Genomic DNA, 110350 nt, shown 5'->3' on the forward strand with positions numbered 1-110350 from the left:
GACATCGTGACGCTCGGCTTGGCCGAGGCCGCCGGGATTGGCGCGCCGGATTGCAGCAAAAACTTGCGCGCCGTCGCTCTCATCGAGGGTGTCGAGCGCTAGCCCGAGATTGACCCCCAGCGAGCCTTCCTCCTCGGCCGCTAACGCGAGCGGAGCGCAGAGCAACAAGATACCGAGATTCGTATTCTGTCCGACCGCCGACATCGTCGCCTCGACGCCGCCGTGAACCCTCTCACCGATCCGTGCGCCGGCTCGAGCCAGATGCGGCGCGGAGACCTCGGCGCTGGTGAGGAAGTCTGCCACCTCCATCCGATGGCCGGGGGCGTAGGCGTGGACATTGCCGACCTTGAGGGCATCGAGCTCGGCGAGGCAGGCGGCACGATAGAGATCAGCGACCATCGCCGACGAGAGGGCGGCGCCGCTCAAGCCTGCGCCACCACCAGTCGCGGCGGCCGTGCCGTCCGCACCGCACCGAGAAATCCACGCACGACGCTCGCCGCGATGTCGACCTCGGTCACCTGCTGCAGGCCCGACCAGGCCGGCATCGAGTTGACTTCGAGCACCAGGAACCCGCCCTCCCCGTCCTCGACGAGGTCGACGCCGGTATAATCGACGCCGATCGAGGCCGCCGCGGCCTCTGCCAGCTCTGCGGCCCGGGCCGGCACGTCCCAGGAGAAAGGCCGGCCCCCGCGATGGACGTTGGTGATCCAGCCGTCGCCCTCGCGGATCATGCCGGCGATGGCGCGCCCCTCGCAGACGAAGACCCGGTAGTCGCGCCAGAGCCCGTCGCGGCGCGGTACGTAGCGCTGCAGATAGTAGACGCGGTTGACCGCTTCTTCCGGCGGTAATTCCTCAGGGCGCTCGATCAGCATCAGCCCCTCGCCCTGCGAGCCGAACAGCGGCTTCAGCACGATTGGTCGGCCGGGCCGAGCCTCGCGGGCTATCAGCTCGGCCGCCGCCTCGCGCTTCGAGAAGACGAAGGTGTCGGGCGTCGGCAGGCCAGCGCGGGCAACGGCGAGGCTGGTCGCCGCCTTGTCGACCGAGCGCTCGATCGCGCTCGGCGAGTTCCAGACGGTGACGCCCGCGGAGACCAGGGCGTGCAGCACGCCGAGCCGCATCGTCGTCGCCTCGAAGGTGCCGCCCGCGATGGTCCTGAGCAGCACGCCGTCGGGCAGGCCGTCCTCGAAGCCCGGCACGCGCAGCGGCTCGCCGCTGCCAGTGACAATCGCAACGTCGGCGAGCGAGAACAGCACCGGCTCGATCCCGAAAGATTCGAGGGCGCTGCGCAGCCGCGCCTTGTGCCAATTGCCGTTATCGGCGGCGAGCCCGATCCGCATGTGCTTTTTGATGGCTTACGCGAACGATGCGTCGACGAGCGTCGGCTCCAGCCGGCCGCCCCGGAACGTGCTGCCGGTGCGGATCGAGGTGACAATCGCCTCGGCTGGCGAGAACAGGGCGCCGTCGATCTTATAGAAATCCCCGTTCACGCGGGAGAAGATCTCGGCGAAGGGCGCGCCATGGTCGCTCGACGTCGTCGAGGGAAGCTGCTCGGCGAGCTGCCGGGCATCGGCATCGTCCGCATCCACGAAGAGCTGCACGCGGCCGCCATAGATGATGGCGTCGTTGGTGCGGCCCATGGCCTTCACGAAATCGGGGTGCTGCGGCGAGAGCGGCGCCGAGCCGATGCCGTCGACGATGGCGTGCAGATCGAACCCAACCGTGTGCGCCTTGTGGAGCGCGACCTCGAGCACGCGGGCTACGACCTGCGTCGCGCCGGCGAGACTCTGGGTCGGAGCATAGATGAAGGTGAGCTGCTCGGGCCGCAGCCCCGTGGCCTCGGCAACCTTCTGGACGACCGATGCCGGCGGGGCGCTGCCCGATTCGAGGACGAGCGCGGTGCTGGTGGCGGAGTCGCGGTAGCCGAGCTCCTGGTAGAGCTCCTCGACCACGGCGATGGCACGGCCGGGACCGGAGCCCAGCGCGAAGAAGCCGGAATCGCCGGTCTCGTCGGCGAGGCTCCAGCCGGCATACTGGCTGCCGAGGCAGGCCAGCACGGGATCGGCCGAGTGGACGACGACCGAGTAGGGCCAGGAGGCGATCGGTCCGGTCGGCGCAATGGTCACCGTGCCGAGGCCGCCGAGGCAGATCTCCGCGATGCGGCGCCCGGCCTCGATCGAGCCGCGCGCCTGCGAGCCCGCATCGACCGTGCGCGCGCCGTTCTCCTGCGAGACGGCGAGGCGCAGCGCCCCGGCGTCAGTGACCAGACGGTCGACCAGCGGCGCGGCCAGCGCGTTGATGCTCGGCGGCGTGATGTCGGTAGCCATGGGTGTCCTCTCTCCCATCGAGCAGAGCGGCGATGGCGCCGGCCCTGTCCCGCAATGATTGTTGGACGGCCCTGGAATCTGGGCCGCCGGCCGTGACCGTGCAGAACGGCGCGTCCCGCGCCACCAGCGAGCCCGCACGCGGACGATCGCGCGTGAAATCGGGCCAATCGAGCGGCGGCACGGAGGCGTAACGCTGCGGCGCGTAACAGATTTCCGAACCGGCCGCATCAACAGGTGATGGGTCGAGCGACGGCAGGCTGCCGAGGCTCGCCTCGATGTGCTGGGCCAGTAGCGGTGTCCGCCGCCGATCGAGCAGGTCGAGCGTGGCGCCGGGACGCGGGTTGATCTCGAGCAGCCACCAGCGCGCGCCATCCAGCAGCAGGTCGGCGCTCGCGAGCCCGCGCAGTGCCGTTGCCTCGGCGAGCCGTGCCACCGCGGAAATGACTTCGTTGAGCAGTTCGTCGGCCAGCGGAGGCGGCTCGCCGCTTCCGGGGGCGACGGCGCCGGCATAGCGGTATCGACGGACCGCGCTCGGACGGCTCCATTGCTCGGTCAGCGCGAGCGTGGCGATTCCGCGCCCATCCGCCAGAAAATTTAGCGCGAAGGCGCGGCCCGCGACGCGCTGCTGGAAATAATGGTCAGGCGGCGCGCAGCCTGCTGTCGCTGCCCGGATATGGCTGCCGCCGGAGCCGCCGCTCCTCTTCAGTAGCCAGCCTCGGCGGTTCGCGACCGGCTCGGTGGTGACGCGGGGATGCGGGATCGAAAGACGCTGGCAGAGGGCCGCGAACAGGAGCGGGTCCTTGAGCGCGGCCACCGTGCCGGGGCCGGCGCCGATGAGCCGATGGCGCGCGGCGATACGAGCCATCAGCTCGGGCGCATCCTCGAAGCCGCTGCCGAGGAGCACGCCGAGCACGCGATCACCGGCCATCTCGGTCAGTGCTGCGAGCCCAGCCAGGACCGGCTCGGCTCCGCGCCGAGCCATGCCGAAACGTCCGGGCAGCGTGCGATGGGCCGCGGCGAGCTCCAGCGTGTCCTCGTCACCGAACAGGTCGAGCACATAGGGCCGCAGCCCGGCGCGCCGGGCCGCCTGGGCCAGCGCCCGCCCGGACTGGGCGGCGATCAGAACCGCATCGCGCATGGGACTCGAACGTCTCAGCCCGCCACCTCGACGGCGAGCTTATAGGCATCCCGGAAGTCGAGGCAGAGCGGCTCCTTCGCTTCCAGCATGCGCCGGAAGAGCTGGCACTGCGTCTGATATTTGACGTTGCCCACGGCCAGAGCGCCGATGCCGACGCCCTTGCCAGTGGGAAGCGCCACATCCTTTGCGTTGACGTCGATGCCGGCGATGCCGGCCGGGGGCACCGCGTTGACGTCGGAGGCGACGAGAAGCCCTGGCGCGGATTTCAGATCTTCGGCCGAGAGGATCGGGATGCCGGCGGGGCCGGCGGAGAGGATCACGTCGGCATCGGCGATGGCCTTGCGTCGGTCCTCTGGCGTAGTGCCGTCGACAGCGCCGACTTCGATGCCAAAGCGCCATTTCATCGTGAAGGCGATCTTCGAGACGCGCTCTTCGCCGTCATGACCGACGAGCACGGTCTTGGCGCCTTCGAGCGCACCGATCACCGCGGCGACATAGGCGACGACGCCGGCGCCCCCGAAGATCACGATGCGCTTGCCCTTGAGATCGGTGCCGAACTTGGACTTCAGCGCGCGCGATACCTCGGCCACCATGGCCGCGCCCGTGGTGAAGGAGCCGGCCGGATCGGCGAAGATGTGGTTGGCGAAGGGCGGCACGAAGGCCTTCTTGGCCCGGTCGACCATGTCGAGGGCGTCCTCGGCGTTCTTGCCGCCGATGAAGATGCCGGTGCGCACGCCGTCCTGTGGCGCGCGGGAGAAGATCGAATCCTGGGTCAGCGAGACCACGTCGGCGAGGCTGACCTCGGCATAGGTGACGATCGTCTCGAAGCCGGCGTCTACCGCCATGTTGACGTCGAACGGGCTCATGTACTTGAGCGGCGTCAGCATGTGCAGGATCGAACGGGCCATGATGCGGTGTCCTCTTGTCCCAGGCACGTCGGTCGTCGGCAAAGACGTGCCGTGCAAAGCCGATGGGGCTGGCGCCGGTCAAGCGCAGGTTTCTTGAACGGCGTGAAAGAAAAACTCTAGATATCCGAAACCGATGCGCCGCTGTTGCGGCCCTTCGCGATGACGAAGCGCAGGCGACCGGGCTGCTTGAGGGATGCGACCAGCGCTTGCGCATCCTGCTCCGAGGGCATGAGGGCGAAGCCGGTCGGCCCCCAAGAGCTCTGGCCGTAGCCCGATATGCCCTGTGCCGCCACGGCCTGCAGCACCTCGGCCACGGCGGCGCTGGCGTAGCGGCCGCCCTGATGAGGCGCGAAATAATCGCCGATTCGGTCTTGGATCGCGGTGATGCCCCTGCCGAAGGTATCGATGTCGGCGGTGGCGGCAGCGGGCAACACCTGCATCAGCGTGATGCGGCAGATCTCAGCCGCGCGTGCCTCCTCGAACGGGGGCAGATCACGAAACGCTTCCGTCTCGTGGTCGCCGTGCACGCCGGTAACGCCCTCGTCGAGGATCAGCACCACCCGCCAGGGCTCAGGCCAGGGGAGGCGTGCAATCACCGGCGGCGGTGCGCCGGTGCCGTCGCGTCCGCCATCGACAATCAGGCCCCCCTCGGTGAAGGCCGCGAGGCCGACGCCGGAACGATTGCCGCGTTCGAGCACATCGGCGAAGTCGAAGACGTCCACCGTCATGCCGTTGAGCCGTGCGAGGGCCGCCGCGACCGCGAGAGCGAGCTGTGTGCCCGAGCCGAAGCCGGCATGGGCCGGGATGGCCTCCTCGACCTCGATGGCCACGGCGTCCGAGACGCCGAGATGGGCGGCGGCGGCGAACAGGTAGGTGCGGATGCGCTCGGCCTCCGGCCCCATGGCCGAGGCGTGCGGCGCGGCGCTCGCCCTGATCTGTATCGCGGGGGTGTCGATGGCGAGCCCGATGCTGCCGAAGCGCCGGCCGAGGCCGCCATGCATGTCGAGGAAGCCGAAATGCAGCCGGGCCGGAGCGCGCACCCGAACGGCGGGAGCCTGGGCCGGCCTCACGGAACCCGTCGTGGTTGCGCCCATCCTGTCCGCGGATCCGGCCACGACGATCCTCTCCAATTCCGAGCTGCCCACGCCTCTCGCGCGGGTCGAACACGGCGGCTTTTCCCACGAGGAGCCTTCGGGAACAACCGGCATCGTCGATCAAGATCGGCCCTGTGGGCCTATCTCCTCAAGGGCTTCAAGCCTCTGAAAAGTCCATTCTTGTCAAGCCCTCGCCTCGTGCCGATCCCACGGACCATGCTTGCGAAATCTCCCCGGCAGGGCTTGCCGGGCGAGGGCCGCGGATGCAAAACCCGCTTCGCCTGCCTCGTGCAGAAGCAATCGTTTCGGAACGCTCTTCTCCCCGCCGGGGACGGGCGGCCAGCCCCGGTCCAAGGTGGTCGCGGCTCAAGGTTCGGACGGGGAGGACGATGGCAGCCTGGGTCAAAGGAAACGCGGCCGATAAGGACGCGGCGGTAGATGCCGCTGCAACCTTGCTCGCAACCGCACACACGCCGGTCTTCGCAGGCTTGAGCGCCGAGCTCGCCGCGATCCGCGCCGCCTACCGTCTCGCTGACCGCATCGGCGCCTCGCTCGACCCGGTGGCGGGAGATGGTCTCTACGCCGAGCTCGGCACGATCGCCACAGGTGGCGCGCTGACGACGACGGCACCTGAAACGCTCGGCCGTGCCGACACCGTCCTCGTCATCGGCAACCGCCCCTGGGATGGCGATCTCGTCGCCGAGATCGCCAAGTCCAAGCCCGTGCGCGGGCGTGCAGCCGGCGAGGAGCGATCGGTGCTCTCGCTGGGCGGACCGGCTAATGGCGCGAGCCGCCACGTCGCCTACGGCGTCGGTAATGCAAGCCTCGACGTCGCCATCGGCCACCTGCGGGCGTTCGTGCGCGGTAACCTCGCCGGTGAAGACGCTTTCGGCGACCTCGCCAAGCGCCTCGCGGCCGCGAAGTTCGGCGTCGTGCTCTTCGATGCCGGCGAGATCGGTGATGCCGGCACCGAGATGCTGCTTGGCCTGCTCAAGGATCTTGCCGAGACCACCCGGTTCTTTGCATTGCCGCTGGCTGACCCGTTCCAGGGCCGCGCCGTGACGCAGCTCTCGGCCTGGACCACGGGACAGGCACCGCGCGTCGGCTTCGGCCGCCACCTGCCCGAGCATGATCCCTGGTGCTTCGACAGCGATCGTCAGGTCGCCGCGGGCGAGGTGGATGCTGCGCTCTGGCTCTCCTCCCTCCCCTCGCCTCGCCCGAACTGGCTCGGCAGCCTGCCGACCGTCGCCATCGTCGGCGAGGGCAGTGCCGATGCGCGACCCGAAACGGCCGAGATCGTGATCACGGTCGGCGTGCCTGGCTCTTCCATCGGCGGGTCGGTCTGGAACGAGCGCCGCGGCGTGATCGGCTACGTCCCAGCGAGCGGCCAGGCCACCGCCGACACGGCCGCGGACGTGATCGCGGATATCGCGAAGAAGATCGAACAGAAGGGCGCCTCATGCTGATCCGCATCCAGGGCGGACGGGTCGTCGATCCGACCGACGGGCGCGATGCCGTCGGCGACGTCTGGATCGAGAACGGCCGGATCGTCGCCCCCTCCGAGCGCACTCCCGATCGCACCGTCGATGCCACGGGCTGCGTGGTCATGGCGGGTGGCGTCGAGGTTCACTCGCATATCGCCGGCGGCAACGTGGTGATGAGCCGCCTGCTGCTGCCCGATCTCTACGTCAGCGAATCGGCGCCGAATGGCCACCCCTTCGCCCATGCTGGCGGCTCGGGGTCCTGGGTCGGCGCGAACTACGCCAAGATGGGCTACACCACCGCCGTCGAGCCGGCCCTGCCGCCCTCAAACGCGCTCGCCACGCATCTCGAACTCGCCGACATCCCCCTGCTCGACCGCGGTGCGCTTGCCGTGCTCGGCAACGATGATCACCTGCTGCAGATCCTTCGCGATGGCGAGGGCAAGAACGCTGTCCGCGACCTCGTCGCCCACACGCTGTCCCATGCCCGCGGACTTGGCGTGAAGTGCATCAATGCCGGCGGCGCCTCGGCCTTCAAGGACGGCGTGCTGAAGCTCAGCCTCGACGACGAGATCCCGGTCTACGGGCTCTCGACCCGCAAGATCATGACGGCACTGCTCGACGCGGTCGAGGAAATCGGCGTGCCGCACCCGCTGCACGTCCACTGCAACAATCTCGGCCTGCCGGGCGCGGATGATTCCTTCGTCGCAACGCTGGATGCGGCCGAGGGCCGTCGCATCCACTTCGCCCATGCGCAGTTCTATGCCTACGGCGCAGTCGACAAGGAGAACCCGCTCACCGGCGGCTTCCGTTCCGCGGCCGAGCGCATCACCGAGGCGATGGAGGCGCACCCGAACGCGACCTTCGACGTCGGCCAAGTGGTGTTCGGCCAGACAGTGACGATCTCGCTCGACATCCTGCGCCAATTTGCTGGCCGCAAAGGCGCGAATCCGAAGAAGTGGGTGCTCACCGCGGGCGATGCCGAGGGCGGCGGCGTGGTCCCGTTCCTCTACAAGCCGCGCGGCGGCGTCTCGTCGTTGCAATGGGCGATCGGCCTGGAACTGATGCTCCTGTCGAAGGATCCCGAGCGCACCATCCTGACCACCGATCACCCGAATGGCGGCGTCTTCACCGAGTATCCGCGCATCATCCATCTGCTGATGAGCCGTGAGGAGCGCGAGAAGGAGATCGCGACACTGCCGGCTGTCGTCGGCGAGCGGTCGAGCCTGCCGACGATCGAGCGAGAATACAGCCTCAGCGAGATCGCCCAGCTCACCCGCTCGGGACCCGCAAAACTGCTCGGCCTGACCGATCGCGGCCACCTGCGCGTCGGCGCCAAGGCGGACGTCGCAGTGTATCGTGACAGCCCGGACCGCACTGCGATGTTTTCGCGTGCCAAGCTGGTTCTCAAGGACGGCGAGACCATCGTCGAGGATGGCGAGATCACGACCTGGCGCTTCGGCCGCACGCTGGAGCTCGACGTCGAGGCGGATGCCGCGATCGTCCGGCGCAGCGAGGCGTACCTGCAGGATCGCTTCGGCCAGGGGCTCGACAGCTTCGCGGTGCCCGACGCGGCCTTCCCCGAGACCGAGAACTTCGAGGACGTCGCATGCCGGGCGTGATGCGTGACCGAACCGGGGCGGGCGACTGAGATGGCTGACTTTACCCTCAACGGCATCCGGGTCGTCGACACTTTCGCCGAGGCCTTCGACGTCGCCGGCACGGCGATCATCGTTACCAACGACACGCCCAAATGGGCGATGATCGCGGCGACGGTGATGACAGGCTTCGCGACCTCGGTGATCGGCTGCGGCGCCGAGGCCGGCATCGATGCCGAACTCTCACCGGAAGAAACGCCGGACGGTCGCCCGGGCGTGCGCATCCTGCTGTTCGGCTTCGAGCCGAACGGGCTGAAGGATCAACTCCTCAAACGTGTCGGCCAGTGCATCCTCACCTGCCCCGGCACCGCCTGCTACGCCGGTGTCGAAGGCCCCACCAAGATCAAACTCGGTGGCGCGATCCGTTATTTCGGCGACGGTTTCGCCGTGGCCAAGCGCCTGCCCGACGCACAGGGCAAGCTGCGCCGCTACTGGCGCGTTCCGGTGATGGACGGCGAATTCCTCTGTGAAGATTCGGTCCGGTCGGTCGATGGCGCGGTCGGCGGCGGCAACCTGCTCTTCCTGGGCCGGGTACATTCCGAGACGCTGAAGGTCGCGGAGATCGCGGTGGAGGCGGCAAAGTCTGTGCCTGGTGCGATCCTGCCTTTCCCCGGCGGCATCGTCCGCTCCGGCTCGAAGGTCGGCGGTCGCACCAAGGGCATGATGGCCTCCACCAATGATGCCTATTGCCCGACGCTGAAGGGCCGCGCAGGCTCAGAACTGCCGCCCGAATGCGGCGTAGTGCTCGAGATCGTCATCGACGCCCTCACCTCGAAGGCAGTGGCCGAGTCCATGCGCCGGGGGCTGCACGCCGCTACGCAGGCCGGCGAGGCCCATGGCCTGATCGCGGTGACGGCCGGCAATTACGGCGGCAACCTCGGACGCCACCACTACCACCTCAAGGACCTGCTCGGAGAGGCGCCGATCGCATGAGCATCCTCACCCTGCGCTCCGAGCCGCCCGAGCGCATCGACCTGCTGAACATCACGCCGTTGGCGCTGAGCAGCCTCTCGCACGGGGATGCCGCCAAGCTCCCGGTTGGCACCAGCCGCCGCGGGCTCACGCTCGGCGATGTCTTCGCGATCAAGCTCGACGGGTCCGACAGCCTCGTGATCGAGGGTGGTTCGTCGCGCCTCGATCGTGTTGGTGCGGCCCTGTCCGAGGGCACGATGCGCGTCGAGGGCGATGTCGGCCAGCGTCTCGGGGAAGGTATGGCCGGCGGTCATCTGACGGTGACCGGATCGGCCGGCCCCTTCGCTGCCACTGGCGCCACCGGCGGCACCATCACCATCGAGGGCAATGCCGGCGACCATGCCGGCGGCGCGGTTTACGCCGCCAAGGCTGGTCTCGACGGCGCGACCCTGATCATCAACGGCAGCGCGGGCGACGGCCTCGGCGACCGCATGCGCCGCGGCATCATCCTCGTCCAGAAGGCCGGTGCCCGCGCGGGCCAGCGCATGATCGCCGGCACGATTGTAGCCGGAGCCGTCGGCGACGAGCCGGGCTATGGCATGCGCCGCGGCACCATCGTCGCGGGCAGCCATGGTGCCCTGCTCCCGACCTTCGCCGAGACCGGTACGCCAGACCTCGTCTTCCTGCGTCTGCTCGCTCGGTCGCTCGGCCCCCTCGGGTACAAGAACCTCGAGCTGCTGAACGGGCCGATGCGCCGCTACTCCGGCGATCTCGCCACCATCGGCAAGGGCGAGCTGTTCACGCCGGTCGGGTAAAGTTGCCCGGTCCGACCTGCACAATATCTCTTGTCAGCTTTCCGGATTGTCCCAAGTTGCAGGCTTCGGGCCGTGCGGGCCCGTGATCAGGACGCGAGGCCTGCAACGATGTTCCTGCTGTTATCCGTTTGCCTCCTCGCTGAGCCGTCGAAGTGCCACGAGGAGCGCATCAACCTGTCCTTCGGCAATCCTAATCCGGCGATCTGCCTGCGCAATTCGCAGGCAACGCTGGCGCAATGGGCCGGCGAGCATCCCGACCTCACCATCAGGTCGTGGCGCTGCGCGACGAAGGCAAAACTGCAGAACGATCTGTAACGGACACGCGCTCTCTTCCCGACCGTCTGGAATGCCGCGGACGGTGAGCCAGGAGGAGGCGGTGGGCGGGAACGGCATCGCGATCGCCGCTTGGCCTCGTCTCACGGCAGTGACACTGTCCCACTCACGGCTGTGGGCCGATGGGACAGGGGACGATGCGCTCGCTCAAGGTTCGGTTCGCGCTACTGTTGATCGGCACCGCCCTGCTCGTGGTGTTCGCGGCAGCGGGGGTGTTCTGGTCGACGACCCTGTCCGAGCGCACGATTGATCGCGTGCTCGCGGCCCAGCATCGCCTCGAATTGCTCGCGGAAGTTTCGGGGCGGCTGACGCAATATGGGCTCGCCGCTGTCGAGACCCTCGGTAATCCAGATACGCCGCCCGAAGCGCTGTCTGTCACCCGCGATGCGGTGGACAAAGCCCTCAACAAGGTTGAGGCGGCAATCGGCGGCAGCATCGCCGCGACGGCGGATCAGGCCGAGCAGTTCCGGTACGTGGCCCGGACCCGACCACTGGCGAAGCTCCGCGCAGCGCGCGTGATCCTCGACCGGCAAGTCTCGCTGATCCAGCGTGAGCTCGATCCGGACAAGCGCAAGAGCATGATTCAGGGCACCCTGAACGGCTTCGGCGCCATGACCGGGCAACCGCTCTCGCTGCTGATCGAGGCGGAAAGGCGCGCGATGACGGCCGGCTCGGAGGAGGCCCGTGCCATCTCGCAACGTATGCGAATTCTGTCGCTCCTCGGCCTCGCCATCGCGTTCAGCCTTGTAGGGGTCCTCTACCGGAGTGTGACGCGACCGACGCTTGCGCGTATCGAGGCCGTTCGCAAGGCGGCCGGCGCTGTTGGTAGCGGTGCCCTCGATACGCGGCTCTCGGTGGCGACCCGGGACGAACTCGGTCTGTTGGTAGCAAACTTCAACCGCATGGCCGCCCGGCTCGGCCGGCGCGAGCGGCATGTCGCGGCGGATCGTGCCGCCCTCGAAGACACGATCGAGGCGCGCACGGCAGATCTCCGCGCGGCCAACGAGCGACTTGAGATGGTCGACCGCTCGCGGCGTCGCTTCTTCGCCGACGTCAGCCACGAGCTGCGCACCCCGCTGACGGTCATTCTCGGCGAGTGCGATCTCGCGACTCGCACGCAGAACAAGAGCGTCGATTACGGACCGGTCTTCGCGACGATCCGCAAGCGGGCGCAGGGGCTCAAGCGGCGGGTCGAGGACTTGCTGCGGGTCGCCCGATCCGAATCCGGCCAGATCGAGCTCGACCGGCGGCCCGTCAGCGCGCTCGCCGTACTGACCGCGGCGGTGGAGGGAACCGCATCCGAGGCTGCGAAACGCCGGGTCGCCTTGACCCTGGAACCGGGCGAGCGCGACATGGAACTGCGGGCCGACCCGGAATGGCTTCGCCAAGTCGTGGAAAGCCTTACCGACAACGCCCTGCGTCATGCGACCGGGCTGACCCGGATCGTCATCGCCCTCGACGAGGTGCGGGTGGCCGGCGGCGTCCGCGCGAGGCTGACCGTGACCGACGATGGTCCGGGGTTTCCCGAGCAGGGTGACGGGTTATTCGAGCGGTTCCGCCGTGACGCTCATGCCGGCGTACCGGGCTTCGGCATAGGCTTGGCTCTAGCGCGCTGGGTGATCGAGCGTCATGATGGCTCGATCAGCCTGGGTTCCGGCGAGGACGGCCGAGGTGCGCGGGTGACGATCGACCTTCCGATCGCCGAAGAAACGGCGGCAGAGCCAAGGGCCGATCGCGAACGGGTAAGGACTGGCGCCGCATGACACGCGTTCTGATCGTTGAGGACGACAGCGACATCCGCGGCATGCTTGCGCGCGGTCTCGAAGCCGAGGGATTTTCCGTCGGCGTTGCGGAGCGGGTCGACGATGCGCTCGTTGCCGCGCGAGAAAATGCACCCGAGGCCGTGGTTCTCGACATCACCCTCCCCGACGGCTCAGGCCATGACGTCTGCCGGTCCCTGCGCGAGGGTGGCTATCCCGGCGCAATCCTGTTCCTGAGCGCCCGCGACGAGATCCGCGACCGGGCCGAAGGGCTGGCGCTCGGCGCCGATGACTACATCGTCAAGCCGTTCGTCTTCGACGAACTGCTCGCTCGCCTGCAGACCCACCTCTTGCGCCGCAAGGAAGCCGATTCACCGCGCACCATCGTGACGGCAGGACGGCTCGTGCTCGATCTTACCGTCCGACAGGTGAGCTTCGGGGATGCGTCGGCGCGCCTCACCCCCCGCGAGGCAGAGCTGCTGGCGCTGCTAATGGACCAGGTGAACAAACCGATCTCGCGTGGCGACATCTTCGACAAGCTCTGGGCAACCCAAGGCGGCCTCTCGCTGAATGTCGTCGATGTCTACGTGGGTTACCTGCGCAGCAAACTCTCGGATTTCGTCCGTTTCGGCGGCCCGGTAATTACCACGGTGCGAGGCAAGGGCTTCATGCTGGACCTGCGCGGACAAGACTTCCGCCACTGAGATTCCGGCGGCCAGATCCCTGAATCTGGGTAAATCCGGCAATTTGGCTCTTGCGGCTCCGGGTGGAATTGGCGATATAGCTCTCGCGCAAGAAATCTTAGCGCCGTCAGTGTCTTAGCATTCTCTTAGAGAGCTTTGCAGATGCTGCTGACGTTCTAGAAAAATTGGAGAGATGCCATGAAGTGGGCCGCCCCCGTCGTTTCCGAGATCTGCGTCGGCATGGAAGTCACGAGCTACGAGTCGGCTGAGATCGACACCTTCAACTAAGGTGTAGCGCCGGCCGGGGATTAGAGGCAGCGGGTTTTGCCATGCATGTCGTAATCCTCGGCTCGGCTGCCGGTGGCGGCGTCCCCCAGTGGAACTGCCGTTGCTCCATTTGTTCTCTCGCGTGGGACGGTGATCCCCGCGTAAAGCCCCGCACGCAGTCGAGCATCGCGGTCTCTCCGGATGGAGAGCGTTGGCTCCTCGTGAATGCCTCACCGGATATCCGCCAGCAGATCCAGGCCAACCGCGCGATGTTTCCGCGCGAGGGATTGCGGCACTCGCCGATCCATTCGGTGCTGCTCACCAATGGCGACGTCGACCACGTGGCCGGTCTGCTGACCTTGCGCGAGGGCCAAGCCTTCACGCTCTACGGTACAGCCGACATCCTCGGCTCCGTCGGCGACAACCGCGTGTTTGACGTGATGGCTACCAACGTCGTCACGCGCCAGCCAATCGCAGTCGACAAAACCTTCGAGCCGGTGCTGGGTCTGAACGTCACGCTGTTCTCCGTGCCCGGCAAGGTGCCGCTCTGGCTGGAAGATGCCAGCATGGAGATCGGTGCCGAGACCGAGACAACGGTCGGCGCCATGATCGAGGCGGACGGCAAGCGCCTCGCCTACATCCCGGGCTGCGCCCGCGTCACCGATGGCTTGAAGCAGCGCATCGCGGGGGTCGACGCTCTGCTCTTCGATGGCACGGTGCTCGAAGACGACGACATGATCCGCGCTGGGGTCGGCACCAAGACCGGCTGGCGTATGGGCCATATCCAGATGAACGGCGAAACCGGCTCGATCGCTTCCCTCGCAGAAGTCGAGATCGGACGCCGGGTCTTCGTACATATCAACAACACCAACCCGGTGCTGGTCGAGGGCTCACCCGAGCGAGCGAGCGTCGAGGAGCGCGGCTGGACGGTGGCGCATGACGGTTTGAGCCTGGAGCTCTAAGAGCTTTCTCAGGGCGGAGGTACTGAGTTCGCGTATTGTTATGCATGCTGGCTCAGTAACCTGAGATCAACTTGAAGCATAACGGACCGCGATGGGAAGACCTGGAAATCGCCCGCTTGAGCACTACATTTTACACGATCTAATTGTGTCGCTTTGATCGATGGCCCGGCATCGCCAGAGGCTCATTTAAGAAACGCTCCAGGAAACGCACGAGACGGACCGCGACGACGCCATGACCGCCCCATTCCCGACCCCCGTTACCGGCGACGATCAGCGCCTCCTGAGCCCCGACGAGCTGGAGGCGGCGCTTCGCGACATCGGCGCGCGGCGCTACCACAACCTCCATCCGTTCCATCGCCTGCTGCACGACGGCAAGCTGAGCAAGGATCAGGTTCGCGCCTGGGCGCTCAACCGCTACTACTATCAGGCGATGATCCCGGTGAAGGACGCGGCCGTCCTCGCCCGCATGCACGATGCCGAGCTGCGCCGCATCTGGCGCCAGCGCATCGTCGACCATGACGGCGACGCTCCTGGCGATGGCGGCATCGAGCGCTGGCTGAAGCTCGCTGAGGGCGTCGGATTCCGCCGCGATTACGTGCTTTCGACCAGGGGCATCCTGTCGGCGACGAAGTTCTCGGTCGAGGCCTATGTCCACTTCGTGAAAGAGAAGTCGCTGCTTGAGGCGATCGCATCCTCGCTCACCGAGATGTTCTCGCCGACGATCATCTCCGAGCGCGTCTCGGGCATGCTCAAGAACTACGATTTCATCACGAAGGACACGCTCGCCTATTTCGACAAGCGCCTCACCCAGGCGCCGCGCGACGCCGATTTCGCTCTCGATTACGTCAAGCAGCACGCCACGACGCCGGAGCTGCAGCGGCAGGCGATGGCGGCGCTCACCTTCAAGTGCAACGTGCTCTGGACGCAGCTCGACGCGCTGTACTTCGCTTATGTCGCCCCCGGCATGGTGCCGCCGGATGCTTGGCAGCCGGGCGAGGGCCTCGTCGAGGAGACTGCGGCGGCAACCGGAGCGGCCCGTGGCCCTTTCGTCACGGGTGATGTGCCCCGTCTGCCGCGCGGCGTCCGTCTGCGCTTCGACGACGTCCGCGGGAAGCACGTCCTGCTCGCGCCGGAGCGCACCTTCGATCTCGATGACAACGCCGTTGCCGTCTTGAAGCTAGTCGACGGCCAGCGCTCGGTCGGCGACATCGCCGGCGAGCTTGCAGCCATCTACGCCGCCGATCGTTCCGTCATCGAGGCCGATATCGGCGTGATGCTCGCCGATCTCGCACAGAAGAGGGTCCTGGAGCGATGAACGCACCGACACCCACCCCCGTCCCCGCCGAGGTCATTCCGGCGCCGGTTGGTCTGCTCGCAGAGCTGACCCATCGCTGCCCCTTGCGCTGCCCTTACTGCTCCAATCCGATGGAGTTGGACCGGCGCTCGGCCGAACTCGATACGGCGACGTGGTTGCGGGTGTTGACCGAGGCCGCGAAGCTCGGCGTCCTCCATGTCCATCTCTCCGGCGGCGAGCCTACGGCGCGCCAGGACATCGTCGAGATCACGGCCAAATGTGCCGAGCTCGGCCTCTACTCGAACCTGATCACGTCCGGGGTCGGCGGGGCGCTCGGTAAGCTCGACGCGCTCTACGATGCCGGCCTCGACCACGTTCAGCTCTCGGTGCAGGGCGTCGACGCGGCCAATGCCGAGAAAATCGGTGGTCTCAAGAACGCACAGCCGCAGAAGATGACCTTCGCCGCGCGTGTGACCGAACTCGGCCTGCCGCTGACCCTCAACTCGGTAATTCACCGCGGCAACATCCACGAGGTACCCGGCTTCATCGATCTCGCGGTGAAGCTCGGCGCCAAGCGGCTCGAGGTCGCCCATACCCAGTATTACGGTTGGGCCTACGTGAACCGCGCCTCGCTGATGCCGAACAAGGCCCAGGTCGACGAGTCGATTCGCGTGGTCGAGCGCGCCCGCGAGCAGCTCAAGGGCGAACTCGTCATCGATCTCGTCGTGCCGGACTACTACGCGAAATATCCAAAGGCCTGCGCCGGCGGCTGGGGCCGCAAGCTCATGAACGTCACGCCGCAGGGCAAGGTGCTGCCCTGCCACGCCGCCGAGACGATCCCCGGCCTGGAATTCTGGTACGTCACGGAGCATTCGCTCGGCGAGATCTGGACGCAGTCGCCGGCCTTCAACGCCTATCGCGGCACGTCCTGGATGAAGGAGCCCTGCCGCTCCTGTGACCGCCGCGAGAAGGATTGGGGTGGCTGCCGCTGCCAGGCTCTCGCCCTCGCGGGCGACGCGGCCGCAACCGATCCGGCCTGCTCGCTCTCGCCCCTCCACGGAAAGATGCGAGATCTTGCCACAGAAGAGGCCGCCGAGAACCCGCCGGACTACATCTACCGGACGATCGGGAGTAATGTGCAATCCCCCCTGAAGGAAAAGGCACCTCTTTGAAACCGATCGCCTTCGCCGCTGCCCTGATGCTGGCTACGCTGCCCTCGCTTGCGGGGGCTGCCCCTGATGACAAACCTGCTCCCGTGCCGGCCGCGACCAACGGGACGCCCGACGCCGCTGACGTGCTGTTCGAGCAGCCGCAGATGAAGAATACGCAGCCGGGTACCACGCTCCGCTACGTTTACCTGCGGCGCAGCGGCATCACACGGGGCCCCTACGGGCCGCCGATGGAAGATGAGATCAAGCTCAAGATTGAGTCTGGCAAGAACGCCGATGCCCGCGACATTCAGGTGCAGATGTTCTCCGGCGCCAATCGCGCGCCTGCCGGCCCGTTCGATGATATGGCGGGCAACCCGGTCCTGCCTCTCTTCCTCGAGAACCATATGAAGGGTCTCGCGGCCCTGCTGGAGGCGAACCCACGCTACATCAAGAACGCGATCCGGATCGGCCTGCGCAACAAGGCGACGGTCACTGCGACCAAGGTCGATTTCAAGGGCAAGCAGGTCGACGGCTGGCGCGTCGTGACCAAGCCGTTCGAGGGCGACCCCGAGACCGCGAAGATGCGCGGCTTCGACGGCATCACCTACACCTTCGTCACCTCCCCTGATGTTCCTGGCGAGATCGTCTCGATCGAGGCGCAGGCCAAGAAGCCGGATGGGGGCGAATTGCTCGAGGAAAGGCTGAGCTATGATCAGAACGCTGGCTAAGAGCGGCGCGCTCATCTTCTGCCTCGCCGCGTTTGCGGGGCCGGCTGCATCCGAGGGGCTCGAGAACGACTACCCGACGGATGCGCGGGTGGACTACGTGTTCGGCTGCATGGCCGCCAACGGACAGACCCGCGAATCGATGGAGAAGTGCTCCTGCTCGGTGGATCAGCTCGCTGCGATCCTACCCTACGACAAGTACGTGTCGGCCAGCACCATCCTCTCGATGCGCCAGGGTCAAGGCGGCCAGCGCCAGATGGCGTTCAAGTCCACCAAGGCCTACGACGACAAGGTCGCCGACCTGCGCCGCGCCCAGGCCGAGGCCGAGATCCGCTGCTATCGCGGCGGCGCCTGACGTTCATCGTCGCGACGGCTCGGTACAGCCATTGCCGGGACTGTGCAGGACGGGCACATGACCGGTTCTGATCCTTCAGCCGGAGCCGTCGTGTCCCCTGCCCCGTCCGCCCAGCGTCGAAGCCTTCGCGACCTGCTGCCCGATCTTGGTCGCCGATGCCTCGTCATGGGCATTCTCAACGTTACCCCGGACTCGTTCTCGGACGGTGGACGGTTTGAGAAGCCGGACGCTGCGCGGGCGCAGGCCGAAGCCCTTGCAGGCGAAGGGGCGGCGCTCGTCGATATCGGTGGTGAATCGACCCGTCCTGGTCATGTCCCGGTCTCGGCCGAGGACGAGCAGGCCCGCGTTGTCCCGGTAATCGCTGCTCTGGCGGGGCATCTCTCGGTCCCGATCTCCATCGATACCTACAAAGCCTCGACCGCCGCCGCTGCGCTGAACGCCGGAGCTGCCATCGTCAACGACGTCTGGGGTTTGCAGCGCGATCCCGATATCGCCCGAGTTGCGGCCGAGCACGGCGCGCCGGTCATCGCCATGCACAACCGCGAGACGATCGATCCCGGCATCGACATCGTCGCCGACATGCTGGCCTTCTTCGACCGGTCGCTTTCGATCGCTCGACGCGCCGGTATTCCCGACGAGGATATCGTGCTCGATCCCGGGATCGGTTTCGGCAAATCCTGGGAGCAACATCTCGAAGCCCTGCGGCGGCTACCGGAGATCAAGGCGCTCGGCTTCCCGATCCTCGTCGGCGTCTCGCGAAAATCCCTGCTCGGCCGCCTGCACGACAAGGAGACCGCGCCGAGCGACCGCCTCTATGGCTCGATCGCCGCGCATGTTCTGGCCGGAACGCTCGGGGCCGACATCCTGCGCGTCCACGACGTGAGGCCGCATGTCGACGCGCTGCGCGTGGTCGATGCCGTGCTGCGGCCGGGGACGGTTCATGTCTGATCGCATTCTCGTCCACCGTATCGCGGTTTTCGCCTATCACGGCGTGCTGCCCGAGGAGGCGCGGCTCGGGCAGCGCTTCTACGTCTCGCTCGATTGCAGCCTCGATCTCTCGCAGGCCGGGGCGTCGGACGACGTCATGCAAACGGTCAGCTACGCCGATCTCACGGAGATCGCCGTCGCTATCGCCTCCAACAGGCGTTTCGCCCTGATCGAGGCTCTGGCCGAAGCCATCGCGAGCGAGATCCTGGCGCGTTTCGCAGTGATCGAGCGCGTGAGCATCCGGGTCGATAAGCCGAGCGCGCCCGTGGCCGCTGTCATCGACGGCGTCAGTGTCGAGATCACTCGCTACCGCGCCGGAGAAGCCCGATGACCCGCGCTTATCTCGGACTCGGCAGCAATGTCGGCGACAAGGCCGCGATGCTTGCCGAGGCGGTGAAACGGCTCGACGAAACGCCAGGGATTTCGGTCGTTGCCCGCTCTCACGATTACCGCACGCCGCCCTGGGGCGACACGGATCAGGACTGGTTCCTCAATGCGGCTATCGGGGTCGAGACAGCGCTTTCACCGCATGACCTGCTCGAAGCCGGGCTCGCGATTGAGGCCGCACTCGGGCGCGTGCGCGAGCGCCGCTGGGGGCCGCGCCTGATCGATATCGATGTGCTCTCCTACGAGGGCGCGGAGGTCAGCGATGAGCGCCTTATTCTGCCGCACCGCTTCGTGAGGGAGCGAGCCTTCGTCCTGGTGCCGCTCGCCGAGATCGCACCCGATCTCGTCATCGGCGGGGAGACGGTGAGCGAAGCGCTGGCGAAGCTCGACCGGACAGGCATCGTGCCTGTGAAGTGATGTCCCCCAACCCGCCATTCCGGGTCCTCGCTTTCGCGAGCCGGAATGGCGGCGGTGGTGCTTATTCTGCTGACGAACTCAGAGGCTTGTTCTCTTCCTCGTCGAGGAGTGGCACGTGGTACTCCCGCAGTACCTTCTCGATATCCGCCTTGCGCTTGCGCAGGACAGTGTTGAGCGTGCGCTTCCAATCGTTCTCGTTCTGGCGCACGCCCATGGAGACGCGGAAGGCCATTGGCGGCCGGTCGGGCTCCTTCAGCAGGGGAACCACGTCCATCGCGACGCCGCTCTGCTTTGCCAGCCATCCGCCGGCCGGCCCCCACAACAGGGCGACGTCGAGCTTTTTCGACGCCACGTCGGCGATGATCTCGGCGGCGACGGTTTGAAACTTGCGGTCCGATCCGAATGAGTAGGCTGCATAGGAATGCGCCTGTGCTGTCAGCCCGAGGGCGCCGATCCGGTCCGCGGGCGGGGTGCCCGCGACGATACCGATCTGCTTGTCCTTCAGCCGGGGGTCGTCGAGTGACGTGACGCCCGACAGCTCGCCCTGACGTGAGATCAGCACGTAGGCAGAGCGATAATAGGGATTGGTCGGCTGGATGATGTCGCCGCCGGACGTGCCGATGATGACGTCGCACAGGCCTGTGCCGAGGGTGTTGCGAACGAAGCCGGGGCCCTGCGTCAGCCAGTAATAGCGGAGCTTGACCTTGAGCTCGTCGGCGATGATTTCGGCGATCTTGTTCTCGAACCCGTCGGCCTTGCGCTCCGAGAACGGCATGTTTCCGGGGTCGGAGCAGACACGCAGCGTGTCCGTGGTGACCATGTCGGGCAGATGCTGCGCCAAAGCGGTGCGCGCTCCTACTGTCCCCAGCAGGAGCGCGCTGAGCGCTGCGTGAAGCGATGCGCGGATAAGCATCAGCCGCCCAGGCACTCCTTCTCGGTCGTCTTGGCGGAGTCGGGCTTCTCTTCCTTCTCACCCGGGCGCGCACGACCCCAGGCGCCGGCAGCCCGCGCGCGCAGGTAGACATACAGATCGTCCGCGTAGCACATGACGTTCTTGTTGTCGGCGAAGGCCGGCATGACCTTCTGGTCGGACGAGTTCACGTCCTGCTTGCCGCCGGCGAGGATGCCCATGAACTCGCTGTAGTTCAGGTGCTTCAGCGAATCCTTGAGAGCCGGAGCGTAGGTCGAACCCATGGCGTCGGGGCCGTGGCAGACGTGGCACTCGGCGTGGTAGCGGCGGTAGCCGGAATAGGTGAACCAGTCGACCTTCTTGCCGTCATTGACGATGTGGAAGGTGGGATCGCCGTCCTTGTCCTTGTACTTGCCGTCCTCGACCTTCACAGCCGCGCTGGCCGCGAGAACCTTGTCGTCGATTTCCTTGGCATTGGGATCGAGCTTGTTGGCGAGCGATGCGTCGGCAGGCTTGGCATCCTCGGCTCGCACAGCAGCGGTCGCCACCATCCCGAATGCAAGGGCGGCTGCGGCCATCCCGAGCGCGGACTTCTTCGTATAGAGCAACGGGTTTCTCCCAGTTTGTTATTGCGCTGCAACAAAAGCCACCGCGCCAACTTTGAACGTCAGGACATAATCATAAAGGTGCCGGCGCGGAAACCCGCGCCGGCACCCATTAGTCACGTCTCAAGTGCGACTTAGTTGTTCGGCAGAGCGAACGCCGTCAGCTGACCACCGAGGTTGGTGTAGCTCGACAGAGCGGCGTAACCGCCGACCGCGCCGAGACCAGCGTTCGGGTCGGTCAGGCCGGCCGCGAGGCCGATGCCGGCCCAGCCACCGACGCCCGACAGGACGGCGATGTACTGCTTGCCCTTGTGCTCGTAGGTCATCACGTTGCCGATGATGCCCGACGGGGTCTTGAACTTGTAGAGTTCCTTACCCGTCTTCGAGTCGACGGCCTTCAGGTAGCCTTCCAGCGTGCCGTAGAAGACCACGTCGCCAGCCGTGGCGAGCGCGCCGCCCCAGGCCGAGAACTGCTCGGGGTTCGACCACTTGATCTGACCCTTCACACCGTCCCAAGCGATGAAGTTACCCATGCCGCCATGGCTGTTCGGCGCGGGGTACATCGACAGGGTGGCGCCAACGTACGGCTGACCCGGGGTGTACGAAACCTTGAAGGGCTCGTAGTCCATGCAGACGTGGTTGGTGGGCACGTAGAACAGCTGGGTCTTCGGCGAGTAAGCCGCAGGCTGCTGGTCCTTGGAGCCGAGAGCCGCAGGGCAGATGCCCTTCGAGTTCACGTCCTCGCCGTTCTGCTCGGTCGAGTACTTGGCGACGACGGCCGGACGGCCGGTCTTCATGTCCACGCCCGTGGTCCAGTTCACGGCCGGGTCGTACTTCTGGGCGACCAGGAGCTCACCGGTGGCGCGATCGAGCGTGTAGCCGAGGCCGTTACGATCGAAGTGCGTCAGCAGGGGGCGTTCCTTGCCGTCAACCTTCTGATCCGTGAGGATCATCTCGTTGATGCCGTCGAAGTCCCACTCGTCGTGCGGGGTCATCTGGTAGACCCACTTGGCGACGCCGGTATCCGGGTTACGTGCCCAGATGGTCATCGACCACTTGTTGTCGCCCGGACGCTGCTTGGGGTTCCAGGTCGAGGGGTTGCCCGAGCCGTAGTAGAAGAGGTCCAGCTTGGGATCGTAGCTGTACCAGCCCCAGGTGCAGCCGCCGCCCGTCTTCCACTGATCGCCTTCCCAGGTCTTCAGCGAAGAGTCCTTGCCGACCGGCTTGCCCAGCGAGGTGGTCTTCTCCGGGTCGATCAGCATGTCGCTGTCCGGGCCCTGCGAGTGACCGCGCCAGATCTTCTTGCCGTCCTTCAGGCTGTAGGCCGTGACGTGGCAGTTCACGCCGAACTCACCACCCGAGATACCGACGATGACCTTGTCCTTCACCGGGAGAACGGTGGCGGTGTTGGTCTCACCCTTGGACGGATCGCCGTTCTTCACCGACCAGTTCACCTTGCCGGTCTTCGCGTCGAGCGAGACGAGCGTGGTGTCAGCCTGGTGGAGGAGGATGGCGCCGTCGGCATAGGCCAGACCACGGTTCACCGTGTCACAGCACATCACCGGGATAACAGCCGGGTCCTGCTTCGGCTCGTACTTCCAGACGATCTTCGAGCCCTGGTCCAGGTCCAGAGCGTAGACGATGTTCGGGAAGGGGGTGTGAACGTACATGATGTTGCCGACGACGAGCGGCGAGCCCTCGTGGCCGCGCAGCACGCCGGTGGAGAAGGTCCAGGCAACCTGGAGGTTCTTCACGTTCGAGGCGTTGATCTGGTCGAGCTTGGAATAACGGGTGTTGGCATAGTCAACCGTCTGAAGCACCTGCTCCGCCGGGTTGGCGATGCCCTTCAGGACGCTTTCGTTTGCGAGCGCCGGCGTCGCCGCCGCGAGGCCCGCACCCAGTGCGAGAAGATGTACCGCTCTCATGGATTCCTCCGACAAGCCTTATTGCCTCGCCCATCGGCATCACACCGCAAGCGTAGGTTGGCCCGTTGTTTACGACAGGGATCGAGTTTCGCCGCGGCAGCTCGCGACAAGTCCTTCAACGCAAAGCGTAAAAGCACCTGTCGGGCTAGGGTCGCCATCCCTGGGCGAGCCCCTCTTGGATCCGAAGCTTGAACGAACTCTAAGAAAAAAACCGACGCCGTCAACTCGCTTCAGCAGCCTGCGACAAAGACACGGTCAAGTCGCTGTGCACGGAATACTAAAGGTCAAGCTGGCAGTGCCGCGCACAATTGTTATGCTGCGCTGCACTATAACGAATTAACGTAGCAAAACCGTTTGGAAGGATTCGCTTTATCGCATGCTGAGAGCGCATGTCGCGCGGCAAGCGCGAGTTAGGGTATGAGCGAACGGTAGGGCAGCGTCGCATATGGTAGGTTTAAATGCAGTTTTGGCGTCGAGTTGTCCGACGCGGCGCAATTGAGCCGGTGAGGCAACGGACAAACAGCTTGGTGTACGGATGGATGCTGGAAGCTCGTGGCCCGACTGTGCGCTTTCTCGCCGCATCACAGTCTCAGTTGTTTGTACGGAGGGTGATCGAGGTGAAAGAACGCACGAACGGCTGATGACACCACCGCGATTCTCAGAATCCTACCAGGCCAGCGTCCGCCCAGCGTAGTCGAGATAGGCAATGCCGCGCTGGCCCGAGCGGCTCTCGATGACATCCGCCATGCCTGCAACGCTCGTGGCGACGTCCAAGTCTGCCCCGACGCCTCCCATGTCTGTACTCACCCAGCCGGGGTGCATCAGCAGTACGCCGAAGGGTCGCGCGCGGTGGCGGCTCTCGAAAGTACGGGCGTAGGTATTCAGAGCGGCCTTGCTGGCCCGATAGGTGTCCGAGCCGCCGGCCTCGTTCAGCGAAACGCTGCCGAGGATCGAACTCATGAACGCGATGGTACCGCCCGGCGATACGCGGTCGACGAAAACCTCCGCGAAACGGATCGGGCTGACGGCATTCGTCAGGTAGACTTGGACCGCGACCTCCCGCGGGACCTTATGAAGCGGGTCGTCGATCCGAGTCGCTACCCCAGCGACGACAAAGATCAGGTCGAAGCTCTTCTGTCCGAGACGCGTGCGAAGCTCGGAAACAGCGTCATCGTCGTCGATATCGACCGATTCGATGGTGAGCGCGTCACCGTCCAGAGCTGCGAGCCCCGGCGATGCCGTGCGCTCGGTCGCCGTTACCTGCCACCCGCGCGCGAGGAAGGTGTCTACGAGCCCGAGGCCGAGGCCCCGCGAGGCCCCCACGATCAGCGCGGTCTTTCTCGCCCCTGTCATGATCGATTCCTTGTGAGGCCATGCTCCCAGGCTGGCGCTGCCCGCACGGGTGCGGGATACGAAAGAGCCTGGGCGCCGGTTCCCGCCCGAGCCGCGACGGATGGCGCCTCAATCGCCAGTCTGCACCGACCAAGTCGCGTGCCGGATCCCTGGCTGCCTGGCGAGTTCAGCCACCACCGCGTCGAGCTCCCTAGAATCGACGGCCGTTGCAGTGAGCGTGGCGACCACCTCGACCACCTCCTCGCCGCGTTCCTCCACCGCAACGCCGCTCACGGGATAGGATGCCGCCTCCAGCCGCCCGACGAGGAGATCGCGCACGGGGCCTGCCGATCCCGCCTCCGTCGTCACCAGCACCTCGTACGTTGCCTCCGTCGCACTCTCGTCGATCGGGATGCGGTCAATTAGGTTGACGAGCGGCCGCAGCAGCGTGTTGCCGGCGAGAACCGCGGCAGTGACGAAGGCGGCCTCAAGCGGCAGATCCGCACCAGCGAAGGCGCCGACTGCGGCCGAGCACCAGAGCGTGGCGGCCGTGTTGAGGCCACGCACGTTCATGCCCTCTTTCATAATGACGCCGGCGCCGAGGAAACCGATGCCGGAGATGACATAGGCCACCGTGCGCGTCGCCCCGTCGCCGCCGGTCAGCCGCATCCCGAGATCGACGAAGGCCGCAGCGCCGACAGCGACGAGCACTGCCGTCCGCAGCCCTGCGGTGCGCTGCCTGTACTGCCGCTCAGCGCCGATCAGCGTGCCGAGGCCGAAGGCGACGACAAGGCTCACCGCCGAGTTGAGGGCTTCCGGGGTGGGGGATGGAAAAGGACCGGGCATCGGCTCTGCATGGCTCGGCGGCATGACGGTTCGGTGAAGGCGATAGCCTCTGTTCTCCCGCGGGCAAATTGACCGGATCGGCCGCGCCTGACCTTCCCGGGATTGACGCCCGGCCCAGGCAACGGGCACATCCGCTGCATGTGGCCCTCATAAGAAGCCATATCGAGGAGACGCGTCATATGCCGATGATCGGCCCTGCCCTGTCCAGTCGGGCGAAGCACTCATGAGCGGTGCGACCTTGGCCGAGCGCCCTGTTGCCGCGCCATCCTCCGACGGAGGGCTGCATTCCCGTATCCTCGCCCTGCGCGACGGCCTCGAGCACGGCCTGATCGGCTGCACCGGCCTCGTCGAGCGGCTGCTGATCGGCCTGCTGAGCGGCGGCCATCTGCTGATCGAGGGCGCACCGGGTCTCGCCAAGACCCGCGCGGTGAAGCGCCTGTCGGAGGGGCTCGACGGCTCCTTCGCGCGCGTCCAGTGCACGCCCGACCTGATGCCGGCCGATCTCACCGGCACGACGGTGTGGCGCCAGGATGCCGGGATTTTCGAGTTCCTGCCCGGCCCGCTCTTCCACTCTCTTATCTTAGTCGACGAGGTGAACCGCGCTCCGCCCAAGGTGCAGTCGGCTCTCCTCGAATCCATGGCCGAGAGCCAGATCACCGTGGCCGGCCACACCCACAGGCTGCCGGACCCTTTCATGGTTGTGGCGACGCAGAACCCGATCGAGCATGCCGGCACTTTCCCGCTGCCCGAGGCCCAGCTCGACCGCTTCCTGCTCCACATCGTCGTCGACATGCCCGACGAGGCGTCGGAGCGGAAAATCCTCGACCTCGTTGAGGGAGAGCTGACCCATCACGCGGATGCGATGACGGTGAAGCTCTCGTTGGAGGAAATCCGCGCGGCGCGCGAGGCGGCCCTGGCCACCTACGTCTCGCCGGCCCTGAAGGACTATCTCGTGCGGCTCGTCGCCGGAACGCGAGGCGATTCCGTCTCGCCCGAACTGCGCGCCGCCATCGAGCACCCGGCTTCGCCTCGCGGCACCCTCGCCCTGATGGTCGCCGGCAAGGCACGGGCCTACCTGCACGGCCGCGACCACGTCATTCCCGAGGACGTCGCCGCTCTGGCGAGCGACGCGCTTGCCCACCGCATCGGACTGACTTGGCGGGCGGCGGCCGAAGGACGCACGGCACGCGGCATCATCGAGGGGCTCGTGGCGCAGACACGGGCGCTTTGAGGGCGATGCGGATTCTTGCATCCTGCCTTGCCTCTCGTCACCAGGCGCTGGTGCGCAGCGTCAGCCTCGATGGAAGGCTGCAGATAGCCCTGCGGTATCTGAACCTCTCCTCGGAGGCTGCTTGCGCGGCATCCAGGGAGGAGGATGTGAATGGGATGCGGAGGTTTCGCCTCCCGTCATGACCGGCTCCCCTGCCCCGTCCGATGCCTTCCAGGCCCCCGGCATTCACCTGTCCGGTGAGACGCTGATGGGCCTGCGCCATCTCGCCCGGCGCGGTGTCTCGCCCTCGTCCCGCACGCTGGCCGGGCTGCCCGGCGGCATCGTCACCAAAAAGCGCGGGCGCGGCTCCGAGCCCGACGACGTTCGCCTGTGGTCGGAAGGCGACGACATGCGCTTCATCGACCGCAATGCCACCGCGCGCACCGGCGAGCTGCATGTGCGCACCCATCACGACGAGCGCGACCGGGCCGTGGTTCTGCTCGCCGATTTCCGCCCGTCCATGCTGTTCGGCACGCGACGCGCGCTGCGCTCGGTCGCCGCTGCCGAGGCCCTGGCCCTGCTCGGCTGGCGCGTCGTCGGCGATGGCGGCCGCGTCGGGTTGATCGTTGCGGGCGCGGGCGAGCCGGTGGTGATCCGACCTGGTGGCGGCGAGCGCGCGATGATCGCGGTCACCGGCGCGATGGCACAGGCCCATGCCGTAGCGCTCGGGACCTCGGCCAAGGACGACCCACCGCTTGGCGCGATGCTGACGCTCGCCCGGTCGCTGCTGCCGTCCGGCGGACACCTTGTGATGGCGACGGCCCTCGACGCGCCGGGGGCGGATTTCGATAGCCTTCTGACGATCCTCGCCGAGCGTCTCTCGATCCGGCTGCTGCTGGTCTCGGACGCATTCGAGCGCATTCGGATGCCCGGCTACTATCCTTTCGCGACGCCTGACGGGCAGCGCGGCACCATCCAGGCGACGCGCCGGGAGAATCAATTCCGAGCGGCCGACGACCGCCTCGCCGACATGCACCGCCGCGGCATCGAGGGCCTGCGCATCGACGTCGAGAGTGGACCGGAGGCCTATGCGCCCCTGATGGAGCGGCTCGATGCGATGCTGTGAGCGCGAGCTGTCCGCGACGCCATCCCCTCTCCTCGCTCGCTGGGGAGAGTGGCAGGTGCAGCCATGAATCCCGATCTCTCCGCCCTCCGTGGTCTGCACCTCCCCACCGGCGGCGGCAGCCTTCTCCAGGGTGAGATCATCGCCGCGATCGCGCTCGGCTTCGCCGCTGCGCTGATCCTCGGCGCTGTGCGCCTTCTGCTGGCGCGCAGGCGCGCCACCGTGCGTCGCGCAGCGCTTCGCGAACTGAGCCTCGCCGGAAGCCTCGAGCCGCAGGCGCGGCTGACTGCGCAGGCCGGGCTCTTGCGCCGCGTGGTCCGCACGCTCGCCGGCGACGAAGCTGCCACGACGCGCGGCACCGCCTGGGCCGGCACGCTCGATCGCACCTTCTCGACCGATTTCTTCAGCCGCGGCGCGGGCCAGGTGCTCGTCGACGGCCTGTATCGCCGCCCCGGAGTGATCGACCCGGCCGCGATCGATGCCGAACTCGCCCGCCTTTTCTCCCGGATCAAGGGCTGACATGCCGTCCTGGCTTTCCGCCCTCGTCTCGGCCTTCGACCTCGCTGCGCCCTACGCGCTCCTGCTGCTGCCGGCACCCTTGTTGTTCGCCCGGCTGATGCCGGCCGAGCGCGAGGGAACCAGCGGGGCGCTGCGGGTGCCGCACTCCCTCGTCGGCGGAGCCGATCGCGGCGAGAGCGTGATCGCTCGGGGCCGCCGACGCATCTGGCTGATCTGGACACTCTGGATCGCCCTTGTCGCGGCGCTTAGCGGTCCGCGCATCGTACTCTCGGCCAATGCCCTGCCCGCCTCGGGGCGCGAGATCATCCTGACGCTCGATCTCTCGGGCAGCATGGAGCGCAAGGACTTTTCGCTCGATGGCGAAACCGTGAGCCGGCTGGCGGCGGTCAAGCGTGTGGGTGCCGGCTTCATCCGCCGCCGTGCGGGCGACCGAATTGGTCTCGTGGCCTTCGCCGACCAGGCCTATGTGGCTGCCGCGCCGACCTTCGACACCGCTTCCGTGGCGCGCACACTGGAGGAGGCGAATATCGGCCTGGTCGGCCGCTCGACCGGGATCGGCGACGGGCTCGGCCTCGCGTTGAAGCGGCTTGCGCCCGCCCAAGTCGCGAGCGCCGATGTGGGCGGGCCGCTGCCAGCCTCCGACAAGGTCGTGGTGCTGCTCTCGGATGGCGCCAACAATGCGGGCCAGACTGCGCCGAAGGACGTCGCAGCCCTGGCCAAGGAGCTCGGCGTCAGGGTCTACACGATCGCCCTCGGGCCGATCGACATGGCCGACAATCCGAACAACGAGCAGGACGTCGTCGACGTCGAGACGCTCCGCGAAATGGCGGAGATCAGCGGCGGCAAGGCGTTCCGGGTCAAGACCACGGACGACCTGAACGCGGTCGCCGATTCCATCGACCAGCTCGAAGGCGGCCGCGCCCAGGCCCCCCCAGTGCCGCTGTGGCGCGACCTCTGGCCCTGGCCGGCTGCGCTCGCCCTGCTCTGCGCCTGCGGGCTGCTCGCTGTGAGGCGGGACGCGTGATTCGGATGAGCGTCATGGCAAGCGCATCGCAGGAGTCCGGGACTGTACCCGCGAGGGCGGAGCGTTGGCTCTGGATTGCCTCGCGTGCGGCCCGCAATGACGATGCGACAGGCAGGAGTGTGCAGTGAGCCTCGACGCCTACGCCCTTCTCCGTCCCCTCTGGCTCATCGCCATCCCTGTCATCGCCCTGCTCGCCCTGCGTGCAGCTTGGCGTTCGGCACCGCTTGGCGACTGGGTCAAGGCGGTCGATCCGACGCTGATGGCGATGCTGGCGCAGCGCGGGGCCGTGCTCGGTGGCCGCCGCCAGGCCAACATCGTCGCGGCCGTCGCTGCCGGGCTGATCGCGCTTGCGCTGACCGGGCCGGCCTTCGAGCGCCCCAACGCGTCGACTTTCCGCAACCTCGACGCCACCGTGGTGGTGCTCGACGTCTCGCGCTCGGTCACCGAGGGCGGTCGATTCAAGGAAGCCCGGCAGGCGGCCGAGGCGGTGGCGCAGGCCGCCGGCAGCCGTTCGGTCGCCCTGGTGATCTATGCGGGCGATGCCTACACTGCGGTCTCGCCCACCACCGACCGGGACTCGATCGGCACCACGCTGTTCGCGCTCGATTCCGATACCGTGCCCGACCGCGGCAGCCACCCCGAGCGCGGCCTGACCCTCGCCCGGAAGATCCTCGGCGAGGCCAATGTCGTGGCGGCCGACGTGGTCTTGATCAGCGACGGAGACGGTATCGGCCAGGCTGCCGAGCGCGAGGCCGCCGCCATTCGTGACAAGGGCTGGCACCTGCACGCCCTCTTCGTTCCCGCCGGCAGGGCCCTGATGCCGGGCACACCGAAGCCGGACCGCGCCGCCCTCGATCGACTCGCCTCGGAAGGCGGAGGCCGGGTCGCGGATATCGACTCGGCCGAGCCCGTGCTCGACCGCGTCGGTGCGAGCACGGCGCAGCACCTCGCCGCCGGCGGCTACAGCGTGCTCGCTTTCCAAGATCTCGGCCGCTGGCTGCTGCTGTTGGCGCTACTGCCGGCACTGGTCCTGTTCCGGAGGAGCGCCTGATGGCCGCCGCCCCCGACCATCGCCTGTTCCGCGCTGCCCTGCCCTTCCGACGGCCGGCGATCCGGCGGCGCTTGCAGCGATACGCACGCATCGCCGGGCTCGGAGTGGTGGGAGCAGCCATCCTGTCGCTCGTCCTCGTCTATGATCCCCGCACGAGCTTCGGCCGATTACTGATGGCCGGCGGCCTGCCATCCATGGCGGCTGACGTGATGACCAATGACGGCTGGCGGGCCGCTGCCCTCTACGAGGCCGGCCGCTACGCCGAAGCGATCGCGATCTTCCGGGCGCAGGGAAAGCGCAGCGCCTACAATCTCGGGAACGCGCTGGCCCGCTCGGGCGACCTCCAAGGCGCTGTCGATGCCTACGACGAAGCCCTCGCCTACAACCCGCGTGACGCCGACGCGCAGGCCAACCGCTCCCTCGTCGCCAAGCTGCTCGAGGAGGAGATCGACCGCGGCAAGGGAGGTGGCATCGCCAACGCCTCGGCCCAGTACAGCGCCCGCTTCGGCAACACCCAGAACCAGGACAAGGCCGACGACATCAGGGCCACCTCGAGCGGCGAAGGCCTCGCCGGCAACAAGGAGGCCGGCTCCAGTGAGTCGCTGCCCGGCAATAGCCCGGTCGCCCGTCGCGGCCGCTCGGAGCAGCAATCCGTCGATTCCGGCAAGGGCCAGGCGCGTGGGTCGGCCAGCGACGCTGCCGGCCGCGGCCGCCAAGGCGCCGGCTCCGCCATGGTTGCCGCCGCGCCCGAGCGCGAGGCCCGCCGCGTTACCAAGAGCTTCGAGGCGCACGAGATTCACCCGGACCGGCTCTGGCTTCAGACCCTGCCGGACGAGCCTGGCCGCTTCCTCAAGCTGCGGCTGAAGGCCGAGCAGGCCCGCCGGATCGAGGCCGGAACGGCGATTCCGGGAGGCAGCAACCCGTGGTGACGTTTCTGAGAGTTCTCGCACAGCGAACCCTCGCCCACAGTATGGGAAGGGTTTTGGCAGTGCTGCTCGCACTCCTCCTTGGACAAATCCCTGCCCGCGCCATCGAGCCGGGCGACTTGACCCTCACGGTCACGCCGGAACTCTCCGGCAACGCGCAGCCCTATGCCCGCGAGATGGTCTTGCTGAAGCTGCGTGGGGTCTATCGCACGCAGATCCTGCTCGAAGACGTGCGGCAGCCGGCCCTGACCAATTTCTCCTGGACCCAGCTCGGCCGCGACAGCTGGAGCCGCACGCAGTTGCCGGATGGACAGATGGCGCTCCAGTTCGAGCGCACGGTCGCGATCTTTCCGCAGCACACCGGCACCTTCACCATCGAGCCGTTCGTCCACAAGTTGACCATCAACGACAATGGCGAACGCAAGCTCGTCGAGGTGCGCTCGGAGCCGATCGAGTTTCCTGTCGCCAAATGGACGGCCGAGACCGGCGGCCCGGATGCGCCCGAGCCATGGTGGCTGCCGGCCCGCGACGTCACGATCACGGATTCCTGGGATCCCGACCCGGAGACGGTCAACCAGGGTGACACTGCACGCCGCATCGTGACCCTCGAAGCGCAGGGAATGCTCGCCGAAGGCCTGCCGCCGCGGCCGATCATGCGCACCCGCGGCATCGTCACCTTCGCGGGACCGGTGAAGCGCGAGACCATCATCACGCCGAGCGGTCCCGTCGCACGCGCAACCTACCAGTGGGACCTCAAGAAGGGTGTCCCCGAGGTGATCGCCCTCGAGGGCATCCAGATCCCCTGGTACGACACCCTCTCGCGCACCATGCGTGTGACAGAGATTCCTGCCCGCCAGATCGGCGGTGGCCTGCCCGACCGCGAGGACGACCTGAAGCCGCCGAGTCCAGCCTCCTGGGCGACGATTGCGGCAGCCGCCTTGGCGGCCTTTGGCCTGGGGCTGGCGCTCATCGGCTTCGGCGCGCGCCGGCCGGTCCTGCGCCTCAGCCGCGGCGGGCGGCAGGCGTTGCGCCGCGCCGCGGCAGCGGGTGACGCCGTCGCGTTCCGTGCGGCACTCGGGCGGGCGATGCAGGCCGAGCCGGACCTCGCGCGGGTTTGGCGCGCCGACCCGGACGCGGCGGCCGCGCTGTCGGCGCTCGATCGGACGGTCTACGGAATGGGCGATGCGGCGACGCCCAATTTGACTGAGCTGACGCAGTTGTTCTCGCGGCGCCGAAAAGCAGCTGTGACCGTGCTCGCCGAGGAGCCCCGGCTGGCGCCGCTCGACGGATGGGGCAGGCCGGCGCGCTGAAGAGGCTCAGCGCTTCGCGACGACGGCTTTCTGCGCCCTCTCGGGTGTGGTGCTGGAGATCAGTTTGAGCAGGTGACCCTGGTCGAGACCCTGCGTGACAGATTCCGACATGGCGTTGGCGCGCTCGACCTTGCGCGGGGTGATCGAGCCCGTGGTGACGGGATCGGGGATCGCGGCCATGGCCGGTGCCGGCGCGGAGTCGGCCGGGTCGCGCTGAATGCGCAGGGCCCAATGGGCCGCGGTGGAGAGAGCGGCGATGGCGAGAATCGCCTTGATGCCGCCTGTGAGAAGGCGCCGCATGATCAATGGCCCGAAGAGACGCAACAGGACGCAGAGGGTTCCCCGTGTCGGGCCTAGAGTTGCGCGGAAGCGTGAATGAAGCTTCTCACACCCCCGCGTTCGGCGTCTCGCCGTGAGACAGATCCGACAGAATTCTGTGGGCCATGCGCCGGGACCGCGGTTCCTGTTCCCCGCGCGCCCGACACTCCGGCAGCGACTCGGCCCACTGAGCCTCACAGATGCGGCGCAGAGAACTGGTCCGCGGCCGCTCCGTCACTGCAAGCCCCACTGCCAAGCAGGCCCGTTCGAGCTCGCGATACCGTCACAGGCGCATCGGCTGCGGGGAGCGTCGATTTAGGATTGTTGCCGTTCGTCGGCAACCGAAGCTCGGCTGGTTGTAGCCACCCCGGCTTGATTTTCGGGCTGGGATTCGCCTGATGGGCGCATGACCGAGCCGACACCCCTTTCCCGCCTCGACACCAACGCGATCCGTCACGACTGGACGCTGGCCGAGGTACAGGCCATTCACGACCTGCCGCTGCTGGATCTCATCCATCGCGCCGGCACGGTGCATCGGGCGCATAACGACCCGGCCGACATCCAGCGCGCCGCGCTTCTCTCCATCAAGACCGGCGGTTGCCCAGAGGATTGCGCCTATTGTCCGCAATCGGCTCACCACAAGGAAGCCGGCATGACGCGCCAGCGCCTGATGCCGGTCGAGGCCGTTTTGCGCGAGGCTGCCGCGGCGAAGGCTCAAGGCGCGCACCGCTTCTGCATGGGTGCCGCATGGCGCCAGCCGAAGGACGGGCCGGAATTCGACCAGGTGCTCGACATGGTGCGCGGCGTGCGGGGCATGGGCATGGAGGCCTGCGTGACGCTGGGCATGCTCACCGCCTCACAGGCCGAGCGGCTCGCCGAGGCGGGGCTGACCTCCTACAACCACAACCTCGATACCGGCCCTGAATTCTACGGCGACATCATCTCGACGCGGACCTACGAGGACCGCCTGAAGACCCTCGACCACGTGCGGCAGGCCGGCATCGGCGTCTGCTGCGGCGGCATCGTCGGCATGGGCGAGCGGGTGCGCGACCGGGTCGAGATGCTGCAACTGCTGGCGAATCACGCGCCGCATCCCGAGAGTGTGCCGATCAATGCGCTGGTCGCTGTCGAGGGGACGCCGCTGGAGGATCGGCCGCCGGTTGATCCGCTCGACCTCGTGCGGATGTGTGCTACGGCCCGTATCGTGATGCCGAAGGCCCGCGTACGTCTCAGCGCCGGACGCAAAGGATTGACGCGCGAGGCGCAGATTCTGTGCTTCCTCGCCGGCGCCAACTCGATCTTCTACGGCGAGCGCCTGCTCACTACGGCCAACAACGAGGGCGACGAGGATGCGGCGCTGCTGCGTGACATCGGCGTCACCGTGCCGGAGATGACGCTCGCCGCCGCAGAGTAGGCAGCGGCCTCGGACGGCCGCAGCCGTCGCGTTCTTGCCGAGGCCTTGCGTATTGGGAACCGGCTAGGTCTCGCCTGTTCCGGTGATTCCTCCCGCCCTCCCGTCCGTCATCGGTCCGGAAGTCAGGCCTGCAGGCCTCTTCTGGCCAGCCACCGGCGCAAACCGACCGATAGCAGCGCGAACACCGCGAGCGCGACGAGGCCGGCGATCATGCCCGGCGTGACGAGGCCGCGCAGGTCGAGCGCGGCATCGCAGGCGGCATCGCCTCGGGCGAGGCAGGCGGTCTTGGCAGCCTCGTGCGCACCGACGATCTCCTCGAGCCCGGCCCCCGTGGCCGCGTAGACGAAGGCGCCCGGCGTCAGGCCGAGCAGCGTGGCGAGGATGAAGGTGCGCGGCCGGACGCCGAAGATGGCTGGCCCGAGATTGGTCATCCAGAACGGAAACAGGGGCAGCAGCCGCAGGAAGGCCACGTAACCGAAGGCATCGCGCCGAAAACCCTCGGCGAGCCGCCCGAGCCGGGAGCCGGCACGGCGCAGGAGCATATCGCGCGCCGCGTAGCGCCCGATCGAAAAGACGATCGCCGCCCCCGTGGTCGCCGAGGCGATCGCCGTCAGCGCACCGGTCACCGTGCCGAACAGGAAGCCGCAGATCATGCTCAGCACGAGGCTCGCGGGCACCGAGACAACCACGCAGGCGACGTAGACGGCCGCCGCTGCCGCGATCGCCCGCGGTCGATTGTCCGCGACGGCCTCATGCAGCCAGGCGCGTGAGGCCATCAACCTGTCCATGTCGAGCAGGTGCGCTCCACCTGAGACGAGGATCGCGAGCGAGATGCAGACGAGCAGGATGAGCGGCAGCCAGCGCAACCACGCCCTGCGCGGTGTCTCCGGGCGCGGCTCCTCGGCGCTGGTCATGGCGGTGCTGCGTGTGCTGTTGGCTAGCCTGCCTTCCGCATCCGCAGGATCTTGAAGAACCCGCCGGGGAAGGTTGGTGCGACGCCGATGAACTCGACGCTGTTGCGGCGCGCCCAGGCCTCGATCCGCGTCGACTTGAAATCGGATGACCAGCCGATCTTGGTGCAGAGCGGTGCAACGATTTCCTCGACCCGCGCCACCGGTCCATTGGTCTGCCCGAAATGATTGGCGAGGATGATGCCGCCGCCCGGCCGCACCACCCGCAGGAACTCGGAGAGCGCCGCCTCGGGGTCGGGCACCAGGGTGATCAGGAACTGCGCGACCACGGCGTCGAAGCAATTGTCGGCATAGCCGAGGCGGCAGACATCCATCACCTGAAGGCCGTGGACATGGGCGAGGCCGCGGCGGAGCACCTTGGCCCGGGCGCGCTTCAGCATGTCCTCGGACAGGTCGACGCCACAGACGAAGCTTCCCTTGGGATAGTAGCCGAGCGACAGGCCGGTGCCGACGCCGGCCTCCAGAATGCGGGGCCCATGCTCGACGGCTGCCTCGACGGCGGCACGGGCAGCAGGCTCGGTGAGCTTGTCGTAGATCACGTCGTAGACCGGCGCCCAGCGGGCATAGGCCTTGCGCATCAGGGCCGTGCTGGGTCCGGCCGTGTTCGCCTCGGGCACTCGCTCGCTCCGCATGTGGTCGATTGTCTCCGGAAGGATGCTTTTGGCGCGTCAGGCGGCCCGGGCGCCGGCATCGGCGGCCGCGTGCGACTGGACGCGGCGGATGGTGCCTCCGCCGAGGACGCGGGACCGCTCAGTGGTGTCGGCGTAGATCACGCAGGCCTGGCCGGGGGAGACGCCGTCCTCCGGCGTCGCCAGCACGACCTCGGCGCAGCCGGCCTCGGCGTTCCAGTCGAGATGCGCCGGCCGCGGCGGCCGCGTGGAACGGACGCGCACGGCGACTTCAGCGCCGCGAAGCTCCTGCAGCGGCTGCTCGCCGAGCCAGTTCACATCGTCCAGCCGGATGCGACTCGTCGCTAGCGCCTCGCGGGGGCCGACCACGACGCGGGCGGTCTCCGGCTCCAGCCGCACGACGTAGAGCGGCGCCGAGGCCGCGACGCCGAGGCCTCGGCGCTGACCGATGGTGTAATGGATGATGCCTTCATGACGACCGAGAGCGCGTCCTTCGAGATCGACGATCTCGCCAGGGCGGGTCGCATCCGGGCGCAGCTTGGCGATCACGTCGGCGTAGCGGCCCTGGGGCACGAAGCAGATGTCCTGGCTGTCGGCCTTCTCCGCGACAGACAGGCCGAAGTCGCGCGCGAGCCGGCGCGTCTTGTCCTTGCCCATCTCGCCGAGGGGGAAGCGCAGGAAGTCGAGCTGAGCGGACGTGGTCGCGTAGAGGAAATAGCTCTGGTCGCGGGCCGGATCGAGCGCACGGTAGAGGTCGCGCCCTCCCCCCGCCCGCGGGCGACTCGCGACGTAGTGACCCGTCGCCAGGGCGTCGGCACCGAGATCGTGGGCCATGCCCAGCAGATCACGGAACTTGACCGAGCGATTGCACTCGACACAGGGGATCGGCGTCTCGCCGGCGAGGTAGCTCTCGGCGAAGCGGTCGATCACCGCCTCGCGGAAGCGGTCCTCGTAATCGAGCACGTAATGCGGGATGCCCAACGCCTCGGCCACGCGGCGGGCATCGTTGATATCCTGCCCAGCGCAGCAGGCGCCCTTGCGATGGATCGCGGCGCCATGGTCGTAGAGCTGCAGCGTGACGCCGACGACCTCGTAGCCCTCGCGCTTCAGCAATCCGGCCACGACAGAGGAATCGACGCCGCCGGACATGGCGACGACAACGCGTGTCTCGTCGGGAGGCTTCGGAAGATCGAGCGAATTCATCACGGCAGCATACGGCCGGCCGAGCCGGATGCGGCTGGGTATAGCGGTCTGGATGCCGGGTTTCCAGCGATCCCGTGACGGCACAGAGACATAGCTGTCAAACGACGTGATGCGGCTTGCCCGCGCTGCGGCGGCCCGAGCGAGAACTGCCGCGCCGGGAAGAATCTGCCGGGCTGCGGCAATCTCATCCGAGCATGCCGACAAGTCGTTCATGCGAAGTCTATGAAAATCAATAGCTTATAAAATCTCTGGAATGGCTCGGCGCTTGCTGATGTCCCGGTGAAGGAGTGCGCGCCGGATGTCGCTGACGTTGAAGGATGTGGTGGAGAACCAGATGCGTCTGCGCGCATCAGGCCTGCGTCGGGACGCCGCCGATCCGCGCTCTGCAGGCCAGAGCGGACGCGAGCGTTTCGCTGTCGATGCATCCGAGCGGCCGGCTACTCAGACGCGGCACCCATCCGACCACGCTGATGCCACAAAGACGCGAGGCTCCCGGGCCGACCCGCCCGGGCGGCAGGACGATCCGGCGCGGGCCAAAAGCGGCACAGAGGCAAAGCCCGAGGCGAAGCAGGCCGATCGTCCCGATGCCCCGAGGAAGCCGACAGGACCCGGCCAACCTGGCAAAACGCAGGGCGCCGCTGATGCGCAGCGGGAGACCGCCGAAACATCGAAAGGTGAACTGACAGCCGAGGGTCTCGGAACGTCGGACGCGGCCGGCGGTGAACCTGCACCCGCTTCGGCGCCCGAGGCGAGCGCGTTGCCCGATACGTCCTCGATCATTGCCCTGTTCGTCTCTCCGCCTGCTGCCGCTCCCCCGCCGCCTCCCGCGACGACCCTTGGTGGTGGCGATGCGATGACCGAGGATGCATCCGAGATCGAGACCGATCAGGGCGCTACGAAGGGGGCAGCGACATCCGACCTCAAGCCCGGTGCGGCATCTAACGCTGCAGGCACGGCCAAGCCCGAATTTCAGGCGATGCTCGGCGACGCGGCCGCAGCGGCTCAGCCCGATGCAGCCCAGCAGGTTGCCGCACCGGCTGCCGATGCTGTTGCCGCTGCCGGGGCACCCGCGGCCTCATCTGCGCCGACAGAGGCCAAGGCCGCCGCGGCAGCGCATCAGCAGGCGGCCGCCACACCAGCCGCGGCTCCGGTGCCGCTCGGTGCCGTGCCGATGACGATTGGGCTGCGCGCGCTCGGTGAGTCGAATCGCTTCGAGATCCGGCTCGATCCGAAGGAACTCGGCCGCATCGACGTATCGATCGACATCGACAAACAGAGCGGCACCGTCGGTGCGCGCCTCGTCGTGGATCGGCCGGAGACGCTCGCGCTCCTCCAGCGAGATGCGTCGAGCCTCCAGCAGGCTCTGTCCCAGACCGGCCTCGACGCCAGCGCCGGTATCGCCCTCTCCCTGCGCGGCGACGGCACTGGGCAGGGCAACGGCAACGCCTTCGGCGCCAACGGCCAGCAACACGGTGCCAGCCAATCCGATCGCACCGGCCAGCAGGCCGGGACCGACCAGACCCCCATCGACCTCGTGCCGCTTCGCTCGCTCGCCGGGCTCGGTCGCGTCGACATCCGAATTTAAGGAGACACGCTCATGGCCTCAGGCATCTCCAACATTGCCAGTACAGCCTCGTCCTCCGCGGCGGCAGGGGCGAGCACCCAGGCGATCGCCGGCAACTTCCAGCAGTTCCTGACGCTGCTCACGACGCAGCTTCAGAATCAGAACCCGCTCGATCCGATGGATACCAACCAGTTCACGCAGCAGCTGGTGCAGTTCGCTGGCGTCGAGCAGCAGCTCAAGACCAACGACCGCCTCGATTCGATCCTCACCAACGCCAAGGCTTCCGCCTCGGCAACCGCCTCGAGCTTCATCGGCAAGACAATCACCGCGGACGGAACGAAATCTACGCTGTCGGACGGTGACGCGACCTGGACGCTAACGCCTGCCCGCGCGGCGACGAAGGCCACCATCACGATTAGCGACGCCAACGGCAACGTCGTCGCCACCCAGTCCACGACGCTCGCGGCAGGCCCCCAGTCCTACAGCTGGGACGGCCGTGGCTCGTCCGGATTCACCCAGGCCGACGGAACCTATTCCATCAAGGTCGACGCCTCGGACGCCACCGGTGCGACAGTCGCAGTCAGCACGTCCGTGACCGGTACTGTCGACAGCGTGGATCTCAGCGGAAGTGAACCCGTGCTCTCGGTCGGAACGGCGAAGTTGCCGCTGTCGAGCGTGAAAAACCTCTCTGCGGCAGGCGCTTAGGATGTTTTCCACATATTGTACGCAAATTCGAATCACATTCGAGCAGGCCGCTTCAACATATTTTAAGCGGGCGCAAGTAGCTTCCGTCTCGACAGGTCAGTCGAGTGTAGAGCGTAGCATGACCGAGACACCGCGCCCGAGAGTGAAGTACGTCATTGGGCCAGACGGGTCCCCGCTGACGATCGCGGACCTTCCCCCCGTTTCCACCCGTCGTTGGGTTATCCGCCGCAAGGCGGAGGTCGTGGCCGCCGTCCGCGGCGGGCTGCTGAGCCTCGAAGAGGCCTGCCAGCGCTACACCCTGACCACCGAAGAATTTCTGAGCTGGCAGTTCTCCATCGATCAGCACGGCCTTGCCGGCCTGCGCACCACGCGCATCCAGCACTACCGTCACTGAGGAACGGCCCTCGGGCCGCCGGAAGAGTCATTCTGCAAGGCTGAGCCGTGTCCGCACATGCGGGCGCGGCTCTTTCCGTTTCCGGGCCCGAGGAGAGCTTTCTTAACCACCCGCTAACCATGGACCCGGCAAATCTTGCCGAGCGGGCCGCGGGGCGCCGCGATCGCTTTCGTGGGCGTACGGTCGGTGAAGTCGGTCCTCGAACTGGTGACGAAGCTCGGACCGGCACGGCTCGCCGCCATGGCGGCGGTGACGCTGACCCTGATCGGCTTCTTCGCCTTCGTGATCCTGCGGATGTCGCGCCCGGATATGGGCGTGCTCTTCTCCGACCTGTCGATGCAGGATTCGGCCTCGGTGATCCGCGACCTCGATTCGCGCGGCATCGCCTACGAGACCAGGGGCGATGCCGGCCAGACCATCCTCGCACCGCGCCAGGATCTCGCACGCCTCCGCATGGACCTCGCCGGCAAGGGCCTGCCGCAGCAGGGCGGCGTCGGCTACGAGATCTTCGACAAGGGCGACGCCTTCTCGTCGACGAGCTTCGTCCAGAACGTCAACCACCTGCGCGCCCTCGAGGGCGAACTTGCCCGCTCGATTCGCGCCATTGGCCGCGTACAGGCGGCACGCGTCCATCTCGTCCTGCCCGAGCGCCGCCTGTTCGAGCGCGACCGCGAGGCCCCGAGCGCCGCGATCGTCCTGAAACTCGCGGGTGACCTCGATTCCTCCCAGGTGCGCGCGATCCGCCACCTCGCGGCCTCGTCCGTCGAGGGCCTGAAGCCGGAGCGTGTCTCGATCGTCGACGAGCGCGGCCGGCTGCTGGCCGACGGCGCGCGCGGCGCCGAGGCCGACGGTGCGGTGGGATACGAGGAGAAGCAGACCGGGATCGAGCGCCGACTGCGCTCGCAGATCGAGGAGATCGTCGCCGGCGTCGTCGGTCAGGGCCGCGCCCGCGTGCAGGTCTCAGCTGATCTCGACGTAAACCGCATCGAGAGCCGCTCGGAGACCTTCGACCCCGAGAGCCGCGTCGTGCGCTCCAGCCAGACTCGCAGCGAGAATTCGCTGACGGGCGGCAGCGAAGGACAGGTCACCGTCGGCAACGAACTTCCCGGGGCCAATCAGCCGGAGAAGCAGCCGAGCCAGAAGGACCAGAGCCAGAAGAACGAGGAGACCACGAATTACGAGATCTCCCGCGTCACCAAGACCGAAGTGGTTGAGGCCGGCCGTGTGAAGCGCCTGTCGGTCGCCGTGCTCGTCGATGGCGTCTACGTGCCCGGCGCAGACGGCAAGCCCACCTACCAGCCGCGTCCGGCCCAGGAGATTGACCGGATCACGGCGCTGGTGCGCACCGCTATCGGCTTCGACAAGGCGCGCGGCGATCAGGTCGAGGTGGTCAACCTGCGCTTCGCCGAGGCGCCGTCGAGCCCCGAATTCGTCGAGCCGTCGCTGATGCAGTCGCTGCTCACGCCGAGCAAGGAAGACGTGATGCGCTGGGTTGAGCTCGCGGTGCTCTCCGCGCTCACGGTGCTTGTCCTGATGGCCGTCGTCCGTCCGCTCGTGAAGCGCGTCCTCGAATCGGATGCCCCTGCAGCGATGCTCGCCGGTCCTGTCGCGGCCACGGCCGGCGGCCCCGAGATCGACGTGCCCGCGATCGCCGTCGAGAATCGCACTGCGACCTTTCTCGAACACGCCAAGCTGAACGGGAAGATCCAGGCCGAGACCGTCGAGCGCGTGGTCGACATGGTGCGGGCTAACCCGAACGAGACTGCCGAGGTTCTGCGCAACTGGATCCACGACAACTGAGATGAGCGCCTCCCTATCCCGTCCTGAGAGGAACCCGTCATGGCTGCCGGCCTGAGCCTCGCTACCCTGAATTCCGATTCCGGCGCTGGCTTCGATCAGCTCACGGGCGCGCAGCGCGCCGCGACGCTCCTGCTGCTGCTCGGCGAGGCCGAGGGCGCCGCGATCTGGCGCCTGCTCGACGAGGAGGAGGTCAAGAAGGTCTCGCACGCGATGGTGCAGCTCGGCTCGCTCGAGGCCGAGACTATCGAGCGGCTGATCGTCGACTTCGTGTCGCGGCTGCCATCCGGTGGCGGCATCACCTCGAACTACGAGCGAACCGAGTCCCTGCTGCTCAAGATCTTCCCGGCCGAGCAGGTCACGTCGATCATGGCCGAGATCAAGGGCGCCTCGGCCAAGCGCGTCTGGGGCAGCCTGACCCAGATCGACCCCGACATCCTCGCCGCCTTCCTGCGCAACGAGTACCCGCAGACCGTCGCCGTCGTGCTCTCGAAGGTTCGGCCCGATTACGCGGCGCGCGTGCTCACCATCCTGCCGGAAGAGTTCGCCATCGATGTGCTCAACCGCATGCTGCGGATGGAGACGGTGCAGAAGGAGGCCCTGCGCCACATCGAAGAGACTTTGCGCGTCGAGTTCGTCTCGACCATCGCCCAGAGCACGCGCCGCGACGCGCACGAGCTCATGGCCGACGTCTTCAACGCCTTCGACCGACAGACCGAGACGCGATTCCTTGCCGCCCTCGACCAGGGCAACCGCGGGTCGGCCAAGCGGATCCGCGAACTCATGTTCACCTTCGAGGATCTGCTCAAGCTCGATCCGGGCTCGGTGCAGACGCTGATGCGCAGGGTCGACAATGACACGCTCTGCCGCGCGCTCAAGGGCGCCGACGAGCGCGTGCGCGGCTTCTTCATGGCCCAGATGTCGACCCGTGCCGCGAAGAACCTCACCGACGAGATGGAATCGATGGGTCCGATCCGCCTCAAGGAGGTGGATGAGGCACAGGCCAAGATGACCGAACTCGCCAAGGAGCTCGCCGAGAAGGGTGAGATCATGATCGCCAAGAACGGTGGCGAAGAGGAGCTGGTCTATTGAACTCGCGCCCGTTCCTGTTCGACACGGACTTCCGGCGGCCGAACGCTCAGGGCGCCGCGCGCGAGGCTGCGGCGGTCGCAGATGCCGAGGCGCGGGCCTATGCCCGCGGGCTGGAAGAGGGCCGCGCCCAGGCTCACGCCCAGGCCCAGGCCCGGCTCTCCGACGCGCTGAACCGCCTCGCCCTCGCCGCCTCCGGATTGCTTTCCCAGTCCGATGCCCGCGATGCCGAGCGCGAGGACCAGGCGATCACCTTTGCCACGGCGCTGGCCCGCAAGCTCGCGGGCGATGCTCTCGCCGCGAGCCCTCTCGCTGCCGTCGAGGAGGCGGCACGCTCTGCCCTCCAGCACGTGCGCGGCGTCCCGCACCTCGTCGTGCGCGTGAACGACGCCATCGTCGATGAGGCGGAAACCTTGATGAAGCGGCTCGCCCGCGAGCGCGGCTTCGAGGGCCGCCTCGTGGTGCTCGGCGAGCCGGAGCTTCCAGAGGGTGACGCGCGCATCGAATGGGCCGACGGCGGCATCGTCCGCGAGCGCGCACGGGTCGAAGCCGCGGCGCTCGACGCCGCGGGCATTCTCACATCACGGTTCGGTTGAGGCACCTCCATCATGGCTGGCGACGATTTCCACCTGCCGCAGCTCGGAGAGCTGGATCAATCCTTCGACGGAGCCGGCCCGGAATCCGTGCTCGACGCGCCCACGACGCCGAAGACCGCCTCGGATCTCGAACAGGTCTTCGACGTGCCGGTCGTCGTCTCCGCGGTGCTCGGCTCCTCGCGCATGCCGATCGGTGATCTGCTCCGCCTCGAGCCCGGCGCCGTGCTGGAGCTCGACCGCAAGGTCGGCGAGGCCATCGACATCTTCGTGAACAACCGCCTCGTCGCACGCGGCGAGGTCGTCCTCGTCGAGGAGCGCCTCGGCGTCACCATGACCGAGATCATCAAGAACGATCACTGACACGGCGCCGGGCCGCGAGGCCTGCTGCGCGAACCGAAAGTCTGAATCATGCGGCTCCTCATCGTCGGACGGCTCTCGGGAGAGCTCGTCACCGCCTCGAAGATCGCCATGAACCGCGGCGCCGCGGTGACCCACGCGGACGGCATCGAGCAGGGCCTCGCGGTGCTGCGTGCACGCGGCGGCGACCTGGTGATGATCGAGGTCAGCCTCGATATCCGTCGCTTCGTCACTGCGCTGGCCGAGGAGCGCATCCGCACCCCGGTGGTCGCCTGCGGCATCACCTCGGATGCGAAGGCGGCGGTCGCCGCGATCCAGGCCGGCGCGAAGGAGTACATTCCGCTCCCGCCCGATCCGGAAATGATCGCAGCGGTGCTCGAGGCCGTTGCCGCCGATGGCCGCAGCTTCGTCTGGCGCGATCCGTCCATGGAGCGCGTCGTCAAGCTCGCTGAGCAGATCGCCCGCTCGGACGCCTCCGTGCTGATCACCGGCGAAAGCGGCACTGGCAAGGAGGTGCTCGCCCGCCACGTCCACGCGCGCTCGAACCGGGCGAGCAAGCCGTTCGTCTCCGTGAACTGCGCCGCGATACCCGAGGCGTTGCTTGAATCCGAGCTGTTCGGCCACGAGAAGGGCGCCTTCACCGGCGCTGTCGCTCGCCGTATCGGCCGCTTCGAGGAGGCCAATGGCGGCACGCTGCTGCTCGACGAGATCTCGGAAATGGATGTGCGCCTGCAGTCCAAGCTGCTGCGCGCGCTTCAGGAGCGTGTCATCGACCGCGTCGGCGGCTCGGCCCCCGTGAAGGTCGACATCCGCGTGCTCGCCACGTCGAACCGGCAGCTCGCCGAAGAGGTCAAGAAGGGCACGTTTCGCGAAGATCTCTATTATCGGCTCAACGTCGTCCATCTGCGCATCCCGGCGCTCCGCGAGCGCCCGGCTGACATCATGGAACTCGCCGGGCACTTCGCGAAGAAATACGCCGAGGCCAACGGCCTGCCGGTCCGTCCGCTCTCGCGCGAGGCGACGGCGCTCGTCACGAAGAGCCCCTGGCGCGGCAACGTGCGCGAGCTGGAGAACACGATCCACCGTGCCGTCCTGCTCGCCTCCGGTGCGGAGATCGGTGAGGACGCGGTCCTTACGCCGGAGGGCGATGCGATCGGCGCCGTCGTCGGACCGGCCGAACGGGCGGCTCAGGTCGCCGAGGCCGCGACGCGCGGGCTCGTGGGCCGCACGGTTGCCGACGTGGAGCGCGACCTGATCCTCGACACGCTGGACCATTGCCTCGGCAATCGCACGCATGCAGCCAAGATCCTCGGCATCTCGATCCGCACCCTGCGCAACAAGCTCAACGAGTACGTCTCGGCCGGGATCGGCGTGGCCGAGCCGGGCAGCGTGCGCGCTGCTGCCGCCTACGGCTAAGGTGGGATCAGCGGTGGCGCCCGGATCGCGCTTCGGCCTCTGCGTCCTGCCGGGCGGCCACCTCGGCCAGCTTCTTCAGCGTGAGGTGCCGGACGATATCGATCTCGATGTCGCGGATCGTCTCCTCGACGAGATGCCGCTGCAGGCTGCGCCGTGGGTCGCGCGGATCGAGGTTCTCACGTTCCTGCAGACGTAGAACGGCCTGGCGCACGACGTTGTAGACGGCATCGCGCTCTTCCCGACTCATCGACGGGTTGACTGCACGTGCGACGAGATCTGTGAAATCCGACATGAGGCCTGTGACGGCAGAAGTCCCTCGCGAGCCTCTACCAGAGGAGCTCGCCCGCGATCCAGCGGTCGGCGGGCGTGATCAGATCCGCTGGTCCTTGACGCCGCTGATCAGCAGCGATGCGGAGCTCCACAGGGCGAAGCAGCAGAAGAACGTGATCAGGAGTGCGTGTCCCCGCTCGGGGTAGATCGAGGAGGCCGGGATCGTCGGCGGCACGAAGGTCGCCAGATAGACCTGCTGCTTGCTCGCGGCGATGCGTGCCCGGTCCAGCATCAGGTTCAGAGACTCGTTCAGCTTCTCGGCGATGGTCTGTTCGACCTTCAGCCCCTCGAATTCGAGGAGCGCCTGCGTGATGTTGTTCGGTGCGCCTGCAGCGAGCCCCTCGTTGGTGAGCTGACTCCTCAACCGCTTGATCTGGCCATCGACCGCCGCGACCGTCGCGACGAGCGTCTGGATGCCGCGAGAATTCTCATCGAGCCGCGAGCCGCGCAGCACCTGCAGGTCGTTCTCGGCCTTCAGCTTGTCCTTCTGCAAGTCGGCGATCGTCTTCAGCGTCGCCTCGGCCGACTTGACCGGGTCGATGATGCCCCAGGTGTTCCGGAAGTTCTGCAGAGCGGCCCGGGCCTTCTTCAGCCGGTCCTCCGAGGCTTGGACGTCCCGCTCTGCATGGGCGACGAGGTCGGCCTGGGCGCGGCGGGAGATGTCGTTGACGAGACGTTCGGAGCGGTCGATGACCAGCTTGGAGATCGCCAGCGCATCCTCCGGTGTGAAGGCACGCACGGTCACGGTGATCACGCCCGACACCATCTCGATATGGGCGTTGACGTGCTGGAGCCAGTACTTGGCCAGCTCCTCCATGGGCTGCCCGCTGCGGTAGCGCGCCCAGAAATCGGCCTCGCGGCGCGAGAACATCCCCGAGACGTTCAGCTCTTTCTGCGCCATTTCCGCCATGGCCCGGCTCTGCACGAAGTCGCGGACGATGAAGCTGTCCTGACTGTTGTGCTTGCCGATGAGGCCGGCGAACTCGCCGCCGCCGGTGGCCTCGCCCATCGGCTCGACATTACCGCGCACGGCGAACTTGGCCTCGGCGACGTATTGGTCGGATGCAAAGACGAACAGGTAGACTGCCATGAGCGCCGTCGGCAGCAGCACGAAGGCCGCCACGCGCTTGGCGAGAACCACCTGAAGCTTCTCTTCGGGCTTGGGCGGACTCGGGCGAATTCCCGGCAGACGCTGCCAGTCGAGCTTCTCCCGGGCGCGGCGCAGCAGGGCTACGGCGCCCTTTGGCTTGAGCGGTTCCAGCGTCTCGATGTTGCGGCGCAGCTCCGGGACGGAGTTGCGGGCCAAATCCATCAGGCCTTGCAGACCATTGCTCGGCCTCGTCTTGGCCTCGCGGTCCTTGACCTCGTCGGCGTTCATTCAATCGGGTCCCTGCGGAGCCATCGGCGGGTACGAGCCGTCACGCCCCGGATACGAAAGCCCTACCACGGTCGATGAGCCGGATCGCTCTCGCCTCTTAGGCAGGTCTCGTTTTTTTCGGCCCTTTTTGTGGCGCATGCGGCACTGGCGCAGCACCGAGGCAGTGGTGCCGGAACGGCGCTTCCGCGATACGGGGTGGTGACGACATCACCGCGCCCGCGCGGCGCGAGGGGGGCCCCGCTTGGGCAAGAAGGCAGTTCAGGGCGCGATGCCTGCGACCGGAACGATGATGCGGACAGCCAAGGTCGATTTCGATGGCATCGTCGTGGTCTGTGCGAAATGCGCCAAGCGCCAGGGCTTCGCCAAGCGTGATTTCGGCCGCTCGCTGAAGAAGGCATTCAGGCGCGAGGTCCGCGGCCGCAAGATCAAGGTCGTGGAAACGGGCTGCTTCGGCCCCTGTCCGAAGCGGCTGATCGCCGTCGCGACCCAGCCTTCCATGGGCCGCAAGCGTGTGATGCTGATCGATCCCGCGCTGCCTGCACCGGACGTCCAAGGATTGCTTCCCGATCTCGGCCTCGATGCTGCGGCGAGCCCACCGGCGGTGAATGTCGGGAGTGGCAAACGGTGAGCGCGCGTGTCATGGCCGGTCCCGGGCGGGCGCTGCTGCGCCGGCTGCCGCTTGCCGGTACCGTGCTCGGTATCGGACTGGCGCTCTGGCTGATCTCCACGAACGATGTCGCCGCGATCGGTGCAGCATTTGGTCGGATCGGCTTCCTCGGCCTGGCGGCCGTCGTCCTGGTGCGCGTGGCGGTGATCCTCCTGTGCGGTCTGGCCTGGGCGCGCGTCCTCCAGGGGGTCGTCACTGTCGGAAGCGCGCCCTTCGTCATTCTTCGCTTCGTCCGCGAGGGCATCAACGTCCTGCTGCCGGTGGCATCCGTCGGCGGGGAGTTCGTGGGAGGGCGGCTTCTGACGTTCTGGGGCGTCACCGGCACCCTGGCCGCCGCATCGGTCCTCGCCGACATGCTGATCCAGGTGGCCACCGAGATGACCTTCGTCGTCATGGGCGTCTTGCTGCTGCAAAAGCTCGAGGGTGAGCAGGCGGCGTCTCTCGCGGGTTGGACGCTCGAAGTCCTCGCAGTGGCCGCGGTTCTGCTCGCGGCATTCTTCGCCCTGCAGCGATCCGGGGCGGCCCGGCGCATCGAGCGGCGCGTCGTCTCGTGGGGGCGGCAGGTCTCCGCTGCTCCGGCGAGCGATGGATGTGCCGAACCGGGCGTTCAGGCGGCCTTGGATGCGGTCTGGGCGCGCGGCCGACGGCTCGATCTCGCCAAGGCCTTTCTGCTGCATCTCGCGGCCTGGTGCCTCGGCGCTGCCGAGATCTGGATCGCGCTGGCCTGCATCGGCATCGAGATCAGTGTCTCCGACGTGATCGTGCTGGAATCGCTCTCCCAGGCGATCAAGTCCGCGGCTTTCCCGGTGCCGAGCGGGCTCGGCGTTCAGGAGGGCGGCTTCGTGCTGATCGGCGCCCTGTTCGGGATCGATGCGGGGACCGCCATCGCCCTGTCGCTGGTGAAGCGCGTGCCCGATGTGGTTCTCGGCCTGCCGTCCCTGATCGCCTGGCAGGTCCTGGAAGCCCGACGCGCGACGGTTCTGCCGCCCACTCCGATCGCAGGTCCTCGATAGGGAAGCCGTATCGCGGGCCAGGGGCTGCGTTTCCGGGTCGTCAGCCGGGCCATATCCCGATGCGCTCGCCTACCAGGGTGGTGATCGGTTATGCATCATTACCGGGTTTGGGACTCTGCTCCGCTGTCGATCCTGTGCGGGCGTAGGCCTCGACGGAACAGGCCGAACCCGTCGCGTGGCGTCGAAGGGAGGGCGCAGACATGAGCGAGACCATCGAGATCCGGGCCGCGGACGGCACGAGCGCCCGCATCGCACTGCGCGGCGCCGAGCCGGTCTCCTGGCAGGTCGGCGGCCGCGAATACCTCTGGAGCGGCGATCCCGAGCACTGGAACCGGCATGCGCCGTGGCTCTTCCCGGTGGTCGGAGCCTCGGCCGGCGGTGTCGTGCGTGTCGATGGCCAGACCTATCCGATGGCGCAGCACGGCTTCGCCCGTGACCTCACCTTTGCCGTCGTCACGCAGTCCGAGGATGCGGTGACCCTGCGGCTGGAGGACAGCGACGAGACCCGCGCCCACTATCCCTTCGCCTTCCGCCTGGACATCGACGTGCGGGTCGATGCTGCGCGGCTGCTCTTCGTGGTGAAGGTGGAGAATACCGGCGAAGCGCCCCTGCCCTACGCGGTCGGCTTCCACCCCGCGTTCCCCTGGCCCTTCGCCGAAGGCGAGCGCCGGGCCGGTGGCGGCTATCACGTGGTGTTCGACGAGGCCGAGGTGCCGGACGTTCCGGAGATCGCCGAGGGCGGCCTCATCGCGGCCGAGACGCGGGCCGTGCCGCTGACCGACAACACGCTGCCGCTCGATCCCGAGATGTTCAAGGAAGCGCTGGTGTTCCTCGATGCGAAGAGCCGTTCGATGCGCTTCGTCGGCCCGGACGACAAAGCGATCGCCATGGCCGTCGAGGATTTCCCGCATTTTGCCATCTGGACGAAGCCGACGGCCCCGTTCCTGTCGCTCGAATGCTGGACCGGGCACGCCGACCGTGCCGGCTTCGAGGGCGAGCTCGCCGAGCGCGACTCGCAGCGCCTGCTCGCACCCGGCGCCCAAGCCCTGCACGGGGTCGGCCTCAGCCTCCAGGGCTGAAGCCGATCAGGCTACTTCTCGACGGGCGTCACTGCGATGCGGACCGTCTCGGCTGGCGCGTTGCTGACGCTGACGACGAGCGGCTTGGCATCGACCTTGAAACGCACGCTCTTGCGGAGCGTGGCGCAACCCTTGCGCCCGCTATGGGCGCCGGGCTTGAGCACGGCACCCCCCTCCGGCGCCACGTCGATCCAACCCTCGCCCGACAACGTCACCTGAACCTCTCCCGGAGCGGCGGGTGCGGGGACGCGGACATAGCCGGCAAAACTGCCGGGCTTCGGCTCGCGACTAGGCGCCTGCGGCAGGTCCGCCTCGGCGGCAGGCTTCAGCGTGAGCAGCACCGCCGGCCGGTCGGCCGGCAGGGTCGCCCCGGAGGCCGCCGTCGGCAGGTCGGGCGCGGAGAACCAGGCCAGTTCGCGCGCCAGCGGCCAGTCGAAGCTGGCGCAGACATCTGCCTCGGGCTTGGCCGGTTCGTCCGCCGCGGCGGCACCGCCGGCGAGGGCGATCAGAACGAGAAGGGCCGAGGCAGACGCGCGCACGGCGTTCAGTCCACGGCGATCATGACGTCGGAACTCTTGACCACCGCGTAGGCCTCGGCCCCGATGGTGAGCTTGAGGCTGTCCACCGATGCGTTGGTGATCGACGAGGTGATGACCTGGCCTGGGGCGACCTCGATCTTCACATGCGCGGTGGTGGCGCCCTTCTCGATCGAGACGATCTTGCCCTTGAGGACGTTGCGCGCGCTGATCTACATGACAGGTCCGTTCCTTCGATGCCCGACGGCTGCGAATGGCTGGCGCCGTTCTGATCCGTCTTCAGCACGCGATCAAGCGGTCTCACGGCGCGGCCTCCTCCTCCGCCTCGGGGTCATCCGAGACCGTCCGTCGGCAGCCCCACTCGGAGAGCACAGCGTTCAGATCGTCGAGGACGAAATGGCGTGCGCTGTCGCGATCGTAGCCGTCGTCGAGAAGCGAATCGTACTCAGTGAAGACGTGGCGGGCATAGGCGACGAGGGCGAGCCAGGCGGCCGTTTCCGGGATGGCGCCGCGCAGACCGGGGCTCGACAAGGCCCGTTCGAGAGCGGCCTCGGCCTCGAAGCCTGGAAGACGCGGCGCGAGCCGAGCCAGGGCTTCGGCGATAGCCTCCCGCCGGTTTCGCGGCAGCGCGGACATGTGCCGTGTCGAACTCATTGCACAACAATCCCTTCCGGTCGCGGCCAAGCGGCGGCTTACGCTTGCGACCCGGCGACGCCGATGTCACTGTCGTCGAACCCTGGGGCTGGCGTTGCAGATCCTGGCGCCGCCGCGCCCTTCTCTTGGAACCATGATGCCATGCGCCGCTCTCTCGCAGCATCCCCACTCATCCTTGCCGCCGCGCTGACGGTTCTCAGTCTTGGCTCCCCGGCCTCTGCGCAAGGCACGCCGTCGGAGGCTCCGTCAGGTTCCCCGTCGACCGGCGCGGTCGTGCCGCCCGCTCCGAGTGCGGGCCGCAACGTTTCGGCGACCGGCCGCGTGATGCCGCCGGCGAGCGGTCGTCGACCCGCAGCCGATGGCGGCTCGGGCGAGTCGTCCGTTGGAGCCGACATGCTGAAGGCGCAGAAGGCCGCCGCCGCGCGCGAGAAGGCCTGGGATTCGAAGATGCGCCGGACCATGGGCTCGATCTGCTCGGGCTGCTGACAGCGTTCGACGCCTGCTCGCGCCGCGCGCCATGATCCGGTTCGAGGGCGTTTCCAAGCGTTTCGCAGGCGCCGAGCGGCCAGCCGTCGATGGTCTCGACCTCACCGTCCCGGAGGGATCGACCTGCATCCTGCTCGGGCCATCCGGCTGCGGCAAGTCGACGACGCTGCGCATGGTCAACCGGCTCGTCGAACCGGATGCGGGCCGGGTGCTCGTGAACGGTCGGGACGTGGCGGAAGTCGATCCGGTGCAGCTGCGCCGCGGTATCGGCTACGTTCTGCAGGGGGTCGGACTGTTTCCCCACCGCAGCGTGGCCCGGAACGTGGCCACGGTGCCGGCGCTCCTGGGCTGGCCGCGGCGACGGATCGACGAGCGCGTCGACGCCATGCTCGCCGTCGTCGGCCTCGATCCCGGCGAGTATCGCGACAGGCGTCCGGACACCCTCTCGGGCGGGCAGCGCCAGCGTGTCGGCGTGGCGCGGGCCCTGGCTGCCGATCCACCCATCCTGCTGATGGATGAGCCGTTCGGTGCCGTCGACCCGGTGGCGCGGGGCCGGCTCCAGAGCGAGATCGGCGCGATCCTGCGGCAGCTCGGCAAGACGGTGATGATCGTCACGCACGACCTCTCCGAAGCGCTGCTGATGGGTGACCGGATCGTGCTGATGCGCGACGGCGCGAGCGTTCAAGCCGACACGCCGGAGCGATTTCTGGCGAAACCGGCCAATGCCTTCGCGTCGGATTTCATCGGCGCCGACCGGATCCTGCGCCGCCTCTCCCTCGTCGCTGCAAGCGAAGTCGCGTCACCGGGGGAGGCACCCCGCGCGGCCCGCATCGATTGTGAGGCCTCCCTCGCGGATGCGCTCGCCCTGATGCTCGCCTCCGGCACCGACCGACTCGCCTTCGACGACGTCGGTCCGTCGCGTGTGGTCACGCTCGACGCCGTGAGGGGGGCGGTTCGGGAGGACGGGCCGCTCGAAATGGCGAGGGCGCTGGAGAACTGAGCGGACGGGTCAGCCGGCGGTGCCCGCCTCGCGCTTGCATGCCGCTCGGATGATGCCCGACAGCCCGGCCTCTGCAACGGCTTCGGCGGCATCGGCGGGTGAGAACCATTGCCCCTCGCGCTGACCCTTTTCGGGCCAGGCCTTGAGCTGTTTGCGTACCTCCAGCGGAAACACTTTCACTTGGCAGAGCACGGAATCGCGGCTCTTCAAGCGCTTGTCGTAGAAGTAGAAGCCCAGCGGACGCTTGCCGATACGGCCGACGAGCCCCGCCTCTTCGTAGGCCTCGCGGGCAGCCGCCTCATAGGGCTTGCGCCCCTTCATCGGCCAGCCCTTCGGGATCACCCAGCGGCGGCTCTCGCGAGAGGTGATCAGGAAGATCGAGAAGCTGCCATCGGGCATCCGCCGGAAGGGGAGAGCACCGACCTGGCGGCGTGGCTCGGAAACCGACTCCATGGGGACCAAACTCACGCCAAGGATCCGACCGGCCGGTACCAGCGCTGTGCGGGCATGGATCGCGTCGGCTGTCGTGAGTTCAAGGCCATGAACTCAGTATCCAGGGCCGGCACGAGCGCTCAAGCAGAAATTTACCTGGCAAAACATTTTCGGGTGCCTCGTTCCGAATACGAAGGCCGTCCCGTGACGCGTTCACGACGATGTGCGCTACGCCCCGAGATTCATGCGGGCAAACCGCGATGGCACGGCCCGATCCAACGTCGGACCGCCTCAGGGAACGATGCTGAGATTCTCGATCAGCGCATTGAGATCGGCACGCATGGCCTGGATCTCCGGTTCGGTCATGTGAAGTTGGCACATCACGGACTGCCGCACCGCGAGCGCCTCTTCGCGCAACGCCCGCCCGCTCGCGGTCACGGAAACCTCCACCTCGCGCTCATCCGTACGCCGTCGGCTGCGGACGACGAACCCGGCCGTCTCCAGACGCTTGAGCACCGGAGTCAAAGTACCTGAGTCGAGTCTGAGCCGCCGGCCGATCTCCGAGACCGTCACGCCGTCGGTTTCCCAGAGCACCAGCAGCACGAGGTATTGCGGATAGGTCAGTCCCATCCGCTCCAGCATCGGACGGTACGACTTCGTCATGCGGTGCGCGGCGGCGTAGAGCGCGTAGCAGAGCTGATTGTCGAGGAGCAGCGGATCGCGAAGCTCCCCGTTCGGCTCGGTCTGCTCGGTCGGCGCGTGAAGCATACTCACCATCTCGCTGGGTCCCCTGCCCCGGGCCATCCGTGCCGACGGTGCGCGCGCCGATCCCTCAGTATGCTCGCCGTGACGCGGGCATGCCACGATAGAGGAAGGAAACCCCTGAGATCCATGCACAAATCTCCTGGGGAATTTTGATATTCCCGCATGACCGACCTGTCGATGCCTCGCGCCGTCCCCTTGCTGCGCGACGCCGATCGACGGGATCGTGGGGCGATCGGGGCTGCCCGCGCCGGCTATGCTCCCGCGCCCTGAAGCGCTCGCACGATCAGGATCACCAACAGCACGGTCAGAAGCAATCCGACGATGTTGCCTGGTCCGCGATAGGCGCCGCCGAAGCCGAAATTGCCTCCTCCGAATGCGATCAGGATCAGAATGATCAGGAGGATTTCGAGAAGGCCCATTGTGACGCTCCGTTCTATGTCGGAGAGGCAACGGCGTTCATGGCAAGACGGTTTCGCGTCGCCTCGAGGAGCCTGCGCGCTGACGCCGGCAAATCGCGAGATGCCGGGCTTGAGCAGGGGAGAGGAGCCGCGGTGAGGCAGCCTGCACCAATGCCGAAACCGGCATCAGGACCATGATTGAATGTATGGGAATGATTGGTGGGCGCACTAGGGTTCGAACCTAGGACCCGCTGATTAAGAGTCAGCTGCTCTACCAACTGAGCTATGCGCCCGTCGCCGAAACGACGACGCGGGAGTCACCAGTCCCCCGCGAGTGGAGGGCTGATAGCAATGCCATCAGGGGCTGTCTACCCCTGACGGCCGAGTTTTCTTCAGACCGTTGCGGCGTGCTGTGCGTGCAGCCGTACGGACGTGGCCGAGAGCTTGTTCAGCGCCGAGAGATAGGCCTTCGCGGAAGCGACTAAAGTGTCCGGATCGGCACCGCGTGCGGTCATCGAGCGCTCGCCGGCCTTGAGGCGTACGGAGACCTCCGCCTGGGCGTCCGTGCCCTCGGTGACGGCGTGAACCTGGTAGAGCTCGAGCATGGCGTCGTGCGGCACCATGGCCTTGATGCAGTTGAAGACCGCATCCACCGGACCGTTGCCGTCCGCTTCCTCCGTGAAGGTGCGGCCGTCCATGTCGATCTTCATGGTGGCACGCTGAGGTCCGCGGGTGCCGGCGATCACTGAGAGTGAGAGCAGCTTGATGCGGTCATGGGCCGTGGCGAGGTTCTCATCGACCAGCGCCTCGATGTCCTCGTCGTAGACGTGCTTCTTGCGGTCGGCGAGGTCCTTGAAGCGCTCGAACACGTCCTGCAGCTGGTTGTCGGACAGCGACAGTCCCAACTCCGTCAGCTTGGCGCGGAAGGCGGCGCGGCCGGAATGCTTGCCCATCACCAGCGAGGTCTTGGTCAGCCCGACGGAGGCTGGCGTCATGATCTCGTAGGTGTTGGCGTGCTTCAGCATGCCGTCCTGGTGGATGCCGCTCTCATGCGCGAAGGCATTCCGGCCGACGATCGCCTTGTTGTACTGCACCGGGAAGTTCGTCGCATGGCTGACGAGCTTCGAGGCGCGGGTGAGCATCGTCGAGTCGATGCCGGTATCGTAGGGCAGCACGTCACCGCGGGTGCGCAGGGCCATCACGACCTCTTCGAGCGCCGCGTTGCCGGCCCGCTCGCCGATGCCGTTGATGGTGCACTCGATCTGGCGCGCGCCGCCCTCGACGCCCGCCAGTGAGTTGGCGACGGCCAGGCCGATATCGTCGTGGCAATGGGTCGAGAAGATCGCCTTGTCGGCATTCGGCACGCGCTCACGCACCTGCCGGAACATGTCCCGGTATTCCTCGGGCGTGGCGTAGCCGACGGTGTCGGGCAGGTTGATCGTGGTGGCACCCATGCGGATCGCCGCCTCAACGCAACGGCACAGGTAGTCGATACCGGTGCGGGTCGCGTCCATGGCCGACCACTCGACGTCCTCGACGAGGTCGCGGGCCTGGGCGACGGTTTTCAGGATGATCTCAACGACCTCGTCCTCGCTCTTGCGCATCTGGTGCGCGAGGTGAATCGGCGAGGTCGAGACGAAAGTGTGGATGCGGCCGCGCTGAGCATGCCGCACGGCTTCGCCGGCCCGCGCGATATCGGCCGGGATGGCGCGGGCGAGGCCGGCGACGGTCGCGCGCTTGGTGCGCTTGGCGATCTCGCTGACGGCTTCGAAGTCGCCGTTCGAGGCGATGGGGAAGCCGGCCTCGATGATGTCGACGCCCATCGTGTCGAGCAGCTCGGCCACCGCGAGCTTCTCGTCGAGATTCATCGTGGCGCCGGGGCATTGCTCGCCGTCGCGCAGCGTCGTGTCGAAGATGACGACGCGATCCTTGTCCGTGGTGCTGGTCATGGTCGTTGCTACCTTCTCGCGGTGCAGGTCCCCATCAGCGGGGAAGGCACCGAAACCCGGGATCCGTTTTCCGAAGCGCGTCCCCTGAAGGCCCAGGCGGCCACGCCCGGGCGGCCCTCAGGGGCGGGTAAGGAGAAGGCCTGCAAGAAGGAGCTGGGCGCGCACGTTCGCCGCCGCGGAAGCGGCGTTCGAGATCGTCAGCGCTGAGCCGGCGAAAGCCACGGCTCGTCTCTCCTCGACTGGGGCAACCCGGCATGTTGCCGATCCCTGAGCGCCGTATCTAACTTTGCCGTCGGAGCCTGACAAGCGTGCGGTTTTCGACAGGTGATGCGCACTGGCCGCACCTGCCGGGAAACGGAGGGTTTGCGGCAACCGTCCGCAGCCGCCGCGATTGACCGGCCCGGGCCGACGGCTCAGCTTCCTCGTTCGAAAGTGCCCCCCACGTCCTCGCAGTTCCGGAGACGTCTGCTATGTCGATCCGCCCTACGGGTCTCGCCCTCGCCGCTCTCATCGCCGTCAGCTCCCTGGGAGCCTGCAACAGCGTCTCCAGCGTCCCCGGTCCGACGGCTGCGGCTGCCCTGCCCGCCGAGCCCGCGGCGGCACCCGTCGCCGATCTGGCCAAGGGCAGCGGTTGTGGCCCGACCATCGCGCATACGCGGGCGATCGTGGACAGCGACATCGCCACCGAGAACCTGAACGCCTCTGTCGGCAAGCGCTTCGCCGCCGATCTCGACGGTGCAGCGGCGGCCTGCGCGGCCGGACGCAGTGCCGAGGGGCTGCGCCTGCTCGCGGCGGCCAAGTCCCGCTACGGATACCGGTAGCACCGTCATCCCTTTCCCAAAGCTGCGCGCTAGATGATCGCCCGCCGGACGACGCAACGTCGTCCGTGAAGGCGGATGATTGATGCTGAAATGCTTGTCGCTCGCAGCGCTGTCGGTACTGGCGACCCTCGCGGCCGCCCATGCGGAGCCAGCGGTTCGCGTCGACCTCGGCACGGCCACGCCGGGCGGCGGTTTCCCGGCCTATGGCGAGGCGCTGGCAGCCGCCGTACACGAGGCTGATCCCGCCCTCACGATCGAGCTGCGCACGACGAAGGGCTCGACGGAAAACCTCGTCCTGCTGAGGGAGGGCAAGCTCGATCTCGCCCTCGTCCAGGGCGAGTACGCCTATGACGCGCTTGCCGCGCAGGGCAACGCGCCGGGGCTCACGGTGGTCGCGCCCGTCGATACGACGCCCGGCATGTTCGTCGTGCCGGCCGCGAGCGCGATCCACGCCGTCTCCGACCTCCGCGGCAAAGCCGTCGCGCTGGGCACGCACAGCTCGGGCCTCACCGTCATGGCGCGAGCCGTCCTGAAGGGCTCGGGCATCGATCCCGAGCACGACATCACGCCGATCCTGCTCGACCGCGCCGGCGACGGGCCGACGATGGTCATCGAGGGCAAGGCGGCGGCCCTCTGGGGCGGCAGCGTCGGCTGGCCGGGCTTCAAGACGATGGCCGCGGCGCCAGGCGGTGCGCGGTTCTTCGGCCCGGCACCCGAGGCCGTGGCCTCTATCCTGGCGCTGCGGCCCTCACTGCGCCGCCTGACCGTTCCGGCCAACGCGTTCAAGGGGCAGGAGGCGGCGATCGAGACCGTCGGCTCCTGGAGCTTCACGATGGGCAAGCCGGGCCTCGACCCGGCCGTGGTCTCGCGGCTCGTCCGCGCGATCGACAAGGGCAAGGCGAAGCTGGCGCAGCTCTACGCCCAGGGAGGCGAGAGCGACCCGCGCAACCTGCCGGGCGCGACCAAGGTGGAGTGGCTGCATCCGGCAACCGTCGACTATCTCAGGGAGATCGGTGCCTTGCCGCGCTGAGGCAGGGCTCCCGAGGTAACGACCGCGTCGCCGTCAGAACAGGGTTTCGAGGTAGGCGCGGACGTAGACGGGCATCCGCTCGGGATCGAGGTCCGAGAGCCTGCGCACGATCACCATCTGCGCGAGTTCCGGTTCATCGTCGTCCGCGTGATAGGCCGCGATCCGACGGACGAGGTCCTCTGCCGATGCATCGAAGTGGACCGGGCGAAGGAACGCCAGGAGATCCCCGACCCGCACGAGCACCCACGGCGCATCATGCGCGCCCTCGGGCAGCGTCAGGCCGGTCTCCTCCTCGAATTCCCGTGCCGCGCTGCCGGCGAGATCGACGATGCCGCCCTCGCGGATGTCGTCGCGGTCCGGCGTACCGCAGGCGAAATAGACCTGGCCGGCATTGGCCGTATGCGCCCCCATCTGCCCGAGCAGCACCGCGCCGTCGCTCGTGCACGGCACGATCGCCGAGAAGGCGTTGAGCACGCCCGTCTCGGGCGAATCCCAGTCGCGGGTGGCGATGAAGCGCGAGTAGCGCGTCTCGAAGAACGTGACCTCGCAGGTGTCGCCCGCGATCGCGCAGTCCAGGCTCAGCAGCACCGGGCCGTCGAACATGCCCGGCCGCTCGGCGACGCGGCGCTGCCAATGCCGATCGATCGCCTCCGCGTTGTCCCGCGCCCAGGCCCAGTCGTGCTCGGTGAGCCTGCCGGAGATGGTCGCGAGATGCGTGAGGCTGGCGCCGTGCGGCTTATCCTCGCGCAAGCAGCTTGCCCTCGCTCATCACGACGGCCGCGCCGCCGATCTCGACGGAGCGCAGGGTGCCTCCCTCGACCATCACCTGCAGCTCGATCTCGCTCGGTCGGCCCATGGCGCAGCCTTGTCGGATGAGGACGTCGTGCGTGCCGTTGCCGAGCTGCTCGAACTGCATCAGCACGCCGGCAAAGGCCGCCGCCGCCGAACCCGTCGCGGGATCCTCGGGGATGCCCTTGTGCGGCGCGAACATCCGCGCCTGGTAGCGCCGGCCAACGGGCGCGGGATCGGGTGTGTAGAGGTAGAGCGCGCCGGTCTTGCCCGACGCATGCGCGCGGTCGAACGAGGCGGTGTCGAGCTTCGCCCGGTCGAGGGCCTCGCGGCTTGCGATCGGCACGAAGGTGAAGGGCTCGCCCGTGCCGTGGCGGCTCGCCTTGTGCCGGAAATAGCCGATGTTCTCGGATTTGAGCCCGAGCATCCCGGCGAGCGTGCTCGCCTCCAGCCCCTCCCCGGCGAAGACCGGCAGGCTCGGAACCTTAAAGCGGGCGCGGCCCCTGCCCTTCCCGGTCTCGACGACGCAGGGAACGATGCCAATCGTCTCCTCCAGCCCGAAGGCGGTGGCGTCGGCGTGGTTCTCGGTCTTGTGCGCGGAGCGATCCCGCAGCGCGAGCAGCACGGCGGTGCCGATCGTCGGATGGCCGGCGAAGGGCAGTTCGCTCAGCGGCGTGAAGATGCGCAGGCGCGCCCGGTGGCGGGGCTGCTCGGGCGGTAGGACGAAGACCGTCTCCGACAGGTTGAACTCGCGCGCGATGGCCTGCATCGCCGCATCGTCGAGGCCTTCGGCGTCCAGGACCACGGCAAGCGGATTGCCCGCGAAGGGCTCCTCCGTGAAGACGTCGAGGGTGAAGAAGCGGCGCTGAGTCATACGGCTCATCTCGGTCTGCAGACCGCCAAGCGACAGAGATCAGGTAGGTCCGTCAAGGCCAAGATGCGGCGGCAGGCACCGAAGACAGTTCGGCGCCGCCTGCCCGATCGCTCACACCGCCTCGATCGGAAACGTCTTGGTCGGGCTCACGAACTCATCCTGTGCCTCGACCGTGAGAAGCTCCATCGATCCCGCCTCCGCCGTCTGCTTCAGCAGGCCGTGGATCGAGGCGGCGGCCATTCCGAGGGCCGTCGCGGCCGAGCCGCTGCGCAGGTAGTGGACGAGAAAGAGCGCGGCGACCGCGTCGCCGGCTCCACTGACCGCCTTGAGTTCGAGCCGTGGTGTGCGCACCCGCCAGAACTGCCCTCCCTCACCTGCCATCATGTCGATGGCGCCCTCGGGGGTGACGTCAGTGGTGACGGAGGTGACGAGCACCACACGTGGACCGAGCGCCTGGATGGCAGAGGCCGCCGCCTTGGCCTCGGCGAGGGTACCCGTCGGCTGCCCGGAGAGCAGGTTCAGCTCGAACTGGTTCGGCGTGACGATGTCGGCGGCGGGCACGGCGCGCTCGCGCATCAGCTCGGCGATGCCGGGGCGGACATAGACCCCCGAATAGGTGTCGCCGATCACTGGGTCGCAGCAATACAGCGCCTTCGGGTTGGCGGCGCGCACCTTGGCGACGGCATCGAGGATGGCCGTGCCGATATCGGGCGAGCCCATATAACCCGAGAGGACCGCATCGCACCCGCCAAGCACGCCGCGCTCCTCGATGCCCTGCACGACCTCCTCGATCGCCGGCCCATCGAACACACGCCCCCGCCAGGCGCCGTAGCCGGTATGATTGGAGAACTGCACCGTATGGACCGGCAGGACCTCCACGCCCATGCGCTGCATCGGGAACACCGCGGAGGCGTTGCCGACATGGCCGTAGGCGACGTGGGACTGGATGGAGAGGACCTTCATGGCGCTCCCGCCGATGAGCAAAGCCGCTGCCTGATAGCCGAGTTTGGCAAACGGCACACCCGACTGAGCGAGGCCCGCGCATCGTGATCGCCGGAATGTCCCGATCCCGGACAACCGCCGGCGACGCCATTAATCCTAAAACAACGAAGTCGTAGGCGCCGGCTGAAATCCGCGTACGGATCGTGAGTCAGAGCGAGCCCCTTCGTGGATCGCGGGAGGACGCCGACCGTGTCGACATCCGTGGTTGCGCCGTCCGCGGCATCGGACGCGAAGATCCTGATCCAGGTGCAGTGGCTGCGTGCCGTCGCGGCCATCATGGTCGTGTTCCACCACGCCAACTTCCACTGGAGCGGGCTGCGCGAGGCGCTCAACCTGCCGCCCGCCGACTTTCTCGGCCTGAACTGCTGGTGGTTCGGCATCTACCTGTTCTTCGTGATCTCCGGCTTCCTGATGGTGCGGGCGAGCCCGGATTTCGGGGTGCCGGGCGCGTCGCGGCGTTTCCTCGCGCGCCGGATCATCCGGATCGTGCCGCTCTACTGGCTGCTGACCACGGTCTCGGTGATCGCCCTGATCCTGGTCCCGTCGAGTCAGGTCATCGAGACGGGCACGCTCGCCTACATCGTGAAGTCCTACCTGTTCATCCCCACGCTGCGGGTGGCGGGCGACATGCGACCGATCCTCGGCCAGGGTTGGACCCTGAACTACGAGATGTTCTTCTATCTCTCCTTCGCCCTGGCGATGCTGCTTCCGCGCCGGCTCGGACTGCCCGCGCTGGCGGCGGCCTTCCTGGCGCTCGCCTGGATCGGCCGGGATGCGACGGTCGCGACGCCGATCTTCTACAGCGTCACCGACGGGCTGCTCATCGTGTTTCTGTTCGGCTGCGGGCTCGGCCTTGCGCATGAGAAGGGCCTGCGGCTGTCCTGGCCGATCGCGGCGGCGGCCATCGTCGCCGGCATTGCATGGCTGCTCGCCGATCTGCAGGGCTCCGCGCCCTGGGTCGCGGGCGTTCCGGCCCTGCTCGTCGTCGCCGGCACGGTGCTGCGCCCGCCGCCGCGCGAGACCCTTGCCGGTCGCTGGCTCGCGGCCGTCGGTGATGCCTCCTACAGCCTCTACCTGACCCATACTTTCGTGCTGCGTGGCGTCTTCCTGGTCTGGAAGCGGCTCTGGCTCAGCGCCGCCTCCGTCCCGTTCTTCATGCTCGTGTCGAGCCTCGCCGCGGTGCTCGTGAGCCTGCTGATCTACCGTTCTGTCGAGCGGCCGATGACGCGGACCTTGCTACGACGCTACCGCGCGATGGAAGCTGGAGGCCGTGTTCCCTCGGTCGCGGCGAGCCCCGAGCCGCGCATCGCCTGATCGCCGGTCCTTGCGGGCGGCGCCCAGTCCGGCCACATGCTTGGCTCCCTCACAAAAGACTGCCGAGCATGGATTTCGACGCTATCCGCCAATCCGTCCTCGGCTTTGTCGAGCTGCACAAGGCCTGGACGCCGCTGGTGGCCGGCGCGCTCGCCTTCTGCGAATCCCTCGCATTCCTGTCCATTCTCGTGCCGGCAACGGTGATCCTCGTGGGGATCGGCGCGCTGATCGGGGCGAGCGAAATCCCGTTCTGGCCGGTGGTGATCGCGGCTGCCGTCGGCGCGGCTCTCGGCGACTGGCTGTCCTACGAGTTCGGCCGCTACTTCAAGGAAGACGCCAAGGGCTTCTGGCCGATGAGCCGCTACCCGGAGCCGACCCGGCGCGCCGAGGACTTCCTGCGGCGCTGGGGTGCGGGGGCCGTAGCGATCGGCCGGTTCTTCGGGCCGGTGCGTGCGGTGATCCCGCTCATCGCCGGTATTTTCGACGTGAACCGCCTACCCTTCCAGGTGGCGAACGTGCTCTCGGCGGCGGTCTGGGCCTTCGTGCTGCTGGCGCCAGGGGCTGGGCTGCTCTCCTGGTTCCAGGGCTAGCCGCGCCATGCGGCGCTTTCCGCCCGAGCGCATCGTCTGCCTCACGGAGGAGACTGTCGAGACGCTCTACCTGCTCGGTGAGCAGGACCGCATTGTCGGCGTTTCCGGCTACGCGGTGCGGCCGCCGCAGGTGCGCCGGGAGAAGCCGCGCGTCTCGGCCTTCACCAGCGCGGACCTGCCGAAGATCGTGGCGCTCGAGCCGGACCTCGTTCTCGCCTTCTCCGACCTCCAGGCCGACATCGTCGCCGATCTCGCCCGCGCCGGCATCGCGGTGCATCTGTTCAACCAGCGGGACCTCGCCGGCTGCCTCGCGATGATCCGGACGCTGGGCGCGCTCGTGGGCGCCTCGGAGCGGGCCGAGGCCCTGGCGCAGGGCTATGAACGGGAACTGGCCGCCGCAGCCGAGGCGAGCCGCGGCCGGCCAAGACCCCGCGTCTATTTCGAGGAGTGGGACGAGCCGATGATCTCGGGCATCGGCTGGGTCAGCGACCTGATCCGCGCGGCCGGCGGCGATGATGTTTTTCCGGAACGCGCGCGGGCGCAGGGAGCCAAGGACCGGATCGTCACCTCGGAGCAGGTCATCGCTGCCGCGCCCGACGTGATCCTCGCCTCCTGGTGCGGCAAGAAGGTCAACATCGAGCGCATCCGGTCCCGGCCGGGCTGGGACGCGATCCCTGCCGTCGCGGCGGGGCGGATCCACGAGATCAAATCGCCGCTGATCCTGCAGCCGGGGCCGGCGGCGCTGACCGACGGGTTCGCGGCGATTCGGGCGGCTCTCGCGAGCTGGTCGGAAGCTTGAACACGCCGGGCGTGCGCGGATGGCGTCTCGAGCGCCCGCAGGACTTTGTCGACCTGGTCCGGCAGCGAAAAGCCGCCGCGCCGGGGTTTTCGAGCCAGTGGCTGTCGCGCCGGAGCGGTGGGCTCGACGGCGTCCGCGGCTGCGACCATTCGAACGGTGGCAGGTGACGGGGGATGACAAGGCGAGGCTGAGCTGATTCAGTCCCCGGGCCGCCTCCCCCCTGCTTCGCTGCCCATGTCCGCTGCCCTCGCCCACGTCGTCCTGCCGCCCGACCGCCGCCAGTCGGCGACGGCCCTGCACGTCCAGCGCGGCGTGCGCCGGCTGTTCGCCGGGATGGGCTGCGTCTCGCTGCCCGAGTTCTCGCTGGCGAATGGCCGCCGCGCCGACGTGATCGCCCTGTGCCCGGCCGGGCGGCTGACCATCGTCGAGATCAAGTCGAGCGTCGCGGATTTCCGGGCCGACCGGAAATGGCCGGATTATCGCGACTTCTGCGACCGCTTCCTGTTCGCGATTCCCGACACGGTGCCGGAGGGCCTGATCCCTGAAGAATGCGGCCTCATCGTCGCCGATGCCTTCGGCGCCGCGATTCTCCGCGAGCCGGCGGAGCATCCGCTCAGCGGAGCGCGGCGCAAGGCGGTGACGCTGCGGTTCGCGCATTACGCCGCGGGGTTGCTGCACACGCTGGCCGATCCGGGGGCGGTGCGCGACGGGGCGCTCTGACGCCGGACCTCGTCTGGGCGAGGCCTCGGCTCTCAACTTCCCCAGTTCTGGCCGTGATAGATGAACCGGTCGCCCTCGCTCGCCAACGCCGCGAGGCCGCCCAGCGCCGGGTCGTGCACGGTGATGACGCTGGTCGGGATGCCGCGCATCATCTGGGCAAAGGGCGGCTTGTGCTCGAAGCTCTGGCGGAAGCTGCCGGCCTTGAGTGCCGTCAGGATGCGCGGGGCGATGCCACCGCCGATATAGACGCCGCCCGTCGCCAGGAAGGTCAGCGCGAGGTCGCCGCAGACCCGGCCGAGATACTTGCCGAACAGTCGGATCGCCTCGGCCGCATACGGGTCCTCGCCGGAAAGCCCGGTCTCGGTGATCTGGGCCGGGTCGATCTGCGATCCGTCGCCACCGGCCCGCGCGCGCCTCACGGCGGCGTGGAGACGCGACAGGCCCGGGCCCGAGAGCAGGGCCTCGACCGTGACGCGGCCGTCCAGCCGTTCGATCCCCGGCCAGATCTCGAAATCCTCGTCGTCGACGGGACCGAAATCGGTGTGGCCGGCCTCCGTCGAGACGATGGCGAGGCGGTCCTCGTACGGCACCAGCGCGGCGGCGCCGAAGCCGGTGCCGGGGCCGAGCACGAGGCGGGCGCCGCGACCGGGATCTGTCGCTTCGCCGATCGGCGAGAGGTCCGTCGGCGCGATGCCGGCGGCACCGGCCGCGACGGGCACGTAGTCGTTGACCACGACGACTCGCGAGAGACCGAAATCCCGGCCGATGCGCTCGGCCTCGATCACCCAACTCGCGTTGGTGAGCTGCACCGAGGGGGCATCGACCCGGCCGGCGATGGCAAGCACCGCAGAGCGCGGCGTCGGATTGCCGCCCTTCTCCAGCGAGGCACGGATCGCCGCGCTGATGTCCGGGTGCCCCTTGGTCGGCTCGTGGGACAGCACGCGGGGCACGGCGCCACGCTCGTCGATCACGCCGAAGCGGGCATTGGTGCCGCCGATATCGCCGACGAGGACCGGAAATTCGAACATCGCGCGCCGTTGTCTCACCTGCCGTGCCGGCATGGGAAGGCTACCAGAGGCAGGGTTTACCGGTCGACAGGCTTGTCGCCTCAGGCGGGCGGAAGCGTGTCGGGATCGATCTTTGCGCCGTTTGCCCAGGCCGCGATGAGTGCGCGAACGTCGGCCGGGGCCGCGAGGCGGCGGCGGGCGATGGTCTCTTCGTCGCCAATACGGACGCTGACGCCGCCATCGGCATTGACGGACTCGAAGGCGAGTTCGTCGGTCTTGTCGTCGCCGAAAAAGATGGCGCGGCGCCCCGCATAGGGCGGGTGCTCCATGAAGGCACGGATGGCGTGACCCTTGGTGGCGTTGGCCGGCACAACCTCGCCCACCGCCTTGCCGAGCTGCAGCCGGTAGGCGGAGCCAAGCTCCGACGCGAGCGCCTTGACGATGCCCTGCGCGGTTTCGGTATCGGCCTCGTTGGCAAGGCGCCAATGCACGGCGACCGAGGCACCCTTGTCCTCGATCAGCACCTTGTCGAGTGCGGCGGTCTGCGCCTTCAGGCGCTCCACACCGGCGCGCAGTGCCGGGTGATCCTCGGGCCGGCCGCCGCTGAGCCGGCCCTCGACCCGGCGCTCGACGCCGTGGAGGCCGGCGATATCGAACCGCGACGGCGCCAGGAACTGGTCGATCACATCCACCGGCCGTCCGGTCACGATGGCCAGAGCGCCCCCGAGGCGGCTCTTCAGGCTCTCGAGGTTCGGAACCAGGGTCGGGTCGACCTGGACCGCGTCGGGCGTCGGCGCGAGTTCGGCGAGCGTGCCGTCGAAATCGAGGAAAACGGCAAAGGCGGCGGGCTCACTCACGCGGGGTCCTTTCGGAGACTCGTCAGGGCGCTAGCTTGGGCGGAGGCTTCGAAAGGCAATATGCCGATGCGCAGACCGGATCCGATCCCGCCGTCTCCCGGACAGGAAAGCGTCTGGAACTATCCCCGCCCTCCCCGGCTCGAACGTGTCGACCGGCGGCTGCGGGCGGTGTTTGCGGGCCAGACCATCGCGGACACCACCGCGGGCTGGCGCGTGCTCGAGACGAGCCACCCACCGACCTACTACTTCCCGCCGGATGCGGTCGCACCGGGCGTGCTCGGCGCGCGGGTATCTGCGAATGGAAGGGTCGCGCGGTGATCTTCGACGTCATGTTCGGCGTGTGCACGGCGCCCGGGGCTGCCTGGGCCTATCCCGACCCGACGCCAGGCTTCCGCGAGATCGCGGGAGCAGTGGCATTTTACGCCGGGCCGATGGAGGCCTGCCTCGTCGGCGAGGTGCGTGCCGAGCCTCAGCCCGGCAGCTTCTATGGCGGCTGGATCACACCCTACGTCGCCGGCCCGTTCAAGGGCGGGCCGGGGACGATGGGTTGGTGAAGCCCCGACCGTCATCCCGTCCCGCTGCGCGGCACCGGAATGACGGGTTTAATGGTGCGTAGGCCTTACTTCACGCCGAGCAGTTCGACGTCGAAGATCAGCGTCGCATTCGGAGGGATGACGCCGCCCGCACCGCGGGCGCCGTAGCCGAGCGCGGCCGGGATGAGCAGCGTGCGCTTGCCGCCGACCTTCATGCCGGCGACGCCCTCGTCCCAGCCGCGGATAACCTGGCCGCCGCCGAGCGAGAAGCCGAAGGGCTGGCCCCGGTCGCGCGACGAGTCGAACTTCTTGCCCTTCTTGCCGCCCTCATCGAGCCAGCCGGTGTAGTGCACGCTGACCTGCTGGCCGGATTTGGCTTCCGCACCGGTGCCGACGACCTCGTCGGTATAGGTGAGGCCCGAGGGCGTGGTGACGGGAGAGGCGGCGGACGCGGCTGCTGTCATGGCGAGGGCTATGGCTCCGGCGAAGAGGGTCGAGCGCATGGATCGGTGATGTCCTGGCTGCTGCTGAACGGCCCGCGAGTTAGCACGGTGCGCGCAGCGACCCAACCGCCGTGCGGTCGATCGCACGGGAGGAGCCTGTCAGAGATAGTGCCGGAAGACGACGTCCGAAGCCGCTGGCTGCGCGGTCGCTGCAGCCTCGCTGTCCTTCGCGGAGCGGCAGGGGCCGAGTGCAGAGGGGACCACCAATGCGAGAAGCGTCAACAGCCAGTGGAAAGACACCTTAGACGCCATCGGCAAACTCCTCGATCGTCTGGGCTCCCCCGGTGACTGCTTTTGCAAACAGTCTGGACTTGCCTCCCCTCTCTGAAACAGCGCGACCATTCGGGCTGTGCCGCCGCGCACATCGGGGTTAATGGCGGGCATCGGTCCTTGCGGGGCCGCACGACGACAGCCGCCGTCCGATCCTAAAGGAACTGCCCGTGTTCTCGACCGATGCCTGGATACGAAACGCTGCGATCTACGAGGCGACGCGTACGCACTCTTTCAACCGGCAGCTCGCCGCCGGCACGCTGCCGATGCCGGCATTCCGCCACTACATGATCCAGGATTCGCACTACCTCGTCGCCTTCGCACAGGCGCTTGCGGTGGCCGCGGCAAAGTCGGACGAGCCCGACCACATCGTGCAGTTCTGCGGCGCAGCCTCGGTGGCGATCGAGGTCGAGCGCTCGCTGCACACCGACTATTTCCGCCGCTTCGGCGTGAGCGATGCCGAGGTCGCTGCCACGCCGCCGACACCGGTGGCGCATCACTACCAATCGTTCCTGATCGCCAGCGGCTTTCGCGAGCCTCTCGCCGTACATCTCGCGGCGATGCTGCCCTGCTTCTGGATCTACCGGGAGATCGGCAACGACATCCATACGAGTGCGGCAGCGGACAATCCGTACCGATCCTGGATCGATACCTATGCCGGCGAGGATTTTTCGAACGCCGTCGACGCGATGATTGCCGTGACGGATGCGCGGGCGGCGCAGTCCGGCCCGAAGGAGCTTGCTGCCATGCATGCGAGCTTCACGAGGGCGTGCCAGCTCGAATGGATGTTCTGGGACTCCGCTTATCGCGAGGCGGACTGGCCGGTCTGAGGCCGGCACACCACCCCATCATTCCGGCTTCCGCTTTGCAGCGCCACAATGACGGGCCGTTGGGTCAGTACCGCGAACTCACCGCCGCCCGGAACTCTGCCGGGCAGCGTGCCTCGACACGGGGGCCGATCACCACGTCGCCCTGACGCGGCGTATTGACGGTGAGCGGCGCAGTATCCTCGACGCCGAGCGCAAAGCCGGGGCCGAGTTGCTCTTCGAAGAAGCCGTTACCGATCTCATAGTAGCAGCGGTCGATGATCGCCGAGTAGCTGAGCGAGGAGCGATAGACAGCATTCTCGGGGCCACCGCGGCCGCAAATGAGGGCGAAGTCGACTTTACCGGGCTGATTGAACCGGATTGATTGCGACCGGTGCGGCGGAACGGCGACCCAGGGGCCGCCGTCGCGGCTGACGAGGGCCGTGAGCGCCGACTTGTTCACGATTTTCCGGGCGCAGCCCGCTTCGGCCGGAACCGCCGCAAGCCCGGCGAGCAGCCCCGCTGCGATGAACCCGATCGTCGTCGCTCTCACGCGCGTCATCCTTAGGAAGTGCCGAAGTCCCACCGTAGACGGCGGTAGCACGAACACCGGAGTGCCGGAAGATCACAGGGCCACGCTCCCTGGCGCAGGGCCACAGGCTTGATCGCCACGGATCAACGCGCGACAGGGTTCGCAGCGACCCGTTCAACATCTGAGGTAGTCCTGCGATGAGCGTGCCCGACTCCGTTCCAGTCGACGAGCTGCTGTTCGAGACCGACGATGCCGGGATCGCCCGCATCACACTCAACCGGCCGCAGGCGCGCAACGCGCTCACTTTCGCGATGTACGAAGGATTGGTCGCCCTGTCTCAACGGATCGAGGAGGATCGTTCGGTCAAGGCCGTGATCATCACGGGGGCCGGCGAAAAGGCCTTCGCTGCCGGCACCGACATCGCCCAATTCCGAGGCTTCGAGAAACCGGAGGACGCGCTCGGCTACGAGCGCTTCATGGACCGTGTGCTCGGAACGCTCGAGCGCCTGCGCGTGCCGACCATCGCGGCGGTGGCCGGAGCCTGTACTGGGGGCGGTGCCGCCATTGCAGCGGCTTGCGACATGCGGATCGCGACGCGCGACGCCCGCTTCGGGTTTCCCATCGCGCGCACACTCGGCAACTGCCTGTCGCTGGGCAACCTGAAGCGACTATCGAGCCTGATCGGGCCGGCCCGCGTGAAGGACATCCTGTTCACCGCTCGCCTCATCGGTGCGGAGGAGGCGCTGTCAATCGGTCTCGTCAACGAGGTGGTTGAGGATGCCGCTGCCCTCGGACAGCGTGCGACGGAGCTGGCGAAGCTGCTGGCTGGCCATGCCCCCCTCACGCTCCAGGCAACGAAGGAAGGCCTGCGCCGGCTTGCTGAGGAGGACGCTGCTCAGGGCGAAGCCCGACCGGGCGACGACCTTATCCTGATGACCTATATGAGCCGCGATTTCCGTGAGGGCATGGAAGCCTTCCTCGGTAAGCGCCCCCCGAAATGGGAGGGTCGCTGAGCTGCGAGCCGATGCCCTCCCAAAAACAAAGGGATAGTGGCGTCACACGCCGTTGGCCGGCTCCGTGCCTTGATCGCCGTAACTCGCGACGATGACCGGCTTCTTACCGCGGATATGCTCGCGCATCCGCTTGGCCAGACCCTCGCTGTCGCGCGCGCGCAACCGATCCATCAGGCCCTCGTGTTCCTCGACAGCCATGGCCCATTGTTCGTCGGTTTGATGCGCCTTGTAGCGTGAGCGCTGCGTGCGGCCGCTGAGACTGCCATAGATCGATTGCAGCGTCGCATTGCGGCTCGCGCTCATGATCGCTTCGTGGATCTCACGGTTCAGACGAAAATATTCGACCTCGTCTCGCGCGTGCCAGGCTGCAATCATGCTGGCGTGCTTCTCCTCAATCGCGACGATTTCCTCCTGATCGATCGTTCGACAGGCGATGTCGCACGCTGTCGCCTCGAGCCCGGCGATCACCTCGATCATCTCCTCGATCTCAGCTTCCGAGATGCTGGCGACCCGGGCGCCCCGGTTCGGTAGGAGTTCCAGCAGCCCTTCCGTGGCAAGGATCTTGATGGCCTCGCGCAGGGGCGTGCGCGAGATCCCGAAGCGCTCGGTCAGCTCGCCCTCGTTGATGCGCGCCTTCGGCTCCAGTTCGCCCGTCTGGATGAGCTCGCGCATGCGCTCGGCCACCTCGTCGTGCAGGTAGCGCCGGTTGATGCCGATGCCGGCCTCGATCTTGGTCATTGGTCCATAAGATTTTGGCGGCTTTCCCGAAAAAGGCCAAGCCGTTCGACGCTAGGCTGAGCCGTGACGCATGTCGAGCGGACTACCCGTGATTGAATGCGGCGGCCACATCAAATGTCATGAGTGCGCGGTAGCCGGCAACTGGACTTATGGCTCTCTGGCGACGTTCCGTGACGAGTCCGCCGCTAGGTGACCATGCCTTCGGCCGCAGGTTTGGCCGGCTCACGTATCAGCGTCGCCTGCAGAGGCTGCCCAGGCCTGAACTTGGTCCATCCAGGCATCCGGCGAAAGGATGGCGATGCCCGGCAGAACCATCAGCGGTGTCACACGCTCCGGCCTGTCGCGTTCACCGAGTCTCACGGCTCCCTTCCTCGCGAAAAGCCGCAGAATCTCGGTGAGGCGGGTCTCCTCGGGGGGATCACTGCGGGCCGCAGTACGGATTGCCTCGGCAATATCGTCGGTGGTGCATTCCACCACGCCGTCAGTGGTGACGCGGTGGTCTCGCAGGCCTTCCTCGTAGGCGAGCCTGAGCGCGAGCAGGACGAGCGTCTCGTCCTTGCGCAGGCGTTCCGCGGGCGCATCGTGCCGTGCACCCTCTGGCGGCACGCGCAGAAAGACCATTTGATCGCGGTGCGAGACCTCGAACTCGTAACCGAGGCAGGCGAAGTAATCGCGGAAGAACGGCGCGTAGTGCCGTGCGAGCTCGTAGGAGCGGCCGATACCCGGGGTCTCGGCATAGATCACCTGGATCTTGAGCAGTGCCTGCAGGGCGCGGGTGAGGTCCTCCTCGCCAGGTGACCGCGTTCCAGCTGGCGGCGGCTCGTCTCCGTCGACGATGGCACGGAAGGGCTCAAGCATGAGGGGCTCGCTCGACGATGAAATCCGGGCAGTCGAGCCAGCCATTCACGATCCGGCCCTCCGCCCGCGACAGGCGATAGCGGCGCGAGAGCACGCCGTCGAACAGCACGTCGATCTCACGAAGTCGCTGGAACACCACGAAGGAATCGACATCCGCGATTGGGATGCCCGAGCCGCGGATCGATCCGCCATCCGCCAGGAATTGGCGTTCGAGGAAAGCCGCGATCGAGTCTGGCGTCACCGTCGTGCGCCGGCGGAAGGCGTCCTTGGCCTCGACGAAGGCGTCGATTGCTGGGTCGCTCGCGGCGTCCAGGAGCGGTTCGGTGACGATCGCGCGACGCTTGATTCGGGGAGCATAGAGATGCGGCGGGCCGATCGGCGCGCGCGTGAAAAGGATCGGCGGCGTCGGGGCCGTCGCAACATCAGCGACGGCTCCTACCGCCCGTAGCGTTGCCGCCGTCCGCTCGATCCGCGCGGAATCGCGGTTGCCCTCGTAGCGGAGTGCTGCCGCGATGCGCCGCTCCATCCGCGCGACAATATCGGCAACCACGTCGAGATGCCGATCGAGGCCCTCGAAGATCGTGAGGATGTCCGTGAGTTCACCACGCACGGTCCGCTCAGCAACCTCGACACTGGTCGCCCTGCCCTCACGCACAGCGCCCTCTGCCAAGGCGCGTACGGTTAGCGGGTCGCGCAGCGCTCGGCCGGCCTCGCGGACGATGCCGGAGCGAAACCGGAATGGATTGAACCGGGTGTGCAGCGTCCGGTAGTCGCTGACGAGGTAGCGACCCACGAACTCCTCGAAATATAGCCGGAAGGCCGATCTCAGATCGTCCTGTGCGAGGATGCGCTCCTCTATCTTACGCATGGCGCCTGCGAGACCGCGCAGATGGCCGAGGAAGTCGCGGGAGGCCTTGGCGGCATTGCTCAGCGCTTCTGAGCGTTCGCCCGGATTAGAGGTGGCGCTCTCCAGCGCGCTCAGCACGTCCAATACCGCTCCACCGTAAGACCGGGTCTCACCGCGATCGAGCCGGGCGAGATCGTCGAGGAGGAGGCGCGCCTGAGGATCGAGATCGACGACGGGCACGTAACGCTCGCGCCGCTCTACCAACCAGCCCGCATCCAGCAGCCGGCGATAGACCGCCGAGCGCCGCTCCACCGGATCGCTGGGCGTAGTGTCGTCGTCGGCGATCTCAGCCTGCGTCCAGTCGGCGCAGAAGTCTCCTATCGCCGTCAATAGCTCGCTCTTGCGCAGAGGCTCCATGATCTCACCGAACAGCCGCGTGTGCAGATGCAGCAGTAAGGCTGCATTGAAGGCGCGGCTCGGCGAGGCCAGCGGCTTGAACAGGTCGTCGGAGAGGTGGGTGAAGAGCATGGCTATACGGATGGAGGACAACCTGGCGTGCGGGCGCAGGTCAAGGATCCGCACGCCCGGCACGATGCGTTAGGGGCAGCGCCGGGCCGTTATACCCTGGTTCGCGGCTTTGACTGGCTCCGACGCGGTACACGGAGGCCCATGCGCGCACCTCTCGAAAGCTGCTGCTGCTGCGCAGTGCCAATGCGCTGATAGCGACGCTAACCGCGAATCGCGTCCTCTGCGCGATCACCACGAGTAACCGGCAGAAATGGCGAGCCGCAACCTCGCCGTTCTAGAAGTCGAACCTAAGATCGTGCCGGTGACTAACAGCAAACTCGATACCTACGCCAAGCCAAATCCCGACTTTTTTCTCGCTGTGACCAAGCAAATGGTTTAGCTGTTCGATCACAGCATGACCCTCAGCGATGTAATCTGACTTGTGTTCGCCGCCGCGCGCGCAGAGGTCTGGTCTCTTGATTGCTGTCGAGTGGGTACAGCACTGAGAGAATTGAGCGCTTCGGCGCCGTGCTTATCTATGACGACCAGTTTGTTCTGCCGCAGGGTCTCGATGAAGCCGGTGGACGGCGCTGAGATATCGAAATTAGATCGGTCGATGTTGCTCGACTGTGTAGCACAATGTCGCAGTAGAGACAGATAATAACGGAAGATATATCAGACATTTATATTGCTACGCTTCGCGTCGATACAACTAGGCCAGCCATATCAATATGAACTTGGCGCAGCGAACCCCGTTGGCTCCCCAACTGACCCATCGCGGGTCGAAGGAATGGAGCTCTGCTTTGAAGCAGATCGCAGTCATGACCGCCGCAGCGCTGATAGGCGCTGGCAGCCTTGCATCGACCGGCGCCGAGGCGCGTGGGCGCGGCGGTGCCGTCGCGGCGGGCGTTATTGGTGGACTAGCTCTCGGTGGCCTCGCCGCAGGCGCCGCTAATTCAGGCTACGGTTATGGCTATGGCCGTTCGGCCTACGGCTACGATGATGGATATTACGGTGGCTATCGCGGCGCTGGCTACGGTGCCTATGATTATGGCCCGCGCTACCGCCGCCCGGCCTACGATTATTACGGCTACGGCTACTAAGGCAGTCGCCTCTTTAGGCAAAGCGGTCGCGCCCTCAGGCCCGGCCGCTTTTTCACATCAGGCCGCCCCTTCAACCGGGGCCGATGTGATGCTGATCCGGTGCGAAGCCGGTGTAGTTTCGTCGCTTCCCGTGGAGGGGTCTCTGATGGAGGCAAATGCGACGCTCTCGGCAACGACCGTATTCCGCGTTGGCGACTAGGCCTCTCAAGAGAGGTGAGACTAGGATGTCATCGGTCTCAAAGTGAGAGGTGACCGCACGGTCGAGTGCGGCCACTTGTCTGGAGAGGTAGCTCCTAACCACGCGCCTCGGCATCGCGTGCCGCAATCGTCTCTGACCAAGCTACAGCGCGGGCGGCCATGCCGATGTGCTGACGCTCGTACATGCGCCCCTCGACCTTGATCGCCGCTCGCTTGGCGTTCTCTGGCAGGTCGAATGCCTCAATGACGAGACGGGCACGACGCACCTCCTCCTCCGTCGGCGCGAAGGACGTATTGGCCGGCTCGATTTGATTGGGGTGGATCAAGGTCTTGCCGTCGAAGCCGAGATCGCGCGCCTGTCGGCACTCCTCGCGGCAGCCCTCCGGATCGGCGATGTCATTCCAGACGCCGTCGAGGATGGTCAGGCCCTCAGCGCGGGCTGCGGCGAGGGCGAACATCATCCAGGGCAGCATCGGCACGCGCCCGCGCACCAATTGCGCCCAGGTATCCTTCGCGAGGTCGTTGGTTCCGAGCACGAAGCAGGTCAGCCGTGTCCGGCGGTCGCGGCGCGCCTTGGCGATCTCGGCAATGTTCAGGATGGCCGCCGGTGTCTCGATCATCGCCCAGATCGCGATGGACTCTGGCGCGTCGAGAGCCTCCAGGTGGTCGGCGATGCTCTCCAGGACAGCGGGCGAGGACACCTTCGGCATCAGGATCGCATCGGGCTTAGCCTGGATCGCAGCCCGAAGATCTGCTTCCCCCCAGGGCGTCTGCGGAGCGTTGACGCGGATGATGAGCTCGCGGTGGCCATAGCCACCGCCCTTCACAGCATTGCAGACCTGCTCGCGCGCCTCTTCCTTCGCCTCGTTTGCAACAGCGTCTTCGAGGTCGAGGATCAGGGCATCGGCCGGGAGGGTCTTGGCCTTGTCGAGGGCGCGCTGGTTGGACCCCGGCATGTAGAGCACGCTGCGGCGTAGGCGGAGGTCCGACATGGTGGTTCCCTTTGGCATGGCGCTGCCCCCCTTAATGTGCGCGGCGATGGATGCGGTTCTTTTGCATTCATAATGCGCAGGAATCGACATCGTCTTGGGTCGAGCTTACGGCATCCCGGCCTGCGACTGCCACAACACCAAAATTTTCCGCGTAGGTAAGCCGGTGACGCCTTCTCAGGCCTGTGCCCAGCCGGTTTGGCGATGGCGGCTCGAATGGCTACCTCTCGCAGGTCAATGCAACGGCAGCGGTCGGCCGCGCACTTGTCTCCACCCAAGCTCCACAGGAATCCCATGCCTCTACTTCGCTTCGACCTGATCGAGGGCCGTTCCGAGTCCGAACTCAAGACGCTGCTCGACGCCGCGCACGAGGCGATGCTCGAGGCGTTTCAGGTCCCACCCGGTGACCGCTACCAGATCGTCACCGAGCACAAGCCCTCGCGTATGATCGTCGAGGATACCGGGCTCGGCATTCCGCGCACCAAGGACGTTATCGTGGTGCAGATGATTACCCGGCCGCGTGGGCGCGAGAAGAAGGAGCTGTTCTACCGCCTGCTCACCGAGAAGCTGCAGGCCGCCTGCGGCATCTCCCCCACCGACGTGATGGTCTCGACCGTCGAGAACACCGACGAGGATTGGAGCTTCGGCCACGGCCGCGCGCAGTTCCTCACAGGCGAGCTGTAGAGCTCGTTCCCTCTTCGACGAGCCAGTCAACGAAGGCTTTGAGCGAGGGTGTCTTGTCGGCGTCGTAGGGTGTCAGGGCGAAATAGCCCGGCCGTGCCACGCCGATTCCCGGAAACGGCGTTACAAGACGGCCTGTAGCGCGCGCGGTGTCGAGGACCGGAAACGGCCCGATGCCGAAGCCGAGGCCGTCCTCTACCGCCTGCAGCGTCACGAAAAAATGGTCGAAGAGCTGCCGCCGCGCATCGCGGATGCTTGGTAGTCCGGCTGCAGCCATCCACTCGGTCCAGTCGTTTGGGCGCGTCTCGGTGGCGAGAAGGATATGTCCCGCCAGATCCTGCGGTGACTTCAACGGTGCCTTCGCTAGCAGCAACGGGCTGGCAATCAGCGTGTCCGTCTCCTCCAGAAACGGCACCGCGCGATGCTGCGGCCACGGCTCGGGACCCTTCCGGATGGCCAAGTCGAAGCCACCGCGCAGCTCGTCGTTCAATGTTGTCACGGTCGCGACTGCGACCTCGGTATCCGACCGCAACGCACGGAATCGATCGAGGCGTGGAATCAGCCACCGCATGGCGAAGGTCGACGGAGCATTGACCCGGATGACGCGGGACGCGGCTGTGTGCCCGCAGGCTTCTGCTGCTGCCGTCAACCGATCGAAGGTCAAGCTGATCTCGGTGGCGAAGGCTCGCGCCGCCGGCGTCGCCGCCATGCGCCGCCCGACGCGCACGAACAACCGCTGCCCTAGCCAGGATTCCAGCGCGGCGATCTGCCGGCTGACTGCCCCATGCGTCAGTCCGAGCTCACTGCCGGCCGCGGCGTAGCTGCCAGTGCGCGCGGCCACCTCGAAGACCCGAAGTGCGTGGAGCGGTGGAAGGCGGCGCATCGCAGATCCCGAATGATCGACAATCGATCGACGCGAACGGCGTGCCCTTCGCCCAAGACGCGACGAGAGAAGGCATTTGCGCTGCCGATCTAGTTGATCGCGTTAGCGCCGTAACCGTGAGCCAAGCTCACGAAAGCTGTGAGACAATAGCCTTTGATCTCGGAAAACTCACGGGTGTAGATCCTCGGATCGGAAAGTTTGCGAGGGAAAGAATCGGTGTGAGCGGATCCGCGTCACTTGCGCAAACGGAAACGGCTGCTGATGCCGAGACGGTAGAGCCGCGGCGCAGCCTTTTCGGCGCCTGCCTCGCTCACGCCCTGCACGACGGCTACACCGACCTACTCTATGTGCTGTTGCCCATCTGGCAGACCGAGTTCGGCCTCTCCTATGCCGGCGTTGCGGCGATGCGCAGCCTCTATTACGGCACCATGGGCGGTCTACAGGTGCCGGCCGATCGGCTGGTCGATCGCATGCCGATCCGCACAGCGCTCGTCCTGTCGACGTTGGTCGCGGCGGCGGGCTTCTGCGTGATGGCGCTGACGGAAAGTTTCTGGGGCCTCTGCACCGGACTGCTGCTCGCGGGGATCGGATCGAGCATACAGCATCCGCGCGGTTCGCTTCTCGTCACTCAGGCCTTCGGCAACAGCGCGCGCGGGCCACTCGGGATCTACAATTTCTCCGGCGACCTCGGGAAAGCCGCGTTCCCCGTCGTGGTGGCGCTGCTGCTTGGCTTGTTCGCCTGGCGTACTACGGCCAGCTTCATTGCGGTGGCGGGCGCCGTGGTCGCTATCTCCCTGCTGCCGATCCTGCCGCGTGCGATGCCGGTGCGATACGACGGCAAAGCCTCCCGGGAAGGTTCGGGAGATCGGCGCGGCTTCCGACTGCTCCTGGCCATCGGCGGGCTCGATACGGCGACGCGCATGGGCTACCTGCTGTTCCTGCCATTCCTGCTTCACACCAAGGGCGGCGACCAAGCGACCGTAGGCTTGAGCCTCGCTCTGGTCTTTGCCGGAGGCGCCTTCGGCAAGGCGGCTTGCGGCTGGCTCGGAGAACATTTGGGCGTGGTGCGCAGTGTCGTCGCGACGGAGCTGGCGACCGCCCTCCTCATCGCCGTGACGATCCCCCTGCCCCTTACCGCGACGCTCGTGGTGCTTCCATTGATCGGGATCTTCCTCAATGGCACCTCCTCCGTCCTCTACGGGACGGTGCCGGAGCTCGCGCCGCGCGGCGATGTGGGCCGTGCCTTCGCGTTGTTCTACACTGCGGTGATCGGCTCGGGCGGCGTTGCTCCGATCGCTTACGGCGCGCTCGCCGACCATATGGGCGAGACTCTCGGCGTGCTGGCTGCTGCGCTCACGGCGCTTGTCATCGTGCCGCTGGTGCTGGGATTGAGGCCGGCCCTCGTGGCAACCGGATCCGCCGAACAAGCCTGAGCATTGGGGAGGAAGCGAGGCCGGGAATTCTAGAGCGGCGCAGTTTTTCCCTCGTCCGGCCAAGCATTTCCGGTCAATGTTTCGTCATGATGTCGCGCGACACGACGGCCTCGATTTGGTCGGAGGGCGGTCGCCTTGAGAAAAGCTTGCTTCGGTCTGGCTCTGCTCGCGGGATTGTTGAGTCCTGTCGCGGCAACCGCCGCCGACAACACGGTGGTCGGCGTCGGCACCGGAGCCGTTGCGGGAGCTCTCGTCGGTGGACCGGTCGGCGCCGTCGTCGGCGCGGTGGCTGGCGGCTTCATTGGCTCCAACAGCCGCAGTGCACGTCCGCGTCATGTACGCCGTGCTCGCTCGAGCTATCGCCGCCGCGCCGCGGCCGGCCCGGACATGCAGCGCGCCCGCGTGGCCGAGCGCGCGCCGATCCAGGAACGGGGTCGGCCCGCAGCCTCCGAGATCAGCGCGCAGCCACGATCCGAGACCACCGGCAGCACGCCGCGGGGATCCGGATCGCAGGGCTGGCAGGATCCGAACTAGCTCTCACAAGCCACCTGTCTCCCAGAAAACACACCCGGCGAAATGACGAACGTGATCACCCAGCTGCCATTTTCATGACGCGATGCTCGGCGCAGGATCGCTGAACGAAAGCGACAGCGAGCAAGGATGCCATGATCGATCCAGCCGCCAGCTTCCTGAATGTCGGTGCCTCCCGAATGGGGCACCCGAGAAGCGATACCCAGACCGGTCTCGCCATCGGACGGGTGACCAAGGGGGTCGCCACCGCCATCGGTAAGTCACTCGCCGTCGATCGCGACGCCGCTCTTCCCGAAACCCTCGCCTCCCTCGTCGAGCGCCTGCAGACAGGTCCGCTCGGTCAGACGCAACTCAAGCCACGACGAGCCGCCTGAATGTCAAAGCCCGATCGTATGCTCTCCGCCGATGCCACCGTGGTCCGTTTCCCGCTCAGTGCCGCCGAGGCGGTCGCCGACGAGAACGTCGCCTCCGTGATCCAGGTCCTGCAGGACCAGCTCCAACTTGCCCGCGAAGGCAAGCTGCGCTCGGTTGCCGTGGTCTCGGTCTCGAACGACGGGGCTGCTATCGGCACGCAGTGGTCCTGCACCAACGGCGACGTCGCCAGCCTCATCGGCAAGCTCGCCGTGCTCTCCCACGACATGATGGCCGCCCGGAACTGATCTTCTTTTCGGCTCGACTGCCACAATCTGCAAAGGCCGCCCGTTGCCGACGGGCGGCTTTTTCTATGCGGTCTCAGGAAAAGTCCGCCGGCTGAGCCTCGAATAGAGCAGCCCCTGCCCGATCCCGCGCGCCGCGAGGAACAGCAGGAAGGCGGTCCATAATCCGGTGTTGCCCCAGCCCAGGCCCTGAAAGCCAGCCAGCGCCAGCAAGTAGGCGGTGACGGCAGCCAGCATCAGGTCGCGCATCGCACGCGTCCAGGTCGCGCCGATGAAGATGCCGTCCATGGCGAAAGGCAAGGCCGCGAAGAACGGGGCCGCGGCCGCGAGCGGCAAGTAGGTGTAGGCCGCCGCGCGCACCGCCGGATTCGTCGTCACCGTATCGATGAAGGCATGGCCGATGACGAGGAACAGCAGGCTGACGCCGATTCCGAACCCGAGGCTCCAGAGTAGGCTGAGCCGTGCGGCAACTGCGAAGGCCTGCCGATCGCGTGCCCCGACCGCCTGACCGCAGGCAGCTTCCGAGGCGACGGTGAAGCCATCGAGGAAGAATCCGCCGATCAGAAAGAGATTCCAGAGTACCGCGTTCGCCGCCAGGGTCACGTCGCCGAAACGTGCGCCTACGGCCGAGAACAGGACGATCGCCGCAACGAGTGCCAGGGTACGTATCAGCACGTCGGCATTGATCTTCAGCGTCCGGGCGAGTGCTGCCGCATCGAGCACGTCGGCCCAGCCGACAGCGAAGGGCCGAGTGCCAAGGCGATGGACGATGGCAAGGCCGAGTGCGGTCCCGGCGGCATCCGAGACGAGCGCCGAGACGGCTGCCCCGGCGATGCCGAACCCAGCGCCGATCACCAGAACCAGCGTCAGGGCGATGTTCGTCAGGTTGATCGCCACTTGTATGAACAGGCCGAGATCGGTGCGGCCGCGCCCGAGCACCGAGCCGAGGATCGCGTAGTTCGCCAGCGTGAAGGGCGCCGCGAAGATGCGGATGTGGAAATACGTTGCCAACCCAGCCAGCACGTCTGGGCTCGCACCGCTTACCAACGCGACCAGCCTGGCGATCGGAACTTGCGCCAGCACGAGCGTGAGCCCGATGAGCGCTGCTGCCGTGAGCGAGCGTGCCAGCGTCCGGGCGATCTCACGGCTGTCGCACGCGCCGATCGCCTGCGCGGTGAGGCCGGCGGTGGCCATGCGCAGGCAGCCGAAGCTCCAGAAAATCGCATCGAACACCACCCCGCCGAGCGCCACCGCACCGAGCAGGGCAGCATCGCCGAGCCGGCCGATGACGGTTGCCCCGACGAAACCGATCAGCGGCGTGGTGATGCTTGCCAGCGTTGCCGGTACGGCAAGGGCCAGCATGCGTCGGTTGGTAAGAGGCGGAAGTGCGGCCTGCATGCCGGGCTTATGAGGAGCCGGGCCTTCTCGCCGCAAGCGCTCTTCGCCTCATCTCCGCGATGCGTGGTCTCCGGCGAAGTCCGATATCAGTGAAAGAGTGCCGAAGCCTGCACCGACGGTGCAGACCAGCGGCCAGCCTCCATGCGCCCAGGCATAGCCCGCGGCGGCCGAGCCGAGCGCTCCACCGAGGAAAAAGATGCCGACGAACAGCGCGTTGAGCCTTCCGCGCGCCTCGGGTCTGAGCAGGTTCACCGCCCTGCGTCCGAGAGTCTGGTCTGTGACGACACCGACATCGAGGATGATCGCGGCGAAGCCGAGCAGCGCCAGCGGCCACCAAACCGGGCCGCTGAGTCGGCTGGCGAGGGCTGCGAGACCGAAGCCGAAGATCGTCACGACGTGGGCTGTGATGCTCAGCCTCCGGGTCCAGCCATGATCGCCGGCCCGGCCAGCGAGCGGCGCTACGACCGCGCCGCTCGCTCCGACGAGGGCGAAGAGCGCGATATGTGATTGGCTCAGGTTGAATGGCGCCTGCGAGAGGTGGAGCGCGACCGCTGTCCAGAACACCGTGAAGGCCGCGAAGCCGAAGGCCGCCGTAAGAGAGCGGCGGCGCAACAACGGCTCGGTTCTGAGCAGCGTCGCGAGCGATGCGATGAGGACCGGATAGCGGATCCTCGCTTCCGGACGGCGCAGGGGGAGCCGGGTGCGCATCAGTGAGATCAGCACCGCCATGCTCGCGGCCGACAGGACGTAGAAGGCCCGCCAACCAAGAGTATCGGCGACGAGGCTGGCAATCGGTCGGGACAACAGGACGCCGACCATCACCCCGCTCATGACGTCGCCGATGACCTGGCCGCGCTCGGACTCCCGAGCCATCGCCGCAGCAATCGGCACAAGCACTTGGATCGACGAGCAGGAGGCGCCGAGGAGAAATAGCAGGGCGAGGAATGGCAGTTCCGCGGGGGCGAGCGCCGCTCCGATGGCCGACGTGACCGCAATCGCGAGCATAAAGATGACGAGGCCGCGATTCTCGATCAGGTCGGAAAGCGGCACAAGGAAGAACAGTCCGACGGCGTAACCAAGAAGACTCGCCGTCCCGACCAGACCGCTCCAGCCTTCGCTGATCCGGAGCTCGGACGCGATCACACCGATCAGCGTCTGCGGAGCCGTGATGTTGACGAAGATCACGCCGACTGAGATCGCGAGGAACCAGACCGTGGCGCGCGAGATGCCCTCTCCGCTCGGGCTGAGGCTTGCTGACCCTGCATCGTCTGCCCCGAGATTCTGAGTACCTGCCGCCATGGCATCCTCCCGATCGTCATCCATCCGGGGATGTGTCGCGGGCCAACCCATGATACAAATCAATAATCCTTGATTGTCACATGCGAGTTTCGCATGAACACCAATGGTCTTGAGGCCTTCCTTGCCGTCGTCGAGACAGGCTCCCTCATGGCTGCGGCCGCGCGGCTGAACCTGACGCAACCCGGCGTCACACGACGGGTGCAGAACCTTGAGGACCAACTCGGGGTGCAGCTGTTTGAGCGGCCGGCGAAGCCGCTGCGACCGACGGCTGCCGGCCGCGAGGCTTACGAGCATGCCCGTCGCGTGCTGCAGTCGATCGAGGATCTGCGCAGTGGCGCGTCGCCCAACGGCACGATCCGCGGTGAGCTGCGCATCGGCGTCACGATCGACTTGGCGGACGCGGCGCTGGCAGCGCCGATCGATCGGCTGCGCGAGGCCTTTCCCGACCTCACGATTCGGCTGACCTCAGGCTGGTCGCCGTTGCTGATGGAGCAGGTGGCACGCAACCAGATCGATGCAGCGGCGATCACCCTGCCTGATGTCGCACGTCCTCCCGAAGACCTCGCCGCTGATGATCTGCTGACTCAGACGGTCGTGGTCGTGGCCGGCCGCGATCTCGACGTGCCGGACGCGGCCACGCTCGCCGACCTCTCCCGCCATCCCTGGGTCACCAGTCAGGATGGGTGCGGCTTTCGCACGACCCTACGGCGCCGAATGGAAGCGCTGGGCCTCAGCCTCACCGTCGGTGTGGAAGCCCCTTATACTGATCTCAGGCTGTCGCTCGTGGCGCGCGGCATGGGCCTCGCGATCGTCACCCCGGGCAAGCTTGCCCGTAGCCCGTTCCGCGACCAAATCCGGACGATCTCAGTCGAGGATTTCGAGCCGACGATCCGGTCCTGGCTGGTGCATCGGCCGGTAACGGGCCGCCTGCGCAGACCGATCGCACTGTTTCGCGATGCCTTGCGCGCGGATACGGGCACGGAGGCGGTCAGCTCGTTACGAGGCAGCAGCGCCGGATGAGGCCGGGAATGGTACGGGCAGTCCCCGCCTTGCCAGGTCAGCCTTGCCTTCGGCGAGAAGCGCATTGGTTGCGGTTTCGATCCGCTCCTGCAGCAGCGGCAGGAATTCGGCGCGGCTCAGGCCGTGTGGAATGGGCTCCAGGAACTCGATTGCGGTCGTGCCCGGCATCCGGCGAAAGCCATGGCGGCGCCAGAACAGACCCGAATTGAGTGCCACGGGTACGCATGGCACGCCGAGCGCGACGTAGAGATGTGAGGCACCCTGCTTGTAGGCCGGCGGTGCACCGGCGCCGCGGCGGGTGCCCTCTGGGAAGATGATGAGCTGGCGGCCCTCGCCGATCGCCTTCGCGGCGGCCTGGTTCAGCTTGACCATGGTGCGGGCGCCCTTGGCGCGATCGATCGGTACCATGCCGGAGCGGGCGAGATACCAACCGATTAGCGGGATCCACATCAGCTCCCGCTTCAGGACGTAGGTGAATTTGCCGAGGGGAATGGTTAGCGCCAGCGTTTCGAGAGTCGACTGGTGCTTGGCCGCGATCAAAAGCGGTCCCTCCGGAACGCGCTCCAGCCCGCGGAACTCGACCCGTGTCCCGGCGACCACCCGCAGCAGCCAGATGATGGTCCAACCCCAGAACTGCGCGTAGCGGATCGTCGCATTCTGAGAGACGAGCACGGGCAGCCCGACGATCGCGATGATCGCCGTGACAAGATAGAACAATGCGTTGAACGCGAGGGATCGGGCGACGAGCATCAGAACCTGGCAGGTTAGGCGGCCCGCTTTAGCGTGAGCCGCCCCGCATCGCCACCTCCGACGCGAAGGCGGACGCTTCCGATCGAAAGCGGCGTCCGCGAGTTGTCGACCACGGCCTCTCGCCCACGGCTGCAGGTGATGACCAAGTCCTTTGCCCTTCAGGCGCTCGCGACTCGCAAACGCGGCCTCATCGGAGCGGATGGCTGACGACCGCCGTCACGGCCACACCTTGATCGCAACAGGACGTCGGACGAGGTCACGGTTCGACGTAATTTCGCAGCCCTTGGTCGCCAGCGTCGCATAGAACAGCGAGGCCGTGTCGCCGACGTCGTCGAAGTTGCGGCCCTGGGCGGATGCGTCGAGCAGAGAGGGATAGGCGATCAGGCCGTCCCCTGCCCCGCACGGGTCGTCATAGAGCGTTCCGCCAGCCAGAAGCAGGCGCGGTTCATCCCAGGTGAGGAGGTCGCGCGAGGTCGTCCAGTAGAAGCCCGATTGTGGGAAGCGACCGCCGGCCTTTGCCATGAACACGGCGATGAAGGCTCCGGTGCCGCGATGGCGCACCACCGCGCCGACCGGCGCTGGGAACGGGGCGACCGGCTTGCAGGTGTCCATGCGCTTGCCCGTCGTCCTGTAGGGGTCCGGGAACGCGGCGGTGAAGCCGGTGCCGGTCCAGGCCCGCCAACTCGCCGGGTCGGCAGGCGTCTCGGTGCGAAACAGGCAGACGCCGTGCTCCTGATCGCTGCCGGGCCTGTCCCAGCCGGTAGTCGAAGCGAGGAAGTAGCGATAGCGCCCGTCCGAAAAGATGTTCGACGGATTGAAGAAGCCTCGGTGCCGGCCCTGATCGACCTCCTGGCGGAAGGGTGCGCCGGCGACCACGACGGGCGGCTTGGCGCGTGAGAAGCTCAGGCCGGCATCGGTCGAGGCCGCACCGAGCACGGTGTTGTACCAGCACTCCATGTAGGCCTTCGACCGGCAGCGGCCGGCGTGCTCGTTGGCTTGGTACTCGTGGTGCAGAAGTGCCGCGACGTGCCTGCCGTCATCCGTCCAAGTCGCGGTGATCCAGGAGCGGTCGTCGTAGAGAGCCGGGTCGTCCCGCTCACCCGAGTCGAGCACGACGCGGCAGTCGATCTTGAGATGATCGAGGTCGGGGCCACGCAGCGCGCGGTTTCGATAATGCATCCCGAACAGAGCCACCGCTCCGGCCCCATCGCGAAAGGCGCGTGCCGGCGCATCGGGCACGTCAGCCCCGTCGCAGGCATCGCGGCGGGCGACGAAGACGGGCGCGGCCGGCCCGACCAGCGTTAATGCGGAGAGCGGTGGCTCCCCGGCCGCGAAGGCTGTGCCGGTGAGTGCCAGCAGACCGAAGAGGCCGGCGAGGATGCAGAGGATCATTGAGGCGGCCTGGACAACTGCAGCAGAGTCAGTCTTGAACCGTTACGGAGAGCTTGTCGGCGTGCCGTTCGCTCAACGGCGTCCACATCGGGAAGGTCGCTCGGGCGAAATATGTCAATCCTGATCCTCGGCCTCGTGGTGTTTCTCGGCACCCATGCCTTCACCATGCTGCGCGGGCCGCGCGCCGAGCTGATCGGGCACCTCGGCGATAAGCGCTACAAAGCGATGTACACAATCCTCTCGCTCCTCGGCTTGGCGCTGATGATCTGGGGATTCGGCCGCTACCGCGCGGACGGCATGATCCCCGTTTGGGATCCGCCGGTCTGGACCCGCCATCTCGCGCTGCTGCTGACGCTGTTCGCCTTCATCAGCATCGCTGCGATGGGGCCGAAGCCGAGCCATATCCAGGCTGCGGTGAAGCATCCGATGCTGCTCGCGGTGAAGATTTGGGCGACGGCGCATCTGCTCGCCAACGGCGATCTCGGCTCGATCCTGTTGTTCGGCGGGTTTCTCGCCTGGGCGGTGGCGGCCCGGATCAGCCTCAAGCGTCGTACGGACGAGCCCGCGGGCAAGCTGCCAAAACCTGCACCGACCGGTTGGCGCCGGGACGTCACCGCAGTGGCGGCAGGCTTGGTTGTCTGGTTACTGTTCGCGCGCTTCCTCCATCCCGTGCTGATCGGCGTGCCTGTCTGGCCGGGACAGGCTTGATGTCCTCATCATCCTTGTGAGGCGAAGCCGAAGTTATCCAAGGCAGGCGAGCCGGTGTTGCGCCTTGAATTGTCCCGCGTCGCTCGACATGACGAGGAGCAGCGCATTCGCATTCGCCAAAGCCGGGTCGTCGTGCTAGGCGCGCGCCCTTGAGATGGTTGAGGCGGGCTCGGCCCGAATGGGCACCCGGAACGGAATGGCCGAGAACAACGAGTTCTTCCGCGAAGTCGAAGAGGACTATCGCCGCGATCAGATTGCCGCGATCTGGAAGCGCTATAGCGCGCTGATCATCGCAGCGGCGGTGCTGCTGACGGCTGGCGTCGGCGGTTGGCGCTACTGGCAGCACGCCCAGCGCGAGCGGGCCGAGCAGGCCTCCGAGCAGTTCGACAAGGCCACCAAGCTCGCCGCCGATGGCAACAGCGCCGAGGCCGAAAGGGCTTTCCAGAGCCTGAGCGCGGACGGCACGGGCGGCTACAGAATCCTCGCGCGCTTCCGCGCCGCCGCCGATCTCTCCAAGCGCGACGCTGCCGCAGCGGCCACGGAGTATGACAAGCTCGCCGCCGACACGGCCCTCGGCGATGGCCTGCGCGACCTTGCCCGCTTGCGTGCTGCACTGATCCGCATCGATGCGGCCGATCCTGCCCCCGCGCTGACGAGCCTTCAGGGCCTGGCCACGCCGACTGGCACCTTCCGCCACACCGCCCGCGAGATGCTCGGCCTCGCCGCCCTGAAGAAGGGCGAGTACGAGGCCGCAGGCCGCTGGTTCGACCAGATCGCCGGCGACGCCGAGACGCCCCAGAGCCTGCGTCAACGGGTCGAGGTATACGAGGCGTTGGTCTCGGGCGGGACGGTAACGGTCACTGAGGCCAAACCCGAACTGGCCGCTCCGCCTCCGATGACCCGCTAATATTTCTCGATTGTAGACTGACACCATCATGGACATGCCGACCGTCGCGATTGTCGGCCGCCCGAATGTCGGCAAGTCGACCCTGTTCAATCGTCTGGTTGGCAGGAAGCTCGCCCTCGTTGACGATCGGCCCGGCGTCACGCGCGACCGCCGCGAAGGCGACGTCGCCTTCGGCGGCCTGAAATTCCGAGTGATCGATACCGCCGGCCTCGAGGATGCCGCCGCCGACAGCCTGACCGGCCGCATGCGCCTGCAGACCGAGGCCGCAATCCTTGAATCCGACGTGGTGCTGTTCGTGATCGACGCTCGTGCTGGCGTGCTGCCGGCCGACCGGGCCTTCGCCGAACTGGTGCGCCGCTCCGGCTGCCCGGTGATCCTGATCGCCAACAAGGCCGAGGGCACCGGCGGACTGTCTGGCGCCTACGATGCCTTCTCGCTGGGTCTGGGTGATCCGATTCCGTTCTCGGCCGAGCACGGCGAAGGCGTCGGCGAGCTGCACACTGCCCTGCAGGAGGTGCTGCCCGAGCCGGATGATGAGGACGAGGAAGACGACGATCCTCGCGGCAAGGCCCTGCGCGTTGCGATCGTCGGCCGACCGAATGCCGGCAAGTCGACGCTGATCAATCGGATGCTCGGCGAAGACCGGCTGCTGGTTGGCCCAGAGGCCGGCATCACCCGCGACTCGATTTCCCTCGACTGGGAATGGCGCGGCAAGCGGATCAAGCTGCACGACACTGCCGGCATGCGCCGGCGCGCCCGGATCGACGACAAGCTCGAAAAGCTCGCGGTCTCGGACGGATTGCGTGCCGTGCGCTTCGCCGAGGTCGTCGTGGTGCTGCTCGACGCGACGATCCCCTTCGAGAAGCAGGACCTCACCATCATCGACCTCGTCGAAAGCGAGGGCCGGGCCGTGGTGATCGGCCTCAACAAGTGGGACCTCGTCGCCGAACAGCCGGGCCTGCTGAAGACGCTCCGGGAAGACTGCACGCGGCTGTTGCCACAGGTCCGCGGCGTCGGCGTCGTGCCCCTCTCGGGGCTCGCCGGAGAGGGCATCGACAAGCTGATGCAGGCCATTATGGCCGCGTCCGATGTCTGGAGCCGCCGCGTCTCGACATCGCGGATCAACGATTGGCTGAACGAGGCAACCTCGCGCAATCCGCCGCCTGCCGTCTCCGGCCGCCGCATCAAGATCCGCTACGCGACGCAGGTGAAGAGTCGGCCGCCGCATTTCGCGCTGTTCGGCAACCAGCTCGACGCGCTGCCGAAGTCCTACACGCGCTATCTGGTCAACTCCCTGCGCGAAGCCTTCGACCTCCCGGGCACGCCGATCCGGCTGTCTCTGCGCACGACGCGCAACCCTTTCGACAAGAGCTGAGCAGCCGTCATCAGTCCACGCCGCGCGTCGTCTCGGCGAGCCAGTCGACCACCGAATCCATGGCGTGGCGGTTGCTGGTCTCGCCACCGCGCATCTCCTCGAACAACGCAATCTGGTGGTCGGCGCTGGTGCCCTCGCGGACGATGCGCCGGGCGTGCTCGACTTCCGCGTGGCAGGCGAGAGCCTCGATGTCCTCGGCGATCAGAGAGAGCACGGTGTCGAGGTAGTCCGAGAACGGAAAGGCCTGTTCGGAGGCCTCGTCGATGAGTTCGGCCTCGATGCCGTTGCGCTGCGCCCGCCACAGGTTCTCCTGCGCCAATGCCCGCGAAACGCCGCTGAGGTTGGCGTTGAGATCCGGCCGCCGTTCGACAAGGCGCACGAGGCAGCGGTAGATCGCGGCGATGGCAATCGCATCGTCGAGCCGGGTGCAGCTGTCCGCTATACGCAGCTCCAGCGTCGGAAATTTTATAGACGGCCGCAGCGAGTACCACAGGAAGCTTGCATCCTGGATCGAGCCTGCATTGATCATGATGCGCACATAGCGCGCGTAATCGTCCTCCGTGGTGAACAGCTCGGGCAGCCCAGTGCGAGGCAGTTCACCGAAAGCGCTGAGGCGATAGGCCGAGAGGCCCGTGGGCTTTCCCTGCCAGAATGGTGAAGAGGCCGAGAGTGCCAGGAGCAGCGGCTGGAACGGCAGCAGCCGAGTCATGAGTGCGACGCGGTTGTCCGGCTCCTTCACCTCGACATGGACGTGCATCCCGCAGATCAGGCTGCGCCGTCCCGCCAAGCCCACATCGCGCAGAATGCCACGATAACGGTCGCCCTTGGTCGGAAGCTGCCTTGCCCAATCTGCGACCGGATGAGTTCCAGCGGCGAACACCACGAGACCATGCTCGCGGCCGATATCGCTGAGTTCGCGCCGTTGGCGACGCAGCACGTCGCGCGCTTGTGCGAACTCGGTCGAGGGCGGCGTACAGACCTCGACCTGGCATTGGAGAAGCTCGCGCCCGATCTCGGGTAACCGCTCGCCGGCTTCGACATGGAAGGGTTTGACCGAGCGCCGCGGTGTGCCGCGAGTCTCCGCATCAGCCAGAAAATACTCTTCCTCGATGCCGAACTGGTAGCCGTGACCAGCCATTCTACGCTCCCCTAAGACGACCGGTTCACACAAACCAGGCTCGGAGAACGTGTAGCGGGGCCGTTCGGTTCAGGCGGAGCGCAACGCCCCGCCCACCAGCCAGGCGGGATCGAACCAGCGGTCGGCCTCGCCGTCATAAGGCAGCCGAGTGACGTCCCAGTGCTGGATGTACTTGGCGTAGACGTTCCAGACCGCGATGCCGCCGCCGACGAAGATGCGCCGTCCGGGATAGCGTGCCAGTACCTGCTCCGGATCCTCGTGCGAGCGGATCACGTCGATGGTACGGTCCTTGAAGGCGAATTCGGGCACTGAGGCGATCGTCTTAGGCCCAGCGATCAGCACATGGCCCATGGTCAGCGCGAAGAACCGCGTGACGTCCTCGACGAAGAGCGGATCCGTATTGCCCTCCCAAGGGAGATGGCCATTGAGCCCGAGCTGGCCCCGCTGGCCGATGGCACAGATGCAGCGGACGTCGATCATCGAAATACTCGGCCTGATGAGAGAACGTTACTCGGGCGCTCGGAACGAGAGGACCTGTCCCGTGGGGAAATCAAAGATCTTCCCGGTTTCGTTCCAATCCGGCGAGGCCAAATGCACGAAATGCGGTGCCAGATCCTCCGGCGTCTTCAGTGTGTCCGGATCCTCGCCGGGCATGGCCGAGCGACGCATGGCGGTGCGTAGCGGGCCGGGGCTGAGCAGCATGGCCCGGATGGGCGTGGTCTCGGTCTCGGCGGCATAGGTGCGCACCATGGCGTCGAGCGCCGCTTTCGAGATCGAGTACGGCCCCCAGTAGGCCCGGCATTTCGAGGCCGCGCCGGATGTCACGAAGATCGCGCGCCCGGCATCAGAGCGGCGCAGCAGCGGGTCGAGGGAGCGGATCAGCCGCCAGTTGGCAGTGACGTTGACGTCGATCGTCTGCTGCCAGACCTTGGGCGTGAGATGACCGAGCGGCATCAGCGAACCGAGAATGCCGGCATTGCCGACGACGATGTCGAGTTTGCCCCATCGCTCGTCGATGGCCGCGCCGAGCCGATCGATGGCGTCATAATCCGTCAGGTTGAGCGGTACGAGCGTGGCGCTCGATCCGACGGCCTGGATCGCATCATCGAGTTCTTCGAGAGCGCCTTGCGTGCGCGCCACCGCGATCACATGCGCGCCGGCTTCCCCAAGCGCCAGGGCGGCGGCGCGGCCGATACCGCGCGAGGCTCCGGTGACGACGGCGATCCGGCCGTCGAGCGGCTTACCTTCTTGCCTGGTCATGGCGAGGCTCAGTCCGCCTCGGCGAGGAGGGCGAGCCGGCGTTCGCCGGCGATCTTCAAATCGGTCAGGCCGGTCGGATATTCACCCGTGAAGCAGTGGTCGGTGAATTGCGGGCAAGCCTCGTTACGACCTTCCTCGCCCATGGCGCGGTAAAGTCCAGGGATCGAGAGGAAGGCGAGCGAGTCCGCGCCGATATAGTCACGCATGCCTTCGAGATCGTAGGTCGCGGCCAGCAGCTTCTCACGCTCGGGCGTGTCGATCCCGTAGAAATCGGGATGCGTGATCGGCGGCGAAGCGATCCGGAAATGCACCTCGCGGGCGCCGGCCTCGCGCATCATGCGCACGATCTTGATCGAGGTGGTGCCGCGCACGAGGCTGTCGTCGACCATCACGATGCGCTTTCCCTCGACGGCCGCGCGATTGGCCGAGTGCTTCATCCGAACGCCGAGCTCGCGCACGGTCTGGGTCGGCTGAATGAAGGTGCGCCCGACATAATGGTTGCGGATGATGCCCATCTCGAAGGGCAACCCGGTCTCCTGAGCGTAGCCGAGTGCCGCGGGCACACCGGAATCCGGCACCGGAATGACGATATCCGCTTCAGCCGGCGCCTCGCGGGCGAGTTCCTGGCCAATATTCTTTCGGATGCCGTAGACGCTCTTGCCGTTCACCACAGAATCCGGCCGAGCAAAATAGATGTATTCGAAGATGCACGGGCGCATCGGCTGCTTCTCCGCGAAGCGCATCGACTCGATGCCCTTCTCCGAGATCACCACCACCTCGCCGTTCTCGATGTCGCGCACGAAGCGAGCGCCGATGATGTCGAGAGCACAGGTCTCCGAGGCCAGGATGTAACGGCCGTCGAGTTCGCCCAGCACCAGCGGGCGGATGCCGAGCGGATCGCGCGCGCCGATGAGCTTCTTGTTGGTCAGCGCTACGATGGCGTAAGCGCCCTCGATCCGCTGCAGAGCGTCGACGAAACGCTCAATGATGCGCGGCTTCCGGCTGCGGGCAGCGAGGTGCAGGATCACCTCGGTATCCGAGGTCGACTGCGTGATGGCGCCTTCGCTGACGAGTTCGCGGCGGATCGAGAGGGCGTTGGTCAGATTGCCGTTATGGGCCACCGCGAGGCCCCCGCTCGCCAACTCCGCGAAGAGAGGCTGCACGTTGCGCAGCACTGTGCCGCCGGTGGTCGAATAGCGCGTGTGCCCGATCGCGGCGCGGCCGCGCAGGCGCTCGATGGTGGCACGGTCCGAGAAGTTGTCGCCGACCAGGCCCTGACGGCGCTCGGAATGGAAGACCAGCCCGTCGAAGGAGACGATACCGGCCGCCTCCTGGCCGCGATGCTGCAGGGCATGAAGGCCGAGAGCGACGACCGCCGAGGCGTTCTCGTGCCCATAGATGCCGAAGACGCCGCATTCCTCACGCAGCGTATCGCCGAACTCGCCCAACGGATCGCGTTCGCTCTCCGCATCAGGGACGCTCGCGCCGAGCTCAGGCATGCCGTTACCGAATCCTCGTTGCCGGAACCGGGCTCCGGACGCTCTTGGAAACCCGCTACTTAGTCGGCCTTGCGCCCGCAACCAAGAACGGTTCCACGCAGATCAGCGTCCCAATGCCGGCGTGGCAGGTTGTGCGTCGCTGCGGCGCTGTCCGCCAGACTCGGTCTCGGCCGGCGGTTCAATGGGCTCGCCAGTACCGTCGCCCTTCGGTTTGCGCAGGTTTTTCAAGAAGCCTTCGGGGTTGGCGGGAAGCTGCGCGACGAGAGCATCGCCGGACTTTTCGAGGAATGGCTTGCTCTTCGCCTGCGCTGCCCATTCCGGCATCTTGCCCTGAACAAGCCAAGCCAGGAAGACCCAGCCAATCACGCAGATCAGGAAGCCTCGCGCAGCCCCGAAGATGAAGCCGAGGGAGCGATCCACTGCGCCGATGCGTGAGTCGAGCACGATGTCCGAGATCTTCACGGTGATGATCGAGACGACGATCAGAGTGCCGAGGAAGATCGCGGCGATCGAGGCAACGAGCGCGACGGTATCGCTGGAGATGTGCTGCTTCACGGTAGGCAGCAGCATGGGGTGCAGCGTCCAGGCAACGGCAGCGGCTACCACCCAGGCGACGATGGCGAGCACCTCGCGGGTGACGCCGCGTACGGCTGCCAGGAGTGCGGAGATCATCACGATGCCGAGCACCACGAGATCGAGGATCGAAAACGGCATCGCTGTCGGCAATCACGGGGGCTGAGGACGCAGACGAGCGCGGCCACGGCGGCTCCCCCGGAACCGCAGGCCCTCGTCTTTTGGTTACCGAGATATACCCCGCCTAACCTCGGCCGTCACCCATCGGAGCACCAAAACGCGGGCTACGGCGGTTGCTCGCCAACGTGGTGGCGCCCACCTGCAACGAAAAAGACGCCACTCCAGCTTGGAGTAGCGTCTTTTCGAAGGGCTATCTGAGGCCCCGCCAGAAGCGAGGCCCCGAGGGCGCTCAAATCGAGAAGGCTCTCGCCTTACTTGATCTTCGTTTCCTTGAACTCGACGTGCTTGCGAGCGACCGGATCGTACTTGCGCATGGTCAGCTTCTCGGTCTGCGTGCGCGAGTTCTTCTTGGTGACGTAGAAGTAGCCGGTATCGGCGGTGGAGATCAGCTTGATCTTGACGGTGACTGCCTTGGCCATGGCGCGGCGCTCCTGAAGCGGTTTGAAGGGGCATTCCGCTTGGGCGAAACGCAAAAGGCCGGGCGAAACCCCGGCCGAATTCGGCGCGGTGAATGCCCGATCAGGCCTCGCCCGTCAAGGGTTTGGGCACATCACCCGCGCGGCGGATAGGTATGCTCGATGGCCGGGAAGCGGCCGTCGCGCACCTCCTCAGCATAACCTCTGACCGCCTCTTCGATGTGGGCGCGCAGCGAGCCGTAACTTTTCACAAATTTCGGAGCGCGGTCGGAGAGACCGAGCATATCCTCGAGCACCAGGATCTGGCCATCGCACTCGACGGTGGCACCGATGCCGATGGTGAGCGCAGTCACCTCCGGCGCTGTGGCGATCACCCGTGCCACCGGCTCCACGATGCCCTCCATCACGATGGCGAAGGCGCCTGCCCGGCTGATCGCCACGGCATCGGCCATCAGGGCCTTCTCGCTCTCTGGCGAGTGCCCCTGGACGCGAAAGCCGCCCATTGTGTTCACCGACTGGGGCGTGAGGCCGATATGACCCATGACCGGCACGCCGCGCTCGACCAGGAACGCCACCGTCTCGGCGAACTTGGCGCCGCCCTCCATCTTGATCGCGCCGGCGCCAGTCTCCTTGAGCACGCGGGCGGCGGTGAGGAAGGCCTGCTCCTTGCTCGCCTCGTAGGAACCGAAAGGCAGGTCGACGACGATCAGCGCCCGGCTCGTTCCCCGCATCACGGCCTGAGCCTGCACGATCATCATCTCGACCGTGACAGGAAGGGTCGATTCCATGCCGTGCATGACCATGCCGAGGGAATCGCCCACGAGGATGAAGTCGCAATAGGCGTCGAGAATTCCCGCCGTATGCGCGTGGTAGGCGGTGAGCGAGATGATCTTGCGCCCCTCGTCCTTGTAGCGCGCGAGGTCGACGGCTCGGAGGCGTCTGGACTGGACGACCTGGGACATGGGTTGCTGCCTCGATCCGCTACGCCCATCGATTAGGGCGACGATGAGCGCCTGCTCTGCGCATTGGCAGTCTAAAACAAGCGCATCTGCGCAATAGCCGCAGAGCGCGCCCGATCCAATCGAGACCATCGTTTTGAGTGGAGCGGCCCGGAGAGGCCTGCATCGCTTGCGTGGTACGGCGAACCGTCCCGCTTGCCCTTAGACGGGCGTTTCCTCCCTGGACTTCGGGCCAGCTCCGGGCTTGCCTTTTTTCTGCCACATCCCGGCAGGTGTCAACAGCACCGCTTGCAACGATCGTTTTGAATTTGCTGAATTTTTGGGCGCGGACAGACCTCTGCCTCAAGACTTGGCAACGGCTACGCCGGGACGCAACTACAGCGTCTTTTCCAGGAGTGCCTCGACCCATTCAGCTTGCGTTTCTCCAACAGACCGGCCGACCTCGTCCTTGCCCTTGAAGGCGATGAGGGTGCTCTGACTGCGTGCGTTGAAGCGGCGAAGCAGCTCCTTCTGTGTATCGAAGTCGATCTCCAGAATGACGAGCCCGGCGAACCGCGGATCGGTTCCGAGCTTTGCCAGGACCGGCTTCTGTGCCTTGCAGATCGGGCACCACGGTGCGCTAACCGTTACCAGCACCGGCTTGCCGGCCGCCTGGGCCGCGTCGAAGGCGGTCCAGTTGAAGGGGAGCGGCGCGGCCGCGAAGGCCGATATCCCCGAGAGCATCAGCGCCGAGACGGCGAGAAGGCTGCGGCGCGTCTGCATCGAACATCTCCTGCCCCGCCTCAGCGCTGCGGCTCGGCCAACGGTGAGGCCTTGTCCTTGGCGACGGCCGTCCAGGTCTTGTCTGCTTTTACAACGGCAGTGTCGTGCGCGTCTTGCCAGCCCTCGACGCCCAGAGGCCACCAGTAGACACGGCCGTAGCCAGCCTCGACGAGGCGCTTGCCGGCGTTCCAGCTGCCCCAGCATTCGGGCCGGCAGAAGGTGACGATTGGTTTCTTCTTGTCGCCACCGGTCAGTTCCTCGACGCGGTTGAAGAAGACGCTCTCCTGCTCGGCCGTCAGGGGGGCTACCCCAGCCCCCGGCAACCAGACTGCGCGGGGAATCGAGCGGTGGGACGGCGCCCAGAGCGTGCCGGCTGGTAGCCCATCGGGCTTGCGGTCGGCGAGCACCACATCGAGCAGGATTGGCTTGTCTTCGGCGATCAGCCTTTCCAGCGTCGCGAGGTCGACGACCGTCGCGCCCTTCAGCGTCGGCGGCGTGTAGCCGTGCTGCGGCCCATCATAGAGGCCCTGCGGCTCCGGTACGTCGACAGGCGAATCCGCTGGGGCAGCCGCCACGAGCAAGGTGGCAAATGCCGCGAGCGCGATCGGTCTGACGTGCCGCAGCAGGCAGGCGCGACCCACGAATGGCCTCAGTTGCTCGGCGACGGCGCTTGGAAGGTGTGCTGCCATTTACCGCCCTGGTTGTCGGAAGCGGCCACCTTGATCGGCCCCTTACCCTCAGGCTTGAACCCGAAGCCGATGACGGGATTCGATGAGATCGAGATGTCGCCATCCATGTGGAAGATCAGCTTGTCGCCATAGGTCACTTCGAGTTTCTCGATGAAGCGGGCCGGTGTGTAATCGCGCGATACCTGGTTCATCTGCATGCCCGAAAAGTTCGGGTGGCGGATCATCAGCGTCGCCTCGGCCGGCTTGCCTGGGGCTTGCTCGCTGAATTTCATGCGCATCTCGCCCATGCCCTTCATGGCCTCCTCGTCACTCATACCCATCGGGGCCGAGCAGCCGCCGGACGCCTTCACGAAACCTACGGACTCATAAAACTTCCCGTCCGTCGTCTCCGTGACGGCGTGGACGTTGGTGTAGTTGTTGATGCGCACACGCAGCTTGATCTCACCCGGGTCGGCGGCTGGTCCGAAAGTAAAATGCGCTGCGTAAGGCGTCGGGTTATCGTCGATGACGAGCGAGACGCTCTTCACCTTGTCCTTCTCGGGCATGGTGAGCGTGATTGGAACGAGCGCCGCGTCCTCTGCGCGCTTAGGCGCATCGATCTTCACCATCGTTTCGCTCGGCTCGATGGTCTTGCCAGCGAAGAGCTCCTTTTTGAGGTCGTTCCAACGCTCGGCCCGTTCTTGATCGGTGTCCGAGGCGCCGGCCGCGTAAGCCGTCCCGGCAGTGAGCGCCGTCGCCGAGAGCGAGAGGCCGAGGGCTAGGATCAAGGCTTTCATGGCTTCCTCCTGAGTTCTGATGAATCTAGCGCGCTTGCCAATTCCGTGAATGCTCATCGGCGATGACTGTCATGGCGGGATCATTCCCACTCGAGTTCTTTGTACGCCTGGGTGACGTTTCTCGCATTGTACGTGTCGAAGAGCGCCCACTTCGACCGCTCGTCCTGGGCCACGGTCTGCACAGCTTTCTCGATTGAGACGTCCGAGGAGACGGCCTTGCGCGTCTGGTCGCGTAAGGCAACAAGATAACGGGTGATGTCGGCGAGTGCGGGATCCAGATCGACGATTGTCGGGCCATGGCCGGGCACAGCGCGCTTCGCGCCAGAGTTCTTCAGCCAGTCAGTTGCCTTGAGCCAGCCGAGCAAACTGCCGTCGAGTGAAGGGATGCGATGGACGAAGAGAAGATCGGCCGGAAATAACAGTCCACTCTCGGTATCGAGCATCGAGAGGTCGCAATTGGTATGTGCCGTCCCGTGGGCGGTGAAGTTGAGCTTGCGGCCACCGAGATCGATCTCGGCCGACTCCCTCACCTCCACCGTCGGATAGATTACGCTGCCAGTCTTCTCGGCGCCGAGCACGTCTTCGAGCCTCTGGCGGTAGAAATCGCCCCGGGCTTCCAGGGCGCCGCGCAGGGCATGGTGGCCGATGAAGACCGGCTTATCCTCGCTAAAGGCAGAGGCGCCGAAGCAATGGTCGGGATGGACATGGGTCAGCACCACGTGGCTGATCGGCTTCTCGGTGCGCTTTCGGATCTCGCCCCGCAGCCAGTTGCCGTCGGCTCGGCTGCCGCCCGATTCCGTGACGAGCACCGAGTCGCGGCCGATGATAAAGCCGATGTTGGCGATGGCATCGTTGTTGTCGGCGCTTACCTCGCCATCGATGCCGCGGCGGATGAATGTGCCAGGCGCGACCTCGTCGAGGCAGAAGGCTTCGGCCGAGTGGCCGAGGGTCGGAAGGCAGCACAGGCAGAGGCCTCCGAACACGGCCTCGCGACGGCTGACGCGAACGCTCGTCATCGAGCCTCTCCCGGCCTCAGAGTACAGACAGCAGATCCGCCGTACACGGACGCGACCATCTCTCGTCTCCTCCGCCTTGTCTTTCTACCATTTAGTAGGTAGTCAGAGATCGGGTCAAGGTCCGGACCTGGAATTCGCACTTGATCGGCAGTCCGCCCTGCACATCCGCGATGTGACCGCGGCCGGTTCGTTATCGGGGCGTTTCGCGCGATGAGATACTGATCATTCGATGGGCTCAGACGACGCACGATGAGGGACACGCGCAGCGAGTTGCTGATGCAGGCCGAGGTCCTGGTAAGAGGGCGCGGTTATTCCGGATTCAGCTATGCCGACCTCGCGGACGCCGTCGGCATTCGGAAGGCAAGCATCCACCACCATTTCCGCACCAAGGAAGACTTGGCGATCGCTCTCGTCGCCGCCTATGACACGCGCTACGACGAGGCTCTGGCGTCGATTCTCGTCGAGACGGACGAGGGCGTCGCGCGGATCGAGGCCTATGGCCGGCTTTACCTCGCCGGTGTCGAAAAGGGTTTGGGTTGCCTGTGCGCCGCCCTCGCAGTCGAGCTCGACACGCTGCCTGAGGCGCTTCGGACGGACGTCGCCCGCTTCTTCGACAAACACATCGCCTGGCTGGAGCGCGTTCTCTCAGAGGGTAAGGCAAGCGGAAGCATCCGCATGTCCGTAGATCCCGCAGCCTCTGCACGAATGGTCGTGGCAGCGCTGGAAGGTGCCCTTCTCCTGGAGCGGCTTCTTGCCGGCGCAGCAGGTTTTGAGAGCACTTTGACAGCGCTCGGCGACTGCCTCAGGCCGACGGCCTCATAAGAAAGGCGCTGGATCTTTGTCGGGCCGCGACGGCGCGACGTCCATGCGGTTCCACCAGCCGCCGCCAAGCGCCTGGAACAGGGCCACGGTGTCCGAATACTGGTTGGCACGGGCGCCGGCAGAGGTGACCAGTGCTGAGAGGTAGGCCTGCTGACCGATCAGCAGTTGTGCGCTGTTGATGGCACCTGCCTCGAACTGCTTGCGGATCAGGCCAACGCTTTCGCTCGTCGCCTTCTCGGCGGCTGTTGCTGCTGCCACAGCTTCAGCGTCCGACTGCAGAGCGCGCAAGGTGTCGGCGACGTTCTGGAAGGCCGTGATGACAGTCTGCCGGTACTGGGCTTGGGCCACGGTCAGCGCCTCCTCGGAGGCACGCTGACGGCGGTAGAGCGTACCGGCATCGAAGATCGGCTGCGCGACGGTGCCGACGATCGAATAGAAGCCTGCCGCCGAGGTCGCGAGCTTCGCGATCTGCAGTGCGCTAGAGCCACCGTTCGCGCTGATGGTGAACTGCGGCAGACGGTTGGCGACGGCAACGCCGATGCCGGCACTGGCCTGCTGCACAAGGGCCTCCGCCGCCTTCACGTCGGGGCGCTGCTGGACCAGCCGCGAGGGTAGGCTGATGGGTAGCTTCGTCGGTAGCCGAAGGCTGCTCAGCGTGAAGGTTTCGCTCATCTCGTCGCTTGGCAGGCGACCGACCAGTGCGGTGAGCAGGTTACGCTGCTGCGCGAGCTGCTTCTGTAGGGGCGGCAGCAATTGTTGTGAGACCGAGAGCTGAGCCTGCTGCTGGATAACGTCCGCGCTGGCGATCTGTCCGAGGGAGAGCTGCTTATTGTAGAGAGTCAGCACGTCCGTCTGAGCCTGGATGACCTTTCTCGTCGCGTCGATCTGTGCACGCAGCGAAGCCTCCTGAATCGCGGCGAGCACGACGTTCGAGGTCAAGGTCAGGTAGGCGGCTTCGAGCTGGAAGCGTTGGTTCTCGGCCGTCGCCTCAAGTCCCTCGATCTGCCGCCGGTTTCCCCCGAACACGTCCGGCGTGAAGGCGACCTGCACCTGTGGCGTGTAGAGACTGTAGGTTAGCTTGGTCGGATCGTTAAGCGGGCTCTGCAGCTGTCCGCCGGACGCCTTGTTGTACGAGCCTTGTCCGTTGAAGCCGACCGTCGGGAACAGCGTACCCTTCTGCGCCTCGACGTTCTCGCGCGCCATGCGCAGCGAAGCCTGAGCAGCATCAAGGGATGGGTTATTGGCAAGTGCCTCTTCCACAAGGCGGTTGAGTGCTTTTGAGCGAAACAGCGTCCACCACTGGCCGGGAATGTCGGCACCCTTGACGAAATCCTGGTCCGCGGATCCCCCCTGGGTGGTCTTCATGCCGCTTGCAGCGCGCGGATCCTTGAGCGGCTCTCGGGTGTAGCTAGACACCGCCGGGTCGGCGGGCGCGATGTAGTCAGGGCCGACGGCGCAGGCGGACAGCCCCGAGGCCAACGCCAGAATGGCGACGGTCGAGCGAAGGCTTTCTGATCTCCGCGTAGCTCCCGACATGGCCCTGTCCAGCGATACGCACCGTGGCGTCGCACTGCACAGGCGCCGGCAAGGGACCTGAGTCAACGCGAAGCTTCGGTTGCGCGCGAGCCTTTGCGACGCCTGTTGCGGGGGCAGCACGGGTGTCAGGGCCTTAAGCCGCGCTCGCGTGTCCGTGACCACCCCGTTCCTCGGCCGCCTGCTGTGGACGACGGCGGGAGAACAGCGAGATCAGAACTGGGACCACGACAAGGATGAGGTTTGGCGCCAGGATGATTCCGCCGACGACCACCAGGGCGAGCGGCTTCTGCACCTGGGAGCCGATGCCGGTCGAGACTGCGGCCGGCAACAGGCCCACACAGGCGGCGACGCAGGTCATCATGACCGGCCGCATGCGGATGTTGGCTGCGTTCCAGACCGCATCCTTGCGGTTCTGCCCCTCGTCGATGAGCTGGTTGTAGTAGGCGAGCAGGATCACGCCTTCCATCGTCGAGATGCCGAAGAGCGCGATGAAGCCGATCGCCGCCGAGATCGAGAAAGGCGTGCCCGTCAGCACGAGGGCGAAGATGCCGCCCACCATCGCCATCGGGATCACGCTGAGGGTCAGCACCATGTCTACGACGGAGGAGAAGTTCACGTAGAGGAGCAGCGCGATCAGCGCGAGTGTGATCGGCACCACCACTGTGAGGCGTGCCACTGCGTCCTGTAGGTTGGTGAACTGGCCGACCCATTCGAGGTGGTAGCCGGCCGGGAGTTGCACCTCGCTCGCGACGCGCTGCTGCGCCTCGATCACGGCGCCGCCGAGGTCGCGGCCGCGCACCGAGAACTTCACCGGTATGTAGCGCTCCTGGTCTTCGCGATAGATGAAGGCCGCGCCCGACACGAGATCGACGCTCGCAATCTCGGAGAGCGGCACCTGCACGACGCTTTCGCCCTGCTGTGCACCAATGGTGATATTTCGGATCGTCTCCAACGAGCGGCGATATTCAGGCGCCAGCCGCACCCGCATTGGGAAGTGACGGTCCGAGCCGTATTCGTAGAGATCGCCTGCCGCCTGTCCGCCGATGGCGGCCTGCACGGTCGTATTGACGTCGCCAGGCGAGAGCCCGAACCGTGCGGCCTTTCGGCGATCAACGTCGATGCGCACCGTCGGCTGTCCGAGCGAGGTGAAGACCGCAAGATCCTCGACGCCGGGAACGGTCGCGAGCACCGCCTTGATCTTGTTGGCGGTCTTGGTGATTTCCTCGAGATCGGTGCCGTAGATCTTGACCGAGTTCTCGCCTTTCACGCCCGAAGCCGCCTCCTGGACATTGTCTTCGATGTACTGGGAGAAGTTGAACTCGATGCCGGGGAAGTCAGCCGCGAACTTTGCCTGGAGATCGGCGATGATCTCTTCCTTGGTCAGGCCTTTGCGCCACTCGTCGATGGGCTTCAGCGGCGCCAGGATCTCGACGTTGAAGAAGCCGGTCGCGTCGGTGCCGTCGCTCGGCCGCCCCTGGTGCGATAGCACCGTGGTCACCTCGGGCACGTCGCGCACGATGGCACGGATCTTCTCGACATAGGCATTGCCCGCCTCGAGCGAGATCGAGCCAGGCATGGTGCCACGGATATAGAGGTTACCCTCCTCCAGCTTCGGCAGAAATTCCAGGCCGAGCGTATTGCTCGCGATGCCAGCGGCGGCGAGCACGGCGATCATGATGCCGAGCGCCAGCAGCTTATGGTTCAGCGCCATGCGCAGCATGATCAGGTGCCCCCAGCGCATCACGCGCACGATCAGCGTGTCCCGCTCCTCGACATGGTTCGGCAGGATCAGTGCGGAGAGAGCTGGCGAGACCGTGAAGGTCGCGATGAGGCCGCCGACCAGCGCGTAGGCGTAGGTCTTGGCCATCGGGCCGAAGATGTGGCCCTCGACGCCGGTCAGCGTGAAGAGCGGCAAGAAGCCGACGATGATGATCGTAGCCGAGAAGAAGATCGCCCGGTTCACCTCGGAGCCGGCTATGGCGATGATGCCAAGACGGCCGGTGAGGCCGCCGGGCGGTGTCTGGCCCTCGCTGTGGTCCGGTTCGGCCACGTGCCGGAACACGTTCTCGACCATAATCACGGTCGCGTCGACGATCAGGCCGAAGTCGATGGCGCCGAGCGAGAGGAGGTTCGCTGAGTCGCCGCGGATCACCAGGATGGCGATCGCGAAACCGAGCGCGAACGGAATCGTCGCGGCAACGATGATCGCGCTTCGCAGTGAACCGAGAAACAGCCACTGCACTACGAACACGAGCACCACGCCAAAGACGAGGTTGTGCATCACGGTGTGGGTCGTGGTCTCGATCAGGCCGCTGCGGTCGTAGATCCGCTCGATCTTCACGCCCGGCGGCAGAATGGTCGAGGCGTTGATGCGCTCAATCTCGGCCTCGACCCGGCGCAGCGTCGGCAGGCTCTCGCCGCCGCGGCTCATCAGGACGATGCCCTCGACGATGTCGCTCTGGTCGTCGTGTCCGACGATGCCGAGGCGGGGGGCGCTCGATACGCGCACCTCCGCCACGTGGCGCACCAGCACGGGGACGCCCTTGACCTGCGTCAGCATGGTCTCGCGGATATCGTCCATGTCGCGGATCAGGCCGACGCCGCGCACCACGGCCGATTGTTCGCCGACATTCAGCGTTTGGCCGCCGACATTGATGCTCGAGTTGTTGAGCGAGTTGATCACCTGGACGAGCGTCAGGCCGTAGGCCTGGAGCCGGTTCAGGTCGACGGCGATCTCGTATTCCTTGGCCTTGCCGCCGAAGGCGGTGACGTCGACGACGCCGGGGATCGCCTTGAAGCGGCGCTGTAGCACCCAGTCCTGCAGCGTCTTCAGGTCGGTCGGCGAGAAACCAGCCGGGCCGGTAATCTTATAGCGCATGATCTCGCCGACGGGGCTCGTCGGGGAGATCTGCGGCTGTGCGTTGTTCGGCAGTGGCGGCAGCTGGGACAGCCGGTTCAGTACCCGTTGCAGCGCCTCCTGGTAGGTGAACTCGTAGTTGAACTGCACCTTCACGTCGGACAGGCCGAACAGCGAGATGGTACGCACGACCGTGGCGTTCGGGATGCCAGCGAGCTGCACCTCCAGCGGGATCGTGATGTAGCGTTCGATTTCGTCCGCCGACTGGCCCGGCACCTGAGTGATCACGTCGACCAACGGCGGGACCGGGTCGGGGTAGGCCTCGATATTGAGCTGCAGATAGCTGGCGTAGCCGATCCCGAGCGTTGCAAGGAACAACAGAAAGATCAGGATACGCTGCTTCAGGGAGAAGACGATCAGGCTGTTCATGCTGCGCCCTCGGTCCGATTGTCAGGACGCGTTGCTGCCGCTGGCAGCGCGGTCGATGAAGATGGCGCCGCGGGTGACGACCTCCTCGCCGTTCTTCAGGCCCTCGACGACCTGGACGTTGTCGCCGTTGGTCAGCCCAAGCTTGACGTCGCGGGCCTCGATCGCACCGTCGCGGCGCGAGACCCAGACATGCGCCCGATCTCCTTCGTAGACGACGGCCGCGCTCGGGATGCTCGGCGAGAAGCGGTCGCCGCCCGTCGTGATGGTGAAGTTGGCAAACATTTCGGGCTTGAGTGCGCGGTCGGGATTGTCGAGCTCCGCCCGGACGCCGAGGCGCCGCGTTGCTGCGTCGAGACTGGTGGCGACGTAGCTGATCTTGGCCCGGAAGATCGTACGCGGGAAACCGACGATACGCGCGTCGATCTCCTGGCCGATACGCACCTTCGGCACCTCGCTCTCGCGCACATTGGCAATGAGCCAGACGGTGGAGAGGTCGCCGATGACGAAGAGCGGATCGCCGCTCGACGAGATGTACTGGCCGACGCCGACCTTGCGCTGGACGATGGTACCGGCGATCGGCGCACGGATCTCTGTTTCGGCGCTCATGCGGCCTGCCTTCTCGAAGGCGGTGATCTCCTCGTCGGTTTTGCCGAGAAGGCGCAGCTTGTTGCGCACGGCCTGGAGGGTCGCCTCGGCCGTCTTGAGGTCGCTTTGCGCGGCGATCACGTCGTTCTGAGCCTGCTCGTAGTCCTTGAGCGAGGTGGCTCGGGCTTGGAACAGCTCCTGCTGCCGGATAGCGATGTTCTGTTCGAGCTTGTAAAGCGCCTGCGCCTTGCTGAGGCCGTTGAGCGCGCCCTGGTAATCGTTCTGGGCCTGAACCATGTCGCTGGCTTCGATGGTCAGCAGCACCTGCCCAGCCTTCACGTCGTCGCCGGCTCGCGCCAGCACCTTGTTCACCCGGCCCGAATAGGGTGAGGTGACCGGGACGTTGTCGTCCTCGTTGACCGCGATGCGCCCCTCAGCCGCGTATTCCGGCCGGAAGGTCCCGGGAGCGACTGGCTTGATCTGCAGAGCGCTGCGCTGCTCCTTCGTCGGGCGGAACACGCGCTCGCCCGCGTTCGCGATCCTGGCGTCCGGCTTGGCGGCCTGCTCCGCCTTGAGTTCGCGCTTGCCTGACATGACGCTCTGCGCGAGGGCCGCTGCCTTCTCGGCCAGGTCGCGGACCGGCTGCGGCCAGATCGCAATGGCGGCGACTGCTCCGATGACGATCGATAGCAGAATGGCGAGACGCAGCATCGAGCGGCGGGGCCGCTCGCGGCCTTCCGCGAGATAGGCGCGGGCGGGGTCCGCCTCGGGCTCAACGGGTTTGCGCGCGTCCATATTGTCTCGGGCTCAAAACCATGGTGCTGCGGCCGCCGTCGATCGGAGCGAGTCGGCGAGGTGGACCACGCGCTCCGCCGCACAGAACCGCTTGATCTGGCTTCTATAAGGCAGGCCGTACAGCGACGTTCGATGCATCGCCCGCATCGGCGCCGGACACCCTGCACTGCCAAGCTTGACGATGTCTGGCAAGTACGGTGAAGAACGGGCGAAATCGGCAGGCCGCGATGCGTTCGCCGCATGTTCTGCGCCTTCTAACGCGCGCTCGATGACACAATATGACAGCAGCCTAGGTCATCGACCGCCTGCCGTTCTGTCAGCCACGAAACCGACGAGCCCTCATGTCCGATTCCCCGCGCCCCTCCTCGGAGAAGATTCCTGTCACGGTGCTGACTGGCTATCTCGGGGCGGGCAAGACGACGCTCCTCAACCGAATCCTCACCGAGAACCATGGCAAGCGCTATGCCGTGATCGTGAACGAGTTCGGTGAGATCGGCATCGACAACGACCTCGTCGTCGGCGCGGATGAGGAGGTGTTCGAAATGAACAACGGCTGCGTCTGCTGCACCGTGCGCGGCGACCTCATCCGCATTATGGATGGTCTTGTGAAGCGCCGCGGCAAGTTCGACGCGATCATCGTCGAGACTACCGGCCTCGCGGACCCGGCGCCGGTGGCTCAGACTTTCTTCGTGGATCAGGACGTTGGCGAAGCCGCCCGGCTCGATGCCGTCGTCACGGTGGCCGACGCGAAATGGCTGTCGAGCCGCTTGAAGGATGCGCCGGAGGCCAAGAACCAGATCGCTTTCGCCGACGTGATCCTGCTGAACAAATCCGACCTCGTCGAGCCGGTTGATCTCGACCGTGTCGAAGCCGAGATCCGGGTCATCAACCCTTTCGCGACGATCCATCGTACCCAGAACTGCGCCGTACCGCTCGATGCCGTGCTGGAGCGAAACGCCTTCGATCTCGCCCGTATCCTGGAGGTTGAACCCGAATTTCTGGAGGAGGGTCACCACCATCATCACGACTCCGAGATCCAATCGATCTCGGCGCGGATCGATGGTCCGGTCGACCCGGAAAAGTTCATGCCCTGGATCTCGAACCTAACTCAGGAGCAGGGACCGGACATCCTGCGCTGCAAGGGCATCGTCGCCTTTCCCGACGAGCCGAAGCGCTTCGTGTTCCAGGGCGTCCATATGATCCTCGACGGTGATCTGCAGGCCGATTGGCGGGAGGACGAGCCTCGTGTCTCCCGTGTGGTGTTCATCGGCCGCAATCTGGACGGCGCAGCGATCACCAACGCATTCCTCGGCTGTAAGGCTTAGGATCTTCGGGCCGCGCCGACGTTTGCGGCGCGCTTGGGCCAGCCGCGCCAACGGCTTAGCTTGGCAAGATCGAAAATCGGTATGGCGGCCGGTGCTCTGCTGCGGCTGCCAACAGCGATTTCACCGGTTGACCGAACCGCTTGGTCCATGGCGTGTTCTTCTTTCGTTCTCATCCGAGTCGAGGGACAGATCCATGCCAAGGAATGCGCAGAGAGAGCAGCATGAGCCGCCCTCGTGTCCGGTCGAGGACACCGTCACCGCATATCTGACGACAACCCATGGAGACGCACGCCTCGCACTGCGCTGTGCCGTGACGGACGCACTTTCCGACCTGATGGAGGCCGAGCGCCGTGCTCGGGAGCGCAGCCGCCTGATCTCGCGCGGTTATGTCCGGGGCCGGTTCCAAGATGCCGAATAAGCCGGTGGATCTCCAGCTGAGGATATCACTCCCCAACTCCTCCAGGTGTTGTCTAGCGCCTCCGCGGCGGCGGGGAATGCGGCGAACGTGAATTTCCGAAATGCTCGGCCCGTTGGGAGCCTGCTGCCGGCCCGATCCACAGAGCAGCGAAACTGCGACACCTCCTGGCGGGCGGCAACTGACATATCGGGTATTGCGGCCCGGCCGTGAGGCGCCAGGCACATCCGCCGTCAAGCTGAATGGTCGACTTGTCCAGTCGGAGTGTTAACACGTCGGGCGGATGGTAGAGGGCGTCATGCGCGCTGCCCTCGCCTCGCTTGCCCTCGTCGTGACCGCAGGCACGGCCTATGCCGGCGTCACTCGCGATACGCTCTGGGTCGTGACGCGCACCTGCGTCGCCGCCCAGGCGACCTTCGGCAAACCGTTCCCCTGCCTGCATGTCGATCTCGGCGGCCACGACCAGCCGGGCTTCGCCGTGCTGAAGGCTCCCCTGCTCAAAACCGAAGTCGTGGTCATGCCGACCGCGCGGATCGTCGGCCTCGAGGATCGCTCGCTGCGTCAGACATCCGGCGCCGCCTATTGGCGTGCCGCAACGCAGGCACGTCACTTCGTCACCGATGCATTGCAGGGCAGGCTCGACATCAGCGATGTCGCCTTTGCCGTGAATTCCCAGGGCGGACGCTCGCAGGACCAACTGCACATCCATCTCGACTGCGTGCAGCCGGCTGTGCGCGCGACGCTTCGTGCGAATGCGACAGCTTTCACGAGCGAGTGGCATCCCCTGCCCTTCCCGCTCGAGCGCGAGCGGTACTACGGCAAACTCGTCCCGGCGGACGCCTTGGACGGCCTCAACCCCTTCGCGGAGCTCGCGCGCCTGCCGGGACTGCACGATCTGCGCGCGACGAGCTTCGCCATGGTCAGCACGTCGCCAGGGGACCCGGCTCAGGGTGCCTATCTGCTGGCCTATCGGGCTGCGGATAGCCACGCCGAGTGGCTGCTCGACCACGATTGTGCGTTGGCCGGCAAGACGGCCGCGCATTAGCGCGGGATCGTCATCGTACCTTCCCAAGGGCCGCAGCGATCGGTCTCGTCAAACGTTTTAGCGGCCTTTCGGGAATCTCAACCATTCGGTGGTTCGATCCGAGCCTGTACGGGACCGCGTCTGAGCGGGATGGTGCCTGAAGCGGGGTGCCGTTCCGGTTGTTGCGTCGGGCGGTCCTCGGAGCGCGTCGAGCCATGCCGTCCACGGCCGCAGCCCTGCCCTTGCGCGCTGGCGCCTGGGCCGAGATCCCTGTCCTCGCGGCCTTCAGGGGGCTGGCGAAGGTCATGCTCGCGGCCTTCATCTTCTTCGCCTGCTTCGCTTTTTCCGAAACCTCGCCCTACGACGTGATCGCGCTGCCGACGATGGCGCTATGGCTGGCGCTCGGCGTCCGTCTGCATCGCGGGGTGATGCCGCTGGTCGGCCTGCTGCTGCTCTACCTCGTGGCGATCGGGACGAGCCTGATGCCGTATCTGGCCGAGCCGTTTCCCGTCACCTGGACGATCCAGCTCGTTTATCTCGTGCTCACGAGCATCATGTTCGCGATGATCTTCTCCGACGATACGGAGAGCCGGATGGAGCTCGCGCTCAAGGCCTACACGGTGAGCTGCGTGTTCTCGGCCTTTCTCGGCCTGATCGGCTACCTGCAGATCCTCGGCATCGAGGATCTGTTCTACAAATACGACCGTGCTTCGGGCACCTTTCAGGACCCGAACGTGTTCGGCTCGTTCCTGACGCTCGGCGCGCTCTACCTGATGCACAGGCTGCTCACCGGCACGACACGGCGGCCGGTGATGGCCTTTGTCGCGCTGCTGATCATCCTCGCCGGAATCTTCCTGTCGTTCTCCCGAGGGTCCTGGGGTGGGACGGTGGTGGCGACCGGGGTGATGATCCTCTCGGTCTACCGCACCAGCGCCTCGGCCCGGCTACGCCGCCGGATCGTGGCGCTGAGCCTCGTCACCCTCGCCATCGGCATCGTCGCGGTGATCGGGCTGCTCTCGATCGACCAGGTCCACAAGATGTTCGAGGCCCGCGCCTCGGTGACCCAGGACTACGATGAGGGCGAGACCGGGCGGTTCGGCAATCAGCTCCGCGGCATGGCCCTGCTTCTGGAGATGCCGTTCGGCATGGGCCCGATGCATTGGCGCCTGATCTTCAAGCTGGAGCCGCACAACTCGTATATCGGCAGCTTCGCCAATGGCGGCTGGCTCGGCGGCGCGACGTTCATCGTGCTGGTGCTGGCAACGGCCTTCATCGGGTTCCGGCTCATGAGCCGGGACACGCCGTTCCGCGCGCATGCCCAGATCGTCTGGCCGGCCCTGATGATGTTCTTCCTGCAGGCCGTGCAGATCGACATCGAGAAATGGCGCCACGTCTACATGATGCTCGGCATGGTCTGGGGCCTGGAGGCCGCACGCCTGCACTGGCTGTCGCGCCGAGGGCATTCCGCAGAGGACGGGAACGAGCATTTAACCCCGTATTAACGACGGTTAACTAGATCTCATCGACGGCTACTCCAACAACCTTGAATTGCGGGCCGGGTCGTCCTGCCCGGGGGGCTTTGTCATTTGATCAGGTGTCCGTCGGTCGAAGCGGAGCGTCTGGCCGCTCTGCGCGCCCTGCAGATTCTCGACACGCCTTCAGAAGCGCATTTCGAGGCGGTCTGCCGCACGGCCAAGCGCCTGTTCGGCGTGCCCATTGCCCTGGTCTCGCTCATCGATGCCGACCGGCAGTGGCTGAAAACCGAGTGCCCCCTCGGCATCCAGAACCTGCCGCGTTCGGTGGCCTTCTGCGACCACACCATTCGCAGCGATGCGGTGCTGGTCGTCGACGATGCCAGCCGCGACCCGCGTTTCGCGTCCAATCCCCTCGTCACCGGCGCCATGAATCTTCGGTTCTATGCCGGCGCGCCGCTGATCCTGCGCTCCGGCATCCGCGTCGGGGCCTTGTGCCTGATCGATACGGCACCGCGCAGCTTTTCCGAGGAGGATATCGCGGCCCTGCACGACCTGGCCGAGATCGTGGTCGCGCATCTGCGCCTGCACGAGGCGAACGCCCTGCGCGAGCGCGAGGCCGAAGCCCGAAAGACCCGCGAGCAGGTCATCGAGGCCCAGGCCTCGCAGCTGCGGATGCGCGAGGCGGCGCTCGCCGACGCGAACCGCCTGCTGACGCTGGCCGAGACGATGGCCCAGGTCGGCCATTGGCGGGCCGCGATCGCGGATGGCGGGATGGTCTGGTCGGACGGCACCTATCGCATCCTCGGTCACGACACCGACGCGCCGGTGGCCCCGCTCGCCCAGTCCATCGCGGAGATCTACCATCCCGACGACCGCGAGCGGGTGAGCGCGCTCGTGGCGGCGGCGGTGCAGGACCGCGCCGGCTTCGCCTTCGAGGCGAAGATCGTGCGCCCCGACGGCGAGTGCCGCGACGTCGCGGTGAGCGGGATCTGCGAGACCGGGCCGGAGGGCGACGTCACCGGCCTGTTCGGCACCATCCTCGACATCACCGAGCGCAAGGGCAGTGAGGCGGCGCTCGCGCGCAGCGAGGCGCGCTACCGGGTTCTGGCCGATGCGCTCCCCATGCTCGTCTGGGCCGCCCGCACCGAGGACGGCACGGCGACCTACACCAACGCCTGCTTCAACGCGTATTACGGGCCGATCGGCCGGTCGCGCAGGGATCGCCGCCGCTGCGCCCATCCCGACGATCTCGGGCGGCTGGACGCCGCCTGGCTGGAATCGCGGTCCGGAGAACAGCCGTTCAACGTCGAGGTCCGCCTGCGGCGGCATGACGGGGTCTATCGCTGGCACAGGATCGTGATGATCCCGATCGCGCAGTCCGAGGATAGCGCGGCCGCGGAATGGCTTGGCACGGCCCTCGACGTGGACGACATCATCACGACGCAGAAGCGGCTCGAGGAAACAGGCGACCTGCTGCGTCTCGCGCAGGAGGCCGCCGATGCGGGCTCCTGGGACTACGACATGCAGACCGGCATCGTCGCGCTGGATCGCGAGCATCAGCGGCTGTACGGACTACCCGAGGACAGCGATCTCTCCGTCCCTGCCGCCGCCTGGACCGCCCTGGTCCATTCCGAGGACCGGACCGCCGTCTGGGACGCGGTCCAGCGCGCCACCGACAGCCATACCGACTACGTCGCCGAATACCGGATCGTCGGGGGCGCCTCCGAGCGCTGGATGCATGCCTGCGGCCGTGTGCTCTACGATGCCGACGACCGGCCGATCCGCATGGTCGGCCTCAGCTTCGATGTAACCGAGCGCAAGCAGGCCGAGGCTGCCCTGCAGGCAGCCATCGAGGCGGCGGAGGCCGCCCGTGCCGAGGCCGAGCGCGCGAGCGAGGCGAAGAGCGAGTTCCTCGCGGCCATGAGCCACGAGATCCGTACGCCGCTGAATGGCATTCTCGGCTACGCGGACCTTCTGCTCGACAGCGGGCGGCACAGCCCGGAGGACCGGCGCCGGCTCGAACTGATCCAGGGCTCGGGCGCGGCTCTCCTCACCGTCGTCAACGACATCCTCGATTTCTCGAAGATCGAGGCGGGCCAGTTCGAGCTCGACCCGATCGCGTTCGCGCTGCACGGCCTCATCGACAATACCGTCTCGATCGTGCGCGGCAGCGCCCTGAAGAGCCCGCTCTCGCTCGCCTGCCGGATCGACCCTGCCCTGCCGGCCTTCGTCTTCGGCGATGCCAGCCGCCTGCGGCAGGTTCTGCTGAACTTGCTCAACAACGCCGTGAAGTTCACCCCCGAGGGGTCGGTGACGCTCTCGGTGGTGCATGAAGGCTCGCGCGTGCTCACGACGGGCGAAACCGTGGAGGCGATGCGCTTCTCGGTGTCCGACACCGGCATCGGCATCGCACCGGAACAGCTGGATCGCCTGTTCAAGCGGTTCAGCCAGGTCGACGGCTCGATCGGCCGGCGCTTCGGAGGGTCGGGGCTCGGCCTCGCGATCTGCCGCCAT

Annotated in this window: 117 protein-coding genes, 1 tRNA gene and 1 pseudogene (2 of these 119 cut by a window edge); 63 read left to right on the forward strand and 56 right to left on the reverse strand. The window is 66.7% G+C overall.

The features are described 5' to 3' along the window. The 6 genes from MGN01_RS02420 to MGN01_RS02445 form a co-directional block, all read right to left on the reverse strand. A protein-coding gene (locus MGN01_RS02420) for a triphosphoribosyl-dephospho-CoA synthase (protein WP_147045262.1) crosses the window boundary here: on the reverse strand, positions 1–399 show its 5' end (the start). Its footprint begins 420 nt before the window's first position; the window shows 399 of its 819 coding nt (coding positions 1–399); its start codon is at positions 397–399; its stop codon lies off the left edge, out of view. 23 nt (positions 400–422) lie between these two features. Beyond that, positions 423–1337, reverse strand: coding sequence for an ATP-grasp domain-containing protein (locus tag MGN01_RS02425; RefSeq protein WP_147044991.1), 915 nt, complete (start codon positions 1335–1337; stop codon positions 423–425). Positions 1338–1352: 15 nt separating this feature from the next. After that, positions 1353–2324, reverse strand: coding sequence for a methenyltetrahydromethanopterin cyclohydrolase (mch, locus tag MGN01_RS02430; RefSeq protein WP_147044992.1), 972 nt, complete (start codon positions 2322–2324; stop codon positions 1353–1355). Beyond that, entirely contained in the window at positions 2254–3462 is a 1209-nt protein-coding gene (locus MGN01_RS02435) for an ATP-grasp domain-containing protein (protein WP_147044993.1), read from the reverse strand. Before MGN01_RS02435 ends, mch begins: the two co-directional genes overlap by 71 nt. A gap of 14 nt (positions 3463–3476) precedes the next feature. Further along, on the reverse strand, positions 3477–4370 hold the full coding sequence (locus tag MGN01_RS02440) for an NADP-dependent methylenetetrahydromethanopterin/methylenetetrahydrofolate dehydrogenase (protein ID WP_147044994.1): 894 nt from the start codon (positions 4368–4370) through the stop codon (positions 3477–3479). Between the two features lie 116 nt (positions 4371–4486). Next, positions 4487–5464: a beta-ribofuranosylaminobenzene 5'-phosphate synthase family protein gene (locus MGN01_RS02445; RefSeq protein WP_238258099.1), complete on the reverse strand. Its 978-nt coding sequence runs from the start codon at positions 5462–5464 to the stop codon at positions 4487–4489. Positions 5465–5853: 389 nt separating this feature from the next. Here MGN01_RS02445 and MGN01_RS02450 point away from each other — a divergent pair, with 389 nt between their 5' ends. The 16 genes from MGN01_RS02450 to folK all read left to right on the forward strand — a co-directional run bounded on the left by MGN01_RS02450 (position 5854) and on the right by folK (position 19651). Further along, positions 5854–6930 (forward strand): molybdopterin-binding domain-containing protein, encoded by a 1077-nt coding sequence (locus MGN01_RS02450; RefSeq protein WP_147044996.1) that lies wholly within the window; start codon positions 5854–5856, stop codon positions 6928–6930. Continuing rightward, complete coding sequence (locus MGN01_RS02455) at positions 6924–8567, forward strand: formylmethanofuran dehydrogenase subunit A (protein WP_147044997.1); 1644 nt, start codon at positions 6924–6926, stop codon at positions 8565–8567. Before MGN01_RS02450 ends, MGN01_RS02455 begins: the two co-directional genes overlap by 7 nt. A gap of 30 nt (positions 8568–8597) precedes the next feature. Next, a complete protein-coding gene (gene fhcD, locus MGN01_RS02460) occupies positions 8598–9536 on the forward strand; it encodes a formylmethanofuran--tetrahydromethanopterin N-formyltransferase (RefSeq protein ID WP_147044998.1) in 939 nt (312 codons plus the stop codon). Next, positions 9533–10330: a formylmethanofuran dehydrogenase subunit C gene (locus MGN01_RS02465; RefSeq protein WP_147044999.1), complete on the forward strand. Its 798-nt coding sequence runs from the start codon at positions 9533–9535 to the stop codon at positions 10328–10330. The genes fhcD and MGN01_RS02465 overlap by 4 nt, the downstream gene beginning before the upstream one ends. 108 nt (positions 10331–10438) lie before the next feature. Beyond that, a complete protein-coding gene (locus MGN01_RS02470) occupies positions 10439–10645 on the forward strand; it encodes a hypothetical protein (RefSeq protein WP_147045000.1) in 207 nt (68 codons plus the stop codon). A 155-nt stretch (positions 10646–10800) separates the two neighbouring features. Then, positions 10801–12426, forward strand: a complete 1626-nt coding sequence (locus MGN01_RS02475) for a sensor histidine kinase (RefSeq protein ID WP_147045001.1) — start codon at positions 10801–10803, stop codon at positions 12424–12426. Further along, complete coding sequence (locus MGN01_RS02480; protein WP_147045002.1) at positions 12423–13127, forward strand: response regulator transcription factor; 705 nt, start codon at positions 12423–12425, stop codon at positions 13125–13127. Before MGN01_RS02475 ends, MGN01_RS02480 begins: the two co-directional genes overlap by 4 nt. 177 nt (positions 13128–13304) lie before the next feature. Continuing rightward, complete coding sequence (gene pqqA / locus MGN01_RS02485) at positions 13305–13394, forward strand: pyrroloquinoline quinone precursor peptide PqqA (protein ID WP_007564431.1); 90 nt, start codon at positions 13305–13307, stop codon at positions 13392–13394. A gap of 41 nt (positions 13395–13435) precedes the next feature. Next, on the forward strand, positions 13436–14335 hold the full coding sequence (pqqB, locus tag MGN01_RS02490) for a pyrroloquinoline quinone biosynthesis protein PqqB (protein ID WP_147045003.1): 900 nt from the start codon (positions 13436–13438) through the stop codon (positions 14333–14335). A 232-nt stretch (positions 14336–14567) separates the two neighbouring features. After that, positions 14568–15650 (forward strand): pyrroloquinoline-quinone synthase PqqC, encoded by a 1083-nt coding sequence (gene pqqC, locus MGN01_RS02495; protein ID WP_147045004.1) that lies wholly within the window; start codon positions 14568–14570, stop codon positions 15648–15650. Further along, positions 15647–16801, forward strand: coding sequence for a pyrroloquinoline quinone biosynthesis protein PqqE (pqqE, locus tag MGN01_RS02500; protein ID WP_147045005.1), 1155 nt, complete (start codon positions 15647–15649; stop codon positions 16799–16801). The genes pqqC and pqqE overlap by 4 nt, the downstream gene beginning before the upstream one ends. A gap of 26 nt (positions 16802–16827) precedes the next feature. Next, entirely contained in the window at positions 16828–17508 is a 681-nt protein-coding gene (locus tag MGN01_RS02505; protein ID WP_147045263.1) for a hypothetical protein, read from the forward strand. Next, a complete protein-coding gene (locus MGN01_RS02510) occupies positions 17489–17860 on the forward strand; it encodes a hypothetical protein (protein ID WP_147045006.1) in 372 nt (123 codons plus the stop codon). The genes MGN01_RS02505 and MGN01_RS02510 overlap by 20 nt, the downstream gene beginning before the upstream one ends. 165 nt (positions 17861–18025) lie before the next feature. Then, positions 18026–18808, forward strand: a complete 783-nt coding sequence (gene folP, locus MGN01_RS02515; protein WP_238258101.1) for a dihydropteroate synthase — start codon at positions 18026–18028, stop codon at positions 18806–18808. Next, positions 18801–19178 (forward strand): dihydroneopterin aldolase, encoded by a 378-nt coding sequence (gene folB / locus MGN01_RS02520; protein WP_147045008.1) that lies wholly within the window; start codon positions 18801–18803, stop codon positions 19176–19178. Before folP ends, folB begins: the two co-directional genes overlap by 8 nt. Then, positions 19175–19651: a 2-amino-4-hydroxy-6-hydroxymethyldihydropteridine diphosphokinase gene (folK, locus tag MGN01_RS02525; protein ID WP_147045009.1), complete on the forward strand. Its 477-nt coding sequence runs from the start codon at positions 19175–19177 to the stop codon at positions 19649–19651. Before folB ends, folK begins: the two co-directional genes overlap by 4 nt. Positions 19652–19712: 61 nt before the next feature. Here folK and xoxJ read toward each other — a convergent pair whose 3' ends face one another. The 5 genes from xoxJ to MGN01_RS02550 all read right to left on the reverse strand — a co-directional run bounded on the left by xoxJ (position 19713) and on the right by MGN01_RS02550 (position 25269). Beyond that, positions 19713–20564 (reverse strand): rare earth element methanol dehydrogenase accessory protein XoxJ, encoded by an 852-nt coding sequence (gene xoxJ, locus MGN01_RS02530; protein ID WP_147045010.1) that lies wholly within the window; start codon positions 20562–20564, stop codon positions 19713–19715. Then, positions 20564–21139, reverse strand: a complete 576-nt coding sequence (locus tag MGN01_RS02535; protein WP_147045264.1) for a c-type cytochrome, methanol metabolism-related — start codon at positions 21137–21139, stop codon at positions 20564–20566. The genes xoxJ and MGN01_RS02535 overlap by 1 nt, the downstream gene beginning before the upstream one ends. Positions 21140–21300: 161 nt before the next feature. After that, on the reverse strand, positions 21301–23091 hold the full coding sequence (gene xoxF1, locus MGN01_RS02540; RefSeq protein WP_147045011.1) for a lanthanide-dependent methanol dehydrogenase XoxF1: 1791 nt from the start codon (positions 23089–23091) through the stop codon (positions 21301–21303). A 666-nt stretch (positions 23092–23757) separates the two neighbouring features. Beyond that, complete coding sequence (locus MGN01_RS02545) at positions 23758–24444, reverse strand: SDR family oxidoreductase (protein ID WP_147045012.1); 687 nt, start codon at positions 24442–24444, stop codon at positions 23758–23760. Positions 24445–24552: 108 nt separating this feature from the next. Further along, complete coding sequence (locus MGN01_RS02550; RefSeq protein ID WP_147045013.1) at positions 24553–25269, reverse strand: MgtC/SapB family protein; 717 nt, start codon at positions 25267–25269, stop codon at positions 24553–24555. Positions 25270–25492: 223 nt separating this feature from the next. Between MGN01_RS02550 and MGN01_RS02555 the strand changes: the two genes are divergently transcribed. The 7 genes from MGN01_RS02555 (at position 25493) to MGN01_RS02585 (ending at position 32432) form a co-directional block, all read left to right on the forward strand. After that, complete coding sequence (locus MGN01_RS02555; RefSeq protein ID WP_174804546.1) at positions 25493–26500, forward strand: AAA family ATPase; 1008 nt, start codon at positions 25493–25495, stop codon at positions 26498–26500. Positions 26501–26678: 178 nt separating this feature from the next. Then, complete coding sequence (locus MGN01_RS02560) at positions 26679–27605, forward strand: DUF58 domain-containing protein (RefSeq protein WP_373319190.1); 927 nt, start codon at positions 26679–26681, stop codon at positions 27603–27605. 63 nt (positions 27606–27668) lie between these two features. Next, positions 27669–28121 (forward strand): DUF4381 family protein, encoded by a 453-nt coding sequence (locus MGN01_RS02565; RefSeq protein ID WP_147045014.1) that lies wholly within the window; start codon positions 27669–27671, stop codon positions 28119–28121. Between the two features lies 1 nt (position 28122). After that, positions 28123–29145, forward strand: coding sequence for a VWA domain-containing protein (locus MGN01_RS02570; protein ID WP_147045015.1), 1023 nt, complete (start codon positions 28123–28125; stop codon positions 29143–29145). Between the two features lie 124 nt (positions 29146–29269). After that, positions 29270–30196 carry a VWA domain-containing protein gene (locus MGN01_RS02575; RefSeq protein WP_147045016.1) on the forward strand — a complete coding sequence of 309 codons (927 nt, stop codon included), beginning with the start codon at positions 29270–29272 and terminating at the stop codon, positions 30194–30196. Beyond that, positions 30196–31125: a tetratricopeptide repeat protein gene (locus tag MGN01_RS02580; RefSeq protein ID WP_147045017.1), complete on the forward strand. Its 930-nt coding sequence runs from the start codon at positions 30196–30198 to the stop codon at positions 31123–31125. The genes MGN01_RS02575 and MGN01_RS02580 overlap by 1 nt, the downstream gene beginning before the upstream one ends. Before the next feature lie 41 nt (positions 31126–31166). Further along, positions 31167–32432, forward strand: coding sequence for a BatD family protein (locus MGN01_RS02585; RefSeq protein ID WP_147045267.1), 1266 nt, complete (start codon positions 31167–31169; stop codon positions 32430–32432). A 6-nt stretch (positions 32433–32438) separates the two neighbouring features. On the opposite strand, the gene MGN01_RS02590 is transcribed toward MGN01_RS02585, so the two are convergent. Beyond that, positions 32439–32732: a hypothetical protein gene (locus MGN01_RS02590; protein ID WP_147045018.1), complete on the reverse strand. Its 294-nt coding sequence runs from the start codon at positions 32730–32732 to the stop codon at positions 32439–32441. A gap of 424 nt (positions 32733–33156) precedes the next feature. On the opposite strand from MGN01_RS02590, the gene bioB reads away from it, so the two are divergent. Beyond that, the gene (gene bioB, locus MGN01_RS02595) at positions 33157–34164 is read left to right on the forward strand and encodes a biotin synthase BioB (RefSeq protein ID WP_147045019.1); all 1008 of its coding nucleotides are present in this window, start codon (positions 33157–33159) and stop codon (positions 34162–34164) included. A 122-nt stretch (positions 34165–34286) separates the two neighbouring features. On the opposite strand, the gene MGN01_RS02600 is transcribed toward bioB, so the two are convergent. Genes MGN01_RS02600 through mnmA form a run of 3 tightly spaced genes read right to left on the reverse strand, consistent with a single transcriptional unit; the run spans position 34287 to position 36967 of the window. Continuing rightward, positions 34287–35078: a TVP38/TMEM64 family protein gene (locus MGN01_RS02600; RefSeq protein ID WP_147045020.1), complete on the reverse strand. Its 792-nt coding sequence runs from the start codon at positions 35076–35078 to the stop codon at positions 34287–34289. Positions 35079–35101: 23 nt separating this feature from the next. Further along, positions 35102–35767 (reverse strand): class I SAM-dependent methyltransferase, encoded by a 666-nt coding sequence (locus MGN01_RS02605; RefSeq protein WP_147045021.1) that lies wholly within the window; start codon positions 35765–35767, stop codon positions 35102–35104. Between the two features lie 36 nt (positions 35768–35803). Next, positions 35804–36967, reverse strand: a complete 1164-nt coding sequence (mnmA, locus tag MGN01_RS02610; RefSeq protein WP_147045268.1) for a tRNA 2-thiouridine(34) synthase MnmA — start codon at positions 36965–36967, stop codon at positions 35804–35806. A gap of 298 nt (positions 36968–37265) precedes the next feature. Here mnmA and MGN01_RS02615 point away from each other — a divergent pair, with 298 nt between their 5' ends. The 8 genes from MGN01_RS02615 to flbD all read left to right on the forward strand — a co-directional run bounded on the left by MGN01_RS02615 (position 37266) and on the right by flbD (position 44885). Further along, entirely contained in the window at positions 37266–38552 is a 1287-nt protein-coding gene (locus MGN01_RS02615) for a flagellar hook-length control protein FliK (RefSeq protein WP_147045022.1), read from the forward strand. Between the two features lie 12 nt (positions 38553–38564). Then, positions 38565–39236, forward strand: coding sequence for a flagellar hook assembly protein FlgD (locus tag MGN01_RS02620; protein WP_147045023.1), 672 nt, complete (start codon positions 38565–38567; stop codon positions 39234–39236). A gap of 118 nt (positions 39237–39354) precedes the next feature. Next, on the forward strand, positions 39355–39630 hold the full coding sequence (gene sciP, locus MGN01_RS02625) for a CtrA inhibitor SciP (RefSeq protein WP_147045024.1): 276 nt from the start codon (positions 39355–39357) through the stop codon (positions 39628–39630). 186 nt (positions 39631–39816) lie between these two features. Then, positions 39817–41430, forward strand: a complete 1614-nt coding sequence (fliF, locus tag MGN01_RS02630; RefSeq protein WP_147045269.1) for a flagellar basal-body MS-ring/collar protein FliF — start codon at positions 39817–39819, stop codon at positions 41428–41430. Positions 41431–41469: 39 nt separating this feature from the next. Next, entirely contained in the window at positions 41470–42519 is a 1050-nt protein-coding gene (fliG, locus tag MGN01_RS02635) for a flagellar motor switch protein FliG (RefSeq protein WP_147045025.1), read from the forward strand. Next, positions 42516–43112, forward strand: a complete 597-nt coding sequence (locus tag MGN01_RS02640; protein WP_147045026.1) for a FliH/SctL family protein — start codon at positions 42516–42518, stop codon at positions 43110–43112. The genes fliG and MGN01_RS02640 overlap by 4 nt, the downstream gene beginning before the upstream one ends. Positions 43113–43124: 12 nt before the next feature. Continuing rightward, the gene (gene fliN / locus MGN01_RS02645) at positions 43125–43472 is read left to right on the forward strand and encodes a flagellar motor switch protein FliN (RefSeq protein WP_147045027.1); all 348 of its coding nucleotides are present in this window, start codon (positions 43125–43127) and stop codon (positions 43470–43472) included. Between the two features lie 48 nt (positions 43473–43520). Continuing rightward, positions 43521–44885, forward strand: coding sequence for a sigma-54-dependent transcriptional regulator FlbD (flbD, locus tag MGN01_RS02650; RefSeq protein ID WP_147045028.1), 1365 nt, complete (start codon positions 43521–43523; stop codon positions 44883–44885). A gap of 7 nt (positions 44886–44892) precedes the next feature. On the opposite strand, the gene MGN01_RS02655 is transcribed toward flbD, so the two are convergent. Together MGN01_RS02655 and MGN01_RS02660 are read right to left on the reverse strand one after the other, a co-directional pair. Next, positions 44893–45177: a hypothetical protein gene (locus MGN01_RS02655; protein ID WP_147045029.1), complete on the reverse strand. Its 285-nt coding sequence runs from the start codon at positions 45175–45177 to the stop codon at positions 44893–44895. Positions 45178–45255: 78 nt separating this feature from the next. Beyond that, positions 45256–46593 (reverse strand): KpsE/RkpR family capsule polysaccharide export protein, encoded by a 1338-nt coding sequence (locus tag MGN01_RS02660; RefSeq protein ID WP_147045030.1) that lies wholly within the window; start codon positions 46591–46593, stop codon positions 45256–45258. 286 nt (positions 46594–46879) lie between these two features. Between MGN01_RS02660 and MGN01_RS02665 the strand changes: the two genes are divergently transcribed. The 3 genes from MGN01_RS02665 to MGN01_RS02675 all read left to right on the forward strand — a co-directional run bounded on the left by MGN01_RS02665 (position 46880) and on the right by MGN01_RS02675 (position 49352). Beyond that, positions 46880–47221: a hypothetical protein gene (locus MGN01_RS02665; RefSeq protein ID WP_174804547.1), complete on the forward strand. Its 342-nt coding sequence runs from the start codon at positions 46880–46882 to the stop codon at positions 47219–47221. Between the two features lie 11 nt (positions 47222–47232). Next, the gene (locus MGN01_RS02670) at positions 47233–48273 is read left to right on the forward strand and encodes a flippase-like domain-containing protein (RefSeq protein WP_147045270.1); all 1041 of its coding nucleotides are present in this window, start codon (positions 47233–47235) and stop codon (positions 48271–48273) included. A gap of 200 nt (positions 48274–48473) precedes the next feature. Further along, the gene (locus tag MGN01_RS02675; protein WP_147045031.1) at positions 48474–49352 is read left to right on the forward strand and encodes an aldose 1-epimerase family protein; all 879 of its coding nucleotides are present in this window, start codon (positions 48474–48476) and stop codon (positions 49350–49352) included. A gap of 11 nt (positions 49353–49363) precedes the next feature. Here MGN01_RS02675 and MGN01_RS02680 read toward each other — a convergent pair whose 3' ends face one another. From MGN01_RS02680 to MGN01_RS02690, 3 genes are all read right to left on the reverse strand, one after another. Continuing rightward, a complete protein-coding gene (locus MGN01_RS02680) occupies positions 49364–49891 on the reverse strand; it encodes a hypothetical protein (protein WP_147045032.1) in 528 nt (175 codons plus the stop codon). A 5-nt stretch (positions 49892–49896) separates the two neighbouring features. Next, on the reverse strand, positions 49897–50100 hold the full coding sequence (locus MGN01_RS02685) for a TOBE domain-containing protein (protein WP_238258029.1): 204 nt from the start codon (positions 50098–50100) through the stop codon (positions 49897–49899). Between the two features lie 88 nt (positions 50101–50188). After that, on the reverse strand, positions 50189–50542 hold the full coding sequence (locus tag MGN01_RS02690) for a DUF2293 domain-containing protein (protein ID WP_373319184.1): 354 nt from the start codon (positions 50540–50542) through the stop codon (positions 50189–50191). Between the two features lie 141 nt (positions 50543–50683). Here MGN01_RS02690 and MGN01_RS02695 point away from each other — a divergent pair, with 141 nt between their 5' ends. Both MGN01_RS02695 and MGN01_RS02700 read left to right on the forward strand, forming a co-directional pair. Then, positions 50684–51028, forward strand: a complete 345-nt coding sequence (locus MGN01_RS02695; protein WP_147045033.1) for a hypothetical protein — start codon at positions 50684–50686, stop codon at positions 51026–51028. 31 nt (positions 51029–51059) lie between these two features. Further along, positions 51060–52028: an ABC transporter ATP-binding protein gene (locus MGN01_RS02700; protein WP_147045034.1), complete on the forward strand. Its 969-nt coding sequence runs from the start codon at positions 51060–51062 to the stop codon at positions 52026–52028. A gap of 9 nt (positions 52029–52037) precedes the next feature. Here the strand turns inward: MGN01_RS02700 and MGN01_RS02705 are convergent, their stop codons facing one another. The 5 genes from MGN01_RS02705 to MGN01_RS02725 form a co-directional block, all read right to left on the reverse strand. Then, positions 52038–52481, reverse strand: a complete 444-nt coding sequence (locus MGN01_RS02705) for an NUDIX hydrolase (protein WP_174804549.1) — start codon at positions 52479–52481, stop codon at positions 52038–52040. 270 nt (positions 52482–52751) lie between these two features. Next, positions 52752–53228 carry a MarR family winged helix-turn-helix transcriptional regulator gene (locus MGN01_RS02710; RefSeq protein WP_147045272.1) on the reverse strand — a complete coding sequence of 159 codons (477 nt, stop codon included), beginning with the start codon at positions 53226–53228 and terminating at the stop codon, positions 52752–52754. Positions 53229–53476: 248 nt separating this feature from the next. Beyond that, positions 53477–53644: a DUF3309 domain-containing protein gene (locus MGN01_RS02715; RefSeq protein WP_147045036.1), complete on the reverse strand. Its 168-nt coding sequence runs from the start codon at positions 53642–53644 to the stop codon at positions 53477–53479. A 196-nt stretch (positions 53645–53840) separates the two neighbouring features. After that, positions 53841–53916: transfer RNA gene (locus tag MGN01_RS02720), tRNA-Lys, on the reverse strand. A gap of 99 nt (positions 53917–54015) precedes the next feature. Continuing rightward, positions 54016–55572, reverse strand: a complete 1557-nt coding sequence (locus MGN01_RS02725) for a 2-isopropylmalate synthase (protein ID WP_147045037.1) — start codon at positions 55570–55572, stop codon at positions 54016–54018. Between the two features lie 470 nt (positions 55573–56042). Between MGN01_RS02725 and MGN01_RS02730 the strand changes: the two genes are divergently transcribed. Together MGN01_RS02730 and MGN01_RS02735 are read left to right on the forward strand one after the other, a co-directional pair. Beyond that, positions 56043–56393: a hypothetical protein gene (locus MGN01_RS02730; protein WP_147045038.1), complete on the forward strand. Its 351-nt coding sequence runs from the start codon at positions 56043–56045 to the stop codon at positions 56391–56393. 82 nt (positions 56394–56475) lie between these two features. Further along, entirely contained in the window at positions 56476–57423 is a 948-nt protein-coding gene (locus MGN01_RS02735) for a TAXI family TRAP transporter solute-binding subunit (RefSeq protein ID WP_147045039.1), read from the forward strand. Between the two features lie 33 nt (positions 57424–57456). Here MGN01_RS02735 and MGN01_RS02740 read toward each other — a convergent pair whose 3' ends face one another. The 3 genes from MGN01_RS02740 to pdxY all read right to left on the reverse strand — a co-directional run bounded on the left by MGN01_RS02740 (position 57457) and on the right by pdxY (position 60049). Further along, entirely contained in the window at positions 57457–58173 is a 717-nt protein-coding gene (locus MGN01_RS02740) for an NUDIX hydrolase (RefSeq protein ID WP_147045040.1), read from the reverse strand. Then, positions 58160–59086 (reverse strand): PhzF family phenazine biosynthesis protein, encoded by a 927-nt coding sequence (locus tag MGN01_RS02745; RefSeq protein ID WP_147045273.1) that lies wholly within the window; start codon positions 59084–59086, stop codon positions 58160–58162. Before MGN01_RS02745 ends, MGN01_RS02740 begins: the two co-directional genes overlap by 14 nt. A gap of 111 nt (positions 59087–59197) precedes the next feature. Continuing rightward, positions 59198–60049, reverse strand: coding sequence for a pyridoxal kinase PdxY (pdxY, locus tag MGN01_RS02750; protein ID WP_147045041.1), 852 nt, complete (start codon positions 60047–60049; stop codon positions 59198–59200). A gap of 228 nt (positions 60050–60277) precedes the next feature. Here pdxY and MGN01_RS02755 point away from each other — a divergent pair, with 228 nt between their 5' ends. From MGN01_RS02755 to MGN01_RS02770, 4 genes are all read left to right on the forward strand, one after another. Beyond that, entirely contained in the window at positions 60278–61402 is a 1125-nt protein-coding gene (locus MGN01_RS02755) for an acyltransferase family protein (protein WP_147045042.1), read from the forward strand. Positions 61403–61470: 68 nt separating this feature from the next. Next, positions 61471–61992 (forward strand): DedA family protein, encoded by a 522-nt coding sequence (locus MGN01_RS02760; protein WP_147045043.1) that lies wholly within the window; start codon positions 61471–61473, stop codon positions 61990–61992. 7 nt (positions 61993–61999) lie between these two features. Beyond that, positions 62000–62791: a cobalamin-binding protein gene (locus tag MGN01_RS02765; protein ID WP_147045044.1), complete on the forward strand. Its 792-nt coding sequence runs from the start codon at positions 62000–62002 to the stop codon at positions 62789–62791. A 234-nt stretch (positions 62792–63025) separates the two neighbouring features. Further along, the gene (locus tag MGN01_RS02770; RefSeq protein ID WP_147045045.1) at positions 63026–63511 is read left to right on the forward strand and encodes an MmcB family DNA repair protein; all 486 of its coding nucleotides are present in this window, start codon (positions 63026–63028) and stop codon (positions 63509–63511) included. A gap of 32 nt (positions 63512–63543) precedes the next feature. Here the strand turns inward: MGN01_RS02770 and MGN01_RS02775 are convergent, their stop codons facing one another. Together MGN01_RS02775 and otsB are read right to left on the reverse strand one after the other, a co-directional pair. Then, entirely contained in the window at positions 63544–64539 is a 996-nt protein-coding gene (locus MGN01_RS02775) for a glucokinase (protein ID WP_147045046.1), read from the reverse strand. An 80-nt stretch (positions 64540–64619) separates the two neighbouring features. Next, on the reverse strand, positions 64620–65375 hold the full coding sequence (gene otsB / locus MGN01_RS02780; RefSeq protein WP_147045047.1) for a trehalose-phosphatase: 756 nt from the start codon (positions 65373–65375) through the stop codon (positions 64620–64622). A 60-nt stretch (positions 65376–65435) separates the two neighbouring features. Between otsB and MGN01_RS02785 the strand changes: the two are divergent. Then, positions 65436–65929, forward strand: a pseudogene (locus tag MGN01_RS02785) (DUF427 domain-containing protein). Positions 65930–65994: 65 nt separating this feature from the next. Here MGN01_RS02785 and MGN01_RS02790 read toward each other — a convergent pair. Continuing rightward, entirely contained in the window at positions 65995–66411 is a 417-nt protein-coding gene (locus MGN01_RS02790) for an FKBP-type peptidyl-prolyl cis-trans isomerase (RefSeq protein ID WP_147045048.1), read from the reverse strand. A gap of 99 nt (positions 66412–66510) precedes the next feature. Further along, positions 66511–66663 carry a hypothetical protein gene (locus tag MGN01_RS23385; protein ID WP_170245824.1) on the reverse strand — a complete coding sequence of 51 codons (153 nt, stop codon included), beginning with the start codon at positions 66661–66663 and terminating at the stop codon, positions 66511–66513. Positions 66664–66851: 188 nt separating this feature from the next. On the opposite strand from MGN01_RS23385, the gene tenA reads away from it, so the two are divergent. After that, complete coding sequence (tenA, locus tag MGN01_RS02795) at positions 66852–67511, forward strand: thiaminase II (protein WP_147045049.1); 660 nt, start codon at positions 66852–66854, stop codon at positions 67509–67511. 64 nt (positions 67512–67575) lie between these two features. On the opposite strand, the gene MGN01_RS02800 is transcribed toward tenA, so the two are convergent. After that, entirely contained in the window at positions 67576–68040 is a 465-nt protein-coding gene (locus MGN01_RS02800; RefSeq protein WP_238258004.1) for a hypothetical protein, read from the reverse strand. Between the two features lie 176 nt (positions 68041–68216). On the opposite strand from MGN01_RS02800, the gene MGN01_RS02805 reads away from it, so the two are divergent. Then, positions 68217–69032, forward strand: a complete 816-nt coding sequence (locus MGN01_RS02805) for an enoyl-CoA hydratase/isomerase family protein (protein ID WP_147045050.1) — start codon at positions 68217–68219, stop codon at positions 69030–69032. A 42-nt stretch (positions 69033–69074) separates the two neighbouring features. On the opposite strand, the gene MGN01_RS02810 is transcribed toward MGN01_RS02805, so the two are convergent. The 3 genes from MGN01_RS02810 to MGN01_RS02820 all read right to left on the reverse strand — a co-directional run bounded on the left by MGN01_RS02810 (position 69075) and on the right by MGN01_RS02820 (position 72003). Then, positions 69075–69770: a GntR family transcriptional regulator gene (locus MGN01_RS02810; protein ID WP_147045051.1), complete on the reverse strand. Its 696-nt coding sequence runs from the start codon at positions 69768–69770 to the stop codon at positions 69075–69077. 222 nt (positions 69771–69992) lie between these two features. After that, a complete protein-coding gene (locus tag MGN01_RS02815; protein ID WP_147045052.1) occupies positions 69993–70628 on the reverse strand; it encodes a DUF4194 domain-containing protein in 636 nt (211 codons plus the stop codon). After that, positions 70621–72003: a Wadjet anti-phage system protein JetA family protein gene (locus MGN01_RS02820; RefSeq protein ID WP_147045053.1), complete on the reverse strand. Its 1383-nt coding sequence runs from the start codon at positions 72001–72003 to the stop codon at positions 70621–70623. Before MGN01_RS02820 ends, MGN01_RS02815 begins: the two co-directional genes overlap by 8 nt. Before the next feature lie 250 nt (positions 72004–72253). Here MGN01_RS02820 and MGN01_RS24365 point away from each other — a divergent pair, with 250 nt between their 5' ends. Together MGN01_RS24365 and MGN01_RS02825 are read left to right on the forward strand one after the other, a co-directional pair. Continuing rightward, positions 72254–72382, forward strand: a complete 129-nt coding sequence (locus MGN01_RS24365) for a hypothetical protein (RefSeq protein WP_280178530.1) — start codon at positions 72254–72256, stop codon at positions 72380–72382. Between the two features lie 403 nt (positions 72383–72785). After that, a complete protein-coding gene (locus tag MGN01_RS02825; RefSeq protein ID WP_147045054.1) occupies positions 72786–73085 on the forward strand; it encodes a hypothetical protein in 300 nt (99 codons plus the stop codon). Between the two features lie 293 nt (positions 73086–73378). Here MGN01_RS02825 and MGN01_RS02830 read toward each other — a convergent pair whose 3' ends face one another. After that, positions 73379–74275: an HpcH/HpaI aldolase/citrate lyase family protein gene (locus MGN01_RS02830; RefSeq protein ID WP_147045055.1), complete on the reverse strand. Its 897-nt coding sequence runs from the start codon at positions 74273–74275 to the stop codon at positions 73379–73381. A gap of 291 nt (positions 74276–74566) precedes the next feature. Between MGN01_RS02830 and MGN01_RS02835 the strand changes: the two genes are divergently transcribed. Beyond that, a complete protein-coding gene (locus tag MGN01_RS02835; protein ID WP_147045056.1) occupies positions 74567–74956 on the forward strand; it encodes a tautomerase family protein in 390 nt (129 codons plus the stop codon). On the opposite strand, the gene MGN01_RS02840 is transcribed toward MGN01_RS02835, so the two are convergent. Then, entirely contained in the window at positions 74940–75836 is an 897-nt protein-coding gene (locus MGN01_RS02840; RefSeq protein ID WP_147045057.1) for a LysR substrate-binding domain-containing protein, read from the reverse strand. The two genes, MGN01_RS02835 and MGN01_RS02840, sit on opposite strands and share 17 nt — an antisense overlap. 218 nt (positions 75837–76054) lie before the next feature. Between MGN01_RS02840 and MGN01_RS02845 the strand changes: the two genes are divergently transcribed. From MGN01_RS02845 to MGN01_RS02860, 4 genes are all read left to right on the forward strand, one after another. Further along, positions 76055–77269, forward strand: a complete 1215-nt coding sequence (locus MGN01_RS02845; RefSeq protein ID WP_147045058.1) for an MFS transporter — start codon at positions 76055–76057, stop codon at positions 77267–77269. A 135-nt stretch (positions 77270–77404) separates the two neighbouring features. Continuing rightward, positions 77405–77803, forward strand: a complete 399-nt coding sequence (locus MGN01_RS02850; RefSeq protein WP_147045059.1) for a hypothetical protein — start codon at positions 77405–77407, stop codon at positions 77801–77803. A gap of 131 nt (positions 77804–77934) precedes the next feature. After that, positions 77935–78174, forward strand: a complete 240-nt coding sequence (locus MGN01_RS02855; protein WP_147045060.1) for a hypothetical protein — start codon at positions 77935–77937, stop codon at positions 78172–78174. Beyond that, on the forward strand, positions 78175–78459 hold the full coding sequence (locus tag MGN01_RS02860; protein WP_147045061.1) for a hypothetical protein: 285 nt from the start codon (positions 78175–78177) through the stop codon (positions 78457–78459). A gap of 63 nt (positions 78460–78522) precedes the next feature. Here the strand turns inward: MGN01_RS02860 and MGN01_RS02865 are convergent, their stop codons facing one another. Both MGN01_RS02865 and MGN01_RS02870 read right to left on the reverse strand, forming a co-directional pair. Then, positions 78523–79854: an MATE family efflux transporter gene (locus MGN01_RS02865; protein ID WP_147045063.1), complete on the reverse strand. Its 1332-nt coding sequence runs from the start codon at positions 79852–79854 to the stop codon at positions 78523–78525. 48 nt (positions 79855–79902) lie between these two features. Next, the gene (locus tag MGN01_RS02870) at positions 79903–81153 is read right to left on the reverse strand and encodes an MFS transporter (protein ID WP_147045064.1); all 1251 of its coding nucleotides are present in this window, start codon (positions 81151–81153) and stop codon (positions 79903–79905) included. 93 nt (positions 81154–81246) lie between these two features. On the opposite strand from MGN01_RS02870, the gene MGN01_RS02875 reads away from it, so the two are divergent. After that, positions 81247–82173, forward strand: coding sequence for a LysR family transcriptional regulator (locus tag MGN01_RS02875; protein ID WP_147045065.1), 927 nt, complete (start codon positions 81247–81249; stop codon positions 82171–82173). Here MGN01_RS02875 and MGN01_RS02880 read toward each other — a convergent pair. Beyond that, positions 82150–82923: a lysophospholipid acyltransferase family protein gene (locus MGN01_RS02880; protein ID WP_147045066.1), complete on the reverse strand. Its 774-nt coding sequence runs from the start codon at positions 82921–82923 to the stop codon at positions 82150–82152. The genes MGN01_RS02875 and MGN01_RS02880 overlap by 24 nt on opposite strands. A 216-nt stretch (positions 82924–83139) precedes the next feature. Next, the gene (locus tag MGN01_RS02885; protein ID WP_238258006.1) at positions 83140–84315 is read right to left on the reverse strand and encodes a hypothetical protein; all 1176 of its coding nucleotides are present in this window, start codon (positions 84313–84315) and stop codon (positions 83140–83142) included. Positions 84316–84426: 111 nt separating this feature from the next. On the opposite strand from MGN01_RS02885, the gene MGN01_RS02890 reads away from it, so the two are divergent. The 3 genes from MGN01_RS02890 (at position 84427) to der (ending at position 87305) form a co-directional block, all read left to right on the forward strand. Continuing rightward, positions 84427–85023 carry an NnrU family protein gene (locus MGN01_RS02890; protein WP_147045067.1) on the forward strand — a complete coding sequence of 199 codons (597 nt, stop codon included), beginning with the start codon at positions 84427–84429 and terminating at the stop codon, positions 85021–85023. Between the two features lie 196 nt (positions 85024–85219). Then, positions 85220–85930: a tetratricopeptide repeat protein gene (locus MGN01_RS02895; protein WP_147045068.1), complete on the forward strand. Its 711-nt coding sequence runs from the start codon at positions 85220–85222 to the stop codon at positions 85928–85930. A gap of 28 nt (positions 85931–85958) precedes the next feature. Further along, positions 85959–87305: a ribosome biogenesis GTPase Der gene (gene der, locus MGN01_RS02900; protein ID WP_147045069.1), complete on the forward strand. Its 1347-nt coding sequence runs from the start codon at positions 85959–85961 to the stop codon at positions 87303–87305. A gap of 10 nt (positions 87306–87315) precedes the next feature. Here der and MGN01_RS02905 read toward each other — a convergent pair whose 3' ends face one another. From MGN01_RS02905 to MGN01_RS02955, 11 genes are all read right to left on the reverse strand, one after another. After that, a complete protein-coding gene (locus tag MGN01_RS02905; protein ID WP_147045070.1) occupies positions 87316–88443 on the reverse strand; it encodes a carboxylate-amine ligase in 1128 nt (375 codons plus the stop codon). 69 nt (positions 88444–88512) lie between these two features. Further along, complete coding sequence (locus MGN01_RS02910) at positions 88513–88923, reverse strand: dihydrofolate reductase (protein ID WP_147045071.1); 411 nt, start codon at positions 88921–88923, stop codon at positions 88513–88515. 27 nt (positions 88924–88950) lie between these two features. Next, the gene (locus tag MGN01_RS02915; RefSeq protein WP_147045072.1) at positions 88951–89703 is read right to left on the reverse strand and encodes an SDR family NAD(P)-dependent oxidoreductase; all 753 of its coding nucleotides are present in this window, start codon (positions 89701–89703) and stop codon (positions 88951–88953) included. A gap of 8 nt (positions 89704–89711) precedes the next feature. Then, a complete protein-coding gene (gene purF, locus MGN01_RS02920) occupies positions 89712–91202 on the reverse strand; it encodes an amidophosphoribosyltransferase (RefSeq protein WP_147045073.1) in 1491 nt (496 codons plus the stop codon). 102 nt (positions 91203–91304) lie between these two features. Beyond that, complete coding sequence (locus tag MGN01_RS02925) at positions 91305–91916, reverse strand: CvpA family protein (protein WP_147045074.1); 612 nt, start codon at positions 91914–91916, stop codon at positions 91305–91307. Positions 91917–92206: 290 nt separating this feature from the next. Then, on the reverse strand, positions 92207–92374 hold the full coding sequence (gene rpmG / locus MGN01_RS02930) for a 50S ribosomal protein L33 (RefSeq protein ID WP_007565747.1): 168 nt from the start codon (positions 92372–92374) through the stop codon (positions 92207–92209). A gap of 131 nt (positions 92375–92505) precedes the next feature. Next, entirely contained in the window at positions 92506–93333 is an 828-nt protein-coding gene (gene panB / locus MGN01_RS02935; RefSeq protein WP_147045075.1) for a 3-methyl-2-oxobutanoate hydroxymethyltransferase, read from the reverse strand. A 372-nt stretch (positions 93334–93705) separates the two neighbouring features. Beyond that, positions 93706–94092 carry a thioredoxin family protein gene (locus MGN01_RS02940; protein ID WP_147045076.1) on the reverse strand — a complete coding sequence of 129 codons (387 nt, stop codon included), beginning with the start codon at positions 94090–94092 and terminating at the stop codon, positions 93706–93708. Between the two features lie 20 nt (positions 94093–94112). Continuing rightward, a complete protein-coding gene (locus tag MGN01_RS02945) occupies positions 94113–94733 on the reverse strand; it encodes a rhodanese-like domain-containing protein (RefSeq protein ID WP_238258008.1) in 621 nt (206 codons plus the stop codon). A gap of 8 nt (positions 94734–94741) precedes the next feature. Further along, positions 94742–95557, reverse strand: coding sequence for a quinoprotein dehydrogenase-associated SoxYZ-like carrier (locus MGN01_RS02950; protein WP_147045078.1), 816 nt, complete (start codon positions 95555–95557; stop codon positions 94742–94744). A gap of 80 nt (positions 95558–95637) precedes the next feature. Next, positions 95638–96573, reverse strand: a complete 936-nt coding sequence (locus tag MGN01_RS02955; RefSeq protein WP_147045079.1) for a quinoprotein relay system zinc metallohydrolase 2 — start codon at positions 96571–96573, stop codon at positions 95638–95640. A gap of 249 nt (positions 96574–96822) precedes the next feature. Between MGN01_RS02955 and MGN01_RS02960 the strand changes: the two genes are divergently transcribed. Next, positions 96823–97395 carry a TetR/AcrR family transcriptional regulator gene (locus tag MGN01_RS02960; RefSeq protein ID WP_147045080.1) on the forward strand — a complete coding sequence of 191 codons (573 nt, stop codon included), beginning with the start codon at positions 96823–96825 and terminating at the stop codon, positions 97393–97395. On the opposite strand, the gene MGN01_RS02965 is transcribed toward MGN01_RS02960, so the two are convergent. The 3 genes from MGN01_RS02965 to MGN01_RS02975 all read right to left on the reverse strand — a co-directional run bounded on the left by MGN01_RS02965 (position 97390) and on the right by MGN01_RS02975 (position 103597). Continuing rightward, a complete protein-coding gene (locus tag MGN01_RS02965; RefSeq protein WP_147045081.1) occupies positions 97390–98931 on the reverse strand; it encodes an efflux transporter outer membrane subunit in 1542 nt (513 codons plus the stop codon). The genes MGN01_RS02960 and MGN01_RS02965 overlap by 6 nt on opposite strands. A 133-nt stretch (positions 98932–99064) precedes the next feature. Then, entirely contained in the window at positions 99065–102217 is a 3153-nt protein-coding gene (locus MGN01_RS02970; RefSeq protein ID WP_147045082.1) for an efflux RND transporter permease subunit, read from the reverse strand. A 21-nt stretch (positions 102218–102238) separates the two neighbouring features. Next, positions 102239–103597 (reverse strand): efflux RND transporter periplasmic adaptor subunit, encoded by a 1359-nt coding sequence (locus tag MGN01_RS02975; RefSeq protein ID WP_147045083.1) that lies wholly within the window; start codon positions 103595–103597, stop codon positions 102239–102241. A gap of 341 nt (positions 103598–103938) precedes the next feature. On the opposite strand from MGN01_RS02975, the gene MGN01_RS02980 reads away from it, so the two are divergent. The 5 genes from MGN01_RS02980 to MGN01_RS03000 all read left to right on the forward strand — a co-directional run. After that, positions 103939–104922, forward strand: coding sequence for a CobW family GTP-binding protein (locus MGN01_RS02980; RefSeq protein WP_147045084.1), 984 nt, complete (start codon positions 103939–103941; stop codon positions 104920–104922). A gap of 193 nt (positions 104923–105115) precedes the next feature. After that, the gene (locus tag MGN01_RS24070; protein ID WP_147045085.1) at positions 105116–105340 is read left to right on the forward strand and encodes a hypothetical protein; all 225 of its coding nucleotides are present in this window, start codon (positions 105116–105118) and stop codon (positions 105338–105340) included. 295 nt (positions 105341–105635) lie between these two features. Then, on the forward strand, positions 105636–106382 hold the full coding sequence (locus MGN01_RS02990; protein WP_147045086.1) for a CDP-diacylglycerol diphosphatase: 747 nt from the start codon (positions 105636–105638) through the stop codon (positions 106380–106382). Positions 106383–106576: 194 nt separating this feature from the next. Next, positions 106577–107863, forward strand: a complete 1287-nt coding sequence (locus MGN01_RS02995; protein ID WP_147045087.1) for an O-antigen ligase family protein — start codon at positions 106577–106579, stop codon at positions 107861–107863. Positions 107864–107947: 84 nt separating this feature from the next. Next, a protein-coding gene (locus tag MGN01_RS03000) for a PAS domain-containing protein (protein WP_373319185.1) crosses the window boundary here: on the forward strand, positions 107948–110350 show its 5' portion. Its footprint extends 951 nt past the window's final position; only the first 2403 of its 3354 coding nucleotides appear in the window; it begins with the start codon at positions 107948–107950; the stop codon falls past the right edge of the window.

It is taken from the genome of Methylobacterium gnaphalii (assembly GCF_007992215.1).
In the GTDB taxonomy this organism is placed as follows: Bacteria; Pseudomonadota; Alphaproteobacteria; order Rhizobiales; family Beijerinckiaceae; genus Methylobacterium; species Methylobacterium gnaphalii.

Excerpts from the sequence above, each read along its gene's own strand:
- MGN01_RS02425 (WP_147044991.1), bottom strand. The coding sequence starts at position 1,337 with ATGCGGATCGGGCTCGCCGCCGATAACGGCAATTGGCACAAGGCGCGG.
- mch (WP_147044992.1), bottom strand. The coding sequence starts at position 2,324 with ATGGCTACCGACATCACGCCGCCGAGCATCAACGCGCTGGCCGCGCCG.
- MGN01_RS02435 (WP_147044993.1), bottom strand. The coding sequence starts at position 3,462 with ATGCGCGATGCGGTTCTGATCGCCGCCCAGTCCGGGCGGGCGCTGGCC.
- MGN01_RS02440 (WP_147044994.1), bottom strand. The coding sequence starts at position 4,370 with ATGGCCCGTTCGATCCTGCACATGCTGACGCCGCTCAAGTACATGAGC.
- MGN01_RS02445 (WP_238258099.1), bottom strand. The coding sequence starts at position 5,464 with ATGGGCGCAACCACGACGGGTTCCGTGAGGCCGGCCCAGGCTCCCGCC.
- MGN01_RS02450 (WP_147044996.1), top strand. The coding sequence starts at position 5,854 with ATGGCAGCCTGGGTCAAAGGAAACGCGGCCGATAAGGACGCGGCGGTA.
- MGN01_RS02455 (WP_147044997.1), top strand. The coding sequence starts at position 6,924 with ATGCTGATCCGCATCCAGGGCGGACGGGTCGTCGATCCGACCGACGGG.
- fhcD (WP_147044998.1), top strand. The coding sequence starts at position 8,598 with ATGGCTGACTTTACCCTCAACGGCATCCGGGTCGTCGACACTTTCGCC.
- MGN01_RS02465 (WP_147044999.1), top strand. The coding sequence starts at position 9,533 with ATGAGCATCCTCACCCTGCGCTCCGAGCCGCCCGAGCGCATCGACCTG.
- MGN01_RS02470 (WP_147045000.1), top strand. The coding sequence starts at position 10,439 with ATGTTCCTGCTGTTATCCGTTTGCCTCCTCGCTGAGCCGTCGAAGTGC.
- MGN01_RS02475 (WP_147045001.1), top strand. The coding sequence starts at position 10,801 with ATGCGCTCGCTCAAGGTTCGGTTCGCGCTACTGTTGATCGGCACCGCC.
- MGN01_RS02480 (WP_147045002.1), top strand. The coding sequence starts at position 12,423 with ATGACACGCGTTCTGATCGTTGAGGACGACAGCGACATCCGCGGCATG.
- pqqA (WP_007564431.1), top strand. The coding sequence starts at position 13,305 with ATGAAGTGGGCCGCCCCCGTCGTTTCCGAGATCTGCGTCGGCATGGAA.
- pqqB (WP_147045003.1), top strand. The coding sequence starts at position 13,436 with ATGCATGTCGTAATCCTCGGCTCGGCTGCCGGTGGCGGCGTCCCCCAG.
- pqqC (WP_147045004.1), top strand. The coding sequence starts at position 14,568 with ATGACCGCCCCATTCCCGACCCCCGTTACCGGCGACGATCAGCGCCTC.
- pqqE (WP_147045005.1), top strand. The coding sequence starts at position 15,647 with ATGAACGCACCGACACCCACCCCCGTCCCCGCCGAGGTCATTCCGGCG.
- MGN01_RS02505 (WP_147045263.1), top strand. The coding sequence starts at position 16,828 with ATGCTGGCTACGCTGCCCTCGCTTGCGGGGGCTGCCCCTGATGACAAA.
- MGN01_RS02510 (WP_147045006.1), top strand. The coding sequence starts at position 17,489 with ATGATCAGAACGCTGGCTAAGAGCGGCGCGCTCATCTTCTGCCTCGCC.
- folP (WP_238258101.1), top strand. The coding sequence starts at position 18,026 with ATGGGCATTCTCAACGTTACCCCGGACTCGTTCTCGGACGGTGGACGG.
- folB (WP_147045008.1), top strand. The coding sequence starts at position 18,801 with ATGTCTGATCGCATTCTCGTCCACCGTATCGCGGTTTTCGCCTATCAC.
- folK (WP_147045009.1), top strand. The coding sequence starts at position 19,175 with ATGACCCGCGCTTATCTCGGACTCGGCAGCAATGTCGGCGACAAGGCC.
- xoxJ (WP_147045010.1), bottom strand. The coding sequence starts at position 20,564 with ATGCTTATCCGCGCATCGCTTCACGCAGCGCTCAGCGCGCTCCTGCTG.
- MGN01_RS02535 (WP_147045264.1), bottom strand. The coding sequence starts at position 21,139 with ATGGCCGCAGCCGCCCTTGCATTCGGGATGGTGGCGACCGCTGCTGTG.
- xoxF1 (WP_147045011.1), bottom strand. The coding sequence starts at position 23,091 with ATGAGAGCGGTACATCTTCTCGCACTGGGTGCGGGCCTCGCGGCGGCG.
- MGN01_RS02545 (WP_147045012.1), bottom strand. The coding sequence starts at position 24,444 with ATGACAGGGGCGAGAAAGACCGCGCTGATCGTGGGGGCCTCGCGGGGC.
- MGN01_RS02550 (WP_147045013.1), bottom strand. The coding sequence starts at position 25,269 with ATGCCCGGTCCTTTTCCATCCCCCACCCCGGAAGCCCTCAACTCGGCG.
- MGN01_RS02555 (WP_174804546.1), top strand. The coding sequence starts at position 25,493 with ATGAGCGGTGCGACCTTGGCCGAGCGCCCTGTTGCCGCGCCATCCTCC.
- MGN01_RS02560 (WP_373319190.1), top strand. The coding sequence starts at position 26,679 with ATGACCGGCTCCCCTGCCCCGTCCGATGCCTTCCAGGCCCCCGGCATT.
- MGN01_RS02565 (WP_147045014.1), top strand. The coding sequence starts at position 27,669 with ATGAATCCCGATCTCTCCGCCCTCCGTGGTCTGCACCTCCCCACCGGC.
- MGN01_RS02570 (WP_147045015.1), top strand. The coding sequence starts at position 28,123 with ATGCCGTCCTGGCTTTCCGCCCTCGTCTCGGCCTTCGACCTCGCTGCG.
- MGN01_RS02580 (WP_147045017.1), top strand. The coding sequence starts at position 30,196 with ATGGCCGCCGCCCCCGACCATCGCCTGTTCCGCGCTGCCCTGCCCTTC.
- MGN01_RS02585 (WP_147045267.1), top strand. The coding sequence starts at position 31,167 with ATGGGAAGGGTTTTGGCAGTGCTGCTCGCACTCCTCCTTGGACAAATC.
- MGN01_RS02590 (WP_147045018.1), bottom strand. The coding sequence starts at position 32,732 with ATGCGGCGCCTTCTCACAGGCGGCATCAAGGCGATTCTCGCCATCGCC.
- bioB (WP_147045019.1), top strand. The coding sequence starts at position 33,157 with ATGACCGAGCCGACACCCCTTTCCCGCCTCGACACCAACGCGATCCGT.
- MGN01_RS02600 (WP_147045020.1), bottom strand. The coding sequence starts at position 35,078 with ATGACCAGCGCCGAGGAGCCGCGCCCGGAGACACCGCGCAGGGCGTGG.
- MGN01_RS02605 (WP_147045021.1), bottom strand. The coding sequence starts at position 35,767 with ATGCGGAGCGAGCGAGTGCCCGAGGCGAACACGGCCGGACCCAGCACG.
- mnmA (WP_147045268.1), bottom strand. The coding sequence starts at position 36,967 with ATGAATTCGCTCGATCTTCCGAAGCCTCCCGACGAGACACGCGTTGTC.
- MGN01_RS02615 (WP_147045022.1), top strand. The coding sequence starts at position 37,266 with ATGTCGCTGACGTTGAAGGATGTGGTGGAGAACCAGATGCGTCTGCGC.
- MGN01_RS02620 (WP_147045023.1), top strand. The coding sequence starts at position 38,565 with ATGGCCTCAGGCATCTCCAACATTGCCAGTACAGCCTCGTCCTCCGCG.
- sciP (WP_147045024.1), top strand. The coding sequence starts at position 39,355 with ATGACCGAGACACCGCGCCCGAGAGTGAAGTACGTCATTGGGCCAGAC.
- fliG (WP_147045025.1), top strand. The coding sequence starts at position 41,470 with ATGGCTGCCGGCCTGAGCCTCGCTACCCTGAATTCCGATTCCGGCGCT.
- fliN (WP_147045027.1), top strand. The coding sequence starts at position 43,125 with ATGGCTGGCGACGATTTCCACCTGCCGCAGCTCGGAGAGCTGGATCAA.
- flbD (WP_147045028.1), top strand. The coding sequence starts at position 43,521 with ATGCGGCTCCTCATCGTCGGACGGCTCTCGGGAGAGCTCGTCACCGCC.
- MGN01_RS02655 (WP_147045029.1), bottom strand. The coding sequence starts at position 45,177 with ATGTCGGATTTCACAGATCTCGTCGCACGTGCAGTCAACCCGTCGATG.
- MGN01_RS02660 (WP_147045030.1), bottom strand. The coding sequence starts at position 46,593 with ATGAACGCCGACGAGGTCAAGGACCGCGAGGCCAAGACGAGGCCGAGC.
- MGN01_RS02665 (WP_174804547.1), top strand. The coding sequence starts at position 46,880 with ATGATGCGGACAGCCAAGGTCGATTTCGATGGCATCGTCGTGGTCTGT.
- MGN01_RS02670 (WP_147045270.1), top strand. The coding sequence starts at position 47,233 with ATGGCCGGTCCCGGGCGGGCGCTGCTGCGCCGGCTGCCGCTTGCCGGT.
- MGN01_RS02675 (WP_147045031.1), top strand. The coding sequence starts at position 48,474 with ATGAGCGAGACCATCGAGATCCGGGCCGCGGACGGCACGAGCGCCCGC.
- MGN01_RS02690 (WP_373319184.1), bottom strand. The coding sequence starts at position 50,542 with ATGAGTTCGACACGGCACATGTCCGCGCTGCCGCGAAACCGGCGGGAG.
- MGN01_RS02695 (WP_147045033.1), top strand. The coding sequence starts at position 50,684 with ATGCGCCGCTCTCTCGCAGCATCCCCACTCATCCTTGCCGCCGCGCTG.
- MGN01_RS02700 (WP_147045034.1), top strand. The coding sequence starts at position 51,060 with ATGATCCGGTTCGAGGGCGTTTCCAAGCGTTTCGCAGGCGCCGAGCGG.
- MGN01_RS02705 (WP_174804549.1), bottom strand. The coding sequence starts at position 52,481 with ATGGAGTCGGTTTCCGAGCCACGCCGCCAGGTCGGTGCTCTCCCCTTC.
- MGN01_RS02710 (WP_147045272.1), bottom strand. The coding sequence starts at position 53,228 with ATGCTTCACGCGCCGACCGAGCAGACCGAGCCGAACGGGGAGCTTCGC.
- MGN01_RS02715 (WP_147045036.1), bottom strand. The coding sequence starts at position 53,644 with ATGGGCCTTCTCGAAATCCTCCTGATCATTCTGATCCTGATCGCATTC.
- MGN01_RS02725 (WP_147045037.1), bottom strand. The coding sequence starts at position 55,572 with ATGACCAGCACCACGGACAAGGATCGCGTCGTCATCTTCGACACGACG.
- MGN01_RS02730 (WP_147045038.1), top strand. The coding sequence starts at position 56,043 with ATGTCGATCCGCCCTACGGGTCTCGCCCTCGCCGCTCTCATCGCCGTC.
- MGN01_RS02735 (WP_147045039.1), top strand. The coding sequence starts at position 56,476 with ATGCTGAAATGCTTGTCGCTCGCAGCGCTGTCGGTACTGGCGACCCTC.
- MGN01_RS02745 (WP_147045273.1), bottom strand. The coding sequence starts at position 59,086 with ATGACTCAGCGCCGCTTCTTCACCCTCGACGTCTTCACGGAGGAGCCC.
- pdxY (WP_147045041.1), bottom strand. The coding sequence starts at position 60,049 with ATGAAGGTCCTCTCCATCCAGTCCCACGTCGCCTACGGCCATGTCGGC.
- MGN01_RS02760 (WP_147045043.1), top strand. The coding sequence starts at position 61,471 with ATGGATTTCGACGCTATCCGCCAATCCGTCCTCGGCTTTGTCGAGCTG.
- MGN01_RS02765 (WP_147045044.1), top strand. The coding sequence starts at position 62,000 with ATGCGGCGCTTTCCGCCCGAGCGCATCGTCTGCCTCACGGAGGAGACT.
- MGN01_RS02770 (WP_147045045.1), top strand. The coding sequence starts at position 63,026 with ATGTCCGCTGCCCTCGCCCACGTCGTCCTGCCGCCCGACCGCCGCCAG.
- MGN01_RS02775 (WP_147045046.1), bottom strand. The coding sequence starts at position 64,539 with ATGTTCGAATTTCCGGTCCTCGTCGGCGATATCGGCGGCACCAATGCC.
- MGN01_RS02790 (WP_147045048.1), bottom strand. The coding sequence starts at position 66,411 with ATGCGCTCGACCCTCTTCGCCGGAGCCATAGCCCTCGCCATGACAGCA.
- MGN01_RS23385 (WP_170245824.1), bottom strand. The coding sequence starts at position 66,663 with ATGGCGTCTAAGGTGTCTTTCCACTGGCTGTTGACGCTTCTCGCATTG.
- MGN01_RS02805 (WP_147045050.1), top strand. The coding sequence starts at position 68,217 with ATGAGCGTGCCCGACTCCGTTCCAGTCGACGAGCTGCTGTTCGAGACC.
- MGN01_RS02810 (WP_147045051.1), bottom strand. The coding sequence starts at position 69,770 with ATGACCAAGATCGAGGCCGGCATCGGCATCAACCGGCGCTACCTGCAC.
- MGN01_RS02815 (WP_147045052.1), bottom strand. The coding sequence starts at position 70,628 with ATGCTTGAGCCCTTCCGTGCCATCGTCGACGGAGACGAGCCGCCGCCA.
- MGN01_RS02820 (WP_147045053.1), bottom strand. The coding sequence starts at position 72,003 with ATGCTCTTCACCCACCTCTCCGACGACCTGTTCAAGCCGCTGGCCTCG.
- MGN01_RS24365 (WP_280178530.1), top strand. The coding sequence starts at position 72,254 with ATGGCGAGCCGCAACCTCGCCGTTCTAGAAGTCGAACCTAAGATCGTG.
- MGN01_RS02830 (WP_147045055.1), bottom strand. The coding sequence starts at position 74,275 with ATGTCGGACCTCCGCCTACGCCGCAGCGTGCTCTACATGCCGGGGTCC.
- MGN01_RS02835 (WP_147045056.1), top strand. The coding sequence starts at position 74,567 with ATGCCTCTACTTCGCTTCGACCTGATCGAGGGCCGTTCCGAGTCCGAA.
- MGN01_RS02840 (WP_147045057.1), bottom strand. The coding sequence starts at position 75,836 with ATGCGCCGCCTTCCACCGCTCCACGCACTTCGGGTCTTCGAGGTGGCC.
- MGN01_RS02855 (WP_147045060.1), top strand. The coding sequence starts at position 77,935 with ATGATCGATCCAGCCGCCAGCTTCCTGAATGTCGGTGCCTCCCGAATG.
- MGN01_RS02860 (WP_147045061.1), top strand. The coding sequence starts at position 78,175 with ATGTCAAAGCCCGATCGTATGCTCTCCGCCGATGCCACCGTGGTCCGT.
- MGN01_RS02865 (WP_147045063.1), bottom strand. The coding sequence starts at position 79,854 with ATGCAGGCCGCACTTCCGCCTCTTACCAACCGACGCATGCTGGCCCTT.
- MGN01_RS02870 (WP_147045064.1), bottom strand. The coding sequence starts at position 81,153 with ATGGCGGCAGGTACTCAGAATCTCGGGGCAGACGATGCAGGGTCAGCA.
- MGN01_RS02875 (WP_147045065.1), top strand. The coding sequence starts at position 81,247 with ATGAACACCAATGGTCTTGAGGCCTTCCTTGCCGTCGTCGAGACAGGC.
- MGN01_RS02880 (WP_147045066.1), bottom strand. The coding sequence starts at position 82,923 with ATGCTCGTCGCCCGATCCCTCGCGTTCAACGCATTGTTCTATCTTGTC.
- MGN01_RS02885 (WP_238258006.1), bottom strand. The coding sequence starts at position 84,315 with ATGATCCTCTGCATCCTCGCCGGCCTCTTCGGTCTGCTGGCACTCACC.
- MGN01_RS02890 (WP_147045067.1), top strand. The coding sequence starts at position 84,427 with ATGTCAATCCTGATCCTCGGCCTCGTGGTGTTTCTCGGCACCCATGCC.
- MGN01_RS02895 (WP_147045068.1), top strand. The coding sequence starts at position 85,220 with ATGGCCGAGAACAACGAGTTCTTCCGCGAAGTCGAAGAGGACTATCGC.
- der (WP_147045069.1), top strand. The coding sequence starts at position 85,959 with ATGGACATGCCGACCGTCGCGATTGTCGGCCGCCCGAATGTCGGCAAG.
- MGN01_RS02905 (WP_147045070.1), bottom strand. The coding sequence starts at position 88,443 with ATGGCTGGTCACGGCTACCAGTTCGGCATCGAGGAAGAGTATTTTCTG.
- MGN01_RS02910 (WP_147045071.1), bottom strand. The coding sequence starts at position 88,923 with ATGATCGACGTCCGCTGCATCTGTGCCATCGGCCAGCGGGGCCAGCTC.
- MGN01_RS02915 (WP_147045072.1), bottom strand. The coding sequence starts at position 89,703 with ATGACCAGGCAAGAAGGTAAGCCGCTCGACGGCCGGATCGCCGTCGTC.
- purF (WP_147045073.1), bottom strand. The coding sequence starts at position 91,202 with ATGCCTGAGCTCGGCGCGAGCGTCCCTGATGCGGAGAGCGAACGCGAT.
- MGN01_RS02925 (WP_147045074.1), bottom strand. The coding sequence starts at position 91,916 with ATGCCGTTTTCGATCCTCGATCTCGTGGTGCTCGGCATCGTGATGATC.
- rpmG (WP_007565747.1), bottom strand. The coding sequence starts at position 92,374 with ATGGCCAAGGCAGTCACCGTCAAGATCAAGCTGATCTCCACCGCCGAT.
- panB (WP_147045075.1), bottom strand. The coding sequence starts at position 93,333 with ATGTCCCAGGTCGTCCAGTCCAGACGCCTCCGAGCCGTCGACCTCGCG.
- MGN01_RS02940 (WP_147045076.1), bottom strand. The coding sequence starts at position 94,092 with ATGCAGACGCGCCGCAGCCTTCTCGCCGTCTCGGCGCTGATGCTCTCG.
- MGN01_RS02950 (WP_147045078.1), bottom strand. The coding sequence starts at position 95,557 with ATGAAAGCCTTGATCCTAGCCCTCGGCCTCTCGCTCTCGGCGACGGCG.
- MGN01_RS02955 (WP_147045079.1), bottom strand. The coding sequence starts at position 96,573 with ATGACGAGCGTTCGCGTCAGCCGTCGCGAGGCCGTGTTCGGAGGCCTC.
- MGN01_RS02960 (WP_147045080.1), top strand. The coding sequence starts at position 96,823 with ATGAGGGACACGCGCAGCGAGTTGCTGATGCAGGCCGAGGTCCTGGTA.
- MGN01_RS02965 (WP_147045081.1), bottom strand. The coding sequence starts at position 98,931 with ATGTCGGGAGCTACGCGGAGATCAGAAAGCCTTCGCTCGACCGTCGCC.
- MGN01_RS02970 (WP_147045082.1), bottom strand. The coding sequence starts at position 102,217 with ATGAACAGCCTGATCGTCTTCTCCCTGAAGCAGCGTATCCTGATCTTT.
- MGN01_RS02975 (WP_147045083.1), bottom strand. The coding sequence starts at position 103,597 with ATGGACGCGCGCAAACCCGTTGAGCCCGAGGCGGACCCCGCCCGCGCC.
- MGN01_RS02980 (WP_147045084.1), top strand. The coding sequence starts at position 103,939 with ATGTCCGATTCCCCGCGCCCCTCCTCGGAGAAGATTCCTGTCACGGTG.
- MGN01_RS24070 (WP_147045085.1), top strand. The coding sequence starts at position 105,116 with ATGCCAAGGAATGCGCAGAGAGAGCAGCATGAGCCGCCCTCGTGTCCG.
- MGN01_RS02990 (WP_147045086.1), top strand. The coding sequence starts at position 105,636 with ATGCGCGCTGCCCTCGCCTCGCTTGCCCTCGTCGTGACCGCAGGCACG.
- MGN01_RS02995 (WP_147045087.1), top strand. The coding sequence starts at position 106,577 with ATGCCGTCCACGGCCGCAGCCCTGCCCTTGCGCGCTGGCGCCTGGGCC.